The organism is Amycolatopsis sp. CA-161197, from assembly GCF_050942255.1.
GTDB lineage: Bacteria > Actinomycetota > Actinomycetes > Mycobacteriales > Pseudonocardiaceae > Amycolatopsis.
The window spans coordinates 10,405,859-10,490,379 of the sequence record NZ_CP192059.1 but is presented as its reverse complement, the minus strand read 5'-3'; the positions used below and the strand labels follow the sequence as shown (position 1 = coordinate 10,490,379).

The following is an 84,521-nucleotide window of genomic DNA, read 5'->3' as shown; positions in this document are numbered from 1 at the left end:
CTGTCTGGCTCCCCTCCCCTCGTCGGCGTGAACGGCGGAATCACCCCAAGCACGCCCGTGAAACACTCCCCTGGACGTCACCTTGGACCGACCTGCGCGCGGGCACAGCGAATATCCACATAGTTGTCCACAGCTGTGCACTAATGTACGGCTGCCCGCAGCCACGCCACCTGCGGGCTCGGCGTTCGCCGTGGGCGCCTCCACACCCCGGTGGCGATACCGCCGCTCGCCTCGAGACCGGGCGACCCGGAAGAGGCAACCTAACAAGCCTCGCCCGCTGCCACAAGCCGTCGTCGGGCGCAAGCATTTCACGGTGTACGGCGTGTTGCCATTCGGTGCCCCGGCGTGGGGGAAGGCGAGGTCGAGGGCCGGTCGCCGAGCGTGGCGGAGGGGGTGCCTGCACGGCTCCCGACCGGGGTGCGTACCCTCGTAAGGTCTCCCGTAAGCGACGGGTGCGTTTCGCGTGCCCACGTATGTCGTCGCTCGTCGTGACGAGGCCACACGTTGGTAGGAGACACCAGAGACTGCCGTGCGACCGCACGACATGCCGGTAGACGGCCGAAAATCCGTCGCCCGACGGCCGAGACACAGGAGTAGCAGTGAGCAAGGGTAAGCGCACCTTCCAGCCGAACAACCGCCGACGCGCGCGGACCCACGGTTTCCGCCTCCGCATGCGGACCCGTGCCGGCCGGGCCATCTTGGGGGCTCGTCGTCGCAAGGGCCGCGCCGCGCTGTCCGCCTGATCCGGCTCGTCGAGGCGCGCCGTGCTGCCCGCAGCCGCACGTCTACGGCGGAGTGAAGACTTCCGGGTCGTTCTCCGCCGGGGCTCCCGGGCAGGCAGGCGTCGCCTCGTCGTCCACGCGTTGACCACGGACCCGTCCGCGGCCGCACCCGATGCGGCCAGGGCGGGTTTTGTGGTGAGCAAGGCCGTCGGCAATTCGGTGGTGCGCCACCGGGTGACCAGGCAACTGCGGCATCTCGTTTCGGCCCGACTCGGAACACTGCCCCCGGGCAGCTCGTTGGTCGTACGGGCATTACCTCCGGCGGCGTCCGCTTCGAGCGCGGAGCTCGGCGCCGATCTCGACGCGGCGTTGCGCCGGCTCGGACTCACCTCGTCCCGCCGCACCGCCGGGGAAAGTGCTCCCCGGCAACCGCGTCAGCAGGACGCGGCCCCCGACCACGGATCAGCGGTGTAACGGCAATGCAAGCCACTCCCGAGCACACCCACGGCGGCACCGACGTCACCGGGGAAACGGCCCCGCGCCGCCCCGGGCCGGTGGCGTGGGTACTGCTCCTCCCCATCAAGTTCTATCGCAAGGCGATCTCGCCTTTTCTGCCGCCGGCCTGCCGCTTCTACCCGAGCTGCAGCGCGTACGCAGTCGAAGCCCTGACCCGGCACGGTGCCGGCCGCGGCTCCTACCTCGCGCTGCGCCGGTTGCTGCGCTGCGGCCCGTGGACCCCACCCGGTCGCGACCCGGTGCCGGAGAAGTTCTCCTGGCGCCACCGCATGCCTGAAACACCGATCGAGGAGTAGCTCAGTGCTCGATTTCATCTACTACCCCGTGTCCTTCATCTTGTGGTGTTGGCACAAGGTCTTCGGGTTCGCGTTCGGTGAAGGCACCGCGATCTCCTGGATCCTGGCGATCATCTTCCTGACGTTCACCATCCGCGGCATCATGTTCAAGCCGTTCGTGAACCAGGTCCGGTCGATGAAGAAGATGCAAGACTTCGCGCCGGAGATGAAGAAGCTCCAGAAGAAGTACGCGAACGACAAGCAGCGCCAGGCGCAGGAGATGCAGAAGCTCCAGCGCGAGCACGGCGTCAACCCGCTGGGCAGCTGCCTGCCGATGCTGCTCCAGGTTCCGGTGTTCATCGGTCTGAACCACGTGCTGCGCGCGTTCACGATCCAGCCCGCCGGCGGCGGCGTGAAGACCGAGAACTACTTCTTCAACCAGCACGACGTGCAGTCCTACGTCAGCGCGAAGCTCTTCGGTGTCAACCTCGGCGAGGCGGTCTACAACGGCGTCGGCGTGGTGGCCGGTGGCCAGACCGGTGCGGTCGGGTTCCACTGGAGCGTGCTGCCGGTTGCGCTGCCCCTGATGATCGTCGCGTCGATCGCCACGCACCTCACCGCGCGGCACTCGGTGGCCCGGCAGAACGCCGCGTCGGCCACCCCGCAGACCGCGATCATGAACAAGCTGACGATGTACATCTTCCCGCTCGGTGTGCTCGTGTTCGGTGCCCTGTTCCCGCTCGGCCTGCTCTTCTACTGGCTGGCGAACAACGGCTGGACGCTGATGCAGCAGCGGCTCGTGTACACGCGCATCGACAAGGAAGAGGCCGCGCGCAAGGCGGAGGCCGCGGAGAAGCGGGCGTCGCTCGGGCCGAAGCCGGGGCAGAAGCCGACGGCTCCGAAGGTCGGGCAGAAGCCGGTGCAGCAGAAGAAGAACAACCCGTCCGGCAACGGTCAGCAGCAGGGCAAGGTGACCAAGGCGGGTTCGGCGCACGGTTTCGCGCAGACGAAGCCCCCGTCTTCCTCGGGTGGCGTGGAGAGCAAGAAGGCCGCTGCGGCCGAAGCTGCTTCGCAGGCCAACTCGTCCGAGCCGGACACCAAGGCGACCCCGTCGAAGCCGGCGCAGCAGCCGGCCCAGAACGGATCGAAGAAGGAGAACGGAACCGGGGTTCCCGGGCTCCTCAAGGACTCGACCAGGAAGTCGGGCCGGAAGCGTCGCTGACGCCCCCGGTTCGGAGAGGAGACGAATGATGTCGGAGACGGTCGACACGATCGACGCCGATCAGGACGAAGAGACCACGGCCTCGGCCGCACCCACCGAGGGTGCCCCCGCCGACGCCGCCGACGAGAAGCAGAGCGGCGACGACCTGCTCGTGCAGGAAGGCGACATCGCCGGCGACTACCTCGAGCGCCTGCTCGACCTGCTCGACTACGACGGCGACATCGACCTCGACGTCGAAGCCGGCCGCGCCATCATCAGCATCGACGGCGGCGAGGACCTCGAAAAGCTCGTCGGCCCCCGCGGCACCGTGCTCGAGGCCCTGCAGGAACTCACCCGCCTCGCCGTCCAGCAGGAGACGGGCTCCCGCAGCCGCCTCATGCTCGACATCGCCGGCTGGCGCGCCGACCGCCGCGAGGAGCTCCGCGAACTCGGCCGCTCCACCGCCGAGTCAGTGCTGTCCAGCGGCGAACGCGTCCGCCTGCAGCCCATGAGCCCCTTCGAACGCAAGGTGGTCCACGACGCGGTAGCCACCGTGGACGGCGTCACCAGCGAAAGCGAGGGCGAAGACCCGAAGCGCCGCGTGGTGATCTTCCCGGAGGGCTGAGCCTCCTGACCCGCGCCGCCGCTCCCGCCGCGGCTCGATGCGGGTGATCTGGACGCGTCACGGAGTATTGCGAAGCACTGAGCAGAAGCGGCCCACCGGACATCCGGTGGGCCGCTTCTTTTGTCTTGCACGCTGTTGTTCCGCTACCCGCACCGCTTCGGTGCGGCCGCCATTGACCCGGCCCTTCGTCCGCCTGCAGCCTTTGGTCGCCCGCAGCTCTATGGCCGCCTGCAGCCTTTGACTGCCTGCAGCTCACGCCTGCCTCACCACTGCGCCGACCGAACCCACTTCCCACGCGCCTGTCCCCTTGTGACCCACCCCGGCTCCGCTCCCCCGTTCGCCGGCTGTTCTCGCGCATCGCTGCCGCGTACCGAACCACCGTCACGGCCAGGGCTCCACTCCCCAACGGCCATCCGCTCGCGGCCCTGCTCCCGCTCCGCTCCCGTGCACGCCGGCCGTGTCTCGCAAACTGTTGCCAAGCCGCACCCCGCCGCTACGGCCCAGGCTCCGCTCCCACGGCCATCCGTTTGCGGGCCCTGTTCTGGCTCCTCTCCCGCACTTGCCGGCAATGTTTCGCAAACTGCTGCCGCGCCCCGCTCCGCCGCTAATGTCCAGGCTCCGATCCCGCGGCCATCGGTATACGGGCCCTGCTCCGGCGCCCCCCCCGCACTTGCCGGCATCGTTTCGCGAATTGCGCCGCGCCCCTCACCACCGCGCTCCGGCTCCGCTTCCCACACCCATCTGCCGTGCCCTGTTCCGGCTCCGCTCCGCGTTTTCCGGCTGCGTCCCGCGCCGCTGACACCCGTGCCGCCTGACTGCTATGGCCCGGACCCGTTCTTCACGCTCATCCTGTCTGCGGCGCTGCTCTGGCTCCTCTTCCGCGTCTGCCAGCCGCGCCCCGCACGCTGCTGCCACTCATGCTGCTCCACCGCCACAGCCCGGGGCCCGCTCCTCGCACCCATCGGTTTGCGGCGCCGCTCCGGCTCCGCTTCGGCGTCCGCCAGCCGCGTCCCGCACGCCGCCGCTACGCGTGCCGCCCCACCGTCGCGGCCCGGACCCGCTTCGCGCGCCGATCTGCCATGGCCTGCTCTGGCTCCGCTTCCGCGTTAGCGGCTCGCGCGTTGCTGTCGCTCGTGCCGCCTTACCGTCCCGGCCCGGCTCCGCTCCTGACGCTCATCCATTTGCCTCGCTGTTCTGGCTCCGCTTCCACGTTGGCTTGCCGTGGCTCGCGCATTTCTGCCACGCCTGCGGCCCTCACCGCTACAGCTCGACCCCGATTCCGGCACCCATCTGCCGTGCCCTGTTCCTGCTCCGCTCCCGGGCTCGCCGGCTGAGTTTCGCTGCTGTCGCGCGTGCCGCCTCACTGCTGCGGCCCGGGCCAGTCCTCACACCCATTCATTTGCGGCGCTGCTCCGGCTCCGCTTCCGCATTTGCCAGCCGCGTCCCGCACGCTGCTGCCGCGCCGCAACGCCTGGATCCGCCCTCATGCCCATCTACTTCGGCCCTGTTCCGGGCGTGCTCCGCGATCGCCGCCGGGCCCTGCAGGCTGCTACCGAGACTGCCGCCCGGCCAGTGTTTCGGGACCGGTCTCCAAACCCACCTGCGTGCCGTCGCCCAGCTTCGATTCCGTGCTGGCCACCGTGCCTCAGCGCGCTGCGGCCTCGATGCCTCGCTGCTGTGCCGCCTTGCTGCTGCGCTCCGGCTCGGCTCCCCCGTTGCCGCTGCGATTTGGCCTCTGCTCCCGCGTGTACTTGCTTCCGTGGCTTGGTCTTGGCCGCGCTGCGTGCAATCCCTGCCGTACCTATCACCTTGCTGGCGTGGCCTGAGCTGGCTGCTGTCCTGATCGTCGTGCCTGTGCGCGTCGACCCCAGATAGCGCCCATCGTGGTGTCACTGCGGCTTGACCGGGTTGCCGCGCTCATGCCTTGCTGCTGCGGCGTTGACCTGGTGCCGCGCTCATCGTCCGGCCCCCGTGGAGCGGGCCTGTTTGCGTGCTGATCGCGTTGCCGCCTCGAACCTGCGGAGGATCTGGTCTCGCGCTTGTCGGCCCGACGCATGGCCCGAACCCATTGCCGCGATCATGGTCCGGCGGTCTTGATCCGGTGCCACTATGTCACCCGCTTGCTCGGTCCGCGGATTGCGCTCCGGAGATGACGGACTACCGGCGTTGGGCTGGTCCGGCGATCTGGCAATGCAGCGCTCGCACGGCCATGACCCCGCACCCCCCTCACTCCGCCCCGATATCACCGCGACCCGCTCTATCCGCAAAGTTAGTTCCGACTGCCCACCCCGATGTCGCCGGCGCTCACTCCGGCCGACGCGACATCCCCCGGGCTTCGAGACTCCGGCGCGGACCCCACACCGACCGATGGCCAACTTGACCATCGATGCGCCGGCGCGCTCACTCAACCCACCGGGCACTACCCAGGCGCACCTCGCGCATACCGGCTCGATCCCAGCGCATCTCCGGCCGCGACCCATACCAGTGACACCCTCAAACCATCTCGCCGAGCGCGGAGCTTCTCGGACTCTGCCGACTCCTACGACTGCACGCGCGACCCGGACCCACCCCGGGGCCAGCGTGGCTGTGCCGCAGGCAGCCCTCCGACGGCGCGGCCGAAAACCTACCGAGAGTCCATCCGTCGGCAACTGGCGAGGTGCCCGCTGTTGCACTCCCAGCCGATCCGAACGTGCAGCCACATGTACTCGGACGAGACCACTCGGCCACCCGACGACCTTCGTTGCGACTCCGTACCCACCGGGACCGCGCCCACTGATGCCGCCTGGCCTTGCGCGGGTGTCGCCGGTTCCGTCGCCGCTCAGCGGACCGCCACGCGCAGCGCCTTCTTCCTTGTCCGTCCGCCGAGCAGCGCGCACGGAGTGGCCTCGGCGCCGCACCAGACGCTCGCTCGTATTGGCCACCGCGGTCAGCTTGACTACACCGCGCGGTCCTGTCGGGCCTCCGCGACCCTGCGCTCCCTGGAGCTCCGCACTTCTCCGGCCGACTCGGTCCTTATCCCCGTTCGACTCCAGCCGTGCGGTGGCCAAGAGAAGGGCCCGCGAGACGTCGGAGTCCTTCGCCGGTCGACTGCTCTGTCACGTCGTGCTGGGGCGGCCAGTCGGAACGAATTACAAGTGTGGCGTTTCACGTGAAACCGCGACCGCCGTGCACCACCACGTCGACACGGTTTCACGTGAAACACCCCTGTGGACACTCGGCTCCCTGAGTGGAGTTGTCCACAGTTGCGGTCTGTCGGCTCGATTTGGGCGCGCCATCGGGGACAATCGAGCGAGCGCGTTTCACGTGAAACGCGCGGACCGAGGAGTGGGTTTCGTGAGCTTGGACGGCGCCACCGCGATGGTGCGGACTGCGGCGGCGGAGGTGTTCGGGGAGCGGGTGGACCGGGCGGCTGGGTACGTTGAGTTGCTGGCTACGCATGGGGTCGAGCGGGGGCTGATCGGGCCGCGTGAGGTGGAGCGGTTGTGGGAGCGCCACGTGCTGAACTCGGCTGTTATCGGGGAGCAGATTCCTGACGGAGCGCGCGTGGTCGATGTCGGGTCAGGGGCGGGACTTCCGGGTGTGCCGCTGGCGATCGCTCGACCGGACCTCGCTATCGTTCTCCTCGAACCCATGGCCCGCCGGGTCGACTGGCTGGCCGAGGTCGCCGAGAAGCTGGAACTCCCGATCACCATCGTGCGTGGACGCGCCGAGGAGCGGTCTGTGCGTGAGCAGCTGGGTGGCGCAGACGTCGTCACCGCTCGCGCTGTTGCTCCTCTCGCTCGCCTCGCGGGCTGGTGTCTTCCGCTGGTTCGCCCCGAAGGTCGTCTGGTTGCGCTCAAGGGAGCCAGCGCGGGAGAGGAAATCGAGCGGGACCGCGTGGCTGTGCGGAAGGCCGGCGGTGCCGATCCAGAACTCGCCGAGTGCGGGAAGGCAGTACTCGAGGTCCCCAGCACGGTCGTGATGATCCGCCGCCTGCCACCGAAGCCGTCCCGGCCACGCGGCAGGCGGAGCTAAGCGTACGAGTGCGGCCGCGACGTTCCACGTGAAACACCGCGGTCCGAACGCCAACGAGTCGTCTATCAAGAGGAGGTGTCGAGACCGGTGAATCCCCGACCGTCCGACCCTGCGAGCACCGGCCACGACTTGGGCTGGACGCCGATCGCCGAAGAAGCCGTCCGCGCTGCGAGCGTCCTGCACCCGAAGGAGGGCACGCTCCCCCGCCCGATCCGTCGTCGGGTGCTGACGGTCGCCAACCAGAAGGGCGGCGTCGGTAAGACGACGAGCGCCGTCAACCTCGCTGCCGCGCTCGCCGTGCACGGGCTGAAGACTCTGGTGATCGACCTCGACCCCCAGGGCAACGCCAGCACCGCGCTCGACATCGACCACCGGTCCGGCACGCCGTCGATCTACGAGGTGCTCATCGGTGAGGTGACGCTTGCCGAAGCAGCGGCCGTGAGCGAGCAGTCGTCGAACCTGTTCTGTGTGCCCGCGACGATCGACCTCGCCGGCGCAGAGATCGAGCTCGTCTCCATGGCGAACCGCGAGACGCGGCTCAAGGAGGCGCTCTCGTCCGAGATCCTCGACCAGATCGGCGTCGACTACGTCTTCATCGACTGCCCGCCGTCGCTCGGCCTCCTCACCGTCAACGCGATGGTGGCCGCGCAAGAGGTGCTCATCCCGATCCAGTGCGAGTACTACGCGCTGGAAGGTCTGGGGCAGCTGCTGAGCAACATCGAGCTCGTGCAGCAGCACCTCAATCGCGAGCTCCGCGTCTCCACGATCCTGCTGACGATGTACGACGGTCGCACCAAGCTCGCCGACCAGGTCACCAACGAGGTCCGCAACCACTTCGGCGACACTGTCCTGAAGACCGTCATCCCGCGCAGTGTGAAGGTCTCGGAGGCGCCTGGCTACGGTCAGACCGTGCTCTCCTACGACCCCGGTTCACGTGGCGCCATGAGCTACCTCGACGCCGCCAAGGAGATCGCGGAGCGTGGCGCGACCGAAGGAAGGAGCAGTACCGCATGACTGAGCGCAGAGGAGGGCTGGGGCGGGGGCTCGCGGCCCTGATCCCGACCGGGCCGGCCACCACGGCCGGCCCGGCGTCCTCCGCCGTCGAAGGGGGCACGCCCGCGGACAAAGCGGCGCGTGAGGAGAAGGGCTGGTTCGCGGCCAACGGCGCGGCGACTCCCGTCAGCGGCGAGGTCGCCGGCGCGGTCTACCGGGAGATCCCGGTCAGCGCCGTCAAGCCGAACCCGAAGCAGCCCCGCCAGGTCTTCGACGAAGATGCGCTCGCCGAACTCGAACACTCCATCCGCGAGTTCGGGCTCATGCAGCCCATCGTCGTCCGCGAACTGGGCGACGGCGAGTACGAGCTCGTCATGGGCGAGCGGCGCCTGCGCGCGTCGCAGCAAGCGGAGCTCGAAGCGATCCCCGCGATCGTCCGCCAGACCGCCGACGAGTCCATGCTCCGCGATGCGCTGCTGGAGAACATCCACCGCGTCCAGCTCAACCCGCTCGAAGAGGCGGCCGCGTACCAGCAGCTGCTCGACGAGTTCGCGGTGACGCACGAGGAGCTCGCCAGCCGCATCGGCCGCAGCCGGCCCGTCATCACCAACACGATCCGCCTTCTCAAGCTGCCGCTGGCCGTGCAGCGTCGGGTGGCCGCGGGTGTGCTTTCGGCCGGGCACGCGCGGGCTTTGCTGTCGCTCGAAGATCCGGAAAGCCAGGAAGAGCTCGCGGCCCGGATCGTCGCGGAGGGCATGTCGGTGCGCGCCACCGAGGAAGCCGTCACGCTGAAGAAGAGCGAAAAGCCGGCGAAGCCGAAGCCCGCTCCCCGCAAGCCGATTCAGGCACCGGGACTGCAGGAGTTGGCCAACCGTCTCTCCGATCGCTTCGACACCCGAGTGAAGGTCGACCTCGGCCGCCGCAAGGGACGCATCGTCCTCGAGTTCGGCTCGGTCGACGATCTCGAACGCATCGTCTCGATCATCGACGCGAACTCGACCGAAAAAACGGCGAATCAGACAGAGGAAACCGACTAGGGATCACCCAGGGTCGTTTCGTCACGGTGATGATTGCTCACCGGGACGGTCACCGGCACTCTGGGTGGTCGCCGCGGGCGCGGGAAAAATCGGCGGTCGCGCGGCGCGGGAATCCGGGAGAGTTGGCGGAACCCAGCTCTCCCGAAGGAGCGTTCCGTGATCTCTTCGCGCCTGGCGCCGTTGCTGAGTCAGTTCGACTTCGCGTACGGCCGGCTCGCCGATCGCCTCGGCGGACCGGCGGTCGACAGCGGCGACGGTACCCCCGTCTCCGTCGACCCGATGACCGACGACGAGTTCCGGTGGGAGCCGGCGCCGGACTGTTGGTCGGTGCGGCGGCGCTCCGCCGGCCCGGGGCCGCGCGCGACGTTCCTCGCCGGCCGCGGCGAGTGGGGCCGCGACTCGGCGCCCCACCCCCACCCGTGGCCGCCGCCCGTCACGACGATCGCGTGGCGGCTCAGCCACCTGAGCGAAATGCTGGTGCTGCGCGCCGACCACACGTCAGGCAGCCACACGCTGACCCGTGACGACTACGTCGATACCGGCGACGCCGCAACCGCGACTGCCGCGTTCCAAACCGGCGCAGCTGCGTGGCGGAAGGTTTTGCTGAGCGTCGACGGCGCAGCACTCGACACCGTGGGCCTGTGCACCTATCCCCACGGCAGTGATCCGGACGAGCCGTTCCTCGAGATCGTGTGGTGGGTCAACCAGGAAGTGCTGCACCACGGCGCCGAGATCGCATTGCTGCGCGACCTCTACCGAGCGCGGTGATCAGCGCGCGACGGCCCGCGCCACGAGGTCCGCGAACACCGACCCGAGCGATTTCCCTGCCGCCTCAACGGCCATCGGCACCGTCGACGTCTCGGTGAGGCCCGGCGACAGGTTCACCTCGAGAAAGTGCACTGTTCCGTCGGCGGTGATCACGGCGTCGGTGCGCGAGATGTCACGCAGGCCGAGCCAGCGGTGCGCAGCAACGGCCAGCTCGCCGACGGCCTTCGCCGCCTCCTCGGAAATGCGCGCCGGCGTGAAGAAGTCGGTGAGACCGGCCGTATAACGGGCGGTGTAGTCGTAAACCCCGCTCTCCGGCACGATCTCGACGGCCGGCAGCGCCTCGGCGCCGTGCTCACCCTCGACGACCGTCACGGCCACCTCGACCCCGTCGACGAACTGCTCGGCGAGCACGGTGTCGCCGTACGCGAAGCAGCCGACCATCGCCGCGGGCAGTTCCGACGCCTCGCGCACGACCTGCGTGCCGAGCGCCGAGCCGCCCTGATCCGGCTTGAGGATCATCGGCAGGCCGAGGCGCTCTACCATCGCGTCGAGCACCGACTGCGCGCCGAGCTCGCGGAAAGTGCTGTGGGGCAACACAACCCAGTCCGGCGTCGAGAACCCGGCCTGCTGCACGAACGCCTTCGCGGTCGGCTTGTCCCACGCACGGCGGCAGCCCATGCTCGAAGTTCCGACGAAGGGCACGCCGAGCATTTCCAGCACCGTCTGCACGGAGCCGTTCTCGCCCTCACCACCGTGAAGCGCGACGACAACCGCGTCGGGCCGCTGCGTACGCAGGCGTTCCAGCAGCCCGGCGTCCGTGTCCCACTCCTCCACGGTGAGCCCCTCGGCGCGCAGCGCGGCCGAAAGCCGGCGGCCCGAACGGAGGGAGACGTCGCGTTCGTGGGAAAGCCCGCCTGCGAGCACGGCAACGGTACGGTCGACCACCGTGGGAACTCCTTAGGTTTTGCTGCGGACCCGGTCAGACCGTGTCCGGCGACGGGGTTTCCGACCCCGAGATGGTGCGTGCCTTCACGCTACCGAAGGTGCGGCTGAGGTCCATTTCGGACTCCAGCACCGCCGCGAGCCGGCGCACGCCTTCGCGGATCCGTTCGGGCGTCGGGTAGCAGTACGACAGGCGCATCTGGCGCGAGCCGTAACCGTCGGCGTAGAAGCCGGTGCCCGACGCGTACGCCACGCGCGCGGTCACGGCGCGCGGCAACATTGCTTTGGTGTCAACACCTTCCGGCACGGTGACCCACACGTAGAAACCGCCTTCAGGCATCGTCCACGAGCAGCCCGGCGGCAGGTACTGGTTCAGCGCCGAAATCATCGCGTCGCGGCGCTCGCGGTAGTTCTCGCGGAACTTCTTGATCTGGCCCATCCAATCGTGCGTCGCGAGGTAGCGCGAGACGATCATCTGGTTGAACGTGGGCGGGCACAGCGTCGCGGATTCCGCTGCCAGCACAAGCTTTTCGCGCACGGCGTGCGGCGCGAGCACCCAGCCGACGCGCAGGCCGGAGGCGAACGTCTTCGAGAACGAGCCGAGGTACACCACGTTGTCGGGGTCGATCGAGCGCAGCGCCGGGTAGGTCTGGCCGTCGAAGCCGAGCAGCCCGTACGGGTTGTCCTCGACGATCAGCACACCGTGCTCGCGGCAGATCTCCACGATCTCCGCGCGGCGCTCGACGGCGAGCGTGACGCCGGCGGGGTTGTGGAAATTCGGGATGGTGTAAAGGAATTTGACGCGCCGGCCCGCCTTCTCGGCCTGCCGCAGCGCCTCGCGCAGCCCGTCGGGCACGAGCCCCTGCTCGTCCATCGCGACGTGCACGACCTTCGCCTGGTACGCAGCGAACGAGCCGAGCGCGCCGACGTACGAAGGCCCTTCGGCGATCACGATGTCACCGGGGTCGCAGAAGAGGCGAGTGACCATGTCGAGGCCCATCTGCGAACCGACGGTGACGACGACGTCGTCCGGGTGCGCCTTGATGCCTTCGAGCGCCATGATTTCGCAGATCTGGTCGCGCAGTGTGGGGATGCCGTGGGCCGACCCGTACTGCAGTGCCACGAGACCCTCGTCGGCGATGATCTCCGCCACCTGGGCCGACAGCGTGTCCAGCGGCAGCGCGGCGAGGTTCGGCATGCCGCCGGCCAGGGACACGACCTCGGGCCGGCTCGCCACCGCGAAGAGGGCCCGGATCTCCGAAGCGGTCATCCCGGCGGTGCGCGCTGCGTACCGGTCGAGGTGAGGGTCGAGATTGTGGCGGCCGGCTTGCGGCTTGACGGGGCGGTTCTCGGTCATCGACACACCTGAGGGCTCGGTGGTACCTGCGGGTAGATCCATCGAGTGTAACCAGGGCCTCTTCCTGGTCCCCGCTCTTCCGGCGCTCATCACATCGTCCTATTCTTCGAGTGGCTCTTCCGGTCGTTCCTGCGCTCTTGCGGGGAGCGGATGCCGGTCGTGAGGGATTCGGGGAGGTTTCAGGTGTCGCGTCGCGTGGTGGGCGTCACACTCGACAACCTCGAAGACCTGCCCAAGAGCTGTCGCCGTTGCGTCTACTGGGAGCTCGCGCCGCACCTCAAGGCCCAGGCGGAGGAGTTCGGCTCCACCGAGGTCGAGAAGGAAGCGTGGGTCTCCAGCGTGCTGCTGGAGTGGGGTTCCTGCGGCCGCATCGTCTACAGCGACACGCTGCCGGTCGGCTTCGTGCTCTACGCGCCGCCGAACGCCGTGCCGCGCTCCCTGGCCTTCCCCACGTCGCCGCCCAGCGCCGACGCCGTGCTGCTCACCGCGTTCCAGATCCTGCCGGAGTTCCGCGGCGGCGGCCTCGGCCGGATGCTCGTGCAGGCCGTGGCGAAGGACCTGACCAAACGCGGCGTCCGCGCCATCGAGGCGTTCGGCGACGCCGTGCCCGACGAGGTCGACCCGATGGGCCAGCACACGTGCGTGCTGCCGGCGGGTTTCCTGCAGAGCGTCGGCTTCAAGACCGTGCGGCCGCACTCGAAGTGGCCGCGGCTGCGGCTGGAACTGCGCTCGGCGATCACCTGGAAGGAAGACGTCGAGGCGGCACTGGAGCGGCTGCTCGGCCAGGTGACGATCACGACGGCGGAGCCGAGTCTCGGGCGGGCTTGATCAGCGGGTCTCGAGCTGGTTCTTGAGCTTGGTGAGGCTGTTGCGCCAGTAGGTCTTGAAGTCGTTGGCGGTCGCTTCGTCGACGCGCTCGTGCGCCAAGGCGATCTGGGTCTTCGTGCTTTTGTCGACAAATCCGATGTTGACCCGCGTGGCTCCGTCGCCCCAGCCGAACCGCGCCGACTTGTTCCGCTGCGTCGTTCTGGTCTTGAGCCGATCGCCGTCGAGCCACTTTCCCCTCGCGGCCGCGTCGACCACGGCCTCGTAGACATCCTCGACCCTCGCCTCGATCGTCCGGCTCGCACTCACCGTGAACAGCCCGTCCCGACCCCCGTTGCGCGGCCGCAACCCCCGGGACCGCTCGTACTCGACGGTCACTGTCTGTGCCCACCAACTGCCCAACCGATGCTCCTCAACGAGCCGGCCGACGATCTCCCCGTGGCCCTGACCACGCGCTCCCCACGCGTCGAGCACCTCACCCCACTCGCCGAATCCTCGCCCGGTTGTCGTACGCACCGCATCGTCCGAGGTCAACTTCGTGCCACCCATGGCAGCCCTCCTTGTCCCCTCACCCGGAACGTCGCCACCGACCCCCACCCCTTCGACACACCCCCCCCCGAAAGATCTTCGCGACGCCCACGTACCACGGTCTTACCCAGCCCGAAATACCCGATTTCCCCACCTGTGCACAACTGTGGAAGAAACCCCGAGTTATCCACAGATCCCTGATAGACGCCGTGGAAAACCTGTGGATGAGTAGACTGGATCTGGGGACGCCCCCCGAGGAGGGCGGGGGCTGCCCCAAGGTGTGGTGTGTCCCCGCCGGGACGGGCGCAATGGGTTGTGGCGGTCCGCGGGGGCGGTCGAAGCGGTCGCACGGCTCCGGTTGTGGGGTTGGCGGTGGACTACTCCACCTGGGTTGGCCCGTGCACCGCTTGGGGTGACTTCCGGGCCGGGGTTGTGCACAGGGCGCCAGCGGTGGGCGGTTGGTGACGCGGTGAGTGCGGCTGGTTGTGAGGGATGCGCGTGACTACCCGGAGTGGTTGTGGGTAAGTCCTCCGAAGGCGCCACGGCCGGGCATCAGCTCGGGTGGCGGAGGGGTCGAAGCCGCGGTGATGGTGGGTCGGCTGGGTTTGGCGTGGAGGTTCGGGCCCGGGTTCGGCGACGGACTTCGGTTGGGCCGCAACTGTTGGCTTGCGTGGACACGGAGTGCTGCTAGGAGTTGGCCACCCGCGGCCACTCTCGGATGGCTTGCCTCAGGCGACGTGCAGTTGAAAGGGTCGACGGCCGGCTGCATCAACCAGTGCCCAGACGGCACTATCACCGCAACGCCACCGAACGGCGGCATCAATCCAGGACTCCCAACCAGCGCCGGCGCATTACGGCTCAGTCCTCGCGGCGCGAGCTGGAACTGCCGGCCGCGACGGTTCGAGTCGGCAACCAGTGAGCAACGGCGAGCAATCGAAGGCGCGCGGCTACAAACCTCGGAGCCGGGCCTCGCGGCCTGATCTCAGCGCACGATGGGCAGCGACGGGCGGACACCGACCGGCAGATCGGCTTGGCGGCGATCTTCGCGGTCCGCAGTGCAGAGATCGGTGGGACCGCGCGGCGACCCGCCGCGATCGCGGCCGACGCCCCTGACCGGCCCCAAGAGTTCGGTGGCTTGGGCCGTGGAAAGCGCAGCGATCCGGCGCTGTCATCGGAGGTCGTGGTCGGCGGTGGGTGGCCGGTGCTGAGTCGCGAAAGCTGGGGGCGGTGGCCGCTGATCGGGCGGCGACCAACAGTCGGTGACCAGAACTTGGCTTGGTGGAGCGGAATTCGGGGTTCCGTGGCGGGCTGTGGAAGCGGCGATGAGTAATCGGTGATCGGAGCTCAGCTCGCGGATCGAGCTCGAGCTCAGCGGCCGAGTCCGTGGGGCCGAACAGGTGGCCAGAAGCGGCCAGTGCCTCGGGCTGGAGGCATGAAGTTGCCGGCTGCTGGAAGCGGTCATCAGACGACGAACAGGAGTAGGCGGCGGCCCAACGGAAGCAGTCGGCCGCCCCTGCAACAGAGAGTTAAGACCGGCGGGCGGGGCGCTGCCGCTTGTCGGAGGGGGCCGGCGGCCGCTGGCCCGAGCGCAGGTGAGCGGTGGCTCGCTCCGGCGGGCAGAGGCGACGGTCGAGCCCCGGTTGCTGACCTGCAGCAGGAGGTTTAGACCAAGGCCTGCACTGGCGAGCTGCCGGGCGGGGCGGTGAATCTTTGGCCCGGGGCAGATACCGGAGGAGCGATGGTTGAGGCCGGCTAGCTCCTGATTATTGGCGCCACGCGCCAATATTCAGGAGGGCTGACAGCTCAAGCTGGGAGCGGCTGCCGCGCAGTGCCGGTAGGTCTCAGTGATCGTGCCCATGCCCAAGGACGAGTCCCAGGATCCACGGGCTAGACCCCAGGTCTAAGGGCGAGGTATGGGGCGAGCGCCGCAGCGAAGCAGCGGCAAGCAGGAGCAAAGCTGGGATCAGAAGGCGTTTATCGAGGCCAATGCCCGGGCAACGAGCCCTGACCACGCAGCTGAACAAAGCCGGCAGCCGAGGGTGGAAGTCGTTCGAGAGAGCAGCCGGCTGGTTGCAAAACCACGGGGTCGCGACGGAGCCAACGGGCAATGGATCGACAGTGAAGGGCGGGCCGGTGGAGTGGCGACCGAGCCGGAGCCATGGCTGCAGATCGAGAACGGGCCCGGGAACGCCGGTTGGCGGGCGTGAGGCAGCCGGTGCTGGGTGGTGGCTGAGCCAGTGGGTGCCATGAGTTGTAGATGGAGAACCGGGCGCACCGATCAGAGAGCGGCAGGCAGCCAGTGCTGGGCGGTGGCCGAGCCAGCGGGAGCCCATGGATTGCAGATCGAGAAACGGACGCGCCGGCTAGAGAGCGGCAGACGGCCAGTGCTGGGCGGTGGCCGAGCCAGCGGGAGCCCGTGGGTTGCACATCGAGAACCGGGTCGGGCGCACCGATCGGAGAGCGGCAGGCAGCCAGTGCTTGGCGATGGTCGAGCCAGCGGGAGCCCATGGATTGCAGATCGAGAAACGGACGCGCCGGCCAAAGAGCGGCATCCAGCGGTGCCGGACCGTGGTCAAGCCAGCGGGAGCCCATGGATTGCAGATCGAGAACGGGCCCGGAGCGCCGACCGGAGAGCGCAGGCAGGCGGTGGAGGGCGGTGGCCGGAAGACATGGCGGCGACCAGCGGACCAGCGCCAGCGGACCCAGCTGCGAAAAGACGTGAGCCGGGCCTCGTGGAGGAGGGCCCGGCTCATGTGTGAAGGACGGGAAGACCTACTCAGCCTTGGCCAACTCGTGCGCCAAGACGTCGGCGAAGGTGAAGGTGCCCGTGGGTTGGTCGCCTTCGCCGAGGAGGTAGAGGCGTTTGACGGCGATGAGGATGCCCTCGGCGACGATGTCGCGGAAGGCGGGGTCGGCGAGTTTGCGGCTGTCGTCCGGGTTGGTGAGGTAGCCGATCTCCACGCGGACGGCGGGGCAGCGGGTGCGGGTGAAGATCTCCCACGTCTTGTAGTGGGTGCGGCAGTCGCGCAGGCCGGTGCGGGCGACGACCTCGCGTTGGATGAAGCCGGCGAGGAGCTCGCCCACCGTGGAGGTGGTGCCGTTGCCGGTGCCGAAGTGGAAGCTGGCGATGCCCTGGGCGCGGGGGCTGGGGTTGCCGTCGCTGTGGAGGGACAGGAACAGGTCGGCGCCGGCGTCGTTGGCGAAGCGGGCGCGTTCGAAATCCGTGGGGCTGTGGTTGGGGCCCCTCGAAATCAACGCTTCCATGCCGGTGGCCTGCATGCGGCCTTCCAACCTGCGCGCGAGGTCCCAGGCGATGTCGGCTTCGCGGAGGCCGCCGGCGATGACGCCGAGGTCTTCGCCGCCGTGGCCGGGGTCGATGACGATGCGCTTGCCGCGCAGGCGGGGGCCGGCCTGGCGGACCTGCTCCTGTTCGCGCAGGAAGACGGGACGGCCGCCGCGGGCGCGGGGCGAGGAAAGGCGGTGCAGCTCGCGGATGGTGGCCGGGCCGCAGATGCCGTCGGACTCGAGGCGCATGTCGCGCTGGAAGGTGCGGAGGGCGCGTTCGGTCTGCGGGCCGAAGTAGCCGTCAGGGCGGCCGGCGTCGAAGCCGAGCTCGGTGAGGCGCTCCTGCAGCGCGAAGACGTCGTCGCCCTGCACGGGCGAGGACAGCATGTACTGCAGCGGACGGCTCCCCAGGTGGAAGCTCGCGCCCTTCATCGCCTGGAACGTCGCGGGGCCCACCACCCCGTCGGTGATCAGCCCACGACGCTGCTGGAAGGCCCGTACAGCGTGCTCGACGGCGGCGTCGAAGGTGCCGTACTGCTCGGTCCCCGCCACCGGCGGGAGCAGGTCCATCCCGGCAAGGATCGACCTGATCTCGGCGACGTCCGGACCGGCGTCACCGCGGCGGAGTACCCGCATGCACTCCTCGCTCTTCCTAGGGCACCGAAACCGGCTCGATGCGAAAACAGAAAACCTGTGTGGGTGGTAAGCCCAGGGCACCTATTGTGCCCTGTGAACTCTCGGTGAGCGCGTAGGCCCGGTCGGTATGCCCCGGGAGAGCGCAAGCCGCCGCAGGACGGACACGCCCGTGCACCTGCGTGATCATGGCCACGGACACTTCGCCCGAACGTGCGAGAACCCGGGCCCGCGAGACGATTCTCGCAGGCCCGGGTTCTCAGCAGCTGGACAGCGCCCGCTCGATCAGAGGACGTCCTTCAGGTCGGACAGCAAAGCCGCCTTCGGCTTCGCGCCGACGATCTGCTTCACCGGCTTGCCACCCTGGAACAGGATCAGGGTCGGGATGGACATCACCTGGTAGTCACGCGCCGTGTTCGGGTTCTCGTCGATGTCGAGCTTCGCGACGGTCAGCTTCTCGCCGTTCTCGGCCGCGATCTCCTCGAGCACGGGGGCGACCATCTTACAAGGCCCGCACCAGGTCGCCCAGAAGTCGACCAGGACCGGCTTCTCGCTGGTCAGGACGTCGTCCACGAACGACTTGTCGGTCACCTTGACGGTGTTGTTGCCCATGGTTTCTCCTTCGGGTCGGTCTCGGAAAGTCAGTGGGTGCCGGCGCCGTAGCCGCCGCCGACCAGCTCGGACGCCTCGTGGGCGTTCTCGTCGCCATGCTCCGCCAGCCATCGTTCCGCGTCGATGGCCGCGCTGCACCCGGAACCCGCCGCCGTGATGGCCTGCCGGTAGGTGCGGTCCACCAGGTCACCGGCCGCGAACACACCGGGCACGTTCGTGTAGGACGTGCGCCCCTGCGTCACCACGTAACCCTCCTCGTCCAGGTCGACCTGGCCGCGCACCAGAGCGCTGCGCGGGTCGTGCCCGATCGCGACGAAGAAACCGGTGACATCCAGCGTCTTCTCGGCGCCGGTCTTGGTGTCGGTGACCTTCAGGCCCTTGACGGTGCCCTCGCCCTCCACCCCGGTGATCTGCGAGTTCAGCTGCCACTTGATCTTGTCGTTCGCCCGGGCCCGCTCCAGCATGATCTTGGACGCGCGGAACTCGTCACGCCGGTGCACGATCGTGACCGACTTGGCGAACTTCGTCAGGAAGGTCGCCTCCTCCATCGCCGAGTCACCACCACCGGCCACGGCGATGTCGTGATCACGGAAGAAGAAACCGTCACACGTCGCACAGGCCGACACACCACGGCCGAGCAGATCCTGCTCACCGGGCACGTTCAGGTAGCGCGCCGCAGCGCCCATCGCCAGGATGACCGCGCGCGCGGCATACCGAACGCCGTTCGCGACCACGTACTTCACGTCGCCCGCCAGCTCCAGCGACTCGACGTCCTCCGCCCGCAGCTCAGCACCGAAACGCTCGGCCTGCTTGCGCATCTCTTCCATCAGGTCCGGGCCCTGGATGCCGTCGCGGAAGCCCGGGAAGTTCTCGACCTCCGTGGTCGTCATCAGCGCACCACCGAACTGCGTGCCCTCGAACACCAACGGTTCGAGCTGCGCGCGAGCCGCATACACCGCAGCCGTGTAACCGGCCGGACCCGACCCGACGATGATCAGGTTCCTGATTTCCTCGGCAGCCACCCGTGAACCTCCGCTCGTAGTGACCTGTGCACTAGTCTCAACACGATGGTAGGTGGCGGTGTTCCCGACGGTGACGGCCGCTACTCGCCCGTCCCGACCAGCGGTTATTTCTTGCCGACGACCTTGTCGAACAGCTTGTCGGCGTGACCCGGGCCGCAGTCGGCCCCGAAGGCCACCAGGCGGAACTGCGCGAGCTGACCCGTCGTGTAGATGACCAGCACGCCGGGCTTGCCGTCGACGGTCACCGGCCGGATGCCTTCCGGCCGCACGTTCGGGTCCAGCCCGGCCGCGCTGACACACGCGTCGAGGCGCTGCTCGTCTTGGAGCGGACCGAAATCGCGGACGCCCATGGCCCCGCCCAGCAGCGCTTCCGCCCCGCTGCCGTCGCCGCCCACCGACGGTCCCGCTGGAGCCGGCGCCGCCACCCCCGTGGTGCCGCTGTCGGTCGACGGGCCGGGCACCGTCACGGCGATCGCGACGATCGCCGCGGCAGCCGCGGTCAGGATCCCCGCGCCCCAGCCGAGCCGCTTGTTCCGCCGCCGCCGTGCTGCCGCGAGGTCCACCACGGGCGCCACGCCGGGCTTCGGCGATGCCGGAACCGCACCCGGGCCGGCTGCCGGAAAGGGGGCGACCTGCCGGGACGCGGCCTCCGCGGCCAGCGCCTGGTCGATCCGCGCGGCGAACTCGGCCGGCATCGGCGGCGCCGGCTCGTCCGCCAGTGCGGCCAGGTCGGCCGTGGTCGCTTCAAGGGCTTCGATGATCGCACGCGCTTCCGGGTCCGCCTGGACGCGCGGCCACAGCTGCGCCGCCTCGTGTTCGTCCAGCACGCCGGCGTGGAGGTCGGCCAGCACGTCGACAGACCAAGGCGGACCGACGGTCCCGCCGACCCCCCGACTCTCGTCCGTCATCGTGCCTCCCCGTTCCCCGGCGAGCGATCGGCTCGCCCGGCACTCCGGGACCCGTCCGAAGTGGCGCTCCTGCGTTTGCTTTCGTGAGTTGGGACGTTCGCATTCGCATCCGGGTTCCGCAGGTGCCCCAGAACCTTCGCGAGTTTGCCCCTTCCCCGCGCGCAGCGGCTCTTGACCGTGCCCTCCGCGATGCCGAGCAACTTCGCCGTCTCGGCCACGGAGTAGCCCTCGACGTCGACGAGCAGGATCGGCGCGCGCTGCTCCTCCGGCAGCTGCTCCAGCGCCTCGCGCACGAGCAGGCTCGTCTCCTTCTCGGACATCGAGTCGCGCGGCGAGGCCGGCTCGTTGAAGCCGGCCTCGGGCAGTGGAACGGTGGGACGCGCCTGTTTGCGACGGATGCGGTCGAGGCACGCGTTGACGACGATGCGGTGCAGCCACGTGGTCACCTGCGACTCGGCGCGGAAGTTGCCCGCCGCGCGGAAGGCCGAGATGAACGCCTCCTGCAACGCGTCCGCGGCTTCCTCCGGATCACGCAGCGTCCGCAGGGCCACGGCCCACAAACGATCGCGGTGCCGCCGGACGAGTTCGCTGAACGCATGCGGGTCCCCGGCGGCGTGCGCCGCTATGAGGTCCGCGTCCGTGGGAGCTGCAGCCGTCACCCGGCAGAGCCTACTGAGTGGGAGATGTCGATCATCCCGCAGGCAGGAAGCTCACGTCTCCGATCTCGCTGATGAAGCCGCCCTCGCTGTCGTCGCCCAGCTGGGTGATCCACACGACGAAGTACTGGCTCTCCGTCGGTGTCGGGAGGTTGATCGTCGTGTCGGTGCCGTTGAGGTCACCGGTGCCGACCACCTTGGTGTCGTCCAGCTTCGGGTTCTTGCTGTCGGCCGAGCGGATCTCGATCTTCGTGCCGGGGCTGTCGGCCGCGATCTTGACCTGCGCGAGCTTCACCGGGTCGTCGAACTGCACCACGAACCCGACGCCGGGCTTCAGCGCGGGCAGCTGCTGCTGGTACTGGTCGGTGCGCCAGATCGTGCCCGGGTCGCCGTCGATCGTGTTCTTCACCCGGCCGGAGTTGTCGCCCGAGCCCTTGGGGTTGTAGATCGTGGCCGCCTTCGGCTCCACGGGCTGGCCGAGCTTCGGCGCGGCCGGCGACGACGGCGGGGGCGCCGCCGAGTTCGCGGGCGGCGGCGCGGTCGCCGTGGGGGTGGCCGCGACGTTGATCGTCGGGCCGCTCGCCTTGGAGTCGCCCTGGAAGAGGTTGATCAGCATCAACCCGCCCCACGCCAGGATCAGCACGGTGGCGACCACCAGCACGGTCACGCCGAACGCCAGCTTCCGCCGCCGCGCGACGTCCTTGACCGGCTTCTTCGTGGTCCAGATCGTGCCGTCGGCCTCGCTCGTCGCGTTGTCGCCGACGGCCTTGATCAGCTGCGTGCGTTCCTCGGCCTCGGCGGCCTGGTCGAGCACGCGCAGGATGGCCGAGCTCGTGCGGATACCGCCGTTGCCGCCGTCCTCGATCGTGCGCACGGCCAGCGACGACAGCTCGGACGGCACGGCCGGGACCAGCGTCCGCGGCGGCACGACGTGGCCCTGCGGGGTCAGCGGCGCCGCGGGGATCGCGGGCGGCCCGCCCGGCAGCGCCCAGCGTCCGGTGAGCAGGAGGTAAAGGACAGCGCCGAGGGCCTTCACGTCGTCGCGCAGCGTCGCGTCCGGCAAGGGGCCGGGGAACGCCAGCTTCAACGCGCCGTTGGGCGTCAGGCGCAGCCGCTGGGGGTGGTCCAGACCGAGGACGAGGCCGTTCTGGTGCGCGTGCTCCACCGCCTCGGCGAGCGCCTGCACCATGCGCGCGGCCGCGGCCGGGGCGACGGGCCGCTGCGCGACCAGGTCCACCAGGTCGCTGCCCTTGGTCCACTCCGCGACGACGACGCCGAGAAGTCCCTCGTTCGAGGTCACGCCACTGCCGAGGCTGAGCACGTCGAGCACCCGTGCGACCCCGCCGTGGCCGAACTTCGACGCGTGCGCCGCGCGCTCCAGCGTTCGCCGGGCCAGCCTCGCGGCCTCCGGATCCGCCGGATCACCGACCAGCAGCGTCAGCGCGACATCGCGCTTGAGCTGCCCATCGCGTGCCCGCCACAGGTGCGCGGCGGCTCGTTCGTCCACCCCGAACTGCGCGAGCAGGCGGTATCGGCCGTCGCCGACGACCCGGCCCGGGGCCAGCGAACCGCCCTGGGCACGGATGCCCGCACGGTTGGCCTCCCCTGCCTGTTCGCTCCGTCTCGTGTCCACCGCTTCTCTCCCGCGTCGCGCTCCCGCACCGAGGGTACCCGGATCAGGTCTGGAGGAAGCGTCGTCAGTCGTGAATCAATCGTTACCCGCGCTTGATCAATCGGGTGATCCTGGACGTGGCCGGCCTCAGCTCCTCCACCTTCAGGGCCATGAGCACGCCGAACGAGACGCCGATGCCCACGATCCCCTGCAGGAAGAGCTTGATCCACGCCTGCAAAGTCGGCCCGAGGGAGTCGGGCACGATCAGTCCCGCGACGTATGCGGCGGCCACCCCGAGCACACACGCGACGACGGTGAAGAGGATCACCCCGATGATGCGCTTGCTGCGCAGGTTGCCGAGCGTGACCCACAGCCAGACCTGGCCGAGCACCGCGCCGACCACGTAGGTGAGCGCGTTGACCATCATCACGCCCAGCACCACGTTCTCGGGCGACAGGACGACGGGGCACAGGTACAGCAGCGGCACCTTGACCAGCGTCATCACGATCATGATCAAGGTCGGCGTGCGCGCGTCCTTCATCGCGTAGAACACGCGCATCTGGAGCATGACCAGCGCGTACGGCAGCAGCGCGAACGACGAGACCGCCAGCGCCTCGCCGAGCCGGGTGGCACCGTCCAGCGAGCCCTTGCCGAAGGTGAACAGCGCGACGCCGATGGACGAGCCGACGATCGTCATCACCGCCGAGATCGGCAGCAGCGTGACCGTGGAGATGCGCGATGCGTAGGACAGGTCGCTGATCAGCTTCTTGCTGTCGCCGTCGGCGGCCGCGCGGCTCATGCGCGGCATGATCGCGGTGAGCAGCGAGACGCCGATGACGCCGTAGGGAAGCTGGAACAGCAACCACGCGTTCGTGTAGGCCGTGACACCGCCGGGCGCTCCGTTGGTGAGCACGCGGGTGGTGATCGTGTAGCCGACCTGGCTCACGCCGACGTACCCGATGACCCACAGCGCGAGCCCGCCGAACTCCTTCATCCGCTTGTCGATGCCCCAGCGCCACTTCGGCCGGAAGCCCGAGCGCAGCAGCGGCGGGACGAGGATGATCGCCTGCGCGACGATGCCGCCGGTCACGCCGAGGCCCAGGGTGAGCACCTTGGGGTCGGTGATCGACGGGTGGTCCGTGTCGATCGAGCCGGGCATCACCCACACGACCAGGATCGTGAAGATGACCACCAGGTTGTTGATCACCGGCGCCCACGCGGTCGGACCGAAGATCTGCTTCGCGTTGAGCATCGCCGACAGCAGCGCGAACACGCCGTAGAAGAAGATTTCGGGCAGCAGCAGGTAGGCGAACGCCGTGGTCAGGCCGGAGCTGGCCTGACCTGAGGAATCGACGTACAGCGACGTGAAGGCCGGCGCGGCGATCACCGCGATGAGCGTGCCCACCAGCAGCAGGGTCAGCCCCACGGTCAGCAGCCGCTGCGCGTACGCCGCGCCGTGGTCCGGATCGTCTTGCGAGCGCACCAGAAGCGGCACCACGACACTCGTGAGCACACCGCCGATGAGCAGCTCGAAGATGATGTTCGGCATCGTGTTCGCGACGTTGAACGAGTCGTTGGCGATGCCCGTGCCGATCGCCGCCGCCAGCAGCAGCTTCCACAGGAAGCCGGTGATGCGGGAGATCAGCGACGCGATCGCCATCCGGCCGCTGGCCTTCGCGATCGACGGCGCCTTCGCCGGGGTGGCCGGCTGCTCGCCGGTCGAGCCCGGCTCGGTGGGCCGGACCAGTGGCGCGTCGCCGATCCGCGGCATGACCTGGGTGGCCAGCGCGTCGTACGGGCGCATCGAGTCGGGGTCGGCCACGGGCCAGCGCGAAGCCGCCATGGGGACGCCGGCGGTGCGCGGGATGAAGCGGGTGGCCTCGGGGTCGCGCAGCGCCTCTTCCTGCCACGGCCGGATCGGCGCGCCCGGACGTGGACCGCGGCCGCGGTGCGGCGCGGGGGCCGGGGGCAGCGGCTGAGGTCCGGAGACGGGACCAGCAGCCGGCGCGGGCGGCAACGGTTGAGGCCCGGAAGGCGGACCCGAGGGCTGCGGCAGTGGTCCGGACGGCACCGGTCCGGCAGGCATCGGCCCCGACGGAGGTGGTCCGGACGGCTGCGGAAGCGGCTGCCGCCCCGACGGCGGGGGCGGTAGGGGTTGCCGTCGCGTGGGGGGCGGCGGAGTCGCCTGGGCGCGGGACGCCTGACGCGGCTGTCCCTGCTGCGGCGGCGGGGGCACGCGGCGCTTCGGCCGGTCCGCGCGCTCCTCGGGCGCCGGGCGGCGCTCTTCGGCGGGCACCGGCAGGTGGCGCGTCCGGCCGTTCGCCGGCGGCTGTTGCCGGCGTTCGGGGGGCGCCTGGCCCTGGGGCGGCGGCTGGCGCCGGCCCTCGCGCGCGGCGCGGCGTGGCTGCTCGGTGCGTTCGCCGCGACGAGGAGGCGCGCCGTCGCGCCGAGGACGACTCGCACGCTCGGGTGGTAAGCCCGGCTCTCTGTCCAACGCGCGCCCAATCCTCGGTGCCAGGGTCCCTGCCATTGTGGCAGCGGTCGACCCAGGGTAATCGGGAACGGCCTCCGATACCCGGTCCCCCGAGGACTCAGCGCGATTCGGTCCTTGCGGCCCGGCCTTCCTTGACCCGCCGGTAGATCCGCCGCGACGCCAGGAGGAGCAGGGCGCAACCAGCGACGACGGTGATGATGATCGTGATCGGGCCGTACTCCGTCGAGGTCAGCTCGAAGCGCGCCGTGCTGCCGAGCTGCGTGCCCTGCGGGGTGGTCAAGGACACATCGACGCTGAGGCGGCCGGCGCGCAGAGCCTCGATCTGCAGCAGCTCGTTCTGGCCGCCCTTGGCCGGGATGAACCAGTTCTGCACCTGCTCGGGGCGGATGCCGACCTCATTCTTCAACGCGATCTGCGCGGTGATGCCCACCGGGAGGCCGTTGCTCACGAACACGGGCAGTGGTGACGAACCGGACGCGAGCGCGATCGTCTGCTTCGGCTGCTCAACGGTCACCTGGTCGCGGATCGCGGCGAGCTCGGCGTCGGCGTTCGCGCCGGCCGTGCTGCCCGACGGCGTGCGGTAGGCCGTGGACGCGCCGCGGACGAGGGCGTTGCGCACCGGCGCGATGATGTCCTCGGGCGGCACGCGGTGCGTGGTGTCCATCCGCATGGCCGAGAGCAGGCCGGCGGCCTGGCCGTCGAGGTCCGTGAGCGCGTCGGCGACGTCGCTGCTGCCCGACGGCGGCTGGTCGTGGGTGCCGGCCGCGAACGAAGCCGTGCCCGAAGCGTTCTGGTCGAGCAGGTCGGCCAGCGGCGCGCCGCCGGCGACGCCGCCGGGGCCGAGGAGCTGGCCCACCTGCTGGAGGAACGCGGTGAGTTCGCCCACCGGCACGTCCCAGCGCCGCGGCGGCGCGACCAGCAGCCGCGTACCCGGCTCGATGCCGGTGCGGCCGAGGCCGGCTTCGAACGCGAGGGCGGCGAGGCCGTTCTGGCTCGCGATCGCGGGCTGCGTCGCGGCGCCGACGGTGGTCGGGGTCTGCGGGTTGGGCACGGAGCTCGTCATGGCGCTCGCGATGACGCTGTTGATCGGCTGGGCGCGCAGGCCACCGGGCAGCGAGACGGGCTCGGTGACGGGTGCGTCGGCCTGCAGTTTCGAGCTGTCGGTGAGCACGGTGTGCACGCCGGCCGCCGACATCGCGGTGAGCGCCTGGTCGTCGGGCGTGCCGTCGGGCCAGAGCACGCCCTGGCGCGGCTGGGTGTGCAGGAGGTCGCGGATCGTCGCCTCCCCGCTGAGCGCCGTGCTCAGCAGGCCGGTGTCGGGCGCGCCGGTGGCGGAGCGGACCTTGCCCAGCGTGGTGAGGTCGGCGTCGGCGAAGGGCAGGGCGATCACGCAGTGGCCGTTGACGAGCGCGCGCAGCTGCACCAGCCAGTCCTGCGCCAGCTGCGAGCCCTTGCCCGGCGCGCCGGCGACGACGTAGCCGCCGGTCATCGCGTTGACGGTGCGCAGCAGGTCGGGGTCGACGGCGAAGCACATCGAGTCGCCGACGTTCGGGTCGGCCTGGGCCGCGCGGGCGGCCGCGACGAGGGAGTGGAGCCGGCCGTTGGGGCTCAGCTCGGCCGCGAGGGTGTCGTCGGTGAGCGTGAGCTGGCCGCCGTAGGGCGACGACAGCACGTGCGGCGAGCTGTCGGTGATGGGCCACAGCACGCTGACGTCGGCGTGCTTGCCCGGCGGCGGCGTCGACTTTCCGGGCGCGGACAGCACCGGCATGAGCAGGCTCACGGCCGCGAGCCGCGCGGGGCCGCCGAACTCCGGCGTGCCGTTGACGTTGACCAGCATCGGGTACACGCCGGGCCGGCCGAACTGTCCGCCGCGCAGGCTGTCGAGCGGCACGCTGACGTCGAGTTTCGCGGTCTGCCCCGGCTCCAGCGACTCGGTGAGCGTGGTGAAGTCGGTGAGCGGGCTGTCCTGGATCGGGTCGCCGGCCAGCACGCCCTTCAGCTCGCGGTCGCCGCTCAGGCGCTCGCCGACCTGCAGCCGCACCTGCGGGCGGGAGATGCGGCGGTCGCCGATGTTGGTCACGGTGCCGGACACGGTCAGCGTCTTCGCGGACGTGGTGATCACGCGCGGGTTGAGCTGGTCGAGGTCGAGCCGCAGGCGCGGGGGCTCGGGGCTGGCGGCGTCCTGGGCCTGCGCGGGCGCGCCGAGGAGGGCGGCCGCTGCGAAGACCAGCAGTGACAGGAAGAAGGCGGCGGGCCGCTTCACTCGGGTGCTCCCTCTCAGGCGCGCTCGTCGTGCGCGAAAAGTTCTTTGGCCTTGCGGACCAGCTTGCGCTCGTCCGCGTAGGCCAGCGTCGTCTCCAGCTCGGCCAGCGGCACCCACGCGACCTCGGTGACCTCGACGTCCTCGTCGGAGAGCTCACCACCCGTCGACTCGAGCAGGAAGTGGTGCACGGTCTTGTGCACGCGGCGTCGTTCGGCCACGAACCAGTAGTCGATGGTGCCCAGCGGGCGCAGAACCTGCGCGGAGATGCCCGTCTCCTCCTTCACCTCGCGCACCGCGGTCTGCTCCACCGTCTCACCGTCCTCGATGTGGCCCTTCGGCAACGACCAGAGCAGTCTGCCGTGCCGGTCGAGGCGGCCGATCAGCACCGCGTGTTCCCGCCCGGCGTCGACGACCAGTCCGCCGGCCGACGTCTCGTCGACCGTGGTCAGGCGCCTGCCTCGCTGCCGCCTGCGCCGTCGGCGCGGCTTCGGCGCTCCGGCGCGGCCGGCAGATCCAGGCATGCTGCGATGCTAGAGCAAACGGTTGCCCAGGTACGCTGGCTCTCCGTGTCCGTGTCCGACGGCGTCCGTAGTAGTGGACGCCACTTCCCGTTGTCAGCTAATGGTGGGATGAAGTGAACAACCTGGTCGCCCAGCAGAACGCGGTGACGGAACTGATGCGAGTGTCCCCTCTGGCCGACGAGCTGGCGGAGCGGTTCGCGCGAGCCGGCCACAGTCTCTACCTCGTCGGTGGCAGCGTCCGCGACGCGCTGCTCGGCCGGCTGTCCAGCGACCTCGATTTCACCACCGACGCGAGGCCGGACCGCGTGCTGCAGATCGTGAGCGACTGGGGCGACGCCGTGTGGGACGTCGGCATCGCGTTCGGCACGGTCGGGGTCACCAAGAAGGGCACCACGCTCGAGATCACCACGTTCCGCGCCGACAGCTACGACCGCGTCGGGCGCAACCCCGAGGTCACCTTCGGCGACACCATCGAGGGCGACCTGCTGCGCCGCGACTTCACGGTCAACGCGATGGCGATCGACCTGGTCACGAAGACGTTCATCGATCCCCACGACGGCATGGACGCGCTGCGGCTGAAGGTGCTCGACACCCCGGCGACGCCGCAGGAGTCGTTCGCCGACGACCCGCTGCGCATGCTGCGCGCCGCCCGCTTCTCCGCGCAGCTCGGTTTCACCGCCGCGCCGCGCGTGGTCGAGGCGATGACGTCGATGGCGAGCGAGATCGAACGGATCACGGCCGAACGCGTGCAGGCGGAGCTGTCGAAGCTCATGCTCGCCGACGACCCGCGACCGGGCCTGGAGCTGCTCGTCGACACGGGGCTGGCCGATCACGTGCTGCCCGAGCTGCCGGGCATGCGCCTGGCGATCGACGAGCACCACCAGCACAAGGACGTCTACCAGCACTCGCTGACCGTGCTGGCGCAGGCGATCGCGCTGGAGACCACGCACGAGCCGGCGTCGGAGCCCGACCTGGTGCTGCGGCTGGCCGCGCTCCTGCACGACGTCGGCAAGCCGGAGACGCGCGAGTTCCTGCCCGGCGGCGGCGTGAGCTTCCACCACCACGAGGTCGTGGGCGCGCGGATGGCGCGCAAGCGTTTGCGCGCGCTCAAGTTCTCCAAAGAGATCGTGGAGCAGGTCTCGCAGCTCGTGTTCCTCCACCTGCGCTTTCACGGCTATGCCAACGGCGAGTGGACCGATTCGGCCGTGCGCCGCTACGTCGCCGACGCCGGCGACCTGCTGACGCGGCTGCACAAGCTCGTGCGCGCCGACTCGACCACGCGCAACCGCAAGAAGGCGGCCGCGCTGCAGGCCACGTACGACGACCTCGAGCGGCGCATCGCGACGTTGAAGGAGCAGGAGGACCTCAATCGGGTCCGCCCCGACCTCGACGGCAACGAGATCATGCGGCTGCTCGGCCTCAAGCCGGGTCCGCAGGTCGGCAAGGCGTGGAAGTTCCTCAAGGAGCTGCGGCTGGACCGCGGTCCGCTGGACCACGACGAGGCCGTGGCCGAGCTCAAGAAGTGGGCCGAGTCGGAGGGCATCGCGCCCGCGGAGTGATCTCGCGCTGCGGGCACGGGTGATCACCCTGGGGTGCCCCGGGGTCGTGGTGGGGGCGTTCGAGCGAACACGAGTCGAATTCGTGATCGCGAATCCGCCAAGATCCCCCTTTGGCCTCTGGAACGCGGCCCGGCGAGCGGGAATACTCGCTGCCCCGGGCGCTGCCGGAGGGAGCGCGCCCCGAACCGGGGAGATCGATGACGGCGCAGGCAACTGAGGACCAGGACGGCCGGCCGCCCCGCACGTCGAGCTTCCTCGTCACCCTGTTGAAGCGCGGCACGCCCGCGCTCGCGACGGCGACGACCGGGCTCACCGACGAGATCGCCGACCCGACGCCGCTGCGGGCGTTCAAGCGGATCTCGCGCATGGCGGGCGCGGTCGACGCCAGGTACAACGACGGGCTGCTGCTGCGAGCCGCCCGTTACGTGGTGCTGGTGCCGCTGGCCTACCGGATCGTCGCGGTGCCGGGCGCGTTCGGGGCGTTCGTGTCGGCGCACGGTTCGACCGGTGTGGTGCCCGTGGCGCTGGTGGCGTTGTGCTCGATGGCGATGAGCGCGTTCGGGATCTTCTGGATGCTGCGCAAGTCGCCGTTCCGGCCCGATCTCGCGGCGCGGCTTTTGGTGGCCGACCTGATCATCACGGTGGGGTTCCAGCTGGTCATCGGCCTGGCCGAGCCGACATCGGTGTTCCACGACGCGCTCGGCGTGGCCGACAAGCACCTGCTCGGCGACATCGCGCTGCTGACGCTGGCGATCGGCATCCCGTCGGGGCTGGCGCTGGCGGCGCTGAGCCTGCCCGCGCGGCTGCTGTCCGATTTCCTCAACAGCGGCTCGGCGAACTTCGCGCAGGCCTGGTCGCTGTACCCGACGATGTTCGGGGTCCTGTTCACCGGCACCGGCGCCCTGATCCTGCTGGGCCTCGGTACGCGGCTCGCGCTGGCGTACGGCATCCGCAACGGCCGGCTCGCCGAACGCGCGCAGCAGCACCGGATGCTGCACGACACCGTGCTGCAGACGCTGGAGGCCATCTCGCTCGGCGGCACCGGCGAGTCGGCCGACCGGCTCGTGGAGGTGCAGCGGCTGGCCCGTGCGCAGGCGATGGAGCTGCGGCAGACGATCGAGACCGCCGCCGCACAGCGCGAGGAAGAGGCTTCGCGTCCCCTGGGCGAGAAGCTCGCGGCGCTGGCGGCCGAAATGGCCCGCGACGGCCTGCGCGCGCAGCTCGTGATCGCGGAGCTTGACGAGGACACGCTGTCGGAGGTGCGTCAGATCGCGCTTCGCGACGCCGTGCGCGAGTCGTTGCGCAACACGATGAAGCACTCCGGCACGGACAAGGTCGTGGTGCGCGTGGAGGAACGCGACGGCGGAATCGCGGTGATCACGCGCGACCACGGGCAGGGCTTCAGTCCTGACACGCGGCCCGCGGGGTTCGGCATCAGCCAGTCGATCAACGCGCGCCTCGGCGAGGTCGGCGGCACGGCCCTGGTGGAGTCGACACCGGGCAGCGGCACGCGGGTCACGTTGTGGGTGCCGTTCTGATCGGACTGCTACACAAGAGCGCATGATCCTTGCTGACGCGCTTGCCGCCTATCGGGCCGGGGATTCGTCTCGGGCGTTCGAGCTCGCCTCGCGGGCTGATTCGCCGTTGGGCGCGGAGCTTTCCGCCTACCTCGCGACCGACGGGTCCGGTCCGGTGTACGACCAGCCGGCGGCGTTCACGGCGTTCATCCGCGGTGGTGGCAACGTCGCGCTGTACTCGCGATTGAGCGCTGAGCTGGCTGCTCGATACGCGGCGTTGCACCCGGAATCGTTGCTGGACTTGGGGTGTGGCGACGGCCTGGCCGTGGTCCCGGCGCTGGCGCAGTCGTCGTTCCGGCCGGCGCGGATCGACTTGGTCGAGTCGTCGGCGGCGTTGCTGGCGGACGTCGATCTGCCCGACGCGAACCGCTTCGAAGCCACTGCGCAAAGCTTCCTCGGGGCGAACGGTTCCACGTGGAACCTTGCGCAATCGACGTTCGCGATGCAGTCCATGACGCCCCCGGTGCGGGCCGCGGTGCTTCGAGAGCTCCGGCCGCGCACGGAAACACTGGTACTCGCCGAGTTCGACATCCCGGTGCTCGACGAGGGTTCGCCGGAGTTTCTGGAGTCGCTGGTGACCCGGTACGAGCGCGGCGTCGCCGAGTACGGCGATCAGGCTTCCCTTGTCGCGCAAGGTTTCCTGATGCCCGTGCTCCTCGGCGTCGCTGCGGGTGCGGAGCGCACGAACTGGGAGCAGCCCGCGCTCGCGTGGGTCGCCCAGCTCGAAATCGCGGGCTTCACCGACCTGACGATCGAGCCGCTCACGGACTACTGGTGGTCCCCCGCCGTGCTGATCACCGCGCGCGGCTCACACGCGGGATAGTGCCCCAGCCTCCACGTGCTGCGCGATCGGTCGCGGCAGTAGGTAAGCCGTCCCGCCGCCCGGGTGCGGGCCCCACGGCGCGGTGATGCCGGTGAGCACTCGAAGCGTCCGCTGCACCCGGTACTCGTGCCGCTCGCGTTCGCGTTCCGGCGACAGCGACGTCTCGGCGAAGCGCGTGCCGGAGGCGTGGACGAGGTTGCCGGCGTCGTTGCCGAAGCGCAGGACCGTCGTGCCGGCCGGAAGGACGACGACGCGTTTGCCGCGGAAGAAGCTCAGCGGTGGTTCGCCGCGCAGCGGCAGGATCGGCCAGTCGACGGGCTGGTCGGACTCGTCGGCCGCACGCGGCGGCAGCATGAGCAGCGTGCCGAGGAGGAAACGGGCGGCGTCGGCCAGGTTGGCGAAAGCCACGGGCGCGACGGCCGGCGGACGGGAGACCTCCCAGCCGTTCTCGGCGCGGCGCAGCGTCCACACGTCGGCGACCGGCACCTCGTTGGCGCCGATCCGGTACGCGCTCGCGGGCACGCCGTGTTCGGCCAGACGCTGGTGCAGCAGGGTCAGCGTCTCGGCGGCGTGCAGGTCGAGGCCGAGGTCGTCGCCGCGGACGGCACGGGCGAGACGGCCGTCGTCGGGAAGCTCGGTCTCCGAACGCGTCGGGCGAGGGGCGCCGAGGATTTCGGCCTCGGCCGTCGCGCGGACGAGCTCGCGCACCAGCGGCGGCCGGAACCCCGCGACCCGGATGTGGTCGACCAGCTCGGGCTCGGGCGGCACGCCGTACTTGCGCAGGTAGTGCGGCACGGCCGCGGGCCACACCCAGGTGCCGTCGGTGTGGAAGGCGTGCGGCACGTCGGGCGGCGCGCCCGGGGCGAAGATGTCGTGCTGCGGCTGCGGGCGGTGCAGCACCAGCGGCGCGCGGAACAGGTAGTCGAGCACGCCGCGCAACTGGTCCGGCGGCACCGGCGGCCGGTTGGCGACCGGGCGCTCGTTCTCGTTGTGCGCGTCGACCACACGGGCGTGGCGGAAGGTGATGTCGAGGGTCTGGCGGGCCTTCGCGGCCAGCCAGTCGGGCAGGTCCTTGGGCGGGCGCGGGTACTGCGCGAGCTCCACGGCGTACGACTCGGGCGCGGGCCGGCCGCCGTCGTTCGGGGGGACGCGCCAGGCGGGCTCGTGCTCGGAGTCGAAGTCGAAGTCGAACTGCGCCTCGGTGTCGAGTGTGAACGTGCCCTGGAACCACGTGCCGGCGTCGGGCGCGTACATCGCCGCGCGCAGTCGGGCGAACAGTGCGCTCAGCTTCGGCGGCGCGGGCAGCGACACGGACACGGGACCGTTCTCGTCGCCGACCGCGCGGACCTCCAGCTCCGCGTAGTCCCCGACCTGCCGGAACTGCGCGGCGACGCGCGTCCAGCCGCCCGGCACGGCGCGCAGGGTGCGGCCGATCGCGCGCAGCAGGGTGCCGTGGTCGGCGTCGAGCTCCGGGCGCGGTTCCCCCTGGTCACGGCGCAGCTGCCACAGGCCGGTGACGCGCTTGGCCTCGGCCGTCGTCGAGAAGTCGGTGAGGCCGAGCTGCGCGGCGCGCGCCGGGTCGTGCTGCGTCCAGCGCAGCGTCAGCTCCTTGCCGTCCCCGGGCGCGACTTCGAACAGCTCGTCGTCGTACTCGCAGTACGTGCGCAACGTGAACGTCGCCGGCACCTCGGTGGCCAGCACCACGCGCGCCGGGCGGCCCTCGTGCTCGCGGTCGAACCCGTCGGGCGCCTCTTCGTCCGGCAGCACGGACAGCAGCAGCGTGCCGTCGGTGGTCGAGCGTTCGGCCGCGAACGTGCGGTCGTCCAGCGTCGCGTACAGGCCGTCCGGACGGTCTCCCGCCTCTACCCGGTAGCGCACGTCAGGTTCCTCCCCAATTCCCCCGGTGACCGGGAAAGAACTTAGTCGACCGGGTAACGCGTGAACCAACCCTCGTCACTCGGTGAGTCGGGGCCGAACTCGGCGAGCGCGTCGTCCGCCAGCCTGGTGATCACGTCGCGCAGTTCGAGCCGTTCCAGCCAGCCGGCGCGCAGCGCCGCTTCGCCGTACATCGCCCCGACGAGGTTGCCGCAGACCGAACCCGTGGAATCGCTGTCGCCGCTGTGGTTCACGGCCGCGAGCAGCGCGGAGTCCGGATCTTCGGTGGTCAGGGCGACATACACGGACATCGACAGCGCCGTCTCGCCGACGTTGCCCGCACCCAGCTCGGCCAGCCGCTCCGGAGTCGGCGGGCCGGACATCGCGAGGGCCTGTGCCAACGCGGCTTCCTGCTCCTCGTGACCGGGGTGGCGGACCAGCTCGGCTCTGGACACGGCGACGGCGTCGAGCAGCGGCGAACCCGCAAGCAACTGCTGCACGATCACCGCGAAGGCGCCGGCCGACAAATACCCGCTCGGGTGACCGTGGGTCAGTGCCGCGAACTCGGCCGCGAGGCGGAACACCCCGGCCGGGTCCGCGGACCACAGCGCGACGGGCGCCACGCGCATCACGCCGCCGCAGCCCTTCGAGTTGTTCACCGGCCGCGAGACGCTGCCGCGCACGCCCGAGCGTCCGTACGCCTCCAGCTCGCCGAAGCACGTCAGGCCCGGTGCGCGGCGGCTGAACAGCGCGGCGTGCGTGATGAGCTCGCCGTCGGGCGCCGCCAGCGCCGAGTGCGGGCCGCGCGCCCGCTCCCACGGCACGCCCTGCGTGTGCAGCCAGCGCTGGTAGGCCAGCTGCACGGACTGCACGACGTCGGAGCTGCCCGTCCGCCGTTGCTGTGCGTGGGCGCGGATGAGCGCTTCGAGGGTGAAGAGCGTCATCTGCGTGTCGTCGGTGAAGCGCCCTTCGCCGCCGTACGCGGGGATGAAGTCGGTGATGCCGGCGGGCCCGGTGAGCTCGCGGATCCGCTCGATCGAATCGAACTCCGTCTTCGCGCCGAGCGCGTCGCCGATGGCGCCCGCGAGCAGGCAGCCCCTCAGCTGCTGTGCCTCCATGACCCCATCTTTTCGAAGCCCCGCGGCGTCAGTGCCGCGGGTAGCGCTGCACCCACTCTTCGCCCAGGAAACTGAGCGCGGAGCGGCGATCGAAGTGCCACAACGCGTCCGTGACGACCTGTTCGATGAGGTGCCGCAGCTCGAGCTGCTCGACCCACTTCTGCGGCAGCCCGGGCACGCCGACGCGGGCGCCGAGCAGCGCACCGGTGATCGCCCCGGTCAACGCGCTGCGCCCGGAGTGGTTCACCGCGCGCAGCAGGGCCTGCTCGGGGTAGTTCTCGAACCCGGACAACGCGGCGAACGCGCGGCCAAGCACCGAAAGCGTGCCCTGGCCGTCGCCGATCAGCTCGGGCATCCGCAGGTCCGGCAGCCCGTGCTCGCCGAAGAACGGCACCGACTCGGCGACCATCGCCTTCACCGGCGCCCACTCGGGACCGCTGACGAACGTGGTGTTGTGCTCGGTCAGGATCTCGCGCGAGAGGTTCCACACGGGGTAGCTGAACGCGTCCTTCGTCAGCACCGGCTCGAAGAGCCAGGCCAGGTACGTCGCCACCGACAGGTCGTCCTCGTGCGAGTGCGTCACGCCGACGAGGTCGCGCACGGCCTGCCGCACGCCGCCGCTGAAGCCCGTTCCGGGGCCGGCCGCGATGAGCGTGGCGGGCAGCGCGGCGATCAACGACGTCGGCCCGGTCAGCGGCACTGCCTGCGGAGATCCGGTGACCAGCGCGTGGTAGGCGTTGAGCTCGGCGTCGTCCGCGGTGCGGCGGACGTGGAGGTCGGGCACCTTCACGAGCCAGCCGTCGGCGTCGTCGTACGGCGCGCCCTGCGTGTGCAGCCAGCGCATCAACGCGCCGCGCACCACGGACGGGAACTGCTGCTCGACGTCACGCGACTCCGGCTGCTCGCGGTGCGGGCTGCGGATCACGGCCTCGGTGTAGAACAGCAGCCGCTGCGTCAGCGAGCCGATGCGGCCCGCCTGGTCGAACGCGACCGGCAGTTCGGCCACGCCCTCGGACCCGAACTGCGTGACGATCTCGTCGAGCCGCATCCGGTCCACGGCCATGCCGAGCGCTTCGCCGAGTGCGAAACCCACGTACGCGCCCGCCACGCGCTGCCAGCCGTAGCGGAAGTTCTCGAGGTCGCGGTCGGGGTACTTGCCGAACGTGTCCAGGCGCGGGATCACGCGGCCGAGGTTGTCCCAGCCCGGCACGAGACCGTTGGCGCGCCAGTCGTTCGGCTTGCTGCGCACCGGCTCCGCCATCGCGAGGCGGTTGAGCCACGACTGGCCCAGCACCGTGCGCTGGCACTCCTCGGCGGTGAGCTCGAAGCCGTGGCGGCGCGCGTTTTCCGCGGCCACCAGCGGCACGGCCACCGGCTCGGACAGGCCCATGCGCGCGGCGGTGTCGCGGGTGAGCCGTTCGAGGTCCTCTTCGGCCTCGGGGCCGCGTCCGTGCCGGTCGATGCGGGGCTCGTGGCGCGGGAAACGTTTGGCGATGGCGGTGAGGTCCTCGCCGGAGACGTCCTCGAACGTCGCCGGGCCGCCGTTGATCACGAGGTTCGGCGGGTGCTCGAACTCGGCCAGCGTGGCGAGGTCCACGCGCCACCAGGAGTGCTCGCGCGGCGGGAAGTGGCGCGTCGCGCTGAACACGCGCAGCTCGTTGCGCTCTTCGGAGAAGTAGAAGCGGTCCGTGGCGCCGGTCTTCGGGTCGAGCGGCACGAAGACGTCGCAGCGCAGCAGGCCGATCAGCAGCTGCTCGCGCGTGAGCCAGCCGACGCTGGCGAACGCGAGCAGCGTCTCCAGCGTGTTCTCCGGCTTCGGGTAACCACGGCGGATCGGGCCGGCCTTGTACTCGGGGTTCTCGCGCTCGTCGCCGGTCTGGTGACCCTCGTTGTCGACCTTCACCCAGCCGGCCACCGCCTGCAGCGGCACGCCGAGCTCGCCGAACCCGGCCTTGACGTACTCGGGGTCCACGACTTCGCGCCAGCTCTCCTGGCCGGGGAACGCCACGGGGATGCTCAGTCCTCCTGGGTTCGGGGGTGCCTGGCGCAGCTCTCCGTCGGGCTCGCGCACGACCACCGACGGCGGGGGGAACAGTTCCTTGTCCGGGCGCCCGTCGTCAAGGAAAGCGGTGGTGTTGTACGGGATCGACCAGCCTTCGGGGATGCGCAGCACGCGGTCGTGGTCGACCCGCAGCCCACCGGGACCGGCGATCTGGGGACCGTGCACAGCGCGTAGCCAGTTCACGACCTTCTCCATCGCTTCCGCCGCTTCCACCTACTCGATCCTCTCCAGGCTTCCGTCGGACTCGTGCTCCGCGATCGGCTTGGGCAACACGTACGCCACTGCTCCGCCCGGCAGGTTCGCCCAGGGCACCGTGACTCCGGTGACCACGTAGAGTGACCGTCGTAGGCGGTAGGTGTGCGCCACTCGTTCCCGTTCGAGTGGCAGTGACGTCGTGGCGAACCGTACCTCGCCGTGGTGGACCAGGTTGCCCGGTTCCTCCCCGAAGCGCAGGACGACCGTACCTTCGGGCAGCCGGGTGAGTCTCTTGTTGCGCAGCAGGGTGAGGGGCGGGTCACCCGCGGACGGTTGGATGGGCCAGTCGTCCACTTCCTTCGCCGTCTCGAGCGGGGTCTCGCGACCGCCCGTCCGCCGGGCCGGGTGCAGCAGGAGTGCGCCGAGCAGCTGCTGGGCCGCGTCGCCGAGGTGCTCGAAGGTCTGGCTTTCGCCGGCCGACGAGGTGACGGTCCAGCCGTCGTCGCCCCTGGTCAGGCACCACTTCCCGGCCTCGGCAGCGCCGATCCGGTAGGCCTGCGGCCACACGCCGAACGACCCGAGCCGCTGCACGAGGACCACCAGCAGCTGGTCGTCGGTCAGGTCCGGATCGGGGCTGGTCTCCAGCTCGGCGGCGACGTCGCCGGCGGTGCGCTGTCCGTCCTCGGCTCCAGGCCGCGGCCGCGGGCGGCCGAGCAGGTCGGCCTCCGCCGTGCGGCGCACGAGGTGCTCGACGTACGGCGGCTGGAACCCCAGCTCACGGATGTGCGCGACGAGCTCCGGCTCCGGCGCGATGCCGTGGCGGCGCAGCTGGTGGGGCACGGTCTCGGGCCACAGCCACGTGCCGTCGGTGCGGTGCGCGTCGCCGACCAGCGCTTCGCGCTCGAGGTACTGCAGCACGAGCGCCAGCTCGTCGTCGGCCAGCGGCTCGCGCTCCTCCCCCACCTCGGCGGGGCGGGCGCGGCGAAACTCGACGCCGAGCGCCTGGCCGGTGCGCAGCCGCCACCAGTCGGGGATGTGCTCGTCCTCGCGGGGGAACGTCTCGAGCTCGTCGCGGTAGGCGCCGGCGTCGGGCGGGGTCGTCCACTGGGGTTCGCCGTCGACGAAGAAGTCGAAGTCGAACGTGCCGTCGGGCGCGAGCACGAACCGTGCCTGCAGCCAGGTGCCACGGCCCTGTCGGTACATGCCGGCGCGTAGCTCGTGGAACATTCCGACCAGCTCGGGGCCGGCCTCGGTGTTGCGCGGCTGGACCTCGGTGTGGTCGCCGACCTGCGCGAAGCCGATGCCGGCGGGGGCGCCCTCGTCGGGCTGGTGGGCGCGGATCAGGCGCCCGATCTCGACGAGCTGCCCGTGTTGGTCGGCGTCGGAAAGTGGTGGTTCCACAGGTCTCAGCACATCCGGGGTGCGCGGCGTTAGTAGCCGCGGCGCCGGTGCTGCGGCACGGCGCTTCGCGGGGGCAGCGGTCCTTGCGGCTTCACAGCGCCCTGCGTGGCCGGGCTCTGCGTGTTGGGGCTCTGCGGCGCCGGTGCCGTACGCGGGCGCACGCGGCGCGGCGTCGGGCGAGGGGACGGCATCTGGTGCGACGCCGCGTCGGTGAGCGGGGCCTCGGCGAGCTGCTGCACCAGGGCTTGGACGGTGAACGCGAGCTGGGCGGGCGTGGTGCGCTGGAAGGTGTCCGGAGCGAACTCCAGCCGGCCCAGCGTGCCGCCGCTGCCGACGGTGGCCCGGACCAGCCCGTCAGGAGACGTCAGCACTGCAGGAGCGGCTTCCAGGGCGCGGTCGTCCCCTGCGGTACTCACGGTGGCCCCCCGTGTCGGTTGCACTCGCCGGGGTTCACCCGGCCGGGTCACGCGTCACTCTAATGCCAACGCGACGATCACTGACCCCGTTCGGTCCAACGGTTTGCGGCAGCGAATCAGTTCGGCCGGTCCGGCACCGCGCGGCGGCGCGCCACGAGGTAGCCGGCGCCGCCGAGGAAGTAGCAGATCGTGGCCGCGATCATCAGCCCCGGCGAGTACCCGTTGTCCGGGATGAAGACCGCGCCGATGGCCACGGCGGCCACCTGGGTGATGTTGAACAGCGTGTCGTACAGGGCGAACACGCGGCCGCGGGCCTCGTCGGCGACGTCGAGCTGGATCGACGAATCGACACACAGCTTGAGCACCTGCCCCGCGCCCGTGATCAGGAACGACGCCAGCAACGCCAGCGGCAGCACGATCGGCAGCCCGAGCGCCGACTGGGCGACGGCGGCCACCAGCAGCGCACCGAGGATCGAGCGCAGCCGGCCGAAGCCGCGGATCAGCCGCGCGGTGAGGAGCCCGGCGACGAGGATGCCTGCGCCGGCGAGCGCGGCCATCTGGCCGAGCCCGGGCAGGCCGGCGCGGAAGACCCCGTCGTCGGTGAAGTAGTTGCGCATCAGCAGCACGGTGACCAGCAGCGAGATGCCGTAGGCCGCGCGGTGGGCGAACAGCGCGATGAAGCCGGCCGTCACGCTCGGCGCGCGCCAGGCGTGGCGGGCGCCGTCGGCGAGACCCCGGGCGACGGCGACGAACGGGTTCGGCGGCTCGTCGACGACCGTCGGCCCGAGCACCCCGCGTGTGAACCGCCGGGCGATCAGCGCCGAGACCAGCGCACCCAACGCGGCGAACGCCGTGGTCTCGGCCGAGCCGAGGTTGTCCGCGCCGAAGACCGCGCGCAGCAGGATGGCGCACCCGCCGCCGACCACCGCCAGCGCCGACCCGAGCGTGGTCGCGAACGCGTTGGCGGACACGACGCTCGACGCCGGCACCACGTGCGGCAGCGAAGCCGACAGACCGGAGCCGATGAAGCGCGACAAGCCTTCGGCCAGCAGCGCGAGGGAGAACAGCCCCGGCCCGCCGAGGCCCGTGCCCACGGCGGCGGCCGAGGCGAGGATGGCGACCACCCGCAGCAGGTTCGCGAACACGAGCACGCGCCGGCGGTCCCACCGGTCGAGCAGCGCGCCCGCGAACGGTCCCACCACGGAGTACGGCAGCAGCAGCACCGCGAAGCCTTCGGCGATGGCCAGCGGGTCGGCGGCGCGTTCGGGGTTGAACAGCACGGCGCCCGCGAGGCCCGCCCGGTACACACCGTCGCCCCACTGCGCGGCGAACCGGGTGTAGAGCAGCCTGCGGAACTCGCGATCACGGACCAGGAGCTTCGGCCCGATCCGCTCCGTTGTCGCGCTGATCGTCACGGGGGCCAGCGTAGCTACGGGCCGAACGGCCCAGAAGGTCCTAATGAGCGCACTTCGCCCAGTGAAGCGCGGGCATTTTACTGAGCTGTGACGCCCCTGGCGGACTGCCGAGCGGCGTGAAAGCGTTTTACCCAGAGGACTGACGTCCGACTGTCGTCTCCGAGAAAGGGGTGTGGCCATGACCGGCGCCGCGTCGCGGCTGGTGGGTGCCGCCGAGAAGCTGCTCGGAGCTGAGCTCCCGCTGCAGATCCGAGCGTGGGACGGTTCCCAGGCCGGTCCGGAGGGCGCGCCCGTGCTCGTGGTGCGCAACCGGCGCGCCCTGCGCCGCCTGCTGTTCAAGCCGGGTGAGCTGGGCCTGGGCCGCGCCTGGGTGTCCGGCGACCTCGGCCTCGAAGGGGATCTCTACATCGCGCTCGAAGCCATGGCGGGGCTGATCTGGGAGCGCGACGAGGCGGAGGGTGGCGGTGTCCTCAGCGCGCTGCGGGACCCGGAGGTGCGGGCCGCGATCGGGGAGCTGCTGAAGCTCGCCGGGCCGCCGTTGCCGCCGCCGCGACCGCCCGAGGAGGTGCGCCGACCTCGTCACCTGCACACGCGGCGCAGCGACAAGCGGGCGATCAGCCACCACTACGACGTGGGCAACGAGTTCTACGAGCTCGTCCTCGGGCCGTCGATGGTCTACTCGTGCGCGTACTGGTCCGAAAGCAGCACGTTGGAGACAGCTCAGCGCGACAAGCTCGAGCTCGTCTGCACGAAGCTCGGCCTGCACGAGGGCCAGCGGCTGCTCGACGTCGGCTGCGGCTGGGGCTCGATGGCGCTGCACGCGGCCCGGGAGCACGGCGTCCACGTCGTCGGCGTGACGATCTCGGAAGAGCAGGCCACCTACGCCCGCAAGCGCGTGGCGGAAGCGGGGCTGACCGACCGCGTGGAGATCCGCGTGCAGGACTACCGCGACGTCTCCGACGGCCCCTACGACGCGATCTCCTCCATCGGCATGGCCGAGCACGTCGGCGCGGAGAGCTACCTGGAGTACGCCCGCGATCTGTATTCGCTGCTTCGTCCCGGCGGCAAGCTGCTCAACCACCAGATCGGCCGCCGCCCGCGCGAGGACGAGTCCGAGTACCAGCTCGACGGGTTCATCGACGCCTACGTCTTCCCCGACGGCGAGCTCGCCCCGATCGGCACGACCGTGACACAGCTGGAGCGCGCCGGGTTCGAGGTGCGCGACGTCGAAGCGCTGCGCGAGCACTACGCACTGACCCTGCGTCGCTGGGTCGCCAACCTCGAAGCCGACTGGGACCGGGCCGCGCGGCTCGCCGGCGCCGGTCGCGCCCGCGTCTGGCGGCTGTATATGGCGGCTTCGGCGCTCGCGTTCGAGGGCAACCGCATCGGGGTGAACCAGGTCCTGGCGGTGCGGACTCCGGACGAGGGCTCGTCGGGTCTGCCGCTGCGCCCGCGGACGTGGCACGGCTGAAAAAGCTGGCGGCCGGCGCACTTGGTCGCCTCTCGGCGGCTTGGCGCAGTGTGGCTCCAGCCGAACTGGTATTCCACAAAGGCTGTTCTTCAGTGAGCCCGGGGGACACGGAGTGCGCCGGCCTACTGTTCCCAACGGGGCACGAGTGGTTGGTGTTCCCGTGCCGACGGAAATTCTCGCGGCGGGAAGTGGGAGGATTGGCGGCGTGCCAGCGGACGCCGAGGTTGAACCGGGAACGCTCCTGGTCGCCGCACCCACGATGTTCGACCCGAACTTCAAGCGGACCGTGGTCTTCGTCATCGACCACCGCGACGAGGGCACGCTCGGCGTGGTCCTGAACCGCCCGAGCGACGTCCCTGTTCACGACGTTCTGCCCAACTGGGGTGGCCACGTGGCGGAGCCGCAGTCGGTGTTCGTCGGCGGTCCGGTGGAGAAGAAAACGGCTCTGTGCCTGGCCGCGCTGCGCACGGGCGAGACGGCGGCGAGCGTGCCCGGCGTGATCGCCGTGCGCGGGCCAGTGGCGCTCGTGGACCTCGACACCGACCCGGAAGCGCTCGTGCCGAAGGTGCGCGGCGTACGCGTCTTCGCCGGCTACGCGGGCTGGGACTCCGGGCAGCTGGCGGGTGAGATCGAGCGCGACGACTGGGTCATCGTGCCCGCGTTGCCGAGCGACATCCTGGCCTCGCCCAACCGCGACCTCTGGGGTCAGGTGCTGCGCCGCCAGGGTGTGCCGATCGCGTTGCTGGCCACCCACCCGGGCGACCTGCAGCGGAACTAGCTGTCGGCCTTCTGGAACACGCCGCAGCCACCCGAGCCGCACGCGCAGCCGGCGCAGCCCGCAGGGGCGGCCGGAGCCGGGGCGGGCACGGTCAACGCGGCGCGGGCGCCGAGCACCCCGCCACCCACGACCAGCACCAGCATGCCCAGCACACCAACGAAAGCCGCGGCGATGATCCCGGCCGTGGTGCCGGTGGCGATGCCCGCCAGCCCGGCGATCACGCCGACGGCGCCGCCCGCGAGCGTCGGCACGCTCGCCACGCGGTTGGCCAGCTTGAAGGCGGCGTCACTGCGCAGCGAAGCTGCCGTGCGGACACCGGTACCGCTTTCGCGGGTCAGCCGTTCGCGGAAGCCGAGGAAGCCACCCCAGCCGACGACGAGACCCAGCACGATCGGGACGAGCGCGATAGCGAACACCCCCTGAGGATAAGCGTGACCTCGCGGCAACGTGGTGGATACCCTCGTCCGTTGTGTTACACGCCATGTCTTCGTCCAAGCGACGCCGCATGCTCACCGCTGCCCTGATCGGGGCACTGCCCCTGTCCTTGCTCGCCGCCCCGGCGGCGAACGCTGCGGAGAGTCACGCCCGCCCCATCCGCCTCATCGGCGAACAGATCGTGCCCAACGCCCTTCAGTTCCAGGGCACCACCGTCGGCGGCCTGTCGTCGATCGACTTCGACCCGCGCACCGGCGGTTACGCGTTCATGTGCGACGACCGCTCCGCGATCAACCCCGCCCGCTTCTACACGGCGAAGTTCTCCCTCGACGCGCACCACCTCGGCCCGGTGACCTTCACCGGCACGAAGCCGCTGCTGCGTCCCGACGGCACGCCGTACCCGCCGCTCGCACAGAACGACCCGACAGCGCCGCAGAACGAGCAGACGATCGACCCCGAAGAGCTGCGCGTGGACCCGTGGACCGGGGACTACCTGTGGTCGCAGGAAGGCGAGCGCACCGCCACGACGCTGATCGACCCGTCGATCCGGGAGGCGAGCCGCACCGGCAAGTACGTGCGTGACCTGCCGATCCCGGCCGACGAGAAGATGACGCCCGACGCCGGGCCGCGCCAGAACCTGGTGCTCGAAGGCCTCACCTACGCGGGCCTCGGCTCCGTCGTCGCCAGCGAGGTCGAAAGCCCGCTGCTGCAGGACGGTCCCCTGCCGACCCCGGAGGCGGGCGGGCTTTCGCGGATCACGCTGCAGTCGCGTTTCGGCCCGGTGTTCGCGCAGTACGCGTACCCACAGGAGCCGGTGTTCGCGCAGTCCGTGCCGCCCACCGCGCTCGGCAGCAACGGGGTGTCCTCGATGCTCGCCGTCAACTCGGTCGACCCGACGCGCTACCTGATGATGGAGCGCGCGTTCGTACCCGGCGTGGGTAACAAGGTGCGCATCTACGAGATCGACACGAAGGGTGCGACGAACGTCCTGAACGTGAAGTCGCTCGCCGACGCGAAGCACGTGAAGCCGGTGAAGAAGAAGCTGCTGCTGGACGTCGCCGACTTCAAGCTGTCCACGGTGGACAACATCGAAGGCATGACCTGGGGCCCGACGCTGCCGAACGGCGAACGCAGCCTCGTGCTCGTCAGCGACAACAACTTCTCCGCGAGCCAGGTGACGCAGGTCATCGCTTTGGCGGTCCCTTCAGAACAGCTTTGACCACCACGTGCTGTTGCTGATGGTTACCAATCCGGCCACAGTCACGGCGGAAACCGTTACTTACGAGGTCACGTCCGGTCGGTGTCCGCCTGCTTTTGGCCGGATTGGTAACATGACCTCATGAACACGGCTCGGCTGCTCCTTGGCCTGCCGCGCTGACTCGGCCAACCCTTGGCCCGGCCGGCGCGGCGACCCCTCATGCCTTCGGGCTTGAGGGGTCGAGTTGTTTCTGGAGTGGTCCGATCACGGAGGAAGACGGCGATGACAGAGTCCACGGCGCCCACCCCGACCACGGGTGACGGCGCTCCCGGCGCCGAGAACACCCCGCCGCACCGCTACACCGCGGAGCTCGCGGGGCAGATCGAGCGCCGCTGGCAGGACTACTGGTCCGACCACGGCACCTACCACGCGCCGAACCCGACGGGCGCGCTGGCGGTCGAGGGCGAGCAGGTGCCGTCGGACAAGCTGTTCGTGCAGGACATGTTCCCGTACCCGTCCGGCTCGGGCCTGCACGTCGGGCACCCGCTGGGCTACATCGGCACGGACGTGTACGCGCGCTACCACCGCATGATCGGCCGCAACGTGCTGCACACGCTGGGGTACGACGCCTTCGGCCTGCCGGCCGAGCAGTATGCGGTGCAGACCGGCACGCACCCGCGCACGACCACCGAGGCGAACATCGCCACGATGCGCAGCCAGCTGAAGCGCCTGGGCCTGGGTCACGACGAGCGCCGGTCGATCGAGACGATCGACCCGGCCTACTACAAGTGGACCCAGTGGATCTTCCTGCAGATCTTCAACTCCTACTACGACGACGAGGCGGGCAAGGCGCGCCCGATCGAGCACCTGGAGAAGGCGTACGCCTCGGGTGAGCGCGCGACGCCGGACGGGCGCGCGTGGAGCGAGCTGAGCGACGTCGAGCGCCGCAAGGTCATCGACGACCACCGCCTGGTCTACATCTCCGAGGCGCCGGTGAACTGGGCGCCGGGCCTGGGCACGGTCGTCGCCAACGAAGAGGTGACCGCCGACGGGCGCAGCGACCGGGGCAACTTCCCCGTGTTCCGCAAGAACCTGCGCCAGTGGATGATGCGGATCACCGCGTACTCCGATCGCCTGGTCGACGACCTGGACCTGCTGGACTGGCCCGAGAAGGTCAAGTCCATGCAGCGCAACTGGGTCGGGCGCTCGCAGGGCGCGCGGGTCGCGTTCAAGGCCGGCGACGAGAAGATCGAGGTCTTCACGACCCGGCCCGACACGCTGTTCGGCGCCACCTACATGGTGCTGGCGCCCGAGCACCCGCTGGTCGACAAGCTGACGCCGGCCGAGTGGCCCGGCGAGCACCGGCAGGCGTGGACCGGCGGCGCGAAGACCCCGGCCGACGCCGTCGCGGAGTACCGCCTGGCGACGTCGCGCAAGTCCGATCTGGACCGGCAGGAGAACAAGGAGAAGACCGGCGTCTTCACCGGCGCGTATGCCGTAAACCCGGTCAACGGCAAGGAAATCCCGGTTTTCATCGGCGACTACGTGCTGATGGGCTACGGCACCGGCGCGATCATGGCCGTGCCGGCGCAGGACCAGCGTGACTACGACTTCGCGAAGAAGTTCGAGCTGGAGATCATCCGCACGGTCGACCCGGGCGAGGGTTTCGACGGCGAGGCGTTCACCGGCGAGGGCGCGGCGATCAACTCGGCCAACGACACCGTCTCGCTGGACGGCATGGGCGTGGCCGACGCGAAGAAGACGATCATCGCGTGGCTGGAGGAGAACGGCCACGGCGAGGGCACCGTGCAGTACAAGCTGCGCGACTGGCTGTTCGCCCGCCAGCGCTACTGGGGCGAGCCGTTCCCGATCGTCTACGACGAGAGCGGGCTGCCGATCGCGCTGCCCGAGGACCAGCTGCCCGTGGTGCTGCCGGAGGTCGACGACTATTCGCCGAAGACCTTCGACCCGGACGACGCCGACTCCGAGCCGTCGCCGCCGCTGTCGCGCGCGACCGACTGGGTCGAGGTCACCCTGGACCTGGGCGACGGGCCGAAGAAGTACCGCCGCGACACCAACGTGATGCCGCAGTGGGCGGGTTCGTGCTGGTACCAGCTGCGTTACGTCGACCCGGACAGCCCCGACGTGTTCTGCGCGCCGGAGAACGAGGCCTACTGGATGGGCCCGCGTCCGGCCGAGTACGGCGTCGACGACCCGGGCGGCGTCGACCTGTACGTCGGCGGCGTCGAGCACGCGGTGCTGCACCTGCTGTACTCGCGCTTCTGGCACAAGGTGCTGTACGACCTGGGCCACGTGTCGTCGAAGGAGCCGTACCGGCGCCTGTTCAACCAGGGCTACATCGAGGCGTACGCCTACACGGACAAGCGCGGCGTGCACGTGCCGGCCGACGAGGTCGTGGAGCGCGACGGCAAGTTCTTCCTGGGTGACGAGGAGGTCACCCAGGAGTACGGGAAGATGGGCAAGAGCCTGAAGAACGCCGTGACGCCCGACGAGATGTCGGACACCTACGGCGCCGACACCTTCCGCGTGTACGAGATGTCCATGGGCCCGCTGGACATGTCCCGACCCTGGGCGACCAAGGACGTCGTCGGCGCGCACCGCTTCCTGCAGCGCCTGTGGCGCCTGCTGATCGACGAGCAGACCGGCGAGCTGCGCGTGACCGCCGACGACCCGTCGGAGACCGACCGCAAGCTGCTGCACCGCACCATCGCCGGCGTCCGCGAGGACTACGCGGAGATGCGCTTCAACACCGCGGGCGCGAAGCTGATCGAGCTGAACAACCACCTGACCAAGGTGTACGGCTCGGCCGCGGGCACGCCGCGCGAGGTGGCGGAGCCGCTGGTGCTGCTGCTGGCCCCGCTGGCCCCGCACGTCGCCGAGGAGCTGTGGCACCGCATGGGCCACGTCGACTCCCTGGTCCACGGCCCCTTCCCGGTCGTCGACGAGAAGTACCTGGTCGAGGACTCGGTGGAGTACCCGATCCAGGTCAACGGCAAGGTCCGCGCCCGCGTGACCGTGCCGGCCGACGCCGCTTCCGACGCCGTGCAGGCCGCGGCCCTGGCTGAGGAGAAGGTCGCCGCCCTGGTGGGCGACAAGACGCCCCGCAAGGTGATCGTGGTCCCGGGGCGGCTGGTCAACATCGTGCTGTGAACCGGCGGCTTGAATCAGCGTGGTGAATTCGTGCGTTCCGGCCCGGGTCTCGTGCCCGGGCCGGTAACGTGCTCGCCGTGCGTAGTCGATCGCTCACCGTTCTGCCGCTGCTGGCTGCTGCCCTCGCTCTGACCGGCTGTGCCGTGGCGCCCGGTCCGGCCCCGGGCAAGCCGGCGCCGACCCTGCCCGCCGACTCGATCGCCTACGACCAGCTGCCGACGGTGATCACCCGGCCCAACGTGTTCCCCGACAGCTGCACCCAGTTCGAGCGCAACCCGGCGCTGCTCTCCGCACTCGGTGCCACCAGCCCGCCGACGTTCGACCCGAACGTCAAGGCCTGCGACATCAGCTCGGCCGATGGGCTACTCGTCGTGCATACGGACGCCGCCGACAGCCGCCAATCCGACCCGTGGCAGTCCGCCTGGATGTCCGAGTCGGGGTTGAGCAGCCACTTCCGCCGAGAAATCCTGCTCGGGCGTTACTACGCCGTGACTTCGGCCGGGATTAACGGCTGCTCTCTCATCGTGAACACCGGCTCCGCGGAGCCGGTGGCGTTCGACACCTTCCACCAAGGCGGCGCAGACGACTCGTCCATCGACGGTTATCGCCGCACCGCCGAGAAGTACTGCCCGCCGCTGCGCAAAATGGCGGGCGAGTACCTCGCCGCAGTCGACCCCGGCGGCGGCTCCCTCGTCCGCTAGGCGGCTTCCCGTCGCGCAGCGCGGGTAACTCCGAGCGCCGTGACCCCGAGCCAGAGCACCAGCGATGTGGCCAGCGCGATCGGGCCGTGCGTCGACAGCCCACCGAGCTGTCGCGCGGGTTCGACCGGATCGACCCAGCCTGCGAAGTCCTGGTTGGCCTGCACGATCACGAACAGGATCGAGATCAGGCAGTAGGCGGCGATCGCGCCCGCGGTGTTCGGGATCAGCCACGCGATCGAGACGGCCAGCAGGGTCATGAGGAACGACCCGAGCAGACACACGCCGATCGTGGTGCCCACCCGGATCGTCAGCAGGTTCTCGGCGTCGTGGTCGTCGAGCACACCAGCGAAGTAAGTGAAGGTCATCAGGATGTGCAGGCCGGCCACGAGCACCCAGGCACCGGCTGCGATCGCGCCCTGGGCCAGCACGTACCTCAGCCGGGAGGGCTGCGCGAGAAGGGTGGGCTGGGCGCTGCGGTAGTGCCACTCACTCGCGATGAGCTTCACCAGGGCGACGTCCACGAGGATCGCCGCCAACCGAATGGTGGTCACCACGGTCCCCAGCTGTTTGCGCATGGTCACCGGGTTGAACAGGTCGACCATGAACAGGATCGACAGCAGCACCACCGCGATAGGGCCGGCGACCAGCAGGATCTTGTCAGCCGGCGTGGCGGTGAACTTCCGCAGCTCGACACCCACCACCGTGCCGAATGAAGCGCGCTTCGCCGCACCGGTGGCCCACGCCGGCTGCTGCTGCGTAGCCGTCTGCATCGGGATCATCGCGGACCTCCCGTGAGGCGGAAGAAGAGCTCTTCCAGGTTCTGCTGTTCCTCGGCCAGCCCGAGCACCCGCACCTGCGCGCCGAACGCGATCTCCGAGACGCGCTCCGTCGGGGCGGCTACGGACAGCGCGTCGGGGCCGGTCTGGCGGACGTCGAGGCCAGCGCGTTGCAGGGCAGTGCCGAGTTTGGGCACGTCGTTGGTGCGCACGACCGTCCGCGCGGGGCCGGCGAAGCTGGTGAGCGGACCGTCGGCGACGACGCGGCCGTGGCCGATCATCACGATGCGGTCGGCCGTCTGGTCCACTTCGGACAGTACGTGGCTGGACAGCAGCACGGTGCCGCCGCGTTGGGCGTAGCCGCGCAGAAGCTGTCGTGTGGAGCGGATTCCTTCGGGGTCGAGGCCGTTGATGGGCTCGTCGAGGATGAGCACGGGCGGGTCGGCCAGCAGCGCGTGCGCGAGCCCGAGGCGCTGGCGCATGCCGAGGCTGTACTTGCCGATGCGCCGGTTCGCCGCGTCGCTGAGCCCGACCTGCGCGAGCACCTGGTCGGCGCGTGAACTGGGCAGCCGCATGAGTTTGGCGCCGTTCACGAGGTGGTGGCGTCCCGTGCGGCCGGGGTGCACGGCGGCCGCGTCGAGCAGCACGCCCGCGACATGTCCCGGGTTGGGCCAGTCCCCGAACCGCCGCCCGGCGATCGTCGCCGTGCCCGCGGTGGGGCGCGTCAGGCCGCAGATCATCGCAGCGTGGTCGACTTCCCGGCGCCGTTCGGCCCGAGGAACGCGGTGACGGTGCCGGGCTGCAACGCGAACGACACGTTCTCCACCACCCGGCGCCCGTCGTAGTCCTTCACCAGCCCCTGGACGTGCAGCAACCCCCGGCCCTCCCCTTCAAGATCCGAAGGTGAGTTTGTCACAACCCGTGTCCGTCCGTGCACGAAACCGAACTTGCGGGTTCGGCGACGGACGGCCGAGCACCTCGGTGAGGGCGGGCGCGTGGTCACTGTCGGTCGACGGCGGCCGTGCGGTCTAGCCGGCGTACAACCCCACGTCACGGGCCAGGTCGGTGAGGATGGCCTCGAAGAGGATGTCCGGCTTCGACACGGGGATCGGGTAGTTGCCGAACACCTCGAGCGTCACGTGGCCGTAGAGGCGGGCCCAGAACTGGATCATCAGGTACGTCAGCCCGAGGTCCAGCTTCTCGGGCGCGATCGCGCGGCCCGACTCGCCGAGCACGGCGAGCAGCTCGCTCTGGAACGCGGTGAGGTCGTCGCGCAGTTCGGGCGGGACGACGTCGTTCGGCGGCATCACCAGGTCGTGCGTGGCGAGGACCTGGCCGGCGGCGGCGAGGAAGATGCGGCCGAACGGCTCGTCGAGGCGGTGCAGCGCGCTGCCCGCGGTGGTGCCGACGCCGCCCGTGGGCGACGCGAACACCAGCGTGAACTCCTTGGTGTGCGTGAGCGCCCAGCGGCGGAAGCCTTTGCAGATGGCGAACAGCTGCGCCATACCGTCTTCGGGCAGCACGGCGACGTCCTCGGCCAGCTCGGCGGCGAGGTCGGCGATCACGTCGAGACGCAGGTTCTCGACCAGGTCGTCGCGCGATTCGTAGTAGCGGTACAGGGCCGGTGCGGTGATGCCCAGCTCCCGGGCGATCGCCCGGAGCGTCACGGCGTCCGGACCCTGTTCGACCAGCAGTCTCCGGGCGGTCCGGCGGATGTCCTGCTCGGTAGCCGCTCGCGCGCGGCCCCTTCGCGTGGGGCTGCTCATCCGGACATTCTAGGTGGTCGGCACCGTTGTTCCCGTAACAACGCGGCCGGAGAGCAGCCGGGCCTGCAGATCGGTGAGCGGACGCAGCACCCACATGGCCACCACGACCATGCCCAGCACGCACCAGAAGTGCACGAGCCAGGCCCCCACGAGCGACGGCCCGCCCCACGATTCGTCGGCGGTCGAGGGGTCCCAGAACAGGCCGTACGTCGCGATCCGCCACACCAGAAACCCGATGAGCAGCGAAAACGGGATGGCCACCACGCTCACCCCGGTGGCGGCCAGGTAGCGAGGGGTCCCTTCGCGCGGCGGGACGCCGAGGAGCCGTTCGGCGAGCAGCTGCCCGGTGCGTCTGCCGCCGAAGCACGCGGGCAGGGCGAGGAGGGCGTAGAGCACCCGTTTCCAGTCCGAGATTTTCATGCGATCGACGCTAGGGACCGTTGAGCTGCGAAAACACCCGGCCGTCCGCCGAACGGGGTAGGGAAACCCCGACCGCGTTCTGTCACACTTCGTCCGAGATGGACGAAATCACCACGGTCACCTACCCCGCGCCCGTCCCGCCGGATGAGGTGCGGCTGGCGACGTTGCTGCTCCTGGTTCCCGGGCTCCTGATCGCGGGCTTCGGCGGCCTCCTCATGGCGGCGAGCCGCGGCGGCCTGTACGTGGGTTCCGTGATCGCCCTGGTCGGACTCGTGTTGCTGGGCTGCATCCCCATCGGGCGGCGCGGCATGCGCAAGGAGCGGCTGAGCGTCGAGGTCGCCCCGCGCGGTCTGCGGTTGCCCGTCCGCGACGCGCGGCTCGTGCTGTCGTGGGAGGACTTCAGCGCGGTCGTGCTGGTCGAGAAGCACAACCGGGTCGAGGTGTACCTGGCGCCGGCTCCCGCTGCCGAGGATCGGCTGGTCAAGCGCTTCAGCCGCCGCGGACCCCACGGCTTCGTCCTGTCGACGCGGTTCGAACCCGGCGAGGCGCACCGGCTGGCGGCCGCGGTCGAGACGGTGCGGCCGGGGCTGGTGCGGTGGCCGTCGCTGGAGGTGCGGCGCGGCGGGTTCGGCCCGCAGCGCGTGGCGACGACCGTGGTGCGGTGGTCTTCGGTGAAGCCGGTGCCGGAGGCCGGCGAGAGCGTGAAGGTGCGTGCGAGCAAGGCTTCGGGCGCGCGGCAAGCGGCGATCGGGGGCACGGTGGCGTTGTTCGTGGCGGTGCTCGTCGTGCGGCTGTGGCTGCCGGTCACGGTGCCCGGGCTGATCGCGGTCGCGGTGTGCGTCGGCGCGCTGGTCTGGACCCGCCACCGCGGCACGCGGGGCGTGTTCACTGTGGACGGCCTTGGCGTCACGTGGATACCTCGGCACGCCAACGGGGTCGTGGTGCGACGCGAAGAGATTTCCGCCCTGACGGCCGAGGCGGGCGGCGTCGTGCGCGTGCTGTCGCGCGACGGCAACGACTTCGTGCTCGCTTCGGACGTTTCGATGCCGGCCGCGCGGACCGTGGCCGCACTGGTCGGGGCGCCGCCGACGCCGATCACTCGGGGGGCTACGTGATCGGCGCCGGCGACCCGATGCCCTCTCCGGTGCGCTTCCGGTCGGGGCAACGCCACTGGCTCAAGGACAGTGACGCTCCACAAGAGCGGAACCCGTGTCAGAAGTGACGCCTGGGGGACATGGATCCCCCGATCGAGTGACGGGCAGCCGCTGCTCGCCTGATTGTCGCACTGGGCGCCGGATAAGTTACAAAAACCTTCACTTTTGCGCACGGACGGTGGGTGACCTGTGCCCGGGCGCACCCGTGGCAAGGTGTCGACCATGTGCGCAGCCGTGCTGGTGGTGGGTTCCGCCAACGCCGACCTCGTCGTCCCCGTCGACCGCCGCCCGGCCGGCGGCGAGACCGTTCTGGGCGGCGACACCGTCCTGTCGCCGGGTGGCAAGGGCGCGAACACGGCTGTCGCGGCGGGCCGGCTGGGTGCGGATGTGGCTCTGCTGGGCGCCGTGGGATCGGACCCGTACGGCGCGTTGTTGCGGGATTCCCTGGCGGGCGCGGGAGTCTCGACGGCGTTTCTGCGCGTCGTCGACCGCCCGACCGGGATCGCGTATATCACCGTCACCCCGGACGGGGAGAACTCGATCCTGGTCTCACCGGGTGCGAACTCGGCGTTGACGCCCGCGGACATCACGCCCGAGGCTCTCGCCGGGGCCGCCGTGGTGGTCCTGTCGCTGGAAGTCCCGCTGCCGACCGTCGAGCACGCCGTCCAACGCGCGTCCGACGCCGGCGCGAAGGTGCTGCTCAACCTCTCACCCGCCGCCCGGTTGTCCCCTTCGACCCTGGCCGCGGTCGACGTCCTGCTGGTCAACGAACACGAAGCCGCCTACCTCCTCGGCCCGGCCGACGCCGATCCCCGCAAGCTGCTCGACCTGGGCCCGCGCGCCGCCGTCGTCACCCTGGGCGCGAAGGGCGCCGCCGTGGTGACCCCTGACGGCGTCACGGAAGTCCCTTCGCCGCCCGTCACCGCCGTCGACACCACCGGCGCGGGCGACGCCTTCGCCGGCGCCCTCGCCGCCTCCCTGGCCGAGGGCACCACCCTCCCCGACGCCGCCCGCCGCGCCGCGCGCGTGGCCGCACTCAGCGTGACTCGCGCGGGTGCACAGCCCTCCTACCCGACGCTCGACGATCTGGAATGACCCAGGGGCGGGCTGACAACCGGAGGACGGGGGTTGCCTTGCGCGAGTGAGGGGACGACCGTCGCAGGGATGAAGCGAGGTGAGGAGGTGGCGAAGGTGCAGCAGAGCCAGGAGCGCCGGCGAGTGTGGCCAACGCCAAGGCCGACGCCGCGAGCCATCCACGGCCATCTGAGCTATGGTCTAGACCATGTCTGAGAGCCAGTCCGCCACCGGCATGACCCTGAGCGGTGTCGCGGTGAGTCCGGGGCGTGCGAGCGGTCCTGTGGTGCGTGTTGCCGAGCCGTTGGGGGAGCCCGCGAGCACGCCGGCGCCGGCTGATGCGGCCGTGGAGGCCGCCCGGATCGAGCCTGCGGCGCAGGCGGTTGCCGCGCGGTTGGAGGCGCAGGCGGAGAGCGCGACGGGCGAGGCGGCCACGATCCTCATCACCACCGCCGCGATGGCGGCCGACCCGGCGTTGGCCACGCAGGCGCGGCAGCTGGTGACGGCGCAGAACCTGCCCGCCGCGCGCGCGGTCTACCAGGCCGCCGAGGGTTTCGCCGAGGCCTTGGCCGCGGCCGGGGGCTACATGGCCGAGCGGGTGCGCGACGTGCGGGACGTGCGCGACCGGCTGGTGGCCGAGTTGCTCGGCGTCGCGCCGCCGGGGGTGCCGGAGTTGGCGGCGCCCAGCGTGCTGGTCGCCCGCGACCTGGCGCCCGCCGACACCGCCGGGCTGGATCCGGCGAAGGTGCTCGCCCTGGTCACCGAGGAGGGCGGGCCCACGAGTCACACGGCGATCCTCGCTCGCGCCCTCGGGATTCCGGCCGTGGTGGCCGTGAGGGGGATCCTCGACTTCGGCGCGGAGGCGCTGGCCGTCGACGGCGACACGGGCCTCGTCCAGCCGGCCGACCCGAACGCGCCCGTCGTCGCCGCCGTGGCGCAGGGGCCGGCCGAGTGGAACGGCACGGGCGCGACCGCGGACGGGCACGTCGTCAAGGTCTACGGCAACGTCGGCTCGCCGGCCGACGCGCAGGCGGCCGCGGACGCGGGAGCGGAGGGCGTCGGCCTGTTCCGCACCGAGTTCAGCTTCCTCGACGCCCCGGCGGAGCCGTCCGTCGACGAGCAGCGGAAGGCCTACGCGGCGGTGCTGGCGCCGTTCCGCGGCAAGCCGGTGATCGTGCGGACCCTCGACGCCGGCGCCGACAAGCCACTCGCCTTCCTCAACCCCGACGACGAGCCCAACCCCGCCCTCGGCGTGCGCGGCCTGCGCGTGGCGTTCGACCGGCCCGACGTGCTCGACCGCCAGCTCGAGGCCATCGCGGGCGCGGCCCAGGATTCGGGCGCCATCGTCTCCGTGATGGCCCCGATGGTCGCGACGGCCGAGGAAGCCGCCTGGTTCGCCGAGCGCGTGCGCGCGGCGGGCATCGAGCGCGCGGGCGTGATGATCGAGATCCCGGCTGCGGCGCTGTCCGCGCGGGAGATCCTGGACGTCGTCGACTTCGTCTCGGTGGGCACGAACGACCTCGCCCAGTACACGTTCGCGGCCGACCGCCAGCTCGGCGCCGTCGCGAAGCTGAACGATCCGTGGCAGCCCGCGTTGCTGCGGCTGCTCAAGCTGATCGGCGACGCGGCGAAGGCGACGGGCAAGCCCGCCGGCGTGTGCGGCGAAGCGGCGGCTGACCCGCGGCTCGCCGTGGTGCTCGCGGGCCTGGGCCTCACGAGCCTGTCGATGAACGCGGCGGCCGTGCGGGCCGTCGGCGCATCGCTGGCCACGGTCACGCTGGCCGAGGCGGAAGTGAAAGCAACCAACGCCCTGGCCAGCGCCGATCCGGTCGCGGCGCGCGCGGCAGCGAACTGAAAAAGACGGAGCCGGACCCGGCCGACGGATGGAAAACCGGGTCCGGCACCGCTTCACTGGTCAGCCGAAAAAGCCCCGCCGAGGGTTGCGGATGACCAGCGAGCCTCCGTGGATACGGCCTGTGATGACGTAGCGCGGGTTGCCGGCGCGGCCGTTGCTGCCGGTCTTGTCGTCGAGTGAGCCGAACTTGATCTCGGTGATCGAGTTGTAGTCCACCGCGGCCTGCGGCGGGATGATGATCTCGACCGAACCCCACTTGGAGTCCAGCTCGATCTCGACGACCGGCGTCGACACCTGGGCCTCGGTGAAGTCCAGCTTCGTGCTGCCGTACTTGTTGCGCACGACCATCGCCGGCGGCACCAGCCACGGGCCGCCGCGCTGCAGTGACGAGTACTTCGCGTTGAGCTCCAGCCGCTGACCGGGCGCATAAGTGCTGGTCGGCGCCTGGTAAGCCGGGTAGCTCGGCGCGGCCGCAGGGTGCAGCAGCCCCGGCAGATCGGTGAGCACGGCGTTCAGTTCGCCGCGCGTACGCGACGCCAGCGCCTTGTCGGTGCGCTCCGTGAACTCGTCGAGGTTGAGCATTCCCAGCCCGATCGCCTTCTGCAGGACGGCGACGACGTGTTCGCGCTCGTCGTCCGACACCCGGATGTCGCGCGCGGTCAACGCCTTCGTCTCGGTCGCGGTCTCCGCGCCGGTCGTCTCTTCCTCGGCCATGCAAACGATGGTAGAACCGTATTTCCCTCGTCAGATCGGGGAAAAACCCTGAACAGACCCGTATTTCGCGCCGGCGTCGCCCTCGTTGCGACGAGCTTGCTGCTGGCCGCGTGTACGGGCGGGATCCCCACCCCGGCCCCCGTGCCGACGACCGAGCGCGCGGAACCCGTCGAACCCACCGGACCGCTCCCGACGGGAATCACGGGCTCGCTGACGACGGGCGGCATCGGCGTGGAGCTGCTGCTCGCCACCTCGCCGCCGACCCTGTTCGACGCCGACACCGGTGCGAAAGGCGCGGTGCCCGGCGTGCCGGGCGGCGACCGGCTCGTCGCCGTGCAGCGCGTCGGCCACACCCCGGTGATCCTCACCTCGCCCCGGTGCCAGCAGATCTGCCAGCCGTTCGACGTCTACGCCTATGCGGGCGTGGCCACGCCGCTCGGCCAGGCGGTGAGCGTCGCGCCGGGCGCCGACGCCAAGAGCGTGTGGGTCATCCGCCAGGACGGCCCGGACAACTGCCGGCTCGAGCACGTGTCGCTCGCCGGCACGGCGCTGGGCGGCGGCAACACGGCGAGCTGCACCACGATCCTGCGGCAGGAGACCTCCCGAGGCCTGCTGATCACCGTGAACAACGGCACCGCCGAAACCGTCGACGTCCTCATCGACCCCGACACCGGCCGCACCGTGCAGCAGGCCCCGCGCATCCTCGCCGCGGCCGGCGACCGGCTGATCCTCGGCGGCCTCACGGAGCTCACCGTCGTCGACCTGCGCGACGGCACCCGCAAAGCCGTGCGCCCGCCGGCGGTCCAGGCCAGCCCCCTGATCGTGCCCAGCCGCGACGGCGCGGTCGCCGCCGTCGACTTCGGCACGCCCTCGTGGCACGGCACCGGCGCCCAGACGCGCGATCTGTGGCTGCTCGACCTCAACGACCTCACCTGGCTGCAGACCCCGTCGATGCCGTACACCACGCCCAACCTCAAGCAGTCGTCGCTGGACTGGACCGATGACGACGACCTGGTCATCGACGACGGGGTCGTCGCCGCCTGGCACCCCGGCGAACCCGCGTGGCGGCTCGGGAAGGCCAAGCTGACCGGCGCCCTGCAGACGGCCGCGGTCAGCGCTTCCTAGCGATCAGTCCTCGTCGAGGCCGTGTTCGATCGCGTACCGCGCCAGCTCCACGCGGTTGTGCAACTGCAGCTTCCGCAGCGTCGACTGCACGTGGTTCTCCACCGTCCGGTGCGAAAGGACCAGCCGTTCCGCGATCTGGCGCGCGGTCAGCCCCTTCGCGACCAGCCGCAGCACGTCCGTCTCGCGCTCGGTCAACCGCGGCGGCGCCGGCTCGGCGGAGGGGGCGCGTCGGCCATCCGCCGGTACTCCCCCAGCACCAGACCGGCGAGACCGGCGGTGAAGACGGGATCGCCCTCGGCCGTGCGGCGGACGGCGTCCACGAGCTCCGTCACGGACGCCGACTTCACGAGGTAACCCGAGGCGCCGGCTTTCACCGCCTCCAGCACGTCGGAGTGCTCGCCGGAAGCCGACAGCACCAGCACCCGCGTGTCCGGCAGTTCCGTCGTGATCTCGCGGGTCGCGTCGACGCCGGAGGTGCCGTCGAGGTTGAGGTCCATGAGGACGACGTCCGGGCAGACCGTGCGCGCGATGCGGACGGCGGCGGGGGCGTCGGGCGCCGTGGCCCGGACGTCGAAGCCGTTCTCACCCAGATCGCGGGCGACGCCGTCGCGCCAGATCGGGTGGTCGTCGACCACCATCACGGAAATCGTCATCGTCCGCCCCTCGTTTTGTCGGGCCCGCCCTTGGTCGGCACGCGCACCTCCCACTCCGTGCCGCGGCCCGGAGCGCTGTCCAGGGCCGCGGTGCCGCCGAGATCGCGCACCCGGCCTCTGATGGACTCCACCACACCCAGGTGCCCGTCGGCCTCCGCGCGCGCCAGCCGGCCTTCGGGAATGCCCGGGCCGTCGTCGCGGATGCTCACCACGACCTCGCCGCCCAGGTCCTCCAGCAGCACCCACGCGCGGGCGTCCGGACCCGCGTGCTTCTCCACATTGGACAGTGCCTCGCGGGTGACGGCCACCAGTTCCGAAGTCAGGTGCGCCGGCAGGTCGACCGTGCCCGCGGGCGTCGCCACTTGCACCGTCGGCGTGGCCAGCAGCTGCAACGCCGAACGCAGGTCCGCGGTGCCGTTGCTCGCGATCGCCCACGACGGCTCGGTGGTCACCAAGGCGCGCAACGCGATCTCCTGCTCACCCGCCAGCCGCGCCAGGTCGGCTGCTTCGCCGCCCACCTCCATGCCACGCCGGCGCACCCGAGCGAGGACCTGCAGCACGCTGTCGTGGATCGAGCGCGCGAGCCGTTCCCGTTCGGCCGTCGCGGCTTCCGTGCGCAACGCCAGCGCGAGCGCCTCCGCCGAGCGCCGTGCCGTGGTGGCCGCCATGCCGATCAGCATGCTGCTCGCGCACAGCAGCACGCCGTCGCGGAAGACGTCGAGGTCCAGCCGCTCGCGCGCGACGCCGGTGCCGACAGCGACCACGAGTCCCGCCAGCACCCCGCCGCCCGCGCCGAAACGCGTCGCCGCCGCGATCGGTCCCACCGCGGCCCACACGGTGGTGATCAGCGGCGCGGCCTCGGCGTACTGCGTCGGCGACAAGATGAAGGGCGACAACAACATCAGCCCCGTCGTCAGCACGACGTCGAGCACCACCAGCCACCGCGGCCGGCCGCCTTCGTGCAGGTACGCGAAGCCCGACACCAGCGTCCACACGCCCATCGCCGCGACGACGGCCCACGCCAGCCACGCGCGCTGGAACTCACCGCGGTGCGCGATCACCACGCCGAGCGCGAACGCCCAGGTGACCACCCGCAGCAGCACGACCCCACGCCACAGCGGCGTCGCCGGGTCGCGGGTGACCGGCGTGCTCACTTCTCCTCGTCGTCGCCCCGAGTCGGCACTTCGGCTTCGTCGGAGCCCGGTTCGGCGTCGTTGGGTTGTGCCGCCTGGTCGTGGAGCACGTCGACGGCTTCGGGATCGGGATTGTGTTCGTGGAGCAGCGACCGGATGCCCGCGTTGAGCACGGCCAGCAGCGGCACGGCCAGCAGCGCGCCGGCGATGCCCGCGGCGACGAGGCCGGTGGCGATCGCGAGCACCACGGCCAGCGGGTGCAGCCGCACCGCGCGCCCGAGCAGCAGCGGCTGCAGCACGTGGCTTTCCAGCTGCATCACGCCGATCACGATCGCCAGCACGATGATCGCGCCGATGAATCCCTTGGTGACCAAGGCGATCAGCACCGCGACGCTGCCGGCGATCACGGCACCGATGATCGGGATGAACGCGCCGAGGAACACCAGCGTCGCCAGCGGGATCACCAGGGGCACGCCGACGATCCACAGCCCGATGCCGATGCCCACGGCGTCGACCACCGCCACCGCGGCCGTCGCGCGGATGTAGCTGACGAGCGACGCGAACCCGCGGCGGCCGGCCACGTCCACGCGCTTGCGTACGCGAGCCGGGACGCCGCGCACGAGGAACGACCAGATCTGGTTGCCGCCGGCCAGGAAGAAGATCGTGACGAACAGCGTGAGCACGAAGCCGGTGAGGATCTCGCCGACGGTGCCCGCCGTGGTCAGCGCGGTGTTCGTGAGCGAGGCCTGGTTGTTCTGGATGAAGCCGATCGCGTTGCTCAGGAAGTCCTGGATCTGCTCCTGGCGCAGGTGGATCGGCCCGTTGGTGAGCCAGTCCTTGATCTGCGTGAGGCTGTTGTTCAGCTGCTGCTGCAACTGCGGCAGGCCGCTGGAGAACTGCGTGATCACGAACGTGAGCAGCCCGCCCAGCACGGCCAGCCCGGCGATCAGCACGATCGCCGTCGCCAGCCCCCGCGGGAACCGGACGTGCACGAGCTTCTCCACGGCGGGTGCGAGCAGCGCCGAAAGCAGCAGCGCGATCGACACCGGGATGACCACCGCCGACAGGTACCCCATCAGCCAGATCACCGCGTACAGCGCGGCGATCACGACGATGAACCGCCAGCTCAGGGCAGCGGCCACCCGGAGTCCGCGCGGGACTAGACCGGTGACGTCGTTGTTCTCGGGCAGGAACGGTTGCTCGCGCCGTCCGCTTGGTGACTGGCTCACGGTGCCCACCGTATCGGTCTACCCCGTCATTTCCGGGCGCAATCGCGGCGGGGCGTCCGTCGGTTCGCCCGAAGTGGCGCTTGACAGCCGACTGTGGAGTAACCGCGCTCCGCCAGTGGTGATCACCGAACGTGAGATCGGACCACACTCTGTGTTGTTCACACGATGGTGGCATCAAGTCGTGTCAAGGATGCGTGACGGGTGTGACTCCTGGTTTTCTCGGTCGCACACCCGGCGATGAGGAACGCAATTTCCGCGATTCCGAGAAAGCCGGCGGGAACCTCAAAAGCCCGAAAGTTTTTCCCGAGCCAGACGTTTCGAGTTGAGGAGAAGCACGAGTGACGAACGCGGCGAACGAGGGGCGGGACGCGAAGCGCGTCGGCCGTCTCGCGTCGCGTGCGCTGTTCGTCCTCGGTGGCGCGGTCGCCGCGACCGCCGCCGCGTGGGCCGTCTCCTCCTCCGCTGCCTCGGCCGACACCATCCAGGCCGGTGAGGTCGGCGCCAGCGTCACGCCGGTGACCGACGCGACCGTCGCCAATCTCGGCGACGTCACGCGCGGCGTCTCGCAGTTCGCCGGCAACGTCGCCGGTAGCGCCGCGGGCGCCGTGCAGAACGTCTCCGCGTGCGAGCAGGACGCCACCACGTGGTCCGAGCCGGGCCACGACCGGCCGATCTGCTCGCTCGACCCGCGCGACCACATCGGTGGCCCGCACCGCGACCAGGTGCGCCCCACGGCCGACCACGAGGTGTCCGGGCGCGTCAGCGACGCCGTGACCGACCTCGGTGAAGACGCCGTGCTGCACCCCGCGGCGCGCACGCTCGGCGCGATCGAGCACATCGCCCGCAAGCCCGAGGACACCCGCCGCGTGATCGACGAGGCCACGGCTCCGTCGCCCGAGGCGCAGGACTTCGGCCGCAAGGTGTGGGACCTGCTCGACCCGAGCCACACCGGGTCGCTGGTCGACCTCCCCGAGCTCCCGGGTTCGCCCGTCGAGCCGGCGGCTCCCGTCTCGGCCGCCACCGGCACCACCGGCACCACCGGTGACACGGCGCAGAACCTCGGCGCCGCAGCGGTTTCCACCTCCGACGCGCTGCGGGCGATCTTCTCCCGCTCCGCGCACGAGGACCTCGCGGCAGCAGGCGACAGCGTCGACACGCCTTCGCGTGGCGACCACCGCAACCTGCCCGACCCGTTCTCCCCGGCGCAGCTCCCGATGGCGCCTCCCTCCATCCCGACTGTCCCCGGCGGCGGCAACAACACCGCCCCCGGTGGTCACCTCGACGGCCTCAACTTCGGCGTCCCCTCCTGGGTCACCGCTGCCGTCGACAACGCCGTGGCGGGTTCGACCCGCGCCGGTGTGCGGCACACGCCGCTCAGCCCGGGCGAGCAGCCCGGCGTCACTCCTGACTGATTCACCTCACCCGCGGGGTCGCTGACGCGTCCTGAAGCTCGGGCACCTTCGTCGTGCCGGCTTCGCGTCACCGACTGAACCCCGCGGGTTTTCTCGCGATGCGCCCCTTTTCCGCGCTCGCACCGCACCACCCCTCTGGTGCGCTTTCCCTCAATTGATCACGGCGAAAAGCGCACCTCCACAAGCCCGCAAGGGAACCCGAAATGAAGGAGAAAAACCCCATGCAGACCTGGGCAAAGCGCGGACTCCAGACCGCGTTGGTCACGGGTGGGTTGTTGATGCTGGGCACCGGCATCGCCTCGGCCGACGAAAACGTCAACCCTGACACCCCGGCCTCCCCGCTCGACCTCAACGTCACCGTTCCGGTCGACGTCGACAACAACGCCATCGGCACCCCGCTGGGTCAGGTGGACGTTCCTGGTTACCAGGGTGAGGTCAGCACCAAGCCCGTCACCTCCGCCGTGAAGGACGCTCTCGCTTCGGCGAAGAGCCCCGGCGGTGCGGCGAGCAACCTGACGGACAGCCTGCCGAAGGCCGACGCGCCGCGGCAGCTGACGCCGACCCACGACGCCCTCAAGGGCAACAAGGTCTCCGGCGACCTCGTCGTGCCGATCCAGATCGTCGACAACGCCGTCGGTGTGCTGGGTGACGCGAACGTCGACGGCAAGTCGCACGAGCAGACCTACTCGCACAACCAGGACATCGCGACCTCCGGCAAGAACTCCGGGCTCGCGGGCAACGTCGTCGCCCTCGACTGGGCGCTCCCCGTGCAGCTGGCCGGCAACGGCGTCGGCCTCGCGGGCGGCTCCGGCGCGGTGCACGGCGGCTCGGCCAGCCAGAGCACCACCGAGACCGGCAACATCGACACCACCGGCAAGGGCTCCGGCCTGTCCGGCAACGTCGTCGCCGGCCAGTTCGCCACCCCGGTGCAGGTGACCGGCAACGCCGCCTCCTGGATCCTGGGCAACGGCTACAGCCAGTACACCGCCGACACCACGGCCACCTCGGGCGGCTCCGCGCTGACCGACGGCAAGGGCGGCGCGGGCACCGGCAACGTGGTGGGCGCGCCCATCGCCCTGCCGGTGAAGTTCAACGGCAACGCCGGTGGCGTGTGGGGCTCGGACGCCGACGCGTCGTCCTCCTCCTCGGCCGACGCGAAGGCGGGCGACAAGCGGCCGGGCAGCCTGGCCGGCACGCCGACCTACCTCGAGACCGACGGTGACAAGTCGTTCCTCGGCGGCAACGCCGTGGCGGCGCAGCTCAGCCCGATCGCGAACGTCGCGAGCGTGGCGGGTTCGTGGATCGGCAACGCGACCACGGGCATGTCGCCCGAGCGTTCGGTCGGCAGCTCGCACTCGAGCACCGTCGACTCCGGCGGCTTCGTCAAGACCTCGGGCCAGCAGGCCGCGGGCGCGGGCAACGTGGTCGACCCGGCCGTGGCCCTCCCCGTCGAGGTGTGCGGTGTCGGCGGCACCTACATCGGCAACGCGCACGCCGCGTGCGACAACACCACCGACGCCAACGCCGGCAACGGCAGCTACACCCGCGGCAACGACACCGTGCTGGGCGGCAACGTCGTCAACAGCCAGGTGGCGGGCGCTCCCGAGGTGCACGGCATCGGCGGCAGCCACATCGGCAACGCCTCCGGCACGTCGAACGAGACCAAGACCGTCACGGCCGGTGGCTACGACGGCAGCCAGGGCAACGACTCCTCGGGCTCGGGCAACGTCGTCCAGGTCCCGGTGGGCGTGCCCGCCGAGGTCTTCGGCGTGGGCGGCTCGTTCATCGGCCAGGGCTCGGCCGACGCGCACGAGACCAAGGTCGTCCAGGGCGGCGGCGGTGGCAACACCGACGACGACAACGGCTTCCTGAGCTCGAACCTCGGCACCGCCCCGGTGTCGGCCCCGGTGCAGGTCTTCGGCATCGGCGCCGCGTTCGTGGGCCAGGGCCACGGCAACGCGACCGGCGACACCACCTCGGGTGCCGGCTGGGACACGCACGCGAAGGGCACCGGCGGTGCTGGCGCGGGCAACATCATCGAAGCCCCGGTCTCGCTGCCCGTCCAGGGCCACGGGATCGGCGGTGCGGTGGCCGGCATCGGCACCGCGCAGGCCGACAACCTGACGGACTCGACCGCCGGTGGCAACGCGCTCACCGACGGCAAGGGCGGCGGCATCGCCGGCAACATCATCAAGGCGCCGATCGCCGGTGCGGTGAACCCGTCGGGCACCGGTGTCGCGGGTGCGGCGCTGGGCCACGCGGCCGGTTCGAACGACGTCGCGTCGACCGCGGGCGGCTCCTCGCTGACCAACGGCAACGCGGGCGCGGTGGCGGGCAACGTCATCGGTGCCGACCCGCTGGCGGCCGTCCCGGTCGTGGCGGACTCGGTGTCCGCGGCGGGCGTGTCCTCGGCCGACAGCATGAACACGCAGGACGTGACCGCTGCCGGTGACGACACCACGTCGGGTCTCGAGGGCTCGGTTTCGGGCAACATCCTCGACATCCCCGTCAGCGCGGTCCCGCACGTGGTGACCAACGCCGTTTCCGCGGCCGGTGTCGCCCACGCGACCGGTGACAACAACATCACCGCGACCAACGGCGGCAACCCCACCACCGACGGTGACGGAAGTGCGCTCTCGGGCTACAACTTCTACCACCACCTGCCGGTCAACGTCCCGGTCTTCGGCGTCCCGCTGGAGCTGCTGGGCACCGCGACCGCGGAGGGCACCGACAACACCGTCGTGTCCGAGCCGTCGATCGACACCCCGCTCGGCAACGAGCTCGGTGCCGCTCAGCTACCGGCGCTGCCGGCTCTGGCGTCGCTCCCGACCTCCGGCGCCACGCCGGGCCTGCCCGCGCTGCCGGGTCTGCCCGCCCTGCCGGACGCCGGCGCGCTGCCGGCCCTGCCGGACGCCGGTGCTCTCCCGGGTCTGCCCGCCATGGCGATGCTGCCGGGTGCCGAGCGCGCCGACCTGCCGGTCAGCGGGCTCTCGGCCCTGAACGAGCTGGGCCAGCTCAAGGGCGCCACCTCCCTGCCGACCGTGTCGGGCCTGGGCAACGGTGTGCACCTGCCGGGTCTGCCCTTCGGTGGCGAGCGCGCGGACGCTCCGGCTCTGCCGGCCCTGCCCGCCCAGCTCCCGGTGAAGGCGAACCTGCCGACGCTGCAGCAGCTCCCCGCCGTGACGGCGCTGCCGGCTCTGCCGGGCGTGCCCGCCACGCAGCCGACGTCGGGTGTCCCGGCGCTGCCGACCGCGGGTCTGCCGGCTCTGCCCGCGCTGCCCGCCGTCCCGGCGCTGCCCGTGGCTCAGGTCCCGGCGCTGTCGGGCATGGACTCCTCGCCCCTGGCGATGATCCAGCAGCTGGCCGCGAAGGTGACCGGCTTCTTCAAGAAGTGAGCATGTAGCTGAACCCGAAACGGGCCCGGAAGCAGCCAGCTTCCGGGCCCGTTTTGTTGGTGCGTCAGGAAAATTCGAGCGAACGCTTCGCGAGGCCGTGCCAGAACCCGTCGATCACGGTGCGGCCGGTCGTCTCGCTCGCGCCGAGCGTGACGAACAGCGGTGCGAAGTGCTCGATACGCGGGTGCGCGACGGCGGCGGCCGGGGCTTTGTGCTGGAAGTCGAGCAGCGCGTCGACGTCGCCCTGGTTGATGACCTCGTCGCCCCAGCGGTCGAACTCGGTGGACCACCGCGGCGGCGTGCCGTCGGTGCCGTCGGTCTCGCGCATGGCGCTGAGGTTGTGGGTGAAGAAGCCGCTGCCGATGATCAGCACGCCTTCGTCCCGCAGCGGCGCGAGCTTGCGGCCCAGGTCGAACAGCTCCTGCGGGTCGAGCGACGGCATGGAGACCTGCAGCACGGGGATGTCGGCGTCGGGGTACATCTCGACGAGCGGCACGTACGCGCCGTGGTCGAGTCCGCGGTCCGGCGCGTCGTGCACGGGGGTGGTGGACTTCAGCAGCTTCCGCACCTTCGCCGCCAGCTCCGGCGCGCCGGGTGCGGCGTATTTCACCTGGTAGAAGCGGTCGGGGAACCCCCAGAAGTCGTACACGAGGGGCACGGTCTCGGTCGCTCCGAGCGTCAGCGGCGCCTCCTCCCAATGCGCCGAGACGACCAGGATCGCCTGGGGCTTCGGCAGATCCGCGGACCAGCCGGCGAGCTGCCGCGTCCACCGCGCGTCATCCGCCAGCGGCGGCGCACCGTGGCTGAGGTAGAGAACCGGGGTGCGGGACATGCGTGCCTCCAAGTGTTTGAAACTTCAACTACTAGAGTACTCGACGCTGTGGGGGTCGGCGATATTTCCGGTTGCGTGGGGTTTTCATCGGTCCCGCACCCTCCCCACCCTGCGACGCGGCGGGCGTTTGGTTAGCGGCGTGTGTTGCGGGAACCTTCCTGCTGGCGCGGCAAGACGCCATCGGTCACTGACCACAAGTGGCAAGGTGATCGACATGGACGACTCCGGTCGCGCGGGCGCCTTCGGGTCCGCCGAGCAGATCCGCGTCGCCCGCGCCGCGGCCGCTGCGGCACCGCACGCGGCGGCCCTGATGGACCAGCACCTCGGCGACCACGACGAACTGCTGCCGACCATGTACTTCGACGCTCTCGGCGTCTGGTACCTCGCCGCCTGGCGCCGTCGCGACGTCGACCGCGAGCAGTTCGCGCAGGCCGGCGCAGTCGCGGCCGTCCTGGACGCCGAGTTCAAGGCCGATCCCCAGGTCGAGAACGCCATCGCGGTCGGCTTCGTGGAGATGTTCACCTACCTGCCCGCGTCCGAACAAGCCGCCGCGGCGACTCTGCCGCCGGTGCTGCGGGCTGAGTACGCCGCGATGGCCGCCTGGCGCCCCGGCTAGTCGTGGGCGAGGTCGGCGAAGCGGCTGTAGTGCAGCTGGTGCGCGACGACGATCGTGCTCGTCGGGCCGGCGCGGTGCTTCGCCAGGATCAGGTCGGCTTCGCCGGCGCGGGGGTCGTCGCGTTCCCAGGCATCGGGGCGGTTGATGAGGATGACGATGTCGGCGTCCTGCTCCAGGGAGCCCGACTCACGAAGGTCGGACAGCATCGGCTTCTTGTCGGTGCGCTGTTCCGGACCACGGTTGAGCTGCGAGATCGCGATGACCGGCACTTCGATCTCCTTCGCGAGCAGCTTGAGCTGCCGCGAGAACTCCGAGACTTCCTGCTGCCGCGACTCGACGCGCTTGCCCGAGGTCATCAGCTGGAGGTAGTCGACGACCACGAGCTTGAGGTCGTGGCGCTGCTTGAGCCGGCGGGCCTTCGCGCGGATCTCCATCATCGTCATGTTCGGCGAGTCGTCGACGAACAGCGGCGCCTCGGAGACCTCGCTCATGCGGCGGGCCAGGCGGGTCCAGTCGTCGTCGGACATCTTGCCACCACGCATGTCGGCGAGGCGGATCTTGGCCTCGGCCGAGAGCATGCGCATCACGATCTCGGTGCGGCTCATTTCCAGCGAGAAGATGACGCTGGTCAAGCCGTGGCGGATCGACGCCGACCGCACGAAGTCCAGGCCCAGTGTCGACTTACCGACACCGGGGCGGGCGGCGACGATGATCATCTGGCCGGGGTGCAGGCCGTTGGTGAGCTCGTCGAAGTCGGCGAACCCGGTCGGGATGCCCTGCGACTGGCCGCCGCGCGACGCGATGGCGTCGATCTCGTCCATGGTCGGCTGCAGGAGGTCTTCGAGCGCGACGTAGTCCTCGCTGGTACGGCGCTCGGTGACGTCGTAGATCGCGGCCTGCGCGCGGTCGACGACCTCGTCGATGTTGGCGCCGTCGGCGGCCGCCGCGCCGTAGCCGTACTGCACGATGCGCGTGCCCGCCTCCACGAGCCGGCGCAGCACCGCCTTCTCGGCGACGATCTCGGCGTAGTAGCCGGCGTTGGCCGCGGTGGGGACGGTCGCGATGAGCGTGTGCAGGTACGGCGCTCCGCCGACGCGGCCGAGCTCGCCGCGGCGCTCCAGCTCCGCCGACACCGTGATCGGGTCTGCGGGTTCGCCGCGGCCGTAGAGATCGAGGATGCAGTCGTACACGGCCTGGTGCGCGGGCCGGTAGAAGTCGCCGGGTCCGAGCGCCTCGATCACGTCGGCGATCGCGTCCTTCGACAGCAGCATGCCGCCCAGCACCGACTGCTCCGCCGCCATGTCCTGCGGCGGCTGCCGGTCGAACCCGGGCCCCGGGTCACTCGGGCCCGGATCGGAGTCCGAGTCGTACATCGGACCGCGGTCGTCGGTGAGCGCCACCGCCCCGGACACCTCCTCGACCGGCGGGCAAAGCCGCGGTCATCCCCTGACACTCGTCACGTCTTGTGTCGAACGGCGCCGCGCGAGCCCTCCTCGTGCGAACACCTGTTCGATTATGCCGGATCCTCTCCGACTTTCCCAGCCCAACCGCCGGGCCCTCCTTGATGATGGACCGGCGTCCCCCTCACCGATGATCTGCCACGCCGGGCGCCACCGTGAGTGCTGGCCGAGAGGGGACGCTAGATCCCCCGGACGGACGAGCGCAATTCCGGGTGTTGACCGTCCTGTGGATAACTTGTGGACGACTGGAGGTAACCAGTCACAGGTAGCCGCCGCGCTGTGGACAAGTTGGGGACAGTCCTGATCACCTTCACGAAATCCCCAGGTCAAGGTCTGTGTAGAGACTGTGGAGAACTTTGTCGAAACTCGTCCGGCGTGTCGCGCGCGGCGCGTCGTTCGGCGTGTCGTCCGGGCGCATGCACACCTGCCTGTGGATGAATGCTACGGAGCGTAGAGGCGTGACCCGGTGGGCTGAACGAGTGGCCACACCGGTCGCGCACCGGGGTTTCGGTGCTCTGAGTAACCGCTGAGTGAGAACGCGCTGGTAGGCCGCCCGCAATACAAAAACCGGGTGGGGTTCACCTGGCGGCAACCTGAACGTGCCGCGCTCGAAACCCCACCCGGAGTAGCGCTCTAACGGGTCAGCCCAACGCGCTCTGTGCGGTCCGCAACCGATCCCCGATCGCCTTCGGCGTCCCCGGCGTGAACACGACCAGCGAGTCGTCCCGCCCCGGCCGCTCCTCCATCAGCCACCGCCCCTCGGCGGTGTCCACGAAGTTGATCGGCTTCGGAATCCGCCGGCGCCGCCCCCCATTCGACCGCGCCGCGACGTACAACGACCCCGCCCCGGTCCGCGGCGCCTTGAGAATCCGCTGAATCTCCTTCAGCGGCGCGAGCGCCTCGTTCCGCCCGGGCCCCGTCTGCATGATCGAACGCTGCGACACGTCCTCAGACCCCGCCGCGTGACCACTCTCGAACTCGGACTTACTGGTCACCAACGGCTGCCCCTGCGCGCCCTGGCCGCCGGGGAGCAGGTCGAGGAATGTCTGCATGAGAAACTCCGGGCGTTGGCGAGAGACGGTGACCGTTTGCTCGCCGATGATCCGGATCAGACCAAAGCCGCCGCCGTTGCCACTTCCGACCAGCACCGCGTAGTTCGACGGACTGCCGTCCTCGAACTGACCGTCGAACCACCCGTAGTACTCGAGGTGTGGTTGTGAAATCGACTCGACGAGCGCTAGCAGGTCACGGTCCATTCCGCGCGGCCCCATCAGGCCGGCCTGCGTCAGCCCGGCGTTGACTTGCTGGTCGAGCTGACGTTCGGCCGAGGGCTCGTAGAACACCGCCGAGTCGGAGATCGTCTGGTGTGGTTCCCCACCACGCCGTTGGATCAAGTTGCACAGCGTGAACGTGGTAAACGTCGTCGGTTGGTCGAGGGTGATCACGTCGTTGGGCCTCATTCACCGATCACAGGTGGCGCGGTCAGCTCGTCGGTGCCGAAAAGCTCGTTGGCATCTTCTTCGACGAGGTACTTGGTCTGGTGTTCCTCGTCCTCGGTGCCCTTGCCGCCCTTGGCGCCGCCGGCACCCATGCCGCCCATCCCGGACGCGCCTGCCTTCCCGGCCGCGCCGCTCATGGCACCACCCATCGCATTGCCGCGCGCGCCGGCGGCTCCGCCAAGCCCTTCCGCTGCCCCCGAAGCCGCGCCACCGGGCCCGAAGCCTGCGCCGGAACCAAACGCGCCAGGCCCGAAACCGGCCCCTGCGCCAAACGCGCTACCCGAACCGGCGGCACCACCGGCGCCGCCACCGGGCCCGAAACCACTGCTACCACCTGGTCCGAACCCGGCGCCGCCACCGGGACCGAAGCCGCTCGAATCAAACGACGACGGAGTAAATCCCTGTGCCGTGGTGGAGTCGGAGCCGGTCGGGTTGTACGTACCGGTCGGGATTCCGGTGCCATTGGGGTCGTTGAGGCCGGTGTGATTGCCCGTCAGGTCGGTCGACGGTGGTTTGGCGTCGAACTTGGGCATGTCGCCCGGCTTGAAACTGCTGGAGCCACCGCCGGGGCCACCGCTCATGCTGGGGATCTTGCCGCCACCACCCCCGGTGCCCGGGAGCTTTCCGCCACCGGTGGGGTCAGACAGGTTGTTGCCCTGCCACGCGCTGTACTGCGGCAAGCCCTGCGCATTCGTGCCCGACGCGGCGTAGTACTTGGTGTAAGCGTCGACGTTCGCCTTGGCGTTGTCGTTGTACTTGTTGATCTCGTCATCTTTGTCGCTCAAGGGGTTCAAGCCGTCCAAGAACCCCGCAGAGGGCGGGTCTTTGGGGATTTCTTGAACCTTGCCCTTGACGGTGTCGAAACACTCGATCTGGGTGTTCAGGTATGTGTGGCTTTTGCCCAGGTTGTTCACTGAGTCCTGCAACCAGACGCCGAGCGGATGCGCGCCGGCTTGGGCGGCTGTCGCGCCACCGCCCTGCCACGCGGCATCCATCTTCGAATTCAGGTTGTCGATCTCGGTGATTCGGTTGTTGTGGATGTCCTTGAGGCTCTGAGCAGCGCTGACACCGCCCTGCAGCGACTTTGTGTCGCCTACGTGGATCTTGTCCCAGATGGTCCGCGCGTCGATCGTCCGACCACCCAGGTCGGCGGACTGCTGCTGAGCCTCCGGGCCGCCACTGAAGATCCCGACCAGACCGCCGACAGCACCTCCGACGACGGCACCGACTGGACCGGCAACCGCGGCACCGGCCAGCGCACCAGTCGCTCCATACTTCAGTGCTTTGCCTGCGGTGTTGGCATCATTCCCCATGATGAGCCACTCCTTCCGAGCCGTACATCGGCTGCGTGACAGTCACGCCTGAGCCTTGAGCTGTGTGATCATCGCGTTGGCGAATTTCTGCGCGATTGAACACGGATCGTTCTTGTTCGGGCCGACGCTGATCAATGCCGTCGCTGCGACGGCGAGCTGGTCGGTGACACCGACCCACAACTGGCAGTTTCCGCTGGGGCGCAGGTCGGTTTTCGCGGAGAAGACACCGGGGTAGCCGTCGATGCTCACAGGGGTGAAATACGCCTGCGCGTCCTTCTGCGCATAGATGTCGCTGATGCCACTGGTGTTCTGCGGCACGACTGTTATGCCTACGGAGTTGACCGAGTTGCCGGACGACCTCCAGCTGCATCCGGCCAGGTCGTTCGTGTCCTTCGTGCCGGGGAGCGCCAGCCCGACCTGCGTCGCGCCGTCGGCGGTGAGCACACTGCACGGATCGTTCATCAGCGCATCAGTGGGCAGTGGAGCCGGCACCTTCGGGCCACTCGCATTGCTCGGCGCGCTACTCGGACTTTCAGGAGTCGAGGGCTGTGCGGCTCCTCCGCCACTACTGCAAGCCGTGAGCAACGCCAGACCAGCGACAGTAGTGGCGGCGATGCGAACGATACGAGACGGCATGTGGTACTCAGGCTCCAGTCTTTTTGAGGGCGTCGCGCTGCTGCTGCTCGTGGAACGTGATCTTGTTTTTCGCCGCGTTCAACGCCGTGATGAAGTTGACCACGTAGTCGTGCATCCGCTGGTGCTGCGTGACCAACGTCTGGCCGGACGGGTTCGCACCCTTGTCGACGAAGTCGTTGCTCGCGAACTCATCTGCTGGACGCGTGACGTCCGCGATGGCCTGCGCGTGGCGAAGGTCTTCGTCGACGTTGGTCAGAAGGTCATTCCACTGCTTGATGACCGAGTCGACCTCGTCCTCATCGAACTGGTACCCGCCGGCCGCCCCGTAGTTGCCAACCTTGATCGGCGCAGGTGGTGGAACATCGGACATCGGCGTTACCCCCTTGGGCTACCTCTCGCTCCCCAAACGGCGAGATCAGCAGGTTGGATGGTAACGCACGGCCGTTGGTTCCCGCTCGGGTTCAGGCGAGTTCGGGAGGAGGTCGAAATCGATCTTGAGGTGGGCTGGACCAGCGGTTCCAGACGGTCAGGATGGGGCTTTCAGGTGTCCGATCATCGCGGCCGCGAACTTCTGCGCCAGTCCGCACGGGTCGGTCTTGTTCGGACCCGCCGAGATCTGTGGAATGATCGAGACGGCGAGCTCGTCGGTGACGCCGACCCAGAGCTGGCAGTTACCGGAAGGTCTGCCGTCGTGGGTGTCGGCGAGTGCGCCTGGGTACCCGCTGATCGAGACGGGCTCGAAATAGGCCGATTGGGCCTCCTGGTCATAGATGTCGCTGATTCCGTGCGGGTTCTGTGGAACGGCACCGATGCTGATGGAGTTCAGCGGATTGCCTGAAGACCTGAACGAGCAACTGGGGGAAGTCTCGTTGATCGGCCTGCCGGGGTAAGCGAGGCCGACTTGGGCCGCTTCGGCGGCGGTGAGGACCTTGCACGGATCGTTGAGTAGACCGTCTGTGGGGAGAGGACTGGGGACGCGGGGACCAGAGGCGGCGGCCGAGGTTGTCGGAGTGGCGGGTTCCGTGCCTCCGCTGCACGAGGTCAGCAGAATGGCCATGGCAACCGCAGCGATCGGCGGGACAGAGCGGCGTGCCATTGCGGAACCCCCGGTTTGCGCAACTCAGCAAGATCAGCGGCGAGGATAACGCACCGAATTCACTCGATTGCGTTCCGCGGTAGCGGTCACTCGGAAGGGCTTCGGGTCGACGGTCACGCCGCGCCTTTGAGGTGGTCGATCATCGCCTGGCCGGCCTTCTGGGCGATCGGGCAGGGGTCGGACTTGTTCGCGCCGACGTTGATGACCGTGCCCACCGAGACGGCGAGCTGGTCGGTGATGCCGATCCACAGCTGGCACGAGCCGGTTGAGCGGTCGTCGGTCTTGTCGGTGAAGACTGCCGGGTAGCCCTCGATCGTGACCGGGGTGAAGTAGGCGGCAGAGGACCTGCCTGCGTAGATGTCGGAAAGCCCGTTCTTGTTCTGCGGCAGTGCGCCGATTCCGACTGAGTTCTCGGCGTTCCCCGAGGATTCCCAGGTGCACGCCTTGGGTGACCGATCATCGAGCTTGCCGGTGGGATTCAAGCCGATCTGTGCGGCCTGGCTCGGGCTCAGCACCGAGCACGGATCGTCGAGGACCGCGTCGGTGGGGAGCGGGGTCGAGACCTTGAGCGCCGGGTCGACGTTGCCGCCGGCTGCGGAGCTTGCCGAGGGGGACGGAGCGGGCGAGCCGCCGTTGTCGCCACCGCTGCACGCGGTGAGCAGGCAGGCCGCGACGAGTGCGGCGACGTAGCGGACGGGGCGAGGCAGCATGGTGGTGCTCGGACTCCAGTTCTTGTCCACGAGGCGAAGATCAGCCGTGACGATAACGGAAAGTCGTCGATCGGTTCCCCGGCGTGCCCACGCTGGCGCAAAGAGAAGCGCCCCTCGGGTTGGGATCCGAGGGGCGCTTCGTCAGAGCAAAGCCGTCAGACCGAAGTCGCCTTGACTTCGAGGCGGACGTCGACCTTCACGTCGGGGTGGAGGCGGGCGTTGACGGAGTGCTTGCCGACCGTCTTGATGTGGTCGCGGAGGTCCAGGACGCGCTTGTCGAGGAGCGGGCCGCCCTGGGCCTTGATCGCGTCGACGATCTCGCCGGCGGTGATGGAGCCGAAGAGCTTCTTCGAGCCCTCCGCCGCCTTGCCCGTCAGCTGGATGGCGCCGAGGCCCTCGAGGGTCGCCTTGATTTCCTTGGCGTGGTCGAGGTCGCGGATGCGCCGGGACTCCTGCGCGCGCTGGATGGTGCGCACGTTCTTCTCGGCGCCCTTGCTGGCCACGATGGCGTAGCCGCGGGGCAGCAGGTAGTTGCGGGCGTAACCGTCCTTGACCTCGACGATGTCGCCGGGGCCACCGAGGTTCGCCACGTCGGTGGTGAGAATGATCTTCGCCATGACGAGCCTCCTCAGCGAGCGGTCGAGGTGTAGGGCAGCAGCGCCATCTCGCGCGAGTTCTTCACCGCGATGGCGATGTCACGCTGGTGCTGGCTGCAGTTGCCGGTGACGCGACGGGCACGGATCTTGCCGCGGTCGGAGATGTACTTCCGCAGCAGGTTGGTGTCCTTGTAGTCGATCAGTTCCGGGCGGCCCTTCTTCTCGGCCTTGCAGAAAACGCAGACCTTCTTCTTGGGCTTACGGATGGGTGGCTTGGCCACTGTGTTCTCCTGGATTCAAATCTTGAGGTGTAAAAGTGCGAGATCAGAACGGGGGTTCGTCGGCGAAACCGCCGCCGCCACCGCCCGCGGGCGGAGCGGAGCCCCACGGGTCGTCGGCCGGCATGCCGCCGCCACCGCCGCCTCCGCGGTTGCCACCGCCACCGCCGCCGCCGAAGTCACCGCCGCCGCCACCGCGGCTGACCTTGTTGACCTTCGCCGTGGCGTACCGCAGCGAGGGCCCGATCTCGTCGACCTCGAGCTCGACGACGGTGCGCTTCTCGCCTTCCTTGGTCTCGAAGGACCGCTGCTTGAGCCGGCCCTGCACGACCACACGGGCGCCGCGGGTGAGCGACTCGGCGACGTTCTCCGCCGCCTGGCGCCAGATGTTGCAGCGCAGGAACAGCGCCTCGCCGTCCTTCCACTCGCCCGACTGGCGGTCGAGGGTGCGCGGGGTGGACGCGACCGTGAAGTTCGCGACCGCCGCGCCGGACGGGGTGAAACGCAGTTCCGGGTCGGAGGTCAGGTTTCCGACCACCGTGATGACGGTGTCTCCAGCCACGGGGACGTCCCTTCGGCTCAGGCCTTGGCGGCGACGGGCTTGGCCGCGGCGCGCTTGACCTCGCGGCGCATGACCTTGGTGCGCAGCACGGTCTCCTGCAGCGACAGCTGACGGTCGAGTTCCTTGACCGCGTCGGAGTCGGAGTTCAGGTCGAGCAGCGCGTAGATGCCCTCGGCGTGCTTCTTGATCTCGTACGCCAGGCGACGGCGGCCCCAGACGTCGACCTTCTCGACGCTTCCGCCCGAAGTGCGGATCACGTTGAGGAAGTTGTCCAGCGTGGGGGCGACCGTGCGCTCGTCGAGCGTGGGGTCCAGGATGACCATTACCTCGTAATGGCGTGACACAACCACTCACCTCCTATGGGCTCGCGGCCACGGACTGTCCGTGGCAGGAGGGTTTGTCCAGGTAAGAGTACCTGGGGGTACCGACAGTCCCGTCAGGAGGCCCGGCGCAGCGCCCAGGTGCGCACCAGCCCGGCCGTCACGCCCGCCAGCACGATCACCGCGAGCAGCATCGGCAGCTGGATGTCGGACGCGCCGCCGGACGTCGCCAGAGCTTCGGCGTTGCCGGCGTTGCGCACGTCCGGGCCCTGGCTCTGCGTGTCCTGGCCGCCGGTCACGGGCGCGGCCGAGCCGGGCAGCGTGCCGTTGGCCGGGTAGCGGATGCCGGGGGCGATGGCGGTGCCGGGCGTCGCGGTCGGGATGCCGTTGTAGTCGCGCTGCGGGGCGGTGCCCGTGGACCCGGGGATCAGGTTCGCGAGCGGGCCGCCGTCCGAGCCCGGCGAGGTCGAGGGCGAGGTCGACGGCGAGCCGCTGCTCGGCGGCGTGAACGAAGAGGTCGGCGGCGTGTAGTTCGTGGCCAGCGTGGTCAGGCCGCAGTTCGACGAGACGGCGGTGGTGATCGCGTCGAGGACCTGCTTCTTCGTGTCGGCGCTCCAGCCGAGCGCGGCGTTGCCCTGCAGTGCCTCGTTGACGGCGCTGCCGATGGCCTTCCCGTCGATGGTGCCGCCCGAGGAGCTGGGCACAGTGCCGACCGTGAGCGTCTTCGCGGCCAGCGCGTTGGCCACCCCGTTCGGGTCCACGCCGTTGAGCGGGATGATCCACAGCAGCGACTGCTGCTTCGCCGTCGCGGCCTGCTTCGCCAGCGCGCTGACGGAGGAGCCCGGCAACGCGACCGTGTCGCCCATGCTGCCGCTGACCGAGCCAGTGCACTGGTTGGCCAGAGTCGTGGCCGCCGAAGCGGTGCCCGAACCGAGGAACGCGCCGCCGGTCACCAGGGCGGCCAGCGCGGTGACGCTCAGTGCACGCCGGGTTCTCAGCCAGGTGGGGTTCTTCGGCACGAGCGCAGTCCTCCAGGATCTATGGGCGTCGACCATCGCAACAGATAAAACGAAGGAGACCCCGAAAAGATACTGGTGAGTCGGCCTAACTCGCAGCGGCCATTCGGCGGAGCACCCAGGTGCGAACCAGTCCCGCGCTGACTCCGGAGAGTGCAAGAACTGCCACCAGTAAGGGCCAGTCCAACCCGTTCGTGTGGTTGTCCCCGGTGGGCGGTAACGCCTGCGCCTCGCCCGCGTTCTGCACGCTCGCGTTGCCGGCCGACGGCTGGCCCGGGTTCGAGAGGCCGTACTGCGGCGCGTACCCCGGGATCTGGCTGCCGTAGCGCAGCGCGGGCGAGGGCGAGAACAGCCCGGCCATCGCCATCGGGATGTCGCTGTAGTCGCGCATCGGCGCGTAGCCGGCGCTGAACGGCAGGTTCGAGAAGTTCGCGAAGCCCGGGAACAGCGACGCGAGACCGCCGCCACCGCCCGAGAGCGGCAGCAACGGGCTGTTCGGCGGCGGAATCGGCGTCTGGCCGGCGGGTGTGCCGCCCTGCGGCGCGCCGGGACCGGTCGCCGGCGGCTGCTGCGGGCTGCCGGGGTTCTGCTGCGCGGGCGCCCCGCCCGTCAGCGCGCGCTGCGTGGAGTCGACGCCCTGCTGCAGCGTGTTCGTGGTCCCCGAGACGGTCTTGTTCAGGGCTCCCGCGGCCGGTGCGCCGACCACGGGCACCGGCGCGACGACGGTGTCGACCACGTTCACGGTGACCTTGCAGACGGTGCCGAGCAGCGCGTTCACGGTCCCGGTCAGCACGCCGGACACCTGGCCGACCACCCCGAGGTCGAGCGGGATCCCCAGCAACGGCGTGGTCGCCTTGACCTTGTCACCCGGTTTCGCGGTGATCGTGGAGCCGCACGGCGTGGTCAGCGTCTCCGAGGCGGATGCCGTCGTCGGCGCCGCGAGCGCGGCCGAGCCGGCCAGCACGAAGGCGGCGGCTCCCACCGCGGTGGCCCTGCGTGTGCGGTGCTGCCTGGCCATCGAGCCCTCCGCCGCGTCCGGTCCGAACCTGTCTCCCCTGGACAACGACGGTAACGGGAACGGGTGACGCCCGCTCAGCCACCGATGTCAGGCATTCGGGTGGAAGCGGGCGTCACGGCCCGTGTCGATCAGAAGGCAGGAGGTCAGGCGGTCTTGCGGCGCAGCCACGCCCGCACGAGCGCCGCCGCGACGATGGCCAGCGCGAGCACCGCGATGAGCATCGGCAGCTTCGCCGGCGGCGTCACGGCCGGCAGCGCCTGCGCGGTGCCCGACTTCTTCGCGTCGACGGTCGGCACCTGGTCCGCGGGCAGCTGGCCTGGGATGACCTGCGTGATCACCGGCGGCGCCTGCACGAGCCCGGACGGCAGCATGGCGGCGTTGGTGAAGATGCCCGCGATGGAGTCGAGTCCGGACAGGTCGCCCGAGCCGGTGATCACCGGGTCGAGGCTGCTGCCGGGAGCGCCGGGCTGCCCGGGTCCACCAGGTCCGCCGGGGCCACCCGGCCCGCCGGGCGGGGTGCCGGGAGGAGTTCCGGGCGGGTTGCCGCCCGGCGGGTTGCCGGTGGGCGGCACGATCGGCGCGGTCACGCCACCGACCAGGCTCTGCGTGGCGTTGCCGACGCCGTTGGCCGTGTTCTGCGCGAGCGGGCACACGGCGTTCGTCGCGGCGTCACCGACCACCGGCACCTCGCCGACGCCGAGGCCGCGCACGACATCACCCACCGGGAGCGTGAAGAGCGGGTTGCTCCCGTCCGACTGCTTCGCCTTCGAATCGAGGCCGACGGTGAGCTGGTTGGGGGCGTTGAGCGGCGCGCCCGCGTCGAGCGACAGGCCGTTGCCGGACTTGCCGTTCTGCAGCGTGGCCGAGCAGTCGCCGTCGAGCGTGGGGCTCGGGTCCGCGGAAGCCGTGGCGGGGAGCGCGAGCGCGGCCGAGAGCACCGGCAGCGCGACGGCGACCCCCAACGTGGCGATCCGGGCGGCGTGCTTCCCCATGCAAAACCCCTCCGTCGGCCCGAACTGGATCACGGAACGCGCTCACGGTACTCCACGAGCGTCACCAACTGGGGCGTCAGGTGCGGATTCACCCGGGGGTAGCGTGCTTGCATGCAGATTGGCGCCCATGTCCGCGACGACGATCCACTGGCCGCCGTCGCCGAGCGAGAAGCCGACGTCGTCCAGTTCTTCCTGTCCGACCCGCAGGGGTGGAAGGCTCCGAAACCGCACCCGTTCGGGGCCGCGATCAAGGAGTCGCCGGTCGAGGTGTTCATCCACGCGCCGTACCTGATCAACGTCGCGTCGCTGAACAACCGCATCCGCATCCCCTCGCGCAAGAACGTCGCGCAGCACGCCACCGGCGCCGCCGCGATCGGCGCGAAGGGACTCATCGTGCACGGCGGCCACGTGGGCGCCGGCGACGACGTGGCCGAGGGCCTGGCCAACTGGCGCAAGCTCTTCGAGCGCGAAGCGGAAAAGGGCGGCTTCGCCGTGCCGATCCTCATCGAGAACACCGCGGGCGGTGAGAACGCGATGACCCGCGAGCTCGACGTGATCGCGCGCCTGTGGGACGAGGTCGGCGAGTTCGGCGCCGGGTTCTGCCTCGACACCTGCCACGCCTACGCCGCGGGCTGGGAGCTGGCCGACGCCGTCGAGAAGGTCAAGGCCATCACCGGCCGCATCGACCTGGTGCACCTCAACAACTCGCGCGACGAGTTCGGCTCCAACCGCGACCGCCACGCCAACGTCGTCGGCGGCGACGGGACGATCGACCCCGAGCTGCTGGCCGACGTCGTCCGCAAGGCCGGCGCCCCCGTCGTCGTGGAGACGCCGAGCGAGGGCCAGGCGGCCGACATCGCTTACCTGCGCAAGCAGACCGCCTAGGTGTAGTGACCCGCGGGGCGCGTGTTCCGCAGGGTGATCACCGCGCGTTGCCGGGTGCGTCCCTGCGGGCCCACGCCTTCTGCGCGCCCCGCAGGGTCTATTCGGCCCAGGCGCGCTCCAGCAGGGTGTCGAAGGTGGCGGGCTCTCGCCCGATGAGCTTGGCCAGCGTCGAGTCGACGGCGGTGAACTCGCCGTTCCGCGCTGCCGCGAAGATGCTCAGCATCAGGTCGGCGATCGGTGCCGGGGCGCCGTGCGCCAGTGCCTGCTCCCGGAACGCGTCGTCGAAGACGACGGTACGGGTGAAGCGCCGTCCGACGGCCTGGGACGCGATCTCGGCGATGGTGCTGAAGTCGAGCGCCGCCGAGCCGGTCAGTGGTGGGGTGGGCCCCTCGAAGCGGCCCTCCTCGGTGAGGATCGCCGCGGTGGCCTCGGCGAGGTCGTCGTGGCCGGTCCAGGCGACGGGGCCGTCGGCGGGCAGGGCGATGTCGCCGGTGTGGCGGGCGGACTCCAGGAACTGCAAGGCGCTGGCCGCGTAGAAGCCGTTGCGCAGCGCCGTCCAGGGCCGGCCCGTGGCGCGCAACAGGTCCTCGGTTTGGGCGTGGTCGCGGCATGCCTGGAAACGGGAGTCGTGCGCGGCACCCATCTGGCTGGTGTAGAGGATGCGGCCGACGCCGGCCTTCACGGCGGCGTCGACAGCGGTGCGATGGCCGGTGACGCACGCCTCGCCCGTGCGGTCGAGGGAGACGAGGAGCAGCTGCTCAGCCCCCTCGAAGGCATACGCGAGCGAGTCGGGGTCGTCGAAGCTGCCCTGCCGGACACGAACCCCGCGGTCGGCGAGGCCTTGGGCCTTGCGGGGATCGCGCACACTGACGCCGACGTGGTCGGCGGGGACGCGCTCCAGGAGGCGTTCGACGACGCGGCGGCCGAGGTTTCCCGTGGCTCCGGTCACGATGATCATGAGGTTCTCCCGACGCTGTTTCCAGTGGAATCGTTTTGATGGTAACACTGGAATATCACTGGAACCAGATCTTCGATATCATCGGTTCATGGCTACGCGCGAAACCACCGCCGGCCCTCGTCACCGCATTGTCGAGGCAACCGTCGAGCTCCTGGAGAGCGGCGGTCCAGACGCGGTGAGCACCCGCGCGGTCGCCGCCGCGGCCGGGATGCAGCCGCCGGCGATCTACCGCCTCTTCGGCGACAAGGAGGGGCTCCTCGAGGCCGTCGCCGAGCACGGCTACGCGCAGTTCCTGGAGAGCAAGCGTGCGCAGCTCGACCCTGACCCGCAGGACGCGGTGGAGGACCTGCGCCGCGGCTGGGACCTGGTGGTGGAGTTCGGGATCTCCCGCCCCGAGCTGTTCGCGGTGATGAGCAGGGCCACCGGCCGGGGGGTGGACATAGCACACCGCGCGGGCCTCGAAATCCTCCACGGCCGGGTGCGCCGCCTGGCGGCGGGCGGGTGGCTGCGGGTCGACGAGGAGCTGGCCGCCCAGATCATCCAGGCCACCGGCCGAGGCGCGGTCACCACCTGGCACTCCACCCCGGCCGAACGCCGCAATCCGGCGCTGCTGACCATCCTCCGCGAGGCCATGATCGCCGCCATCACCCGCGCCGAACCGACGGTCCCCGCCGCGGAGACCGGCCCCGCCGCGGCAGCCCGCGCGCTGCGCGCCGCTCTCCCCGACGACGCCGATGTCTTGAGCGACGCCGAGCAGCACCTGCTGCGCGAGTGGCTCACCCGCCTGGCATCGGACGGTGGCGCTCCGCACGCCTGATCGCGCGTCAGGATCCCTCGTGTCGGTCAGACCTCCCGAGGAGAGATCGTTCGACGAAGCAGCGTCCATCGAGAAGGACCAAGGGCGGCCGCACGGCTCCGGCCGGCATTCCCCCTGTCCACAACGCGCCGCCGACTTTGACCACGGCGCCACCGCCCACGGTTGACAACACCCGTGGTCAATGCACCTAGGACTGGGGAACGGGAGGCACGGGGGGCGCTGTCGACGCAGGCCGGCGATGCTTCCCGAAGCCGGGGAACGTCACGCGGTCACGCGCCCGTTCCAGCACGCCGCCGGCCGGGTCGTCGTCGCCGGCGAGCCGGATGAGGTCCGTGCGCGGCCGGTAGATCTCGCGGATCACCAGCACGCAGAGGCCCACCACGGCGAGATCGCGCACCACGACCGTGCCGAGGAACCAGCCCTCGGGCAGTCCCTTGTGGTCGATGCCGAGGTAGTAGAACATCCGCGGTGCCCACACCAGCGCGTCGATCACCATCCAGCTCAGCAGCAGCCGCCAGCGCGGGATCGCGAGCACCGCCAGGGGCACGAGCCACAGCGAGTACTGCGGGCTCCACACCTTGTTGGTCAGCAGGAACGCCGCCACCACGAGGAACGCGAGCTGCCCGAAGCGCGGCCGCCGCGGCGCGGTGAGGGCGACGTAGGCGATGCCGGCGCAGCAGAGCAGGAACAGCACGGCGATCACGGTGTTGAGGATCGCCGGCGTCTGTCCTTTTTGGAGCACGCCGTCGAAGCCGGTCCAGCCCGTGGTGTACGAGATGACGTTGTAGAGCGAGTCCGGGTCCATCGGGCGCAACGTGTTGAGCCGGAAGAACTCCCACCACCCGCGCGTGGCCACGAGGATGAACGGCACGTTCACGATCAGCCAGGTCAGCACGGTGACCCCCGCCGTTCTGCCCCAAGCGCGCAGCTTCCCGGCGCGCAGGCACAGCACGAACAGCACCCCGAGCAACAGCAACGGGTACAGCTTCGCCGCGGCACCGAGCCCCAGCAGCACGCCGGCGATCTCCGGCCGTTTTCGCGACCACGCGAGGATCCCTGCCGCCGTGCAAGCCGTGGCGATGGCGTCGAAGTTCGTGAACGCCTGCACCAGCACCAGCGGCGAGATCGCCACCAGCACCGCGTCCCACGGCCGGCGTTTCATCGTGCGCCCGGTCGCCCACACCGTGATCAGCCACGCGAGGGAGAGCCAGAACGCGGAGATGTTGAAGTAGATCGCCACCGGCAGCGCGCTCGGCAGCCAGCCGGAGTTCGCGACCGAGAGCCAGCCCGCCGCGAGCTTCGCGTTGACCCACTGGAACAGGCCCGTGAGCACGGGGTATTCCATGTAGCGGGTCTGGTTCTCCGCCGTTTGCGTGTCCTCCTGCCAGGACGAGACGTACGGGAAGGTCTTCGGATCGTTGAGCCGCTCGGAGCTGTAGAGCGGCACGATGTCCGAGTAGCACATCGCGACGAACGGGCGGCCCGCGCGCCAGTCGAGCTGGCTGGCGCCGGTGGAGTCCTGGTACTGCTGGATGCAGGACGCCTTGCCGAACCAGCACAGCACCAGCGCGAGGATCGCCAGCCCCAGCCCCACGCGCTGCGGCGACCAGAACCAGTGCCGGCCCACGGCGGCGTGTTCGCCCAGCGGCCCGCCGATCGGTCTGGTCGACGCGGCGACGAGCGGGTCGTTCCAGCTCGGCACGATCCGCTCCGCTGGCGTCAGCGTGCGGGGAGCCGCGTCCGGCTCTTCGGCGGTGGCTTGGTCGGGCACGTCGCGGATGCTATCTGCCCCCAGGTCAGGCGCCTGTCATTTAGGGTCTTCGTACAACCGGGCAAGTACCTCGAACGCCCCACCGAGGGCCACGGCTTCCTCGCCGAGGCCGCTCAGCTCCACGTCGATGCGCTGCCAGTGCGGCACGGGCAGCAGCTCGCGCAGCTGCGCCGAGACCGTGTCGCGGTAGACCTCGGGCGCCGCGCGGATCGTGCGGCCGAACAACACGATCCGCTCCAGGTCCAGGACCTGCACGAGGTCGGCGAGCCCGATCCCCAGCAGCTTCGCGGCCTCGACGGGAGTGGCCGCCGAGCGGTGCATGATCTCGACGCAGCCGCGCCGTCCGCAGGCGCAGCGCGGGCCGTCGTAGGCGATCGTGGTGTGGCCGAACTCACCGGCGTTGGTGCGCGGGCCACGGTAGACGTTCCCGTCGACCAGCAGCCCGACGCCGACGCCGGTGCCGACGAGCACCACGGCGGTGGCGGTCTCCGGCGTGTCGGGCCACGTGTGGGCGACCGCGGCGGAGTTGGTGTTCTTGTCGAGCGTCACGGACAGTCCCGTGCGCTCGGCGAGCAGGTCGCGAAGGGGCACGTCGTGCCAGCCCGGCATGTTCGTGGCGTCGCGGACGCGGCCTTCGCGGCGGTCGAGCGGTCCCACCGCGCCGACGCCGAGGCCCAGCACCTGCGCCGGATCGACGTCGGCGAGCAGCTTGCGCGTCGCGTCCACCACGGCGGTCACGGCCTGCTCGGGCGTGAACCCGACCGGCAGCGGACCTTCGACGGTGTCCTCGACCTCGCCCGAAAGGCCCGTGCGCAGCACGAGAAACCCGTCGCGGTCCAGCTGCGCGCCGAGGGCGCACTTCGCCGACGGCCGGATCCGCAGCTGCGTGCGCGGCTTGCCGACACCGGCCGCGGCCTGCCGCTCGACGTCGAGCAGCTGCGTCTCGAGCAGCTCGGCGACGATCTTCGAAACGGCCTGCTGCGTCAGCCCCGTGCGTTCGGCCAGCTCCACGCGGCTGAGCCCGCCCGCGCGCAGGATGTGACCGAGGAGCAGCGCTCTGTTGTAGCGGCGCAGCCCGCGCAGGTTGACCCCGGTTTCCGCCATCCGGAGATCCTCCCGAAGAACTGGCTAGTTACGCAACAGTGTTGTTTAATGGGTGGCATGGCTGATGACTTGCGAGTCGGCATCCTCGGTTACGGCATCGGCGGCCGCGTCTTCCACGCGCCGCTGGTGGCTTCGACGCCGGGCCTGGTGCCGTCGGCGATCGTGACGGCGAACCCGGAACGCGCCGGTCAGGCCCGTGCGGAGTACCCCGGCGCCGAGATCGTGCCCGACGCCGACGCGTTGTTCGCCCAGGCGGGTGACCTCGACCTCGTCGTGGTGAGCACTCCGAACCGTACCCACGTGCCGCTCGCGCTGCGCGCCATCGAGCTCGGCCTGCCCGTGGTCGTGGACAAGCCGTTCGCGCCGACCGCGGCCGAGGCCGAGCAGGTCGTGGCGGCGGCGAAGGCCAAGGGCGTCGGCCTCACCGTCTTCCAGAACCGCCGCTGGGACTCCGACTTCCTCACCGTGCGCAAGGTGATCGAGTCCGGCCGCCTCGGCGACGTGTTCCGCTTCGAGTCCCGCTACGACCGCTGGGTGCCGAAGATCAAGGACAACTGGCGCGAGTTCGGCGACCCCGCCGAGGCCGGCGGCCTGCTCTACGACCTCGGCGCGCACATCGTCGACCAGGCGCTGCAGCTGTTCGGCCCGGTCACACAGGTCTACGCGGAGGTCGACCGCCGCCGCGCCGGCGTGCAGGTGGACGACGACGTGTTCGTCGCGCTGCACCACGCCAACGGCGTCCGCTCGCACCTGTGGGCCTCCGCCCTGGCGGCCACGCGCAACCCGCGCTTCCGCGTGCTCGGCGACCGCGCCGCCTTCACCAAGTACGGCCTCGACGTGCAGGAACCCCAGATCAAGGACGGCCTGCGCCCCGGCGACGAGGGCTGGGGCGTCGAGCCCGAGGCCGACGCCGGCACCCTCGGCGTCGACGACGGCACGGACCACACCGAAACCGTGCCCACCGAGGTCGGCCGCTACGAGGACTTCTACGCCCAGGTGCGCGACGCGTTGCGCGGCGAAGCGGCGTTCCCCGTGGACCCGGCCGGTTCCGTGGCCGCGCTGCGGGTGATCGAGGCCGCTCACCGCTCCGGCACCGAGGGCCGCGTCATCATGCTCGATTACCAATCCGGCCAACAGTAGGCCGACCCCCACGCGGCAGGTAACCGTTGCTGCGGAGCCATTCGGCCGTGACTGTGGTCGGATTGGTAATTATCGGCACAGTACTCGTCGCGACCTCGGCAACCCCCAGTGCCGAGCTCGCGGCCTCCCGCTTTCCTTTGCGGGAGCGAAAAAAGGCTCCCCCCGTCCGGAAACCCGGATGGGGGGAGCCTT

General features: G+C 70.3%; 71 protein-coding genes and 2 pseudogenes. 28 read left to right on the top strand and 45 right to left on the bottom strand.

What is annotated here, in order from left to right; all coding sequences use genetic code 11:
- Positions 1 to 599: 599 nt before the first annotated feature.
- The 9 genes from rpmH (at position 600) to ACQPXB_RS49635 (ending at position 10,151) form a co-directional block, all read left to right on the top strand.
- Positions 600 to 743 carry a 50S ribosomal protein L34 gene (rpmH, locus tag ACQPXB_RS49675; RefSeq protein WP_285971341.1) on the top strand — a complete coding sequence of 48 codons (144 nt, stop codon included), beginning with the start codon at positions 600 to 602 and terminating at the stop codon, positions 741 to 743.
- Positions 744 to 764: 21 nt separating this feature from the next.
- Positions 765 to 1,196 (top strand): ribonuclease P protein component, encoded by a 432-nt coding sequence (gene rnpA / locus ACQPXB_RS49670; protein ID WP_360607482.1) that lies wholly within the window; start codon positions 765 to 767, stop codon positions 1,194 to 1,196.
- A 5-nt stretch (positions 1,197 to 1,201) separates the two neighbouring features.
- Entirely contained in the window at positions 1,202 to 1,534 is a 333-nt protein-coding gene (yidD, locus tag ACQPXB_RS49665; protein ID WP_366589870.1) for a membrane protein insertion efficiency factor YidD, read from the top strand.
- Positions 1,535 to 1,538: 4 nt separating this feature from the next.
- Positions 1,539 to 2,735, top strand: coding sequence for a membrane protein insertase YidC (gene yidC / locus ACQPXB_RS49660; RefSeq protein WP_386943917.1), 1,197 nt, complete (start codon positions 1,539 to 1,541; stop codon positions 2,733 to 2,735).
- Between the two features lie 28 nt (positions 2,736 to 2,763).
- Positions 2,764 to 3,339 carry a protein jag gene (locus ACQPXB_RS49655; RefSeq protein WP_432849032.1) on the top strand — a complete coding sequence of 192 codons (576 nt, stop codon included), beginning with the start codon at positions 2,764 to 2,766 and terminating at the stop codon, positions 3,337 to 3,339.
- A gap of 3,333 nt (positions 3,340 to 6,672) precedes the next feature.
- Positions 6,673 to 7,353 carry a 16S rRNA (guanine(527)-N(7))-methyltransferase RsmG gene (gene rsmG / locus ACQPXB_RS49650; protein ID WP_220245399.1) on the top strand — a complete coding sequence of 227 codons (681 nt, stop codon included), beginning with the start codon at positions 6,673 to 6,675 and terminating at the stop codon, positions 7,351 to 7,353.
- An 87-nt stretch (positions 7,354 to 7,440) separates the two neighbouring features.
- Positions 7,441 to 8,367 (top strand): ParA family protein, encoded by a 927-nt coding sequence (locus ACQPXB_RS49645; protein WP_366589879.1) that lies wholly within the window; start codon positions 7,441 to 7,443, stop codon positions 8,365 to 8,367.
- Entirely contained in the window at positions 8,364 to 9,383 is a 1,020-nt protein-coding gene (locus tag ACQPXB_RS49640) for a ParB/RepB/Spo0J family partition protein (protein WP_366589882.1), read from the top strand. The genes ACQPXB_RS49645 and ACQPXB_RS49640 overlap by 4 nt, the downstream gene beginning before the upstream one ends.
- A 156-nt stretch (positions 9,384 to 9,539) precedes the next feature.
- The gene (locus tag ACQPXB_RS49635) at positions 9,540 to 10,151 is read left to right on the top strand and encodes a DinB family protein (protein WP_432849031.1); all 612 of its coding nucleotides are present in this window, start codon (positions 9,540 to 9,542) and stop codon (positions 10,149 to 10,151) included.
- Here ACQPXB_RS49635 and ACQPXB_RS49630 read toward each other — a convergent pair whose 3' ends face one another.
- Positions 10,152 to 11,096 carry a D-alanine--D-alanine ligase family protein gene (locus ACQPXB_RS49630; RefSeq protein ID WP_366589886.1) on the bottom strand — a complete coding sequence of 315 codons (945 nt, stop codon included), beginning with the start codon at positions 11,094 to 11,096 and terminating at the stop codon, positions 10,152 to 10,154.
- Positions 11,097 to 11,130: 34 nt separating this feature from the next.
- Positions 11,131 to 12,450: a PLP-dependent aminotransferase family protein gene (locus tag ACQPXB_RS49625; RefSeq protein WP_432849030.1), complete on the bottom strand. Its 1,320-nt coding sequence runs from the start codon at positions 12,448 to 12,450 to the stop codon at positions 11,131 to 11,133.
- 183 nt (positions 12,451 to 12,633) lie between these two features.
- On the opposite strand from ACQPXB_RS49625, the gene ACQPXB_RS49620 reads away from it, so the two are divergent.
- Entirely contained in the window at positions 12,634 to 13,278 is a 645-nt protein-coding gene (locus tag ACQPXB_RS49620; protein ID WP_364053952.1) for a GNAT family N-acetyltransferase, read from the top strand.
- Here the strand turns inward: ACQPXB_RS49620 and ACQPXB_RS49615 are convergent, their stop codons facing one another.
- From ACQPXB_RS49615 to ACQPXB_RS49570, 10 genes are all read right to left on the bottom strand, one after another.
- Entirely contained in the window at positions 13,279 to 13,824 is a 546-nt protein-coding gene (locus tag ACQPXB_RS49615) for a DUF4287 domain-containing protein (protein WP_432849029.1), read from the bottom strand.
- Between the two features lie 2,751 nt (positions 13,825 to 16,575).
- Positions 16,576 to 17,724, bottom strand: coding sequence for an N-acetylmuramoyl-L-alanine amidase (locus ACQPXB_RS49610; RefSeq protein ID WP_432849028.1), 1,149 nt, complete (start codon positions 17,722 to 17,724; stop codon positions 16,576 to 16,578).
- 282 nt (positions 17,725 to 18,006) lie between these two features.
- Entirely contained in the window at positions 18,007 to 18,333 is a 327-nt protein-coding gene (trxA, locus tag ACQPXB_RS49605) for a thioredoxin (RefSeq protein WP_220240252.1), read from the bottom strand.
- Between the two features lie 29 nt (positions 18,334 to 18,362).
- Positions 18,363 to 19,355 carry a thioredoxin-disulfide reductase gene (trxB, locus tag ACQPXB_RS49600; RefSeq protein ID WP_386943925.1) on the bottom strand — a complete coding sequence of 331 codons (993 nt, stop codon included), beginning with the start codon at positions 19,353 to 19,355 and terminating at the stop codon, positions 18,363 to 18,365.
- Positions 19,356 to 19,459: 104 nt separating this feature from the next.
- The gene (locus ACQPXB_RS49595) at positions 19,460 to 20,263 is read right to left on the bottom strand and encodes a hypothetical protein (protein WP_432849027.1); all 804 of its coding nucleotides are present in this window, start codon (positions 20,261 to 20,263) and stop codon (positions 19,460 to 19,462) included.
- Positions 20,260 to 20,922, bottom strand: a complete 663-nt coding sequence (sigM, locus tag ACQPXB_RS49590) for an RNA polymerase sigma factor SigM (protein ID WP_360606899.1) — start codon at positions 20,920 to 20,922, stop codon at positions 20,260 to 20,262. The genes ACQPXB_RS49595 and sigM overlap by 4 nt, the downstream gene beginning before the upstream one ends.
- Positions 20,923 to 20,953: 31 nt before the next feature.
- Positions 20,954 to 22,552 carry a protein kinase family protein gene (locus ACQPXB_RS49585; RefSeq protein WP_432849026.1) on the bottom strand — a complete coding sequence of 533 codons (1,599 nt, stop codon included), beginning with the start codon at positions 22,550 to 22,552 and terminating at the stop codon, positions 20,954 to 20,956.
- Between the two features lie 82 nt (positions 22,553 to 22,634).
- Positions 22,635 to 24,617, bottom strand: a complete 1,983-nt coding sequence (murJ, locus tag ACQPXB_RS49580) for a murein biosynthesis integral membrane protein MurJ (protein ID WP_366587805.1) — start codon at positions 24,615 to 24,617, stop codon at positions 22,635 to 22,637.
- A 505-nt stretch (positions 24,618 to 25,122) separates the two neighbouring features.
- Positions 25,123 to 27,288, bottom strand: coding sequence for a DUF6049 family protein (locus ACQPXB_RS49575; protein ID WP_386943931.1), 2,166 nt, complete (start codon positions 27,286 to 27,288; stop codon positions 25,123 to 25,125).
- A 14-nt stretch (positions 27,289 to 27,302) separates the two neighbouring features.
- Entirely contained in the window at positions 27,303 to 27,809 is a 507-nt protein-coding gene (locus tag ACQPXB_RS49570; RefSeq protein ID WP_285971360.1) for an NUDIX hydrolase, read from the bottom strand.
- A 113-nt stretch (positions 27,810 to 27,922) separates the two neighbouring features.
- Here ACQPXB_RS49570 and ACQPXB_RS49565 point away from each other — a divergent pair, with 113 nt between their 5' ends.
- The 3 genes from ACQPXB_RS49565 to ACQPXB_RS49555 all read left to right on the top strand — a co-directional run bounded on the left by ACQPXB_RS49565 (position 27,923) and on the right by ACQPXB_RS49555 (position 31,768).
- Positions 27,923 to 29,368: a CCA tRNA nucleotidyltransferase gene (locus tag ACQPXB_RS49565; RefSeq protein ID WP_432849025.1), complete on the top strand. Its 1,446-nt coding sequence runs from the start codon at positions 27,923 to 27,925 to the stop codon at positions 29,366 to 29,368.
- A 197-nt stretch (positions 29,369 to 29,565) separates the two neighbouring features.
- A complete protein-coding gene (locus tag ACQPXB_RS49560) occupies positions 29,566 to 30,906 on the top strand; it encodes a sensor histidine kinase (protein WP_366587798.1) in 1,341 nt (446 codons plus the stop codon).
- 22 nt (positions 30,907 to 30,928) lie between these two features.
- Positions 30,929 to 31,768 carry a class I SAM-dependent methyltransferase gene (locus ACQPXB_RS49555; protein WP_432849024.1) on the top strand — a complete coding sequence of 280 codons (840 nt, stop codon included), beginning with the start codon at positions 30,929 to 30,931 and terminating at the stop codon, positions 31,766 to 31,768.
- Here ACQPXB_RS49555 and ACQPXB_RS49550 read toward each other — a convergent pair.
- The 6 genes from ACQPXB_RS49550 to ACQPXB_RS49525 form a co-directional block, all read right to left on the bottom strand.
- Positions 31,754 to 33,646 carry a TNT domain-containing protein gene (locus ACQPXB_RS49550; protein WP_432849023.1) on the bottom strand — a complete coding sequence of 631 codons (1,893 nt, stop codon included), beginning with the start codon at positions 33,644 to 33,646 and terminating at the stop codon, positions 31,754 to 31,756. The two genes, ACQPXB_RS49555 and ACQPXB_RS49550, sit on opposite strands and share 15 nt — an antisense overlap.
- A 41-nt stretch (positions 33,647 to 33,687) precedes the next feature.
- Positions 33,688 to 34,761 (bottom strand): ADP-ribosylglycohydrolase family protein, encoded by a 1,074-nt coding sequence (locus tag ACQPXB_RS49545; protein WP_432849022.1) that lies wholly within the window; start codon positions 34,759 to 34,761, stop codon positions 33,688 to 33,690.
- 28 nt (positions 34,762 to 34,789) lie between these two features.
- Positions 34,790 to 37,036, bottom strand: coding sequence for an ADP-ribosylglycohydrolase family protein (locus ACQPXB_RS49540; protein WP_432849021.1), 2,247 nt, complete (start codon positions 37,034 to 37,036; stop codon positions 34,790 to 34,792).
- A complete protein-coding gene (locus ACQPXB_RS49535) occupies positions 37,037 to 38,419 on the bottom strand; it encodes a TNT domain-containing protein (protein WP_432849020.1) in 1,383 nt (460 codons plus the stop codon).
- A gap of 29 nt (positions 38,420 to 38,448) precedes the next feature.
- Entirely contained in the window at positions 38,449 to 38,835 is a 387-nt protein-coding gene (locus tag ACQPXB_RS49530; protein WP_366587782.1) for a hypothetical protein, read from the bottom strand.
- A 116-nt stretch (positions 38,836 to 38,951) separates the two neighbouring features.
- Positions 38,952 to 40,250: an MFS transporter gene (locus tag ACQPXB_RS49525; protein ID WP_432849019.1), complete on the bottom strand. Its 1,299-nt coding sequence runs from the start codon at positions 40,248 to 40,250 to the stop codon at positions 38,952 to 38,954.
- 178 nt (positions 40,251 to 40,428) lie between these two features.
- Between ACQPXB_RS49525 and ACQPXB_RS49520 the strand changes: the two genes are divergently transcribed.
- Positions 40,429 to 41,721 (top strand): class I SAM-dependent methyltransferase, encoded by a 1,293-nt coding sequence (locus ACQPXB_RS49520; RefSeq protein ID WP_432849018.1) that lies wholly within the window; start codon positions 40,429 to 40,431, stop codon positions 41,719 to 41,721.
- Between the two features lie 196 nt (positions 41,722 to 41,917).
- Positions 41,918 to 42,499 (top strand): YqgE/AlgH family protein, encoded by a 582-nt coding sequence (locus tag ACQPXB_RS49515; RefSeq protein WP_285974395.1) that lies wholly within the window; start codon positions 41,918 to 41,920, stop codon positions 42,497 to 42,499.
- On the opposite strand, the gene ACQPXB_RS49510 is transcribed toward ACQPXB_RS49515, so the two are convergent.
- Positions 42,496 to 42,915 carry an SdpI family protein gene (locus ACQPXB_RS49510; RefSeq protein ID WP_366587774.1) on the bottom strand — a complete coding sequence of 140 codons (420 nt, stop codon included), beginning with the start codon at positions 42,913 to 42,915 and terminating at the stop codon, positions 42,496 to 42,498. The two genes, ACQPXB_RS49515 and ACQPXB_RS49510, sit on opposite strands and share 4 nt — an antisense overlap.
- A gap of 65 nt (positions 42,916 to 42,980) precedes the next feature.
- On the opposite strand from ACQPXB_RS49510, the gene ACQPXB_RS49505 reads away from it, so the two are divergent.
- The 3 genes from ACQPXB_RS49505 to ACQPXB_RS49495 all read left to right on the top strand — a co-directional run bounded on the left by ACQPXB_RS49505 (position 42,981) and on the right by ACQPXB_RS49495 (position 48,004).
- Complete coding sequence (locus ACQPXB_RS49505; RefSeq protein WP_432849017.1) at positions 42,981 to 44,153, top strand: esterase-like activity of phytase family protein; 1,173 nt, start codon at positions 42,981 to 42,983, stop codon at positions 44,151 to 44,153.
- 261 nt (positions 44,154 to 44,414) lie between these two features.
- Entirely contained in the window at positions 44,415 to 47,303 is a 2,889-nt protein-coding gene (gene leuS, locus ACQPXB_RS49500; protein ID WP_432849016.1) for a leucine--tRNA ligase, read from the top strand.
- A gap of 77 nt (positions 47,304 to 47,380) precedes the next feature.
- Positions 47,381 to 48,004 (top strand): hypothetical protein, encoded by a 624-nt coding sequence (locus tag ACQPXB_RS49495; RefSeq protein WP_432849015.1) that lies wholly within the window; start codon positions 47,381 to 47,383, stop codon positions 48,002 to 48,004.
- Here the strand turns inward: ACQPXB_RS49495 and ACQPXB_RS49490 are convergent.
- The 4 genes and pseudogenes from ACQPXB_RS49490 to ACQPXB_RS49475 form a co-directional block, all read right to left on the bottom strand.
- On the bottom strand, positions 48,001 to 48,783 hold the full coding sequence (locus ACQPXB_RS49490) for a hypothetical protein (protein ID WP_432849014.1): 783 nt from the start codon (positions 48,781 to 48,783) through the stop codon (positions 48,001 to 48,003). The two genes, ACQPXB_RS49495 and ACQPXB_RS49490, sit on opposite strands and share 4 nt — an antisense overlap.
- Positions 48,780 to 49,597: pseudogene (locus ACQPXB_RS49485) on the bottom strand (ATP-binding cassette domain-containing protein). Before ACQPXB_RS49485 ends, ACQPXB_RS49490 begins: the two are co-directional and overlap by 4 nt.
- 211 nt (positions 49,598 to 49,808) lie before the next feature.
- The gene (locus ACQPXB_RS49480) at positions 49,809 to 50,546 is read right to left on the bottom strand and encodes a TetR/AcrR family transcriptional regulator (RefSeq protein WP_366587762.1); all 738 of its coding nucleotides are present in this window, start codon (positions 50,544 to 50,546) and stop codon (positions 49,809 to 49,811) included.
- A gap of 9 nt (positions 50,547 to 50,555) precedes the next feature.
- Complete coding sequence (locus ACQPXB_RS49475; RefSeq protein ID WP_432849013.1) at positions 50,556 to 50,966, bottom strand: hypothetical protein; 411 nt, start codon at positions 50,964 to 50,966, stop codon at positions 50,556 to 50,558.
- A gap of 98 nt (positions 50,967 to 51,064) precedes the next feature.
- Between ACQPXB_RS49475 and ACQPXB_RS49470 the strand changes: the two genes are divergently transcribed.
- The 3 genes from ACQPXB_RS49470 to ptsP all read left to right on the top strand — a co-directional run bounded on the left by ACQPXB_RS49470 (position 51,065) and on the right by ptsP (position 55,049).
- Entirely contained in the window at positions 51,065 to 52,081 is a 1,017-nt protein-coding gene (locus tag ACQPXB_RS49470) for a hypothetical protein (protein ID WP_432849012.1), read from the top strand.
- Between the two features lie 261 nt (positions 52,082 to 52,342).
- A complete protein-coding gene (locus tag ACQPXB_RS49465) occupies positions 52,343 to 53,215 on the top strand; it encodes a ribokinase (protein WP_432849011.1) in 873 nt (290 codons plus the stop codon).
- A gap of 187 nt (positions 53,216 to 53,402) precedes the next feature.
- Positions 53,403 to 55,049, top strand: a complete 1,647-nt coding sequence (gene ptsP, locus ACQPXB_RS49460; RefSeq protein ID WP_432849010.1) for a phosphoenolpyruvate--protein phosphotransferase — start codon at positions 53,403 to 53,405, stop codon at positions 55,047 to 55,049.
- Positions 55,050 to 55,109: 60 nt separating this feature from the next.
- Here ptsP and ACQPXB_RS49455 read toward each other — a convergent pair whose 3' ends face one another.
- The gene (locus ACQPXB_RS49455; protein ID WP_366587750.1) at positions 55,110 to 55,763 is read right to left on the bottom strand and encodes a DUF1707 SHOCT-like domain-containing protein; all 654 of its coding nucleotides are present in this window, start codon (positions 55,761 to 55,763) and stop codon (positions 55,110 to 55,112) included.
- A gap of 141 nt (positions 55,764 to 55,904) precedes the next feature.
- Between ACQPXB_RS49455 and ACQPXB_RS49450 the strand changes: the two genes are divergently transcribed.
- A complete protein-coding gene (locus tag ACQPXB_RS49450; RefSeq protein WP_432849009.1) occupies positions 55,905 to 56,888 on the top strand; it encodes a hypothetical protein in 984 nt (327 codons plus the stop codon).
- Positions 56,889 to 56,891: 3 nt separating this feature from the next.
- Here the strand turns inward: ACQPXB_RS49450 and ACQPXB_RS49445 are convergent.
- From ACQPXB_RS49445 to ACQPXB_RS49435, 3 genes and pseudogenes are all read right to left on the bottom strand, one after another.
- Positions 56,892 to 57,541 (bottom strand): annotated as a pseudogene (locus ACQPXB_RS49445) (response regulator).
- Positions 57,538 to 58,695 carry a MacS family sensor histidine kinase gene (macS, locus tag ACQPXB_RS49440; RefSeq protein ID WP_432849008.1) on the bottom strand — a complete coding sequence of 386 codons (1,158 nt, stop codon included), beginning with the start codon at positions 58,693 to 58,695 and terminating at the stop codon, positions 57,538 to 57,540. Before macS ends, ACQPXB_RS49445 begins: the two are co-directional and overlap by 4 nt.
- Positions 58,692 to 59,903, bottom strand: coding sequence for an AI-2E family transporter (locus tag ACQPXB_RS49435; RefSeq protein WP_366587742.1), 1,212 nt, complete (start codon positions 59,901 to 59,903; stop codon positions 58,692 to 58,694). Before ACQPXB_RS49435 ends, macS begins: the two co-directional genes overlap by 4 nt.
- 338 nt (positions 59,904 to 60,241) lie before the next feature.
- Between ACQPXB_RS49435 and ACQPXB_RS49430 the strand changes: the two genes are divergently transcribed.
- Complete coding sequence (locus ACQPXB_RS49430; RefSeq protein ID WP_432849007.1) at positions 60,242 to 61,315, top strand: hypothetical protein; 1,074 nt, start codon at positions 60,242 to 60,244, stop codon at positions 61,313 to 61,315.
- Between the two features lie 221 nt (positions 61,316 to 61,536).
- A complete protein-coding gene (locus ACQPXB_RS49425; RefSeq protein ID WP_432849006.1) occupies positions 61,537 to 64,710 on the top strand; it encodes a PE-PGRS family protein in 3,174 nt (1,057 codons plus the stop codon).
- A 64-nt stretch (positions 64,711 to 64,774) separates the two neighbouring features.
- Here ACQPXB_RS49425 and ACQPXB_RS49420 read toward each other — a convergent pair whose 3' ends face one another.
- Entirely contained in the window at positions 64,775 to 65,542 is a 768-nt protein-coding gene (locus ACQPXB_RS49420; RefSeq protein WP_432849005.1) for a dioxygenase family protein, read from the bottom strand.
- Positions 65,543 to 65,756: 214 nt separating this feature from the next.
- Between ACQPXB_RS49420 and ACQPXB_RS49415 the strand changes: the two genes are divergently transcribed.
- Positions 65,757 to 66,158, top strand: a complete 402-nt coding sequence (locus ACQPXB_RS49415; protein WP_432849004.1) for a hypothetical protein — start codon at positions 65,757 to 65,759, stop codon at positions 66,156 to 66,158.
- Here ACQPXB_RS49415 and dnaB read toward each other — a convergent pair.
- The 14 genes from dnaB to ACQPXB_RS49345 all read right to left on the bottom strand — a co-directional run bounded on the left by dnaB (position 66,155) and on the right by ACQPXB_RS49345 (position 77,654).
- Positions 66,155 to 67,558: a replicative DNA helicase gene (gene dnaB / locus ACQPXB_RS49410; RefSeq protein ID WP_366587732.1), complete on the bottom strand. Its 1,404-nt coding sequence runs from the start codon at positions 67,556 to 67,558 to the stop codon at positions 66,155 to 66,157. The two genes, ACQPXB_RS49415 and dnaB, sit on opposite strands and share 4 nt — an antisense overlap.
- 701 nt (positions 67,559 to 68,259) lie before the next feature.
- Positions 68,260 to 69,063 (bottom strand): ESX secretion-associated protein EspG, encoded by an 804-nt coding sequence (locus tag ACQPXB_RS49405; protein ID WP_432849003.1) that lies wholly within the window; start codon positions 69,061 to 69,063, stop codon positions 68,260 to 68,262.
- 11 nt (positions 69,064 to 69,074) lie between these two features.
- Positions 69,075 to 70,430, bottom strand: a complete 1,356-nt coding sequence (locus ACQPXB_RS49400) for a hypothetical protein (protein ID WP_432849002.1) — start codon at positions 70,428 to 70,430, stop codon at positions 69,075 to 69,077.
- Positions 70,431 to 70,472: 42 nt separating this feature from the next.
- Entirely contained in the window at positions 70,473 to 71,066 is a 594-nt protein-coding gene (locus ACQPXB_RS49395; RefSeq protein ID WP_432849001.1) for a DUF3558 domain-containing protein, read from the bottom strand.
- A 7-nt stretch (positions 71,067 to 71,073) separates the two neighbouring features.
- Positions 71,074 to 71,436, bottom strand: a complete 363-nt coding sequence (locus ACQPXB_RS49390; RefSeq protein ID WP_432849000.1) for a hypothetical protein — start codon at positions 71,434 to 71,436, stop codon at positions 71,074 to 71,076.
- A gap of 156 nt (positions 71,437 to 71,592) precedes the next feature.
- Positions 71,593 to 72,123: a DUF3558 domain-containing protein gene (locus ACQPXB_RS49385; protein WP_432848999.1), complete on the bottom strand. Its 531-nt coding sequence runs from the start codon at positions 72,121 to 72,123 to the stop codon at positions 71,593 to 71,595.
- Between the two features lie 152 nt (positions 72,124 to 72,275).
- Positions 72,276 to 72,902, bottom strand: a complete 627-nt coding sequence (locus ACQPXB_RS49380) for a DUF3558 domain-containing protein (RefSeq protein ID WP_432848998.1) — start codon at positions 72,900 to 72,902, stop codon at positions 72,276 to 72,278.
- Between the two features lie 125 nt (positions 72,903 to 73,027).
- Positions 73,028 to 73,489, bottom strand: coding sequence for a 50S ribosomal protein L9 (gene rplI / locus ACQPXB_RS49375; protein WP_220245348.1), 462 nt, complete (start codon positions 73,487 to 73,489; stop codon positions 73,028 to 73,030).
- Positions 73,490 to 73,500: 11 nt separating this feature from the next.
- Positions 73,501 to 73,749: a 30S ribosomal protein S18 gene (gene rpsR, locus ACQPXB_RS49370; RefSeq protein WP_003098744.1), complete on the bottom strand. Its 249-nt coding sequence runs from the start codon at positions 73,747 to 73,749 to the stop codon at positions 73,501 to 73,503.
- Positions 73,750 to 73,792: 43 nt separating this feature from the next.
- On the bottom strand, positions 73,793 to 74,308 hold the full coding sequence (locus tag ACQPXB_RS49365; protein ID WP_386943983.1) for a single-stranded DNA-binding protein: 516 nt from the start codon (positions 74,306 to 74,308) through the stop codon (positions 73,793 to 73,795).
- A gap of 17 nt (positions 74,309 to 74,325) precedes the next feature.
- Complete coding sequence (gene rpsF, locus ACQPXB_RS49360) at positions 74,326 to 74,652, bottom strand: 30S ribosomal protein S6 (RefSeq protein WP_220245346.1); 327 nt, start codon at positions 74,650 to 74,652, stop codon at positions 74,326 to 74,328.
- Between the two features lie 92 nt (positions 74,653 to 74,744).
- Entirely contained in the window at positions 74,745 to 75,647 is a 903-nt protein-coding gene (locus ACQPXB_RS49355; RefSeq protein WP_432848997.1) for a hypothetical protein, read from the bottom strand.
- An 85-nt stretch (positions 75,648 to 75,732) separates the two neighbouring features.
- The gene (locus ACQPXB_RS49350) at positions 75,733 to 76,662 is read right to left on the bottom strand and encodes a hypothetical protein (protein ID WP_432848996.1); all 930 of its coding nucleotides are present in this window, start codon (positions 76,660 to 76,662) and stop codon (positions 75,733 to 75,735) included.
- Between the two features lie 143 nt (positions 76,663 to 76,805).
- The gene (locus tag ACQPXB_RS49345; protein WP_432848995.1) at positions 76,806 to 77,654 is read right to left on the bottom strand and encodes a hypothetical protein; all 849 of its coding nucleotides are present in this window, start codon (positions 77,652 to 77,654) and stop codon (positions 76,806 to 76,808) included.
- 111 nt (positions 77,655 to 77,765) lie between these two features.
- Here ACQPXB_RS49345 and ACQPXB_RS49340 point away from each other — a divergent pair, with 111 nt between their 5' ends.
- Entirely contained in the window at positions 77,766 to 78,539 is a 774-nt protein-coding gene (locus tag ACQPXB_RS49340; RefSeq protein WP_432848994.1) for a deoxyribonuclease IV, read from the top strand.
- Positions 78,540 to 78,636: 97 nt separating this feature from the next.
- On the opposite strand, the gene ACQPXB_RS49335 is transcribed toward ACQPXB_RS49340, so the two are convergent.
- Positions 78,637 to 79,497, bottom strand: coding sequence for an SDR family oxidoreductase (locus ACQPXB_RS49335; protein WP_432848993.1), 861 nt, complete (start codon positions 79,495 to 79,497; stop codon positions 78,637 to 78,639).
- Positions 79,498 to 79,585: 88 nt separating this feature from the next.
- Here ACQPXB_RS49335 and ACQPXB_RS49330 point away from each other — a divergent pair, with 88 nt between their 5' ends.
- A complete protein-coding gene (locus ACQPXB_RS49330) occupies positions 79,586 to 80,314 on the top strand; it encodes a TetR/AcrR family transcriptional regulator (RefSeq protein WP_432848992.1) in 729 nt (242 codons plus the stop codon).
- A 187-nt stretch (positions 80,315 to 80,501) separates the two neighbouring features.
- Here the strand turns inward: ACQPXB_RS49330 and ACQPXB_RS49325 are convergent, their stop codons facing one another.
- Both ACQPXB_RS49325 and ACQPXB_RS49320 read right to left on the bottom strand, forming a co-directional pair.
- Entirely contained in the window at positions 80,502 to 82,085 is a 1,584-nt protein-coding gene (locus ACQPXB_RS49325; protein ID WP_386943994.1) for a glycosyltransferase family 87 protein, read from the bottom strand.
- A 36-nt stretch (positions 82,086 to 82,121) separates the two neighbouring features.
- On the bottom strand, positions 82,122 to 83,189 hold the full coding sequence (locus tag ACQPXB_RS49320) for an ROK family transcriptional regulator (protein WP_432848991.1): 1,068 nt from the start codon (positions 83,187 to 83,189) through the stop codon (positions 82,122 to 82,124).
- A 57-nt stretch (positions 83,190 to 83,246) separates the two neighbouring features.
- Between ACQPXB_RS49320 and ACQPXB_RS49315 the strand changes: the two genes are divergently transcribed.
- Positions 83,247 to 84,329 carry a Gfo/Idh/MocA family oxidoreductase gene (locus ACQPXB_RS49315; RefSeq protein ID WP_432848990.1) on the top strand — a complete coding sequence of 361 codons (1,083 nt, stop codon included), beginning with the start codon at positions 83,247 to 83,249 and terminating at the stop codon, positions 84,327 to 84,329.
- The last annotated feature ends 192 nt before the right edge of the window (positions 84,330 to 84,521 follow it).

Coding starts and splice junctions, on each gene's coding strand:
- ACQPXB_RS49320 (WP_432848991.1), bottom strand. CDS start 83,189: ATGGCGGAAACCGGGGTCAACCTGCGCGGGCTGCGCCGCTACAACAGA.
- ACQPXB_RS49350 (WP_432848996.1), bottom strand. CDS start 76,662: ATGGCCAGGCAGCACCGCACACGCAGGGCCACCGCGGTGGGAGCCGCC.
- ACQPXB_RS49490 (WP_432849014.1), bottom strand. CDS start 48,783: ATGATCCCGATGCAGACGGCTACGCAGCAGCAGCCGGCGTGGGCCACC.
- ACQPXB_RS49610 (WP_432849028.1), bottom strand. CDS start 17,724: ATGCGGGTACTCCGCCGCGGTGACGCCGGTCCGGACGTCGCCGAGATC.
- ACQPXB_RS49420 (WP_432849005.1), bottom strand. CDS start 65,542: ATGTCCCGCACCCCGGTTCTCTACCTCAGCCACGGTGCGCCGCCGCTG.
- ACQPXB_RS49465 (WP_432849011.1), top strand. CDS start 52,343: ATGTGCGCAGCCGTGCTGGTGGTGGGTTCCGCCAACGCCGACCTCGTC.
- ACQPXB_RS49455 (WP_366587750.1), bottom strand. CDS start 55,763: ATGGCCGAGGAAGAGACGACCGGCGCGGAGACCGCGACCGAGACGAAG.
- ACQPXB_RS49570 (WP_285971360.1), bottom strand. CDS start 27,809: ATGCCTGGATCTGCCGGCCGCGCCGGAGCGCCGAAGCCGCGCCGACGG.
- ACQPXB_RS49520 (WP_432849018.1), top strand. CDS start 40,429: ATGACCGGCGCCGCGTCGCGGCTGGTGGGTGCCGCCGAGAAGCTGCTC.
- ACQPXB_RS49625 (WP_432849030.1), bottom strand. CDS start 12,450: ATGACCGAGAACCGCCCCGTCAAGCCGCAAGCCGGCCGCCACAATCTC.
- ACQPXB_RS49555 (WP_432849024.1), top strand. CDS start 30,929: ATGATCCTTGCTGACGCGCTTGCCGCCTATCGGGCCGGGGATTCGTCT.
- ACQPXB_RS49545 (WP_432849022.1), bottom strand. CDS start 34,761: ATGGAGGCACAGCAGCTGAGGGGCTGCCTGCTCGCGGGCGCCATCGGC.
- ACQPXB_RS49505 (WP_432849017.1), top strand. CDS start 42,981: ATGTCTTCGTCCAAGCGACGCCGCATGCTCACCGCTGCCCTGATCGGG.
- rplI (WP_220245348.1), bottom strand. CDS start 73,489: ATGGCGAAGATCATTCTCACCACCGACGTGGCGAACCTCGGTGGCCCC.
- leuS (WP_432849016.1), top strand. CDS start 44,415: ATGACAGAGTCCACGGCGCCCACCCCGACCACGGGTGACGGCGCTCCC.
- ACQPXB_RS49400 (WP_432849002.1), bottom strand. CDS start 70,430: ATGGGGAATGATGCCAACACCGCAGGCAAAGCACTGAAGTATGGAGCG.
- ACQPXB_RS49595 (WP_432849027.1), bottom strand. CDS start 20,263: ATGACGGACGAGAGTCGGGGGGTCGGCGGGACCGTCGGTCCGCCTTGG.
- ACQPXB_RS49335 (WP_432848993.1), bottom strand. CDS start 79,497: ATGATCATCGTGACCGGAGCCACGGGAAACCTCGGCCGCCGCGTCGTC.
- ACQPXB_RS49425 (WP_432849006.1), top strand. CDS start 61,537: ATGCAGACCTGGGCAAAGCGCGGACTCCAGACCGCGTTGGTCACGGGT.
- ACQPXB_RS49655 (WP_432849032.1), top strand. CDS start 2,764: ATGTCGGAGACGGTCGACACGATCGACGCCGATCAGGACGAAGAGACC.
- ACQPXB_RS49560 (WP_366587798.1), top strand. CDS start 29,566: ATGACGGCGCAGGCAACTGAGGACCAGGACGGCCGGCCGCCCCGCACG.
- ACQPXB_RS49385 (WP_432848999.1), bottom strand. CDS start 72,123: ATGGCCATTCTGCTGACCTCGTGCAGCGGAGGCACGGAACCCGCCACT.
- trxA (WP_220240252.1), bottom strand. CDS start 18,333: ATGGGCAACAACACCGTCAAGGTGACCGACAAGTCGTTCGTGGACGAC.
- yidD (WP_366589870.1), top strand. CDS start 1,202: ATGCAAGCCACTCCCGAGCACACCCACGGCGGCACCGACGTCACCGGG.
- ACQPXB_RS49470 (WP_432849012.1), top strand. CDS start 51,065: ATGGACGAAATCACCACGGTCACCTACCCCGCGCCCGTCCCGCCGGAT.
- ACQPXB_RS49615 (WP_432849029.1), bottom strand. CDS start 13,824: ATGGGTGGCACGAAGTTGACCTCGGACGATGCGGTGCGTACGACAACC.
- ACQPXB_RS49395 (WP_432849001.1), bottom strand. CDS start 71,066: ATGCCGTCTCGTATCGTTCGCATCGCCGCCACTACTGTCGCTGGTCTG.
- ACQPXB_RS49345 (WP_432848995.1), bottom strand. CDS start 77,654: ATGGGGAAGCACGCCGCCCGGATCGCCACGTTGGGGGTCGCCGTCGCG.
- ptsP (WP_432849010.1), top strand. CDS start 53,403: ATGTCTGAGAGCCAGTCCGCCACCGGCATGACCCTGAGCGGTGTCGCG.
- murJ (WP_366587805.1), bottom strand. CDS start 24,617: ATGCCTGCCGGACCGGTGCCGTCCGGACCACTGCCGCAGCCCTCGGGT.
- ACQPXB_RS49330 (WP_432848992.1), top strand. CDS start 79,586: ATGGCTACGCGCGAAACCACCGCCGGCCCTCGTCACCGCATTGTCGAG.
- ACQPXB_RS49640 (WP_366589882.1), top strand. CDS start 8,364: ATGACTGAGCGCAGAGGAGGGCTGGGGCGGGGGCTCGCGGCCCTGATC.
- ACQPXB_RS49415 (WP_432849004.1), top strand. CDS start 65,757: ATGGACGACTCCGGTCGCGCGGGCGCCTTCGGGTCCGCCGAGCAGATC.
- ACQPXB_RS49315 (WP_432848990.1), top strand. CDS start 83,247: ATGGCTGATGACTTGCGAGTCGGCATCCTCGGTTACGGCATCGGCGGC.
- ACQPXB_RS49390 (WP_432849000.1), bottom strand. CDS start 71,436: ATGTCCGATGTTCCACCACCTGCGCCGATCAAGGTTGGCAACTACGGG.
- ACQPXB_RS49475 (WP_432849013.1), bottom strand. CDS start 50,966: ATGAAAATCTCGGACTGGAAACGGGTGCTCTACGCCCTCCTCGCCCTG.
- ACQPXB_RS49480 (WP_366587762.1), bottom strand. CDS start 50,546: ATGAGCAGCCCCACGCGAAGGGGCCGCGCGCGAGCGGCTACCGAGCAG.
- ACQPXB_RS49340 (WP_432848994.1), top strand. CDS start 77,766: ATGCAGATTGGCGCCCATGTCCGCGACGACGATCCACTGGCCGCCGTC.